This is a genomic window from Amycolatopsis sp. cmx-11-12 (assembly GCF_046269425.1).
Classification (GTDB): domain Bacteria; phylum Actinomycetota; class Actinomycetes; order Mycobacteriales; family Pseudonocardiaceae; genus Amycolatopsis.
The window spans coordinates 168,902-281,818 of record NZ_JADNQM010000004.1; the positions used below are offsets into that span (position 1 = coordinate 168,902).

112 protein-coding genes, 2 tRNA genes and 1 pseudogene (2 of these 115 only partly in view) are annotated in these 112,917 nt (G+C 68.0%); 48 read left to right on the plus strand and 67 right to left on the minus strand.

Going from position 1 to position 112,917, the window contains the following annotated elements; genetic code table 11:
- A protein-coding gene (locus tag ACLARN_RS07320) for an FAD-binding protein (RefSeq protein ID WP_409490524.1) crosses the window boundary here: on the minus strand, nt 1–155 show its beginning. The gene continues 295 nt to the left of window position 1, outside the view; 155 of the gene's 450 nt are visible here — the first part of the coding sequence; it begins with the start codon at nt 153–155; the stop codon falls past the left edge of the window.
- A 173-nt stretch (nt 156–328) separates the two neighbouring features.
- On the opposite strand from ACLARN_RS07320, the gene ACLARN_RS07325 reads away from it, so the two are divergent.
- Both ACLARN_RS07325 and ACLARN_RS07330 read left to right on the plus strand, forming a co-directional pair.
- A complete protein-coding gene (locus ACLARN_RS07325) occupies nt 329–706 on the plus strand; it encodes a pyridoxamine 5'-phosphate oxidase family protein (protein ID WP_409490525.1) in 378 nt (125 codons plus the stop codon).
- Between the two features lie 38 nt (nt 707–744).
- Nucleotides 745–942, plus strand: coding sequence for a hypothetical protein (locus ACLARN_RS07330; protein WP_409490526.1), 198 nt, complete (start codon nt 745–747; stop codon nt 940–942).
- Here ACLARN_RS07330 and ACLARN_RS07335 read toward each other — a convergent pair.
- The 3 genes from ACLARN_RS07335 to ACLARN_RS07345 all read right to left on the minus strand — a co-directional run bounded on the left by ACLARN_RS07335 (nt 899) and on the right by ACLARN_RS07345 (nt 4,853).
- Nucleotides 899–2,785 carry an acyl-CoA dehydrogenase gene (locus ACLARN_RS07335; RefSeq protein ID WP_409490527.1) on the minus strand — a complete coding sequence of 629 codons (1,887 nt, stop codon included), beginning with the start codon at nt 2,783–2,785 and terminating at the stop codon, nt 899–901. The genes ACLARN_RS07330 and ACLARN_RS07335 overlap by 44 nt on opposite strands.
- A 65-nt stretch (nt 2,786–2,850) precedes the next feature.
- Complete coding sequence (locus tag ACLARN_RS07340; protein WP_409490528.1) at nt 2,851–4,224, minus strand: glycoside hydrolase family 28 protein; 1,374 nt, start codon at nt 4,222–4,224, stop codon at nt 2,851–2,853.
- Between the two features lie 68 nt (nt 4,225–4,292).
- On the minus strand, nt 4,293–4,853 hold the full coding sequence (locus ACLARN_RS07345; RefSeq protein ID WP_409490729.1) for a hypothetical protein: 561 nt from the start codon (nt 4,851–4,853) through the stop codon (nt 4,293–4,295).
- Nucleotides 4,854–5,035: 182 nt separating this feature from the next.
- Here ACLARN_RS07345 and ACLARN_RS07350 point away from each other — a divergent pair, with 182 nt between their 5' ends.
- The gene (locus ACLARN_RS07350) at nt 5,036–5,560 is read left to right on the plus strand and encodes a hypothetical protein (protein ID WP_409490529.1); all 525 of its coding nucleotides are present in this window, start codon (nt 5,036–5,038) and stop codon (nt 5,558–5,560) included.
- A gap of 81 nt (nt 5,561–5,641) precedes the next feature.
- Here ACLARN_RS07350 and ACLARN_RS07355 read toward each other — a convergent pair whose 3' ends face one another.
- The gene (locus tag ACLARN_RS07355) at nt 5,642–7,648 is read right to left on the minus strand and encodes a thioredoxin domain-containing protein (protein ID WP_409490530.1); all 2,007 of its coding nucleotides are present in this window, start codon (nt 7,646–7,648) and stop codon (nt 5,642–5,644) included.
- Between the two features lie 63 nt (nt 7,649–7,711).
- On the opposite strand from ACLARN_RS07355, the gene ACLARN_RS07360 reads away from it, so the two are divergent.
- Nucleotides 7,712–9,079 (plus strand): 3' terminal RNA ribose 2'-O-methyltransferase Hen1, encoded by a 1,368-nt coding sequence (locus tag ACLARN_RS07360; protein ID WP_409490531.1) that lies wholly within the window; start codon nt 7,712–7,714, stop codon nt 9,077–9,079.
- A complete protein-coding gene (locus ACLARN_RS07365) occupies nt 9,076–11,568 on the plus strand; it encodes a polynucleotide kinase-phosphatase (protein ID WP_409490532.1) in 2,493 nt (830 codons plus the stop codon). The genes ACLARN_RS07360 and ACLARN_RS07365 overlap by 4 nt, the downstream gene beginning before the upstream one ends.
- A gap of 71 nt (nt 11,569–11,639) precedes the next feature.
- On the opposite strand, the gene ACLARN_RS07370 is transcribed toward ACLARN_RS07365, so the two are convergent.
- Both ACLARN_RS07370 and mca read right to left on the minus strand, forming a co-directional pair.
- Nucleotides 11,640–11,966, minus strand: coding sequence for a hypothetical protein (locus tag ACLARN_RS07370; protein WP_409490533.1), 327 nt, complete (start codon nt 11,964–11,966; stop codon nt 11,640–11,642).
- Entirely contained in the window at nt 11,967–12,860 is an 894-nt protein-coding gene (gene mca / locus ACLARN_RS07375; protein ID WP_409490534.1) for a mycothiol conjugate amidase Mca, read from the minus strand.
- A gap of 145 nt (nt 12,861–13,005) precedes the next feature.
- On the opposite strand from mca, the gene ACLARN_RS07380 reads away from it, so the two are divergent.
- From ACLARN_RS07380 to ACLARN_RS07390, 3 genes are all read left to right on the plus strand, one after another.
- Nucleotides 13,006–13,461, plus strand: coding sequence for a DUF4307 domain-containing protein (locus ACLARN_RS07380; RefSeq protein ID WP_409490535.1), 456 nt, complete (start codon nt 13,006–13,008; stop codon nt 13,459–13,461).
- A gap of 200 nt (nt 13,462–13,661) precedes the next feature.
- Nucleotides 13,662–14,162: a transcription elongation factor GreA gene (greA, locus tag ACLARN_RS07385; protein WP_364039515.1), complete on the plus strand. Its 501-nt coding sequence runs from the start codon at nt 13,662–13,664 to the stop codon at nt 14,160–14,162.
- Nucleotides 14,163–14,241: 79 nt separating this feature from the next.
- A complete protein-coding gene (locus ACLARN_RS07390; protein ID WP_409490536.1) occupies nt 14,242–15,045 on the plus strand; it encodes an MBL fold metallo-hydrolase in 804 nt (267 codons plus the stop codon).
- Here ACLARN_RS07390 and ACLARN_RS07395 read toward each other — a convergent pair.
- Nucleotides 15,042–15,515 carry an Lrp/AsnC family transcriptional regulator gene (locus tag ACLARN_RS07395; protein ID WP_409490537.1) on the minus strand — a complete coding sequence of 158 codons (474 nt, stop codon included), beginning with the start codon at nt 15,513–15,515 and terminating at the stop codon, nt 15,042–15,044. The two genes, ACLARN_RS07390 and ACLARN_RS07395, sit on opposite strands and share 4 nt — an antisense overlap.
- Before the next feature lie 122 nt (nt 15,516–15,637).
- On the opposite strand from ACLARN_RS07395, the gene hppD reads away from it, so the two are divergent.
- The 8 genes from hppD to ACLARN_RS07435 all read left to right on the plus strand — a co-directional run bounded on the left by hppD (nt 15,638) and on the right by ACLARN_RS07435 (nt 24,181).
- Entirely contained in the window at nt 15,638–16,837 is a 1,200-nt protein-coding gene (hppD, locus tag ACLARN_RS07400) for a 4-hydroxyphenylpyruvate dioxygenase (protein ID WP_409490538.1), read from the plus strand.
- A gap of 199 nt (nt 16,838–17,036) precedes the next feature.
- Nucleotides 17,037–17,591: a YbaB/EbfC family nucleoid-associated protein gene (locus ACLARN_RS07405; protein WP_409490539.1), complete on the plus strand. Its 555-nt coding sequence runs from the start codon at nt 17,037–17,039 to the stop codon at nt 17,589–17,591.
- A 32-nt stretch (nt 17,592–17,623) separates the two neighbouring features.
- A complete protein-coding gene (locus tag ACLARN_RS07410) occupies nt 17,624–17,938 on the plus strand; it encodes a type VII secretion target (RefSeq protein WP_409490540.1) in 315 nt (104 codons plus the stop codon).
- Nucleotides 17,938–21,885, plus strand: coding sequence for a hypothetical protein (locus tag ACLARN_RS07415; protein WP_409490541.1), 3,948 nt, complete (start codon nt 17,938–17,940; stop codon nt 21,883–21,885). The genes ACLARN_RS07410 and ACLARN_RS07415 overlap by 1 nt, the downstream gene beginning before the upstream one ends.
- Nucleotides 21,882–22,322 carry a hypothetical protein gene (locus ACLARN_RS07420; RefSeq protein ID WP_409490542.1) on the plus strand — a complete coding sequence of 147 codons (441 nt, stop codon included), beginning with the start codon at nt 21,882–21,884 and terminating at the stop codon, nt 22,320–22,322. Before ACLARN_RS07415 ends, ACLARN_RS07420 begins: the two co-directional genes overlap by 4 nt.
- 64 nt (nt 22,323–22,386) lie before the next feature.
- On the plus strand, nt 22,387–22,839 hold the full coding sequence (locus ACLARN_RS07425; protein WP_409490543.1) for a hypothetical protein: 453 nt from the start codon (nt 22,387–22,389) through the stop codon (nt 22,837–22,839).
- Nucleotides 22,840–22,848: 9 nt separating this feature from the next.
- Nucleotides 22,849–23,715: a ferredoxin gene (locus tag ACLARN_RS07430; RefSeq protein WP_409490544.1), complete on the plus strand. Its 867-nt coding sequence runs from the start codon at nt 22,849–22,851 to the stop codon at nt 23,713–23,715.
- Nucleotides 23,716–23,902: 187 nt separating this feature from the next.
- Nucleotides 23,903–24,181 carry a hypothetical protein gene (locus tag ACLARN_RS07435; RefSeq protein WP_409490545.1) on the plus strand — a complete coding sequence of 93 codons (279 nt, stop codon included), beginning with the start codon at nt 23,903–23,905 and terminating at the stop codon, nt 24,179–24,181.
- Between the two features lie 131 nt (nt 24,182–24,312).
- On the opposite strand, the gene ACLARN_RS07440 is transcribed toward ACLARN_RS07435, so the two are convergent.
- The 5 genes from ACLARN_RS07440 to ACLARN_RS07460 form a co-directional block, all read right to left on the minus strand.
- Nucleotides 24,313–25,470, minus strand: coding sequence for a cystathionine gamma-synthase (locus ACLARN_RS07440; protein WP_409490546.1), 1,158 nt, complete (start codon nt 25,468–25,470; stop codon nt 24,313–24,315).
- Nucleotides 25,471–25,521: 51 nt separating this feature from the next.
- Nucleotides 25,522–26,127 (minus strand): hypothetical protein, encoded by a 606-nt coding sequence (locus tag ACLARN_RS07445; protein WP_409490547.1) that lies wholly within the window; start codon nt 26,125–26,127, stop codon nt 25,522–25,524.
- 87 nt (nt 26,128–26,214) lie between these two features.
- Nucleotides 26,215–26,775, minus strand: coding sequence for a hypothetical protein (locus ACLARN_RS07450; RefSeq protein WP_409490548.1), 561 nt, complete (start codon nt 26,773–26,775; stop codon nt 26,215–26,217).
- A gap of 153 nt (nt 26,776–26,928) precedes the next feature.
- The gene (locus ACLARN_RS07455) at nt 26,929–28,266 is read right to left on the minus strand and encodes a hypothetical protein (RefSeq protein WP_409490549.1); all 1,338 of its coding nucleotides are present in this window, start codon (nt 28,264–28,266) and stop codon (nt 26,929–26,931) included.
- A gap of 233 nt (nt 28,267–28,499) precedes the next feature.
- A complete protein-coding gene (locus ACLARN_RS07460; protein WP_409490550.1) occupies nt 28,500–29,870 on the minus strand; it encodes a cystathionine beta-synthase in 1,371 nt (456 codons plus the stop codon).
- Between the two features lie 194 nt (nt 29,871–30,064).
- On the opposite strand from ACLARN_RS07460, the gene ACLARN_RS07465 reads away from it, so the two are divergent.
- Nucleotides 30,065–31,285 carry an acetyl-CoA C-acetyltransferase gene (locus ACLARN_RS07465; RefSeq protein WP_409490551.1) on the plus strand — a complete coding sequence of 407 codons (1,221 nt, stop codon included), beginning with the start codon at nt 30,065–30,067 and terminating at the stop codon, nt 31,283–31,285.
- 86 nt (nt 31,286–31,371) lie between these two features.
- Here the strand turns inward: ACLARN_RS07465 and ACLARN_RS07470 are convergent, their stop codons facing one another.
- The 5 genes from ACLARN_RS07470 to ACLARN_RS07490 form a co-directional block, all read right to left on the minus strand.
- Complete coding sequence (locus tag ACLARN_RS07470) at nt 31,372–32,904, minus strand: DHA2 family efflux MFS transporter permease subunit (RefSeq protein ID WP_409490552.1); 1,533 nt, start codon at nt 32,902–32,904, stop codon at nt 31,372–31,374.
- A 227-nt stretch (nt 32,905–33,131) separates the two neighbouring features.
- Nucleotides 33,132–34,400 carry a YeeE/YedE family protein gene (locus ACLARN_RS07475; RefSeq protein ID WP_409490553.1) on the minus strand — a complete coding sequence of 423 codons (1,269 nt, stop codon included), beginning with the start codon at nt 34,398–34,400 and terminating at the stop codon, nt 33,132–33,134.
- A gap of 212 nt (nt 34,401–34,612) precedes the next feature.
- Complete coding sequence (locus ACLARN_RS07480) at nt 34,613–35,212, minus strand: hypothetical protein (protein WP_409490554.1); 600 nt, start codon at nt 35,210–35,212, stop codon at nt 34,613–34,615.
- Nucleotides 35,213–35,323: 111 nt separating this feature from the next.
- Complete coding sequence (locus tag ACLARN_RS07485) at nt 35,324–35,845, minus strand: hypothetical protein (RefSeq protein WP_409490555.1); 522 nt, start codon at nt 35,843–35,845, stop codon at nt 35,324–35,326.
- Between the two features lie 73 nt (nt 35,846–35,918).
- A complete protein-coding gene (locus ACLARN_RS07490) occupies nt 35,919–36,758 on the minus strand; it encodes a Bax inhibitor-1/YccA family protein (RefSeq protein WP_076159482.1) in 840 nt (279 codons plus the stop codon).
- Nucleotides 36,759–37,072: 314 nt separating this feature from the next.
- Here ACLARN_RS07490 and ACLARN_RS07495 point away from each other — a divergent pair, with 314 nt between their 5' ends.
- The 4 genes from ACLARN_RS07495 (at nt 37,073) to ACLARN_RS07510 (ending at nt 42,572) form a co-directional block, all read left to right on the plus strand.
- Nucleotides 37,073–38,542, plus strand: a complete 1,470-nt coding sequence (locus ACLARN_RS07495) for a SpaA isopeptide-forming pilin-related protein (protein ID WP_409490556.1) — start codon at nt 37,073–37,075, stop codon at nt 38,540–38,542.
- A gap of 12 nt (nt 38,543–38,554) precedes the next feature.
- A complete protein-coding gene (locus tag ACLARN_RS07500; RefSeq protein WP_409490557.1) occupies nt 38,555–39,241 on the plus strand; it encodes a class F sortase in 687 nt (228 codons plus the stop codon).
- Between the two features lie 99 nt (nt 39,242–39,340).
- Entirely contained in the window at nt 39,341–41,332 is a 1,992-nt protein-coding gene (locus tag ACLARN_RS07505; protein WP_409490558.1) for an SDR family oxidoreductase, read from the plus strand.
- A 118-nt stretch (nt 41,333–41,450) separates the two neighbouring features.
- The gene (locus ACLARN_RS07510; protein WP_409490559.1) at nt 41,451–42,572 is read left to right on the plus strand and encodes a cell division protein DivIVA; all 1,122 of its coding nucleotides are present in this window, start codon (nt 41,451–41,453) and stop codon (nt 42,570–42,572) included.
- A gap of 81 nt (nt 42,573–42,653) precedes the next feature.
- On the opposite strand, the gene ACLARN_RS07515 is transcribed toward ACLARN_RS07510, so the two are convergent.
- Both ACLARN_RS07515 and ACLARN_RS07520 read right to left on the minus strand, forming a co-directional pair.
- Nucleotides 42,654–43,979 (minus strand): amidase, encoded by a 1,326-nt coding sequence (locus ACLARN_RS07515; RefSeq protein WP_409490560.1) that lies wholly within the window; start codon nt 43,977–43,979, stop codon nt 42,654–42,656.
- 28 nt (nt 43,980–44,007) lie between these two features.
- Nucleotides 44,008–45,102 (minus strand): alkene reductase, encoded by a 1,095-nt coding sequence (locus ACLARN_RS07520; protein WP_409490561.1) that lies wholly within the window; start codon nt 45,100–45,102, stop codon nt 44,008–44,010.
- Between the two features lie 67 nt (nt 45,103–45,169).
- Between ACLARN_RS07520 and ACLARN_RS07525 the strand changes: the two genes are divergently transcribed.
- Complete coding sequence (locus ACLARN_RS07525; protein WP_409490562.1) at nt 45,170–45,583, plus strand: MerR family transcriptional regulator; 414 nt, start codon at nt 45,170–45,172, stop codon at nt 45,581–45,583.
- A 3-nt stretch (nt 45,584–45,586) separates the two neighbouring features.
- Here the strand turns inward: ACLARN_RS07525 and ACLARN_RS07530 are convergent, their stop codons facing one another.
- The 3 genes from ACLARN_RS07530 to ACLARN_RS07540 are packed head-to-tail and all read right to left on the minus strand — an operon-like array spanning nt 45,587 to nt 47,045.
- Complete coding sequence (locus ACLARN_RS07530; RefSeq protein WP_409490730.1) at nt 45,587–46,174, minus strand: TIGR03086 family metal-binding protein; 588 nt, start codon at nt 46,172–46,174, stop codon at nt 45,587–45,589.
- Between the two features lie 5 nt (nt 46,175–46,179).
- Nucleotides 46,180–46,665 (minus strand): SRPBCC family protein, encoded by a 486-nt coding sequence (locus ACLARN_RS07535; RefSeq protein ID WP_409490563.1) that lies wholly within the window; start codon nt 46,663–46,665, stop codon nt 46,180–46,182.
- 29 nt (nt 46,666–46,694) lie between these two features.
- Entirely contained in the window at nt 46,695–47,045 is a 351-nt protein-coding gene (locus tag ACLARN_RS07540) for an ArsR/SmtB family transcription factor (protein ID WP_076159461.1), read from the minus strand.
- 271 nt (nt 47,046–47,316) lie between these two features.
- Between ACLARN_RS07540 and ACLARN_RS07545 the strand changes: the two genes are divergently transcribed.
- The 4 genes from ACLARN_RS07545 (at nt 47,317) to ACLARN_RS07560 (ending at nt 51,694) form a co-directional block, all read left to right on the plus strand.
- Nucleotides 47,317–48,555 (plus strand): glycoside hydrolase family 3 N-terminal domain-containing protein, encoded by a 1,239-nt coding sequence (locus ACLARN_RS07545; RefSeq protein ID WP_409490564.1) that lies wholly within the window; start codon nt 47,317–47,319, stop codon nt 48,553–48,555.
- 150 nt (nt 48,556–48,705) lie between these two features.
- A complete protein-coding gene (locus ACLARN_RS07550) occupies nt 48,706–49,644 on the plus strand; it encodes an alpha/beta hydrolase family esterase (protein WP_409490565.1) in 939 nt (312 codons plus the stop codon).
- A 105-nt stretch (nt 49,645–49,749) separates the two neighbouring features.
- Complete coding sequence (locus ACLARN_RS07555) at nt 49,750–50,454, plus strand: TetR family transcriptional regulator (RefSeq protein ID WP_409490566.1); 705 nt, start codon at nt 49,750–49,752, stop codon at nt 50,452–50,454.
- Nucleotides 50,455–50,491: 37 nt separating this feature from the next.
- Nucleotides 50,492–51,694 carry a cytochrome P450 gene (locus ACLARN_RS07560; protein WP_409490567.1) on the plus strand — a complete coding sequence of 401 codons (1,203 nt, stop codon included), beginning with the start codon at nt 50,492–50,494 and terminating at the stop codon, nt 51,692–51,694.
- Here the strand turns inward: ACLARN_RS07560 and ACLARN_RS07565 are convergent.
- Entirely contained in the window at nt 51,691–52,332 is a 642-nt protein-coding gene (locus ACLARN_RS07565) for a histidine phosphatase family protein (protein WP_409490568.1), read from the minus strand. The genes ACLARN_RS07560 and ACLARN_RS07565 overlap by 4 nt on opposite strands.
- A gap of 98 nt (nt 52,333–52,430) precedes the next feature.
- Entirely contained in the window at nt 52,431–53,228 is a 798-nt protein-coding gene (locus ACLARN_RS07570) for a TIGR03084 family metal-binding protein (RefSeq protein WP_409490569.1), read from the minus strand.
- Nucleotides 53,229–53,354: 126 nt separating this feature from the next.
- On the opposite strand from ACLARN_RS07570, the gene ACLARN_RS07575 reads away from it, so the two are divergent.
- A complete protein-coding gene (locus tag ACLARN_RS07575) occupies nt 53,355–53,795 on the plus strand; it encodes a heavy metal-responsive transcriptional regulator (protein WP_409490570.1) in 441 nt (146 codons plus the stop codon).
- 173 nt (nt 53,796–53,968) lie between these two features.
- Here ACLARN_RS07575 and ACLARN_RS07580 read toward each other — a convergent pair whose 3' ends face one another.
- From ACLARN_RS07580 to ACLARN_RS07605, 6 genes are all read right to left on the minus strand, one after another.
- A complete protein-coding gene (locus tag ACLARN_RS07580; protein WP_409490571.1) occupies nt 53,969–54,349 on the minus strand; it encodes a hypothetical protein in 381 nt (126 codons plus the stop codon).
- 498 nt (nt 54,350–54,847) lie between these two features.
- Entirely contained in the window at nt 54,848–55,426 is a 579-nt protein-coding gene (locus ACLARN_RS07585) for a DUF7010 family protein (protein WP_409490572.1), read from the minus strand.
- 44 nt (nt 55,427–55,470) lie between these two features.
- Nucleotides 55,471–56,307: an alpha/beta fold hydrolase gene (locus ACLARN_RS07590; protein WP_409490573.1), complete on the minus strand. Its 837-nt coding sequence runs from the start codon at nt 56,305–56,307 to the stop codon at nt 55,471–55,473.
- Nucleotides 56,308–56,364: 57 nt separating this feature from the next.
- Nucleotides 56,365–56,889, minus strand: a complete 525-nt coding sequence (locus ACLARN_RS07595) for a winged helix-turn-helix domain-containing protein (RefSeq protein WP_409490574.1) — start codon at nt 56,887–56,889, stop codon at nt 56,365–56,367.
- Nucleotide 56,890: 1 nt separating this feature from the next.
- Nucleotides 56,891–58,153: a sulfite oxidase gene (locus ACLARN_RS07600; protein WP_409490575.1), complete on the minus strand. Its 1,263-nt coding sequence runs from the start codon at nt 58,151–58,153 to the stop codon at nt 56,891–56,893.
- A gap of 84 nt (nt 58,154–58,237) precedes the next feature.
- Nucleotides 58,238–58,666, minus strand: coding sequence for a hypothetical protein (locus tag ACLARN_RS07605; protein ID WP_409490576.1), 429 nt, complete (start codon nt 58,664–58,666; stop codon nt 58,238–58,240).
- Between the two features lie 121 nt (nt 58,667–58,787).
- Between ACLARN_RS07605 and ACLARN_RS07610 the strand changes: the two genes are divergently transcribed.
- Nucleotides 58,788–61,634, plus strand: coding sequence for a BTAD domain-containing putative transcriptional regulator (locus ACLARN_RS07610; RefSeq protein ID WP_409490577.1), 2,847 nt, complete (start codon nt 58,788–58,790; stop codon nt 61,632–61,634).
- 24 nt (nt 61,635–61,658) lie between these two features.
- Here the strand turns inward: ACLARN_RS07610 and ACLARN_RS07615 are convergent.
- From ACLARN_RS07615 to nfi, 5 genes are all read right to left on the minus strand, one after another.
- Nucleotides 61,659–61,732 (minus strand) — tRNA-Leu (locus ACLARN_RS07615).
- Nucleotides 61,733–61,755: 23 nt separating this feature from the next.
- On the minus strand, nt 61,756–62,247 hold the full coding sequence (locus tag ACLARN_RS07620) for an SLATT domain-containing protein (protein WP_409490578.1): 492 nt from the start codon (nt 62,245–62,247) through the stop codon (nt 61,756–61,758).
- A gap of 77 nt (nt 62,248–62,324) precedes the next feature.
- The gene (locus ACLARN_RS07625; protein WP_409490579.1) at nt 62,325–63,653 is read right to left on the minus strand and encodes an NAD(P)/FAD-dependent oxidoreductase; all 1,329 of its coding nucleotides are present in this window, start codon (nt 63,651–63,653) and stop codon (nt 62,325–62,327) included.
- An 84-nt stretch (nt 63,654–63,737) separates the two neighbouring features.
- Entirely contained in the window at nt 63,738–64,430 is a 693-nt protein-coding gene (locus tag ACLARN_RS07630) for a uracil-DNA glycosylase (RefSeq protein ID WP_409490580.1), read from the minus strand.
- Complete coding sequence (gene nfi / locus ACLARN_RS07635; protein ID WP_409490581.1) at nt 64,427–65,107, minus strand: deoxyribonuclease V; 681 nt, start codon at nt 65,105–65,107, stop codon at nt 64,427–64,429. Before nfi ends, ACLARN_RS07630 begins: the two co-directional genes overlap by 4 nt.
- A 28-nt stretch (nt 65,108–65,135) precedes the next feature.
- On the opposite strand from nfi, the gene ACLARN_RS07640 reads away from it, so the two are divergent.
- Nucleotides 65,136–66,632 (plus strand): S10 family peptidase, encoded by a 1,497-nt coding sequence (locus tag ACLARN_RS07640; protein ID WP_409490582.1) that lies wholly within the window; start codon nt 65,136–65,138, stop codon nt 66,630–66,632.
- A 289-nt stretch (nt 66,633–66,921) separates the two neighbouring features.
- Nucleotides 66,922–67,725 carry a hypothetical protein gene (locus tag ACLARN_RS07645; protein WP_409490583.1) on the plus strand — a complete coding sequence of 268 codons (804 nt, stop codon included), beginning with the start codon at nt 66,922–66,924 and terminating at the stop codon, nt 67,723–67,725.
- Nucleotides 67,726–67,812: 87 nt separating this feature from the next.
- Here ACLARN_RS07645 and ACLARN_RS07650 read toward each other — a convergent pair whose 3' ends face one another.
- From ACLARN_RS07650 to ACLARN_RS07705, 12 genes are all read right to left on the minus strand, one after another.
- Nucleotides 67,813–69,534, minus strand: coding sequence for a S8 family serine peptidase (locus ACLARN_RS07650; protein ID WP_409490584.1), 1,722 nt, complete (start codon nt 69,532–69,534; stop codon nt 67,813–67,815).
- Between the two features lie 40 nt (nt 69,535–69,574).
- On the minus strand, nt 69,575–70,573 hold the full coding sequence (locus ACLARN_RS07655; RefSeq protein ID WP_409490585.1) for an ABC transporter ATP-binding protein: 999 nt from the start codon (nt 70,571–70,573) through the stop codon (nt 69,575–69,577).
- Entirely contained in the window at nt 70,566–71,558 is a 993-nt protein-coding gene (locus tag ACLARN_RS07660) for an ABC transporter ATP-binding protein (protein ID WP_409490586.1), read from the minus strand. Before ACLARN_RS07660 ends, ACLARN_RS07655 begins: the two co-directional genes overlap by 8 nt.
- Nucleotides 71,559–71,564: 6 nt before the next feature.
- A complete protein-coding gene (locus ACLARN_RS07665; protein ID WP_409490587.1) occupies nt 71,565–72,518 on the minus strand; it encodes an ABC transporter permease in 954 nt (317 codons plus the stop codon).
- Nucleotides 72,511–73,437, minus strand: coding sequence for an ABC transporter permease (locus tag ACLARN_RS07670; protein WP_409490588.1), 927 nt, complete (start codon nt 73,435–73,437; stop codon nt 72,511–72,513). Before ACLARN_RS07670 ends, ACLARN_RS07665 begins: the two co-directional genes overlap by 8 nt.
- 93 nt (nt 73,438–73,530) lie before the next feature.
- Entirely contained in the window at nt 73,531–75,147 is a 1,617-nt protein-coding gene (locus tag ACLARN_RS07675; RefSeq protein ID WP_409490589.1) for an ABC transporter substrate-binding protein, read from the minus strand.
- A gap of 257 nt (nt 75,148–75,404) precedes the next feature.
- Nucleotides 75,405–76,358 carry an exopolyphosphatase gene (locus ACLARN_RS07680; RefSeq protein WP_409490590.1) on the minus strand — a complete coding sequence of 318 codons (954 nt, stop codon included), beginning with the start codon at nt 76,356–76,358 and terminating at the stop codon, nt 75,405–75,407.
- Nucleotides 76,359–76,381: 23 nt separating this feature from the next.
- Nucleotides 76,382–77,545: a lytic transglycosylase domain-containing protein gene (locus ACLARN_RS07685; protein WP_409490591.1), complete on the minus strand. Its 1,164-nt coding sequence runs from the start codon at nt 77,543–77,545 to the stop codon at nt 76,382–76,384.
- A gap of 184 nt (nt 77,546–77,729) precedes the next feature.
- Nucleotides 77,730–78,245 carry a DUF501 domain-containing protein gene (locus ACLARN_RS07690; RefSeq protein ID WP_409490592.1) on the minus strand — a complete coding sequence of 172 codons (516 nt, stop codon included), beginning with the start codon at nt 78,243–78,245 and terminating at the stop codon, nt 77,730–77,732.
- 22 nt (nt 78,246–78,267) lie between these two features.
- Nucleotides 78,268–78,630: an FtsB family cell division protein gene (locus ACLARN_RS07695; protein ID WP_409490593.1), complete on the minus strand. Its 363-nt coding sequence runs from the start codon at nt 78,628–78,630 to the stop codon at nt 78,268–78,270.
- Between the two features lie 186 nt (nt 78,631–78,816).
- Nucleotides 78,817–80,103: a phosphopyruvate hydratase gene (eno, locus tag ACLARN_RS07700; protein ID WP_076159383.1), complete on the minus strand. Its 1,287-nt coding sequence runs from the start codon at nt 80,101–80,103 to the stop codon at nt 78,817–78,819.
- 105 nt (nt 80,104–80,208) lie between these two features.
- The gene (locus ACLARN_RS07705) at nt 80,209–80,685 is read right to left on the minus strand and encodes a VOC family protein (protein WP_409490594.1); all 477 of its coding nucleotides are present in this window, start codon (nt 80,683–80,685) and stop codon (nt 80,209–80,211) included.
- Between the two features lie 72 nt (nt 80,686–80,757).
- Here ACLARN_RS07705 and ACLARN_RS07710 point away from each other — a divergent pair, with 72 nt between their 5' ends.
- Nucleotides 80,758–81,171, plus strand: a complete 414-nt coding sequence (locus ACLARN_RS07710) for a tetratricopeptide repeat protein (RefSeq protein WP_076160233.1) — start codon at nt 80,758–80,760, stop codon at nt 81,169–81,171.
- A 3-nt stretch (nt 81,172–81,174) separates the two neighbouring features.
- Here ACLARN_RS07710 and ACLARN_RS07715 read toward each other — a convergent pair whose 3' ends face one another.
- Nucleotides 81,175–81,744, minus strand: a complete 570-nt coding sequence (locus ACLARN_RS07715) for a helix-turn-helix domain-containing protein (RefSeq protein ID WP_409490595.1) — start codon at nt 81,742–81,744, stop codon at nt 81,175–81,177.
- Nucleotides 81,745–81,798: 54 nt separating this feature from the next.
- On the opposite strand from ACLARN_RS07715, the gene ACLARN_RS07720 reads away from it, so the two are divergent.
- Complete coding sequence (locus ACLARN_RS07720) at nt 81,799–82,719, plus strand: NAD(P)/FAD-dependent oxidoreductase (RefSeq protein ID WP_409490596.1); 921 nt, start codon at nt 81,799–81,801, stop codon at nt 82,717–82,719.
- On the opposite strand, the gene ACLARN_RS07725 is transcribed toward ACLARN_RS07720, so the two are convergent.
- On the minus strand, nt 82,692–83,399 hold the full coding sequence (locus tag ACLARN_RS07725) for a murein transglycosylase (protein ID WP_409490597.1): 708 nt from the start codon (nt 83,397–83,399) through the stop codon (nt 82,692–82,694). The two genes, ACLARN_RS07720 and ACLARN_RS07725, sit on opposite strands and share 28 nt — an antisense overlap.
- Nucleotides 83,400–83,550: 151 nt before the next feature.
- On the opposite strand from ACLARN_RS07725, the pseudogene ACLARN_RS07730 reads away from it, so the two are divergent.
- Nucleotides 83,551–83,702, plus strand: a pseudogene (locus tag ACLARN_RS07730) (deferrochelatase/peroxidase EfeB); the annotation flags it as partial.
- A 126-nt stretch (nt 83,703–83,828) separates the two neighbouring features.
- The gene (locus ACLARN_RS07735; protein WP_101610599.1) at nt 83,829–84,239 is read left to right on the plus strand and encodes a PPOX class F420-dependent oxidoreductase; all 411 of its coding nucleotides are present in this window, start codon (nt 83,829–83,831) and stop codon (nt 84,237–84,239) included.
- Nucleotides 84,240–84,314: 75 nt separating this feature from the next.
- On the opposite strand, the gene ACLARN_RS07740 is transcribed toward ACLARN_RS07735, so the two are convergent.
- Genes ACLARN_RS07740 through ACLARN_RS07765 form a run of 6 tightly spaced genes read right to left on the minus strand, consistent with a single transcriptional unit; the run spans nt 84,315 to nt 88,900 of the window.
- Complete coding sequence (locus tag ACLARN_RS07740; protein ID WP_409490598.1) at nt 84,315–84,887, minus strand: hypothetical protein; 573 nt, start codon at nt 84,885–84,887, stop codon at nt 84,315–84,317.
- Entirely contained in the window at nt 84,884–86,257 is a 1,374-nt protein-coding gene (locus ACLARN_RS07745) for a hypothetical protein (protein ID WP_409490599.1), read from the minus strand. Before ACLARN_RS07745 ends, ACLARN_RS07740 begins: the two co-directional genes overlap by 4 nt.
- A complete protein-coding gene (locus ACLARN_RS07750) occupies nt 86,254–87,057 on the minus strand; it encodes an ABC transporter ATP-binding protein (RefSeq protein WP_409490731.1) in 804 nt (267 codons plus the stop codon). The genes ACLARN_RS07745 and ACLARN_RS07750 overlap by 4 nt, the downstream gene beginning before the upstream one ends.
- Nucleotides 87,058–87,074: 17 nt before the next feature.
- The gene (locus ACLARN_RS07755; protein WP_409490600.1) at nt 87,075–87,890 is read right to left on the minus strand and encodes a zf-HC2 domain-containing protein; all 816 of its coding nucleotides are present in this window, start codon (nt 87,888–87,890) and stop codon (nt 87,075–87,077) included.
- Nucleotides 87,887–88,429 (minus strand): RNA polymerase sigma factor, encoded by a 543-nt coding sequence (locus tag ACLARN_RS07760; RefSeq protein WP_409490601.1) that lies wholly within the window; start codon nt 88,427–88,429, stop codon nt 87,887–87,889. Before ACLARN_RS07760 ends, ACLARN_RS07755 begins: the two co-directional genes overlap by 4 nt.
- A gap of 54 nt (nt 88,430–88,483) precedes the next feature.
- Nucleotides 88,484–88,900 carry a winged helix-turn-helix transcriptional regulator gene (locus ACLARN_RS07765; protein ID WP_409490602.1) on the minus strand — a complete coding sequence of 139 codons (417 nt, stop codon included), beginning with the start codon at nt 88,898–88,900 and terminating at the stop codon, nt 88,484–88,486.
- 67 nt (nt 88,901–88,967) lie between these two features.
- Between ACLARN_RS07765 and ACLARN_RS07770 the strand changes: the two genes are divergently transcribed.
- A complete protein-coding gene (locus ACLARN_RS07770; RefSeq protein ID WP_409490603.1) occupies nt 88,968–89,882 on the plus strand; it encodes an NADP-dependent oxidoreductase in 915 nt (304 codons plus the stop codon).
- Here ACLARN_RS07770 and ACLARN_RS07775 read toward each other — a convergent pair.
- From ACLARN_RS07775 to ACLARN_RS07790, 4 genes are all read right to left on the minus strand, one after another.
- Nucleotides 89,879–90,799 (minus strand): MazG family protein, encoded by a 921-nt coding sequence (locus ACLARN_RS07775; RefSeq protein ID WP_409490604.1) that lies wholly within the window; start codon nt 90,797–90,799, stop codon nt 89,879–89,881. The two genes, ACLARN_RS07770 and ACLARN_RS07775, sit on opposite strands and share 4 nt — an antisense overlap.
- A complete protein-coding gene (locus tag ACLARN_RS07780; RefSeq protein WP_409490605.1) occupies nt 90,796–91,800 on the minus strand; it encodes a hypothetical protein in 1,005 nt (334 codons plus the stop codon). Before ACLARN_RS07780 ends, ACLARN_RS07775 begins: the two co-directional genes overlap by 4 nt.
- Nucleotides 91,801–91,868: 68 nt before the next feature.
- The gene (gene mfd / locus ACLARN_RS07785) at nt 91,869–95,423 is read right to left on the minus strand and encodes a transcription-repair coupling factor (RefSeq protein WP_409490732.1); all 3,555 of its coding nucleotides are present in this window, start codon (nt 95,421–95,423) and stop codon (nt 91,869–91,871) included.
- A gap of 56 nt (nt 95,424–95,479) precedes the next feature.
- A complete protein-coding gene (locus ACLARN_RS07790; protein ID WP_409490606.1) occupies nt 95,480–96,394 on the minus strand; it encodes an LLM class flavin-dependent oxidoreductase in 915 nt (304 codons plus the stop codon).
- Nucleotides 96,395–96,480: 86 nt separating this feature from the next.
- On the opposite strand from ACLARN_RS07790, the gene ACLARN_RS07795 reads away from it, so the two are divergent.
- Both ACLARN_RS07795 and ACLARN_RS07800 read left to right on the plus strand, forming a co-directional pair.
- Entirely contained in the window at nt 96,481–97,245 is a 765-nt protein-coding gene (locus ACLARN_RS07795; RefSeq protein ID WP_409490607.1) for a helix-turn-helix domain-containing protein, read from the plus strand.
- A gap of 47 nt (nt 97,246–97,292) precedes the next feature.
- A complete protein-coding gene (locus ACLARN_RS07800) occupies nt 97,293–98,477 on the plus strand; it encodes a PQQ-dependent sugar dehydrogenase (RefSeq protein ID WP_409490608.1) in 1,185 nt (394 codons plus the stop codon).
- Here the strand turns inward: ACLARN_RS07800 and ACLARN_RS07805 are convergent.
- Complete coding sequence (locus ACLARN_RS07805; protein WP_409490609.1) at nt 98,474–99,199, minus strand: SDR family NAD(P)-dependent oxidoreductase; 726 nt, start codon at nt 99,197–99,199, stop codon at nt 98,474–98,476. The genes ACLARN_RS07800 and ACLARN_RS07805 overlap by 4 nt on opposite strands.
- A 31-nt stretch (nt 99,200–99,230) precedes the next feature.
- Between ACLARN_RS07805 and ACLARN_RS07810 the strand changes: the two genes are divergently transcribed.
- Both ACLARN_RS07810 and ACLARN_RS07815 read left to right on the plus strand, forming a co-directional pair.
- Nucleotides 99,231–99,752 carry an isochorismatase family protein gene (locus ACLARN_RS07810; RefSeq protein ID WP_409490610.1) on the plus strand — a complete coding sequence of 174 codons (522 nt, stop codon included), beginning with the start codon at nt 99,231–99,233 and terminating at the stop codon, nt 99,750–99,752.
- Nucleotides 99,753–99,755: 3 nt separating this feature from the next.
- On the plus strand, nt 99,756–100,148 hold the full coding sequence (locus ACLARN_RS07815) for an NUDIX hydrolase (RefSeq protein ID WP_409490611.1): 393 nt from the start codon (nt 99,756–99,758) through the stop codon (nt 100,146–100,148).
- 109 nt (nt 100,149–100,257) lie between these two features.
- Here the strand turns inward: ACLARN_RS07815 and ACLARN_RS07820 are convergent, their stop codons facing one another.
- From ACLARN_RS07820 to ACLARN_RS07830, 3 genes are all read right to left on the minus strand, one after another.
- Nucleotides 100,258–100,617, minus strand: coding sequence for a hypothetical protein (locus ACLARN_RS07820; RefSeq protein ID WP_409490612.1), 360 nt, complete (start codon nt 100,615–100,617; stop codon nt 100,258–100,260).
- A 44-nt stretch (nt 100,618–100,661) separates the two neighbouring features.
- Nucleotides 100,662–101,255, minus strand: coding sequence for a TetR family transcriptional regulator (locus ACLARN_RS07825; RefSeq protein ID WP_409490733.1), 594 nt, complete (start codon nt 101,253–101,255; stop codon nt 100,662–100,664).
- A 98-nt stretch (nt 101,256–101,353) separates the two neighbouring features.
- On the minus strand, nt 101,354–102,304 hold the full coding sequence (locus ACLARN_RS07830; RefSeq protein ID WP_409490613.1) for an acyl-CoA desaturase: 951 nt from the start codon (nt 102,302–102,304) through the stop codon (nt 101,354–101,356).
- Nucleotides 102,305–102,479: 175 nt separating this feature from the next.
- On the opposite strand from ACLARN_RS07830, the gene ACLARN_RS07835 reads away from it, so the two are divergent.
- From ACLARN_RS07835 to ACLARN_RS07855, 5 genes are all read left to right on the plus strand, one after another.
- Nucleotides 102,480–102,551: transfer RNA gene (locus ACLARN_RS07835), tRNA-Gln, on the plus strand.
- Nucleotides 102,552–102,594: 43 nt separating this feature from the next.
- A complete protein-coding gene (locus tag ACLARN_RS07840; protein WP_409490614.1) occupies nt 102,595–104,343 on the plus strand; it encodes a diguanylate cyclase domain-containing protein in 1,749 nt (582 codons plus the stop codon).
- A gap of 44 nt (nt 104,344–104,387) precedes the next feature.
- On the plus strand, nt 104,388–105,875 hold the full coding sequence (gene glmU, locus ACLARN_RS07845; protein ID WP_409490615.1) for a bifunctional UDP-N-acetylglucosamine diphosphorylase/glucosamine-1-phosphate N-acetyltransferase GlmU: 1,488 nt from the start codon (nt 104,388–104,390) through the stop codon (nt 105,873–105,875).
- Complete coding sequence (locus tag ACLARN_RS07850; protein ID WP_076159325.1) at nt 105,872–106,852, plus strand: ribose-phosphate diphosphokinase; 981 nt, start codon at nt 105,872–105,874, stop codon at nt 106,850–106,852. The genes glmU and ACLARN_RS07850 overlap by 4 nt, the downstream gene beginning before the upstream one ends.
- Nucleotides 106,853–106,981: 129 nt before the next feature.
- Nucleotides 106,982–107,851, plus strand: coding sequence for a TIGR03621 family F420-dependent LLM class oxidoreductase (locus ACLARN_RS07855; RefSeq protein ID WP_409490616.1), 870 nt, complete (start codon nt 106,982–106,984; stop codon nt 107,849–107,851).
- Here the strand turns inward: ACLARN_RS07855 and ACLARN_RS07860 are convergent.
- Together ACLARN_RS07860 and ACLARN_RS07865 are read right to left on the minus strand one after the other, a co-directional pair.
- Entirely contained in the window at nt 107,845–108,462 is a 618-nt protein-coding gene (locus tag ACLARN_RS07860) for an NAD(P)-dependent oxidoreductase (RefSeq protein ID WP_409490617.1), read from the minus strand. The two genes, ACLARN_RS07855 and ACLARN_RS07860, sit on opposite strands and share 7 nt — an antisense overlap.
- 95 nt (nt 108,463–108,557) lie before the next feature.
- Complete coding sequence (locus ACLARN_RS07865; protein ID WP_409490618.1) at nt 108,558–109,679, minus strand: hypothetical protein; 1,122 nt, start codon at nt 109,677–109,679, stop codon at nt 108,558–108,560.
- 340 nt (nt 109,680–110,019) lie between these two features.
- On the opposite strand from ACLARN_RS07865, the gene ACLARN_RS07870 reads away from it, so the two are divergent.
- From ACLARN_RS07870 to ACLARN_RS07885, 4 genes are all read left to right on the plus strand, one after another.
- Nucleotides 110,020–110,631, plus strand: a complete 612-nt coding sequence (locus ACLARN_RS07870; protein WP_409490619.1) for a 50S ribosomal protein L25/general stress protein Ctc — start codon at nt 110,020–110,022, stop codon at nt 110,629–110,631.
- A 10-nt stretch (nt 110,632–110,641) separates the two neighbouring features.
- Nucleotides 110,642–111,238: an aminoacyl-tRNA hydrolase gene (pth, locus tag ACLARN_RS07875; RefSeq protein ID WP_409490620.1), complete on the plus strand. Its 597-nt coding sequence runs from the start codon at nt 110,642–110,644 to the stop codon at nt 111,236–111,238.
- Between the two features lie 159 nt (nt 111,239–111,397).
- Nucleotides 111,398–111,757, plus strand: coding sequence for a DivIVA domain-containing protein (locus ACLARN_RS07880; protein ID WP_409490621.1), 360 nt, complete (start codon nt 111,398–111,400; stop codon nt 111,755–111,757).
- A complete protein-coding gene (locus ACLARN_RS07885) occupies nt 111,757–112,086 on the plus strand; it encodes a DivIVA domain-containing protein (RefSeq protein WP_409490622.1) in 330 nt (109 codons plus the stop codon). Before ACLARN_RS07880 ends, ACLARN_RS07885 begins: the two co-directional genes overlap by 1 nt.
- Before the next feature lie 49 nt (nt 112,087–112,135).
- Here the strand turns inward: ACLARN_RS07885 and ACLARN_RS07890 are convergent, their stop codons facing one another.
- Nucleotides 112,136–112,917: the 3' portion of a fatty acyl-AMP ligase gene (locus ACLARN_RS07890; protein WP_409490623.1), read on the minus strand. Its footprint extends 910 nt past the window's final position; the window shows 782 of its 1,692 coding nt (coding positions 911–1,692); the start codon falls outside the window, past its right edge — the gene reads right to left on this strand; its stop codon occupies nt 112,136–112,138.

Below are 112,917 nucleotides of genomic sequence, written 5' to 3' on the forward strand. Positions count from 1 at the left end.
AAACCGTCGTAGCGGGAGTCGCCGGGACGGACCGTCACCGCGCCGGGCTCGTAAGGTTCCGCGTCGGCGACGCCGCCGACCGTCGCGCTGACGGCCACGGCTCCGGCACCGGCCAGCAGTCCTCGTCGGCTCAGTTCGTTCATCGTGTTCCCCATGCGTTCATCGTCGCGGGATCGCACCGCGGTCACCTCAACCGGACGGAGGGAGCCACGGTGGAAAAGCGGATCAACCGTTCGGCTGAGTGACCAGGAGAGACACACGCGTGTTCCCTCTGGCACAAGAAAGTGCCTTCTTCCGGAGTCCCGAAACCCCGGCCAAGATCGTCACCATGACCAAGAACGCACCTCCCCGCCCGCTCGACGACGCCGCCCTCAGCGACTTCCTTGCCGAGCACACCTTCGGCGCCCTCGCGACCCTCAAGCGCGACGGCCGCCCGCACCTCTCCACCGTCGTCTACGACTGGAATCCCGAGACCCGCGAGATCCGGATCAGCACGACCGAAGACCGTCTCAAGGTCAAGCAGATCCGCAACAATCCGCACGCGTCCCTGTACGTCTCCAGCGCCGATCACTGGAAATTCGCGGTCGTGGAAGGAGAAGCGGAACTCTCCGAAGTCGTTCGGACACCGGAGGACCCGGGCGAGCGCAGGCTTTTCATCACCCTCAAAACCGGGAAACTCTATGGAACGGCGCTCGACATCGCTTAACGCACGCACTTGGAAAAGGCCAGGTGAGGAGACGCCCGATGTGGGAAAGCGGAGGGAGTGGCCGATCCTCCAACCCTCGCTACGGCGTCCGGTTCTTCGACCTGCCGATCATCGTGTTCTGTTCGGCACTCGCCGTGCTCGACGCCGAACGAGCCGCGCTGCCCCGCGAAGTCAAGGCGTTGCGGGCCGTCGTCAGTCCCGCAGCATCGGAGCCGCGAGGTACTGCTCGGGGATAGCGAAGGCGTCCACGAGCGTCCGCGCGTGCGGGCGCAGGTCGGCGCACAGCGCGTTCACCGCGGCGGTGACGGCCTTCGAGCGCCCGGAGGTCAGGCGCCCGTGTTCGAGGAACCAGCCCCGATCCGCCTCGATGTTCGCGAGCGCGTAGAGGTCGCAGACCCGCTCCAGCAACTCACGGGCCTCCGCGTCGGCACACCGCTCGATGGCGTCGATGAACGCCTCCAGCACCACCCGATCGACGTGCACGCGCCCGGCACGCAGCACGTGGTCCTGGGCGTCATTGAAGACACCGAAGGGATCCGAACCTGCCTTACGCAGACGCTGCGCGACTCCGCCGAGTACGTGCTCTTCGCGGTCTTCGAACAGCTTCAGATGCCACTCACGCGAGTACAGCACGTCGCTGTCGTCGGCGTCGGTGAGCCGCTCGACGACCTTGCGCGCGGACGTCCGTTCGATCACGGCCTCGACGAACTGTTCCGCCACGAACCGCGCGGTCGCGAGCGGGCTCAGGTCTTCGAATTGCTCCTTGTAGCTGGTCAGCAGGCCCTTCGCGACCAGCTGAAGCAGCACGGTGTTGTCGCCCTCGAAGGTGGTGAAGACATCTGTATCGGCTTTCAGCCCGGCGAGCAGGTTCTCCGAGAGGTACCCGGAGCCGCCGCACGCCTCGCGAGCGGTCTGGATGGTCGCCGTCGCGTGCCAGGTCGAGACGGCCTTGATCCCGGCCGCCCGCGATTCCAGCTCGCGCTGCTCCTCCTCCGGCGCGTCCTCCGCGATGTCGTGAAGCTTCGCGACTAGCGCTTCCTGCGCGAAGTGCAGCGCGTACGACGTCGCCAGCGCGGGTAGCAGTTTCCGCTGGTGGGCGCGGTAATCGAGGATCACGACCTCCTCACCCTCCGGCCGCGCGAACTGCCGCCGCTGCTCGCCGTACCGGACGGCCAGCGCGAGCGCGCGCTTCGTCGCGCTGCCGGCGCTTCCCGCGACGCTGACCCGGCCGCGGATGAGCGTGCCGAGCATGGTGAAGAACCGGCGGCCGTCGCTTTCGATCGGGCTCGTGTACGTCCCGTCCTCGGTGACATCACCGAACCGGTTGAGCAGCGCCTCGCGCGGAACCCTCACCTGGGTGAAAGTGAGCCGCCCGTTGTCGACGCCGTTGAGACCCGCCTTGCGCCCGCAATCCTCGATCTCGACGCCACTCACGTTCTCACCGCGGATCGGCACCACGAAGGCGTGCACACCACGCGACTCGCCGCCGGTGATCAGCTGCGCGAACACGACCGCGAGTTCGCCGTCGCGGGCGGCGTTGCCAATGTACTCCTTCATCGCGCCACGATCCGGCGTGTGCACGACGAACTCGCGGGTGTCCGGGTCGTAGGTCGCGGTGGTCCGCAGGTGCTGGACGTCCGAGCCGTGGCCGTGCTCCGTCATCGCGAAGCAGCCCAGCAGGTCCAGGTCCTTGATCTTGCGCAGGTAGCGCTCGTGGTGGCGCTCGGTGCCGAGCAGCTGCACGGCGCCGCCGAACAAACCCCATTGGACCCCGGCCTTGACCATCAGCGAGAGGTCGCCGAAGCCCAGCATCTCGAACGACATCACCGAGCCGCCGACGTCGCCGCCACCGCCATACGCCGGGTCGAAACCGAGCCCCGGCCGGTCGGTGCGGGCCAGCAGGCGAAGCCATTCGAGAACCTGTGCGCGGTGCGCTTCGACGTCGAGATCGACGGGGTCCTTGAAGCTCTCGGCCGCCATCTGCGCGCGCACCGCGCGACGCAGCTCCGCCCACCGTCCATCGAGGACGGTGGTCAGCGCGTCCGGGTCGATCTTCGCGGGAAGTCCTGGTGTGTCCACGATTCCTCCGATGCGGTGCGGTCTTCGCCAAGACTGCCGCACCGCATCGGGAAGCGCAGCACGAATCAGACCGGTTCCCCGTTGATCGTGGTGTTCTCGAATCGCAGGTCATCGACGTGTTTCAGGGTGTTCTCCGTGTTCGCGACGCCGTCGAAGCGGCAATCACTCACCCGCAGGCCACGGACGTGTGAGTTGGGCAACCCTCGGACGTTGAACGCCGCTTGCCCGCATTTCGAACCGGACGAGTTGCTGACGGTGAACGGGCCGAACCGAGGGACGTACGCGCCGGTTTGGCCGTTGTAATCCGGCAGGACGTACACGACCGAGCGGACGAATGTGCCCGAGACGCTGTCGAGGTTGACGTTCTCGGTGAACCCACCACGTAAGGTGTTCGACTTGACGTACAGCCCGTATTTCGTCTCGCCGGTGACGGTGAGCTTGTGCGCGTAGACGTTGCGGATGCCACCGGTCTGCTCACTGCCGCAGGTGATCGCGCCCCAGTTGCCGTCCATCACGCAGTCGGCGACGACGATGTTCTGACAAGGCACGCCGACTCGGCGTCCGTCGGCGTCCCGGCCCGACTTGAGCGCGATGTTGTCGTCGTGCGCGCCGAGGTGGGAGTTCACGATCACGACGTGGTCGCAGGACTCGGGATCGCAGGCGTCGGTGTTGGAGTGGGCGGTGCTCGCGTCCGTGCGGACGCCGTCGATCGTGACGTTCCGGCACAGCGTGGGGTGCAGTTGCCAGAACAGCGGGTTCTTCAGCGTGACACCCTGGATGAGCACGGTGTCGCACGCGTACGGCTCGACGAACGTGGACCGCATGGCGTGCCCGGAGCCGGGCACGATCCGTTTCTCCGGCGGGATTCCCTTGGCCACCAGCGATTCCAGGTACTCGCGGTCCTTGCCTTTGTTCCACGAGGACGTACCAGCCGCGTCGAGTGTGCCCCGACCGGTCACCGCGATGTTGGATTCCTTGTACGCGTAGATCATCGGCGACCGGTTGACGCACTCGATGCCCTCGTAGCGGGTGAGCACGTTCGGGAACTTCGAGGCGTCGGAGCCGAACTTGAGCACCGCGCCCGCGGCGAGGTGCAGGTCCACGTCGCTCTTGAGATACACGGCGCCGGTGACGAAGGAGCCCTTCGGCACGACGACGTGCCCGCCGCCGCGCGCGTTGGCCGTCTCGATCGCCTTCTTGATCGCGAGGGTGTTGTCGGTCTTGCCGTCGCCCTTGGCGCCGAAATCGAGCACGGAGAACGTTCGGTCCGGGAAGACCGGGAGTTTCGTCCGCGCGACGATGTCGTTGGCCGCGGGCCAGGGAAGAACGGGGACCGAGACCGTGAGCCGGGCCGCCGAGGCGGTGGGCGCGAGCAAGGGGCTCGCCGCCACCGCCAGGCCGCCCGCGATCAGCCGCCGCCGGGTGATTCTGCCGTCCATGACGCCTTCTTTCGCAAGAGGACTTCTTCAAGACGGCGGAAACCCGACTCTAGGGCCGGACCGCGGCTTCAGGAAAGGTCCGGTCCCTGTGAGCGGAGATCGTCGACCTTGGTCATCGCCTCCCGGAGCTCGGCGAGCCAGGTGTCCGCGTGCTCCCCGACCAGCCGGACCGCCCACGCCAGCGCCTCCGACCGCGACCGCGCGACGCCGGCGTCCACGAGGGTGTCGAGGACCAGGCGTTCCGGCTGCCGCAGCCTGGTCATGACCGGTGCCGAATGCGTGGTGAACAGGTGCCGCGTACCGCCGAGGCTCGCGCCCCAGGCGACCTTGCGCTGATACCGGTGCTCGGCCTGGCGCGCGATCTCGATCCGCTCGTCGCGGGTCTCCTCACGGAACCGGCTGATCCGGCCGTCCTCGGCCGCCGCACGGGCGGCGTCGTCGGCGTACTCGCCGGTGAGCGGCTGGAGTTCGCCGACGATGACGATCTCCTCGCGATCCACCGTGACCTCGGGATCCCCGGTGAACCAGCCCTCCGGGAGCCGTCCGCCGAACCACGCGCCCGCGTCGTCCGCCGACGGGATCTCCGCCTGCTGCCAGCCACCCCGGCCTTTCCAGCCACCGCGTCCCATATGTCTCGCCGTCCTGAAGTAGATGTGCATGCTCGCCTCCGCGATTACATGATTACAACGCTACCGACGCTACGCGCGCAACGGCCAGGATTCAGTCGTGTTCTCCTCCGGCGTAATCCGGGGCAACCTGATGACCTGCGCGGACGTGTCCCCTTCAGCAGTCGAAGGGGAAGGGGAACCTCATGCTGAAGAAGGCCCTGATCGGCGCTCTCATGCTCGGAGCGGCCCAGCTCGCCGTGGTCGCGCCGGCGGCGGCGGAGGCCAAGGACGTGTCCTGGTTCTTGCATCCGACCGAAGTCGAACCCGGCGGGCAGATCTACGCCGAGACGAAGGCCGCGATGGGCGGCTGCGGACCGGCGACCCCGGTGACATCGCCGGGGTTCGCGGCACCGCTCCAGTGGACGATCGGCGGCAACTGGGGGAAGGCCGCCGGCTACGGCAAGGTCGGCAAGACGCCGGGCAAGTACACGGCGACGTTCACCTGCTCGGACGGCACGAAGACCTCCCGCGCTTTCACCATCGTCGGAACGCCGACGACCACGAAGCCACCGACGACCACGAAACCGCCGACGTCCTCGAAGCCTGCGAAGCCACCGAAGTCGACGGCGGCCAAGCCGAAGACACCGCAGGTCGCGGTGAAGCCGGCGGGGGCGCCTCAGACCGGCGGTGGCGCCTTCGGCCTGAGCCCTATGGCGTGGGACTGGTGAGCTGAGACCACGCGATGAGGAAACGCGCAATGAAGGACGCTTTCATAGCAAATTTTGCTATGAAAGCGTCCTTCATTGCGCTCAGCCGAGCTGGGAACGCAGCTCCTCAGCGGTGGTGACCGGGCGTTCGCACACGTAGCCACGGCACACGTACGCGGCGGCCGCTCCGCCGACCAGCGGTCGGTCGGCGAGCAGCGGCACGCCGTCCGCGTCCGGAATCCCGCTCACGACGACGGCGCCATCCGGCAGCGACGCGACGGCCGCGGCCAGCAGCTCCTCGCGCGAAGCGGCGTCCGGTCCGACCACGGCGACCTGGACCGGTCCCGCGGCGGCGGCTTCGGCGACCGAAAGCCAGTGCCCGGCGAACCGCGGCGCGCGCGAGGCGAGCAGCCCCGAGCGGGACAGCGCCTGCTCGGCCGCCTCGCGGTAGCGGCCGACCTGGTCGTGCCCGGCCAGCACGGACGCGGTCAGCAACGCGTTCGCCAGCGCCGAAGCCCCCGACGGGCTCGCGTTGTCGGTCGGGTCGGAAGGCCGCTGCACCAGTACTTCCGCGTCGTCGGCCGTGTCGTAGTAAGCGCCAGGCGAGTCCGGAATGCCGAAGTGAGCCAGGGCGAGGTCCAGCAGCGTGATCGCGTCGGCGAGCCACCGCGGCTCTCCTGTCGCCTGGTGGAGTTCGAGCAGCCCTTCGGCGAGGCACGAGTAGTCTTCCAGCACCCCGGCGGTCGTGCCGACGACACCGTCGCGCGACGTCCGGCGCAGCCGTCCGGCCACGAAATGGTTGTCCATCAGGAAAGCCGCCGCACGTGCCGCCGCCTCGATCCACTGTGGACGGTCTAGCCAGGCGCCCGCCTTGGCGAGCGCGCCGATCGCGAGCCCGTTCCAGGCGGCGATGACCTTGTCGTCACGAGCGGGCTGAGGACGTGTGTCGCGGGTGGCCAGCAGCGCCCGGCGGACCCGTTCGTAGCGTTCACCATCCGAGGGATGCGGTTCACGCAGCCGCAGCGTCGACGCGCCGTGCTCGAAGTTGCCCCGCTCGCTCACCTGGAACAGCTCTGCCGCCCACGCGCCGTCCTCTTCACCGAGCACCTCGACGAGCTGCGCGGGCGTCCAAACATAGGTGAGCCCCTCGACGCCGTCGGTGTCCGCGTCGAGCGAAGCGGCGAACCCGCCTTCGGCCGTCCCGAGGTCGCGCAGCAGGAATTCCGCGGTCTCCTCGACCGTCCGGCGCGCGTACTCGTGCCCGGTCACGCCATGGAACTGAGCGTAGAAACGCAAGAGCAACCCGTTGTCGTACAACATCTTTTCGAAGTGCGGCACTTCCCAGCGCGCGTCGACCGAGTAGCGCGCGAACCCGCCCGCGAGCTGGTCATTGAGGCCGCCCAGCGCCATCGCCTCGGCCGTGTGCTCGACCGGGCCGAGATCGGATCCGGTGCGCTCATGGTGACGAAGCAGGAAGTTCAACGCCATCGTCGGCGGGAACTTCGGCGCTCCCCCGAATCCGCCGGTCTCGGCGTCGTACTCCTTGCGCAGCGAGGAGACCGCGACGTCCAGCGCGGCACCGTCCACAACGGACTCCGGCAGCGGGCCGCTCTTTTCCGTGAGGTGAGCGATGATCTGCTGGGCGCCCGAGCGCAGTTCCTCCGGGCGCTCACCCCAGGCTTCGGCGACCGCGACCAGCAGTTGCGAGAACGACGGCATCCCGGGCCGAGGCGACGGCGGGTAGTAAGTGCCGCAATGGAACGGCTCACCCTCCGGCGTCAGGAAACAGGTCATCGGCCAGCCGCCCTGACCGGTCATCGCCTGCGTGGCCGCCATGTACACCGAGTCGATGTCCGGGCGCTCCTCGCGATCCACCTTGATGTTGACGAAGTTCGCGTTCATCAGCGTCGCGGTGGCTTCGTCCTCGAAGGACTCGTGCGCCATGACATGGCACCAGTGGCAGGCCGCGTAGCCGACCGAAAGCAGGATCGGCACGTTCCGCCGTTTCGCCTCGGCCAGCGCTTCTTCACCCCATGGCCACCAGTCCACCGGGTTCTCGGCGTGCTGGAGCAGGTACGGGCTGGTCGCGGCCTTCAGGCGATTCGACATGCCACCAGGGTCGCACGCGGAAAAGCGGGCGCGCGGAACCGCCGTCTGCGCGACACTCATCCGGTGCTCCTGACCATGACGACCAGCCGTAACCCCGCCACCGACCTGGGCTTTCTCCTGCACAAGCATCCGGAGAAGGCACAGTCGTTCACGCTCTCGGCCGGGGCGGCGCACGTGTTCTATCCCGAAGCGACCGAAGAGCGCTGCACGGTCGCGCTGCTGGTCGAGATCGACCCGGTCGACCTCGTGCGCGGCGGCGGGACGTCGTTGACCCAGTACGTCAACGACCGGCCGTACGCGGGCGGCTCGTATCTCGCGGTGGCGCTGCGGGCGGTCTTCACCACGGCGCTGGCCGGGCGGTGCGCGAACCGGCCGGAACTGGTCGACGAGCGCTTCCCGCTGGAGATCCGCGTGCCTTCGCTGACCGCGCGCGGCGGCGCCGAGGTCGTCCACAAGCTGTTCGAACCCCTCGGCTGGCAGGTCGAGGCCAAGGCCATCCCGCTCGATCCCGAGTTCCCGCGGTGGGGCGATTCCCGCTACGTCGACCTCCGGCTGACCGGGACCCAGCGCGTCGTCGACGCGTTGCGGCACCTGTACGTCCTGCTGCCCGCTCTCGACGGCGACAAGCACTACTGGATCGGCCAGGACGAGGCCGACAAGTTGCTGCGCGTCGGCGAGGGCTGGCTCGCGGAGCATCCGGAACGGGAGCTGATCACCAACCGGTACCTCGAACGACGCCGTCCGATCGTCTCGTACGCGCTCGCGCGGCTGGCCGAGGCGGACGACGTACCGGCCGAGGCCGAAGCGCGCGTCACCGAACTGCCGGACCGGCCCGAACCGCTGGCCGTCCAACGCCACGGAAGCGTGCTCGCGGCACTCCGGGCGGCGGGCGCGCGGCGGGTGCTCGACCTCGGCTGCGGTAGTGGCGCGCTGCTGCGCGTGCTCCAGAAGGAGCCGTCGTTCACCGAGATCGTCGGTGTCGACGTGTCCGCGAGCGCGCTCGACATCGCAGACAAGCGGCTGAAGGACAAAACGCGGGTCACCCTGAAACAGTCCGCGCTGACCTACGCGGATCCGTCGCTGGCCGGATACGACGCGGCCGTGTTGATGGAGGTGATCGAGCACGTCGACGAGGAGCGCCTGCCCGCGCTGGAGCACGCCGTGTTCGGTGTCGCCGCGCCGCGGACCGTGCTCGTCACGACGCCGAACGCCGAGTACAACCGGCACTTCGAATTCCTCGACCAGCGCCGGTTCCGGCACGCCGACCACCGTTTCGAATGGACCCGCGAGCAGTTCCGCTCGTGGGCCGAGGGTGTCGCCGCACGGCGCGGCTACGACGTCCGCCACCTACCGGTGGGACAGGAGTCCCAGGAATCAGGACCGCCGACCCAAATGGCGGTCTTCACGTCTCGAAAGGAGGCCGTGGCATGAAACTGACCATTCCCGACATGTCCCTCGTCGTGCTCGTCGGGGCCTCCGGCTCCGGCAAGTCGACCTTCGCGCGGACGCATTTCGCGCCGACTCAGGTGCTGTCCAGCGACTACTTCCGCGGTCTGGTGGCCGACGACGAGAACGACCAGAGCGCGTCGGCCGCCGCATTCGACGTGCTCCACTACGTCGCGGCGAAGCGGCTCGAAGCGGGCCGGATCACGGTGATCGACGCGACGAACGTCCAACGCGCTTCCCGGGCGAGCCTGCTGAAGCTGGCGAAGGAGTACGACGTCCTGCCGACGGCGATCGTGCTGGACCTGCCGGTGAAGATCTGCCAGGCACGCAACGAGTCCCGGCCCGACCGCGACTTCGGCGAGCACGTCGTCCGGCGTCAGCGCGGCGAACTGCACCGCTCGCTCAAGTCGCTGGAACGCGAGGGTTTCCGCCGCGTGCATGTGTTGCGAAGCGAAGCCGAGGTCGCCGAAGCGGAGATCGTCGTCGAGCCGCTGCGCAACGACCTCCGCGAGCGGACCGGACCGTTCGACGTCATCGGTGACGTCCACGGCTGCCGCGAGGAACTGGACGAACTGCTCACCGAACTGGGCTACGTCGACGGCGTGCACCCGGAGGGGCGGACCGCGGTGTTCGTCGGCGACCTCGTCGACCGCGGACCCGACACACCGGGTGTGCTGCGCCGCGTGATGGCGATGGCCGAGGCGGGCAGCGCGCTGGTCGTCTGCGGGAACCACGAGCAGAAACTGGTCCGCGCGCTGAACGGGCGCAAGGTCAAGACGACGCACGGACTCGCGGAGTCGCTGGAACAGCTTTCCGCGCAGGACGAGGACTTCCGCGCGAAGGCGCACGCATTCTGCGAAGGACTCATCGCGCACTACGTCCTCGACGACGGCAAGCTGGTCGTCGCGCACGCGGGCCTGCCCGAGAAGTTCCACGGGCGCGCGTCCGGCCGGGTCCGGAGCACCGCGCTCTACGGCGACACCACCGGCGAGACCGACGAGTATGGCCTGCCGGTGCGGCTGCCGTGGGCACGCGACTACCGCGGGACCGCGACGGTCCTCTATGGACACACGCCGACGCTGGAGCCGGAGTGGATCAACGGGACCATGTGTCTCGACACGGGCTGTGTCTTCGGTGGCAAGCTGACCGCTTTGCGTTACCCGGAACGGGAAGTCGTCTCGGTGAAGGCGAAGAAGGTCTGGTACGAGCCGTCACGCCCGCTCGAACCGGAGCGGCCGCTGGGCGGGCGCGAGCCCGCGGTACTGGAACTGGGCGACGTCACCGGGAAGCGGATCGTCGAGACACGGCACCACGGCCGGGTCGGGGTTTCCGCCGAGCAGTCGGCGGCGGCCCTCGAGGTGATGAGCCGCTTCGCCGTCGATCCACGCTGGCTGCCGTACCTGCCGCCGACCATGGCGCCGTGTTCGACCTCCGCTTCCGACGACTACCTCGAACATCCCGAGGAGGCCTTCGCCGAGTTCCGCGCGGCGGGCGTCGACCACGTCGTGTGTGAAGAGAAGCACATGGGCTCCCGCGCCGTCGTACTCGTGTGCCGTGACGAGGACGTGGCTGCCGCGCGATTCGGGATCCAGGGTCCCGGCGCGGTCTACACCCGCACCGGGCGGCCGTTCTTCACTCCGGACCAGAACGCGCGACTGCTCGACGGCGTGCGGGAAGCGTCGTCGGAGCTGTTCGACGAACTGGACACCGGCTGGCTGCTGCTCGACACGGAGTTGCTGCCGTGGAGCGCGAAAGCGGGCTCGCTGATCACGGACCAGTACGCGGCCGTCGGCGCGGCCGCCCAGTCCGTGCTGCCCGCCGCCGTCGCCGCACTGGACGCGGCCGCCGCTCGCGGAGTGGACGTGTCGGAGCTTCTGGGGCGGACGCGGGTTCGTGAGTCCACTGTGGACGCTTACCGGCAGGCGTACCGGCGCTACTGCTGGCCGACCGACGGCCTCGACGGCGTCCGGCTGGCACCGTTCCAGGTACTGGCTTCGGAGGGACACGCGTACCACGACCGTCCGCACGATTGGCACCTCGCGCTGCTGGACCGGCTGACCGGCGACCTGTTCACCCGCACGCGGACCCTCGCCGTCGACACCACCGACCCGGCGTCGGTGGCGCGCGGCGTCGACTGGTGGCTGGACCTGACCGGCGCGGGCGGCGAGGGCATGGTCGTCAAACCGGCGGCGAACCTGACGCGGGGCGCGCGTGGCCTCGTGCAGCCGGGGGTGAAGGTGCGCGGACGGGAGTACCTGCGGATCATCTACGGGCCGGACTACACATTGCCGGAGAACCTCGTGCGGCTCCGCAAGCGCGGGCTGAACCGGAAGCGGGCGCTGGCGCTGCGCGAGTACGCGCTGGGGCTGGAGGCGCTGGAGCGGCTGGCGCGCGGGGAACCGCTGTGGCGGGTGCACGAGTGCGTGTTCGCGGTGCTGGCGCTGGAATCGGATCCGGTCGACCCGCGCCTCTGACCCGCTTCGGGGCTGTTATGAACGGACCTTTCATAACAAAACTTGTTATGAAAGGTCCGTTCATAACACGCTCAGTCGGACTTGGCGGTCGGCTTCTCCGTCTTCGCGACGGGCTCGGCGTCAGCCTCCGAAGCCGTAGGAGCCTCATCGGCGGACGCCTCCGAAGAAGCGGCAGGTTCGTCGAAGCTCTCCGGAAGCCGCTTCAGGTGTTTGGTCATCGACCGCACCAGCAGCGCGACGGCGACCAGGAACAGGATCAGGATCAGGAAACCTACCGGCGACGACTTGCCGAAGTCCTCGCCTTGGCCGCCGTTGTCGCCGTTGCCGGGCTGCTGTGCCAGGAACTGCGACGCCACCGTCACTGGAACGACGGCGAACGCCGGCACCACGAAACTCATCTAGCCCTCCTTCAAACCGGCGAACAGATCGTCCTCCGGCAGGGTGCTGTCCACCAGTGAGCGGACCAGCTCGTACTCCTCGGTCGGCCAGATCTCGCGCTGCAGGTCGCGCGGGACGGCGAACCAGCGGCTGGTCGGGTCGATTTGGGTGGCGTGCGCCTTCAGGGCCTCGTCGCGCTGCTCGAAGTAGTCGCCGCACTCGACACGAGTGGTCACCCGCTCCATGACGTCGGCCTTCTCCGGGTCCCACGACTTGAGCCACTCCTCGTACGGCGACTCCAGCCCGCGCGCGAGCAGGCCCTCGTGGAACACGGTCATCCTGGCGCGTGAGAACCCGTGCACGTAGTACAGCTTCAACGGCTGCCACGGCTCGCCCGCGTCCGGGTAGCGCTCCGCCTCGCCGGCGGCGTCGAAGGCCGCGACCGAGATCTCGTGCGTCCGGATGTGGTCGGGATGCGGGTACCCGCCGTTCTCGTCGTAGGTGACGATCACGTGCGGGCGGAACTCGCGGATGACCTTCACCAGCGCACCGGTCGACTCTTCGAGCGGGATGACCGCGAACGAGCCCTCCGGGACCGGGGGCAGCGGGTCGCCCTCGGGCAGGCCCGAGTCGACGAACCCGAGCCACACGTGGCTCACGCCGAGGATCTTGGCCGCGCGGGCCATCTCCTCCCGGCGGATGTCGGTCATGTTGGCCAGCACGTCGGGACGGTCCATGGCCGGGTTCAGCACACTGCCCGCCTCGCCGCCGGTACAGGTCACGACCATGACCTCGTGCCCTTCGGCGGCGTACCTGGCCATCGTGGCGGCGCCCTTGCTCGACTCGTCGTCAGGGTGCGCGTGCACCGCCATCAGGCGGAGGCGTGACTTCGGCGGTTCATCGGCTAGCACCATGCTCCGAACGTCCCCTTCTCGTTCCCTATTCCCCCACGACCCTGCCTGACGGCCCGCGCGACCGGGCGCGGATACTCGAGGGGGACCACTCGCATACGACTTCATTGTCCCTGCGAGCACGACGACACCAACCGGGAGGCCCGGGTTGAGCACGGGACAGGATGCTCCCACCGCGGAAAGCACCCGGACGGACCTGCTCGAGAGCCGGTACGGCAAGACCCGCGCCGCGCGGCCCGCCCGCTGGCGGCGGGTGGTGTACCTGGTGGTCGCGCTGCTGGTCAGCGGCGGCATCGCCTACGTGATGTACACGAACTTCGGCGGCGCCCCCATCGAGGGCGAACGCGTCTCATTCGACGAGAAGCCGGGCGACGCGATGGAGATCACGATCAACGTGACCAGGGACGACGTGAACCGTCCTGGGGTGTGCGTCGTCCGGGTCCGCGACAAGGCCGGGGCCGAAAGCGGGCGCAAAGAGGTCCTGATTCAGCCTGGTTCGAAGAACAGCAGGGTGACTACCACCATCAAGAGCATCGGAAAGCCGGTCACGGCTGATATCTTCGGATGCTCATACGACGTACCACGGTACCTGTCAAGGCCATAGCGGCCAACGGGGTGAAACGGGCGCCCAACGCCGAGGCGCGACCGAATTCGACCGGCGGCGATGCCTCGCGCCGTGTTACTCTGATCTACCGGCACGGCCCAAGACGGGCCGTGTTTTTCCTTTATCTCAGCCAGGCCGGCGCGCCATGCCGGTCTGGTGGCCGGCTTGTACACCCAAGCCTGGCAGGCCCCTACTAGGAGATGGTGACCGTGAGCGACACAAAGGTGACCTGGCTGACCCAGGATGCCTACGACAGGCTCAAGCAGGAACTCGACCACTACATCGAGCTCCGCCCGGTCATCGCTGCGAAGATCAACGACAGCCGGGAAGAGGGCGACCTCAAGGAGAACGGCGGCTACCACGCCGCCCGCGAAGAGCAGGGCCAGCACGAGGCCCGCATCCGCCACCTCCAGGAACTCCTCCGCGGGGCCAAAGTGGGCGAGCCGCCCGCCAACGACGGCAGCGCCGGACCGGGCAAGGTCCTCACCGTCCGCTACGACGGTGACGACGAAGACGAGAACTTCCTCTTGGCGACCCGCGAAGAGGGCACCGAGGGTGGCCTGGACGTCTACTCGCCGGAGTCCCCGCTCGGCAAGGCGCTGCTCGGCGCCAAAGAGGGCGAAACCCGTGAGTACGAGCTGCCCAACGGCAGCATCCAGAAGGTGACCCTCGTCAAGGCCGTGCCGTACACCGACAAGTGAGCTTCCGCGCGCCCGGCCCGATATGGCCGGGCGCGCATATGAGCCGTTAGCGTGACCTCCGGATCAATCTGGAGGGATCATGAGCGAGCTACCGATCTGCGTCGCCTGTGGCATGCAGTACGCGGAACCCCGGTCCGACTGTCCGATCTGCGAAGACGAACGTCAGTACATCCCGCAGGCCGGACAGCGGTGGACCGATCTGAACACCGTTCGCGCGAGCGGGACGTACACGGCTCGCGTCGAGGAGCAGGGACCCGGCCTCATCGGAGTCGGGTCCACACCCAACTTCGCCATCGGCGAGCGGGCACTGCTGGTCAAGGCCGAATCCGGCAACTTCCTGTGGGACTGCGCGGGCTTCATCGACGACGACCTCGTCGCGAAGGTCCGTGAACTCGGCGGGATCACCGGCATCGCGATCAGCCACCCGCACTACTACACCACCATGGTCGAGTGGGCCCACGCCTTCGACGCGCCCATCTACCTGCACGAGGGCGACCGGCAGTGGATCGGCAGGCCGGATCCGGCGATCAAGCTGTGGAGCGGAGTGTCCCTCGACGTCGCCCCCGACCTGCGGCTGATCAACCTCGGCGTGCATTTCGACGGCGGGACGGTGCTGCACTGGCCCGGCGGGGAGAACGGCCTCGGCGCGGTGCTCTCTGGCGACATCCTGCAGGTCATCCCGGACCGCCGGTTCGTCGGCATGATGTACAGCTACCCGAACCTGATCCCGGAGCGCCCGGAGATCGTCCGGCGCGCGGCCGAACTGCTCGAACCGTATGAGTTCGAGGCGATCTACGGCGCCTGGTGGGACGCGATCATCCGCACCGACGGGCACGAGGCCGTCCAGCGGTCGGCCGCGCGGTACCTGAATCAGGTGCGCTAGCTCCTCGCCAGTCGTTCCAGCAGCGGCCGTACGCGCGGCGGAACCGGCGTCGACAACGCGATCGACGTCGACGTCCGCCGCACGTACGGCGCGCCGACCACCTCGTCCACCACCCGCTGCAAGTCGTCGTTGTTGCGCGCCACCATCCGCACGAAGAGGTCGCCCTGACCTGTCGTCGCGTAGACCTCGCACACCTCGTCGATCGCCGACAGCGCCTCCGCGACCTCGGCCCGGCGACCCTGGGCGATCTCCAGGACGGCGAACGCGGTGAGGCCATATCCCATCGCCGCGAGGTCGAGTTCTGGCGGGAAACCGCCGAGGATCCCGCGTTCGGTCAGCCGGTCCAGCCGGGCCTGCACGGTGCCCCGAGCGACGCCGAGACGGCGCGCGCATTCGAGCACGCCGAGCCGCGGCGAGTCGGTGAGCAACAGCAGCAGCCGTGCGTCCAGCGCGTCGAGTACTTCCGACATCGCGCCTACCTCCTACACAGGTTGTCCACTATGACCGCGCCATCGCGGGCGTCACTGGGCATAGTGCGCAGCGAAATCTTTGACCATTGCGCATTTTGTCACGCGCTCGGATGCTTCATGGCATGACGCACACAGTGGAACCCCAGGGTGCTCTTGACGACGTGAGCTACGACCAGCTGCGTCAGCTCGTCGGGCTCGTCGACCACGACTCTTCGACCGACCCCTTCCCGGTGAAGTCGATGGACGCGGTGGTGTTCATCGCGGGCAACGCCACTCAGACCGCCTGGTTCTACCAGGTCGCGTTCGGTATGCAGCTCATCGCGTACTCCGGCCCCGAGACCGGGAACTTCGAACGCAAGTCGTTCGTGCTGAAGTCCGGCTCGGCCCGCTTCGTGATCACCGGTGGCGTCAAGCCGGACTCCCCGTTGCTGGACCACCACCGCCGCCACGGCGACGGCGTCATCGACCTCGCGCTCGAGGTCGCCGACGTCGACCGCTGCATCGACCACGCCCGCGCGCAGGGCGCCACCGTCCTCGAGGAGCCGCACGACGTCTCCGACGAGCACGGCACCGTGCGTATCGCCGCGATCGCGACCTACGGCGAGACCCGCCACACGCTGGTCGACCGGTCGAAGTACACCGGCGTCTACCTGCCGGGCTACGAGCCGCGCGAGAGCAAGATCGTCCGCCCCGAGGGCGCGCCGAAGCGGCTGTTCCAGGCCGTCGACCACTGTGTCGGCAACGTCGAACTCGGCAAGATGGACTACTGGGTCGACTGGTACCACCGCGTCATGGGCTTCGTGAACATGGCGGAGTTCGTCGGCGACGACATCGCGACCGAGTACTCGGCCCTGATGAGCAAGGTCGTCTCCAACGGCAACCACCGCGTCAAGTTCCCGCTCAACGAGCCGGCGATCGCGAAGAAGAAGTCGCAGATCGACGAGTACCTCGAGTTCTACGGCGGCGCGGGCTGCCAGCACATCGCGCTGGCCACCAACGACATCGTCGCGACGGTGAAGGCGATGCGCGCGGCGGGCGTCGAGTTCCTCGACACCCCGGACTCCTACTACGACGACCCGGAGCTGCGCGCGCGGATCGGCGAGGTCCGGGTGCCGATCGAGAAGCTCAAGGAGCACCGCATCCTGGTCGACCGTGACGAGGACGGCTACCTGCTGCAGATCTTCACCAAGCCGATCGGCGACCGCCCGACGGTGTTCTACGAGCTCATCGAGCGGCACGGTTCGCTCGGCTTCGGCAAGGGCAACTTCAAGGCCCTGTTCGAGGCCATCGAGCGCGAACAGGAACGCCGCGGCAACCTCTGACCCCGGCAGTTCGCAGGGCGTGAAAGGGCTCTTCATCGCACTTGTGTGGTGAAGGGCCCTTTCGCTGCGTGATGGTGCCGACTTTGTCGGCCGGGGGTGGTACACCGGACGAGCACTAAACTTCGAACACACCGGAACCGGTCGTGTCTTCGGATCGTCAGTGTGAATACGTCAGCATGCAGCTTGTGGAAGGGTCCCGATGCCGGACAACGTCGACGCCAGCGAACAGATGGTGGACAACTGGACGAAGCAGATCCAGGAGACCGCCGCGCGCTATCAGGCGATGGCCGCCCGCATGCAGGGGCAGACCGTGACGGAGCGGTCGAAGGACAACACCATCGAAGTGACGATCGATTCCAAGGGCCTGCTCACGAATCTCGTCATCTCCGAGGCCGCGAGCGGCAAGCGGATGGCCGAGGTCTCGTCGCAGGTCATGCGGCTCGTGCAGCTCGCGCAGTCACGGATCCCGGAACTGCTGCAGGCGGCGATGGCCGAGACGGTCGGCACTACCGACGAGACGGCGAGCCGCGTGATCGCGGAGGCCCAGAGCACCTTCCCGGAAGCACCGCCGGAGGAAGACCTCGCTCCGCCGGAGCCCGAGCGGCACCACCGCTTCGGCCCGGAGGACGAAGAGCCCCCGCCATCCGCGCAGGCGAACCCGCCCCAGAATCCACCTCAGCCGAAGCCGATCCCGCGGCGCCGCCGCACGCAGGACGACGACGATGACGACTTCGGCGGCAGCATCCTTTCTTGAACATTCATCCGGCCTGGTAGAGGGGAGAAACCATGGCAGGCAAGGGTTACGAGCTCGGCTCCGACCTCGACGCGCACGCCAGGCAGATCGACGGCGTCGCCGACGGTCTGCGCACGGCGGTCGACGCCGCGCAGCAGGTGAGCATGCCGACCGACGCGTACGGCATCATCTGCCAGCCGTTCCGGATGATGCTCGACCCGGTCGAGGAGTTCGGCATCAACGCGCTGAACAAGGCCGTCGAGGCAGCGACCGCGGTAGCGAACAACGTCCGATCGGCGTCCAACGCGTATCAGACGCAGGACGAGAACTTCGCCGCCGAATTCAAGAAGGCGCAGGTGCCTGACTGATGCCCGAGGGGAATCCGCTCGTCGCGAAGGCGCCGACGGACGGTGACGGCCCGGGGCCGCTGACGGCCGGGAACAGCGAATACGGTTACGCGGCGGGCATCGGCGTCGCCGAGTCGGCCATGGACGCCTTCAACGGCATCTCGAACGGCGACTGGGTGGGCGGCGGGCTCGGTGTGCTGAGCCTCGCGGGCGAGATCGCCAGCGCCGCGATCGACCCGTTCGGCTACCTGTTGTCGTCGGTGGCGTCGTTCCTGATGGAACACATGCAGCCGCTGAAGGACATGCTGGACGCGGTGGCCGGCGATCCGCCGGTGATCCAGTCGTACTCCGAGACCTGGGGCAACGTCGCCAAGAAACTGGAAGACACCCAGGTCGACCTGGCGAACAAGGTCAAGAACGGCACTTCCGGCTGGACCGGCGAGGCCGCCGACCAGTACCGCAAACAGGCCGCGGAGCAAGCGGAGGCGATCAGCGCGGCGGCGACGGTCGCGGGCGGGATCAGCACCGTCGTGATGATCTTCGGCGAGATCGTCGCGTTCGTCCGTGAGTTCATCCGCCAGCTGATCGCGGACGCCGTCGGCAAGCTCATCGCGTGGGTCATGGAGACGGTGTTCTCCCTCGGTTTCGGCACGCCGATCGTGGTCGCGCAGGCCGTCACCGCGATCGCCAAGTGGGCCGCGAAGATCGCCGACAAGCTCAAGGAACTGTGCGACGCGATGCGGCGGGTCTCGCCGCTGCTCGGCAAACTGGTCGACGTCTTCGAGAAGATCATCAAGATCTTCGGCAAGATCGCGGGCAAGATCACCGGGCTCGACGCGCTCAACCCCAAGAACATCAAGGCCGGCGGCTTCGTCCAGCGTGGTGGCCGCGGCGGCGGGTCCGGCGGCCCCGACGGTGGCGGCACAGGATCCGGGGACGGTAACGGTTCCGGCAGTGGCTCCGGCGACGGTTCGGGCGACGGCTCCTCCGGCTCGAACGGCTCCGACGGCGACTCGAGTGGTTCTGGTGACTCCGGCCGCTCCGGTGACGGCTCAAGTGACTCGGGCTCAAGTGACTCGGGCTCGGGCGACTCGGGCTCGAACGGCGATTCGCGCACCGGCGATTCCAGCGACACCCCGTCGAGCAGCACCACCCGCGGTGGCGACGGCGGCGGCTCACCGTCCACAAGAGACGGTGGCGGATCGCCGACCCGTTCGGACGGCGGATCTCCCGGCCGCACCGGCGATGGCGACTCACCGTCCACTTCGGACGGAAACCTCGGCAACACACCAGACGGCGGCGGCTCCCCCAGCACCGCCCGCACCGACACCTCGGCTCCGCACACCCGGTCCGACAGCGGATCCACTGGCGATTCCGGATCTCCGAACCGCGCGCCCGACGGCGGCTCGCCGAGTCCTGCCCGTACGGACAGTGGCGGTTCGCCGCAGACACGAACCGACACCGGCGGCTCGCCGAGCCACACCCCCGACGGGGGTTCCCCTGCGCCGCACACGCGGGCGGACACCGGCGGCTCGCCCAGCCACACGCCGGACAACGGCTCCCCGGCTCCTCACACTCGGGCCGACAGCGGTGGTTCGCCCAGCCACACACCCGACAGCGGCTCCCCGGCACCGCACACGCGGGCCGACAGCGGCGGGTCCCCCAGCCACACCGGCGACGGCGGCGGCTCGCCCCGGACGCACGGCGGTGACGGCGGCGGCTCGCCCACCCCGCGGTCCGACCCGTCGCCCGGCCACCAAGGCGGCGGCGACAGCCCCACCAGGCCGACCGACAGCGGCACGACGACCAGCGGCACCGCGCCCACCGCACCGCGTCTCGGCGACGCCGGACCCTCGCACGTCCCGTCGCAGCGCGGCGGCACCGGCGGCGACGGCTCTCCCGGCGTTCCGCCGCAGGGCCAGCCGGTCGCGGGCGGAATGTCGCCCCAAGGCGCTCCGGGTGGCACGCCCGGCGGCACCCCGGGTTCGCCCGGCGGGAGGCCGCAGGGCGGCGGTTGGACGGGTACGCCCGGCTCGCCGCGCACCCCGGACACGCACACCCCGCGCGGTCCCGACACCCACACCGGCCCCAGCCGCGGTCCCGGCCAGACCGGTCCCGGCGGGCGGCCGAACCAGCCGCATCAGCCGCAGCCCGTCGCCCGTGGCAACGACTTCGGCCCCGGCGCCCAGCCGCATACCGGCACACACGGCCCCGGCAACCGGCCCGGCGGCACGGGTCCCGGCAACACCGGCCCCGGCGGCCGCGGTCCCGGTGATCACTCCGGTCCGCCGCGTTCGCCGGACGGTCACGGTCCCGACGGGCACGGCCCGCGCCAGGACCCGCACAACTCCGACGGCTCACCGCACGACCGCGGCCCCAACGGCGAGCCGGACCGTCCGCTGACGCCGGACGAGGTCAATCAGCGGCATTCCGAAGGCACGCCCGCGGGTAGCTCGTATCACCGCGGCGACGCGGACATGGGCGACCTGCCGCACCGGGTCCAGCCGGACCCGGACGGCCGCTACACGGTCGACGTCCACGTCACGCCGGACGGGCACGCCCGCATCGGCAACCGCACGTACACCCCGGAGGAGTTCGCGGACATCCTGCGCCGCAACGGGGATTACGACGGCCGCCCGATCCGGCTGATCGGCTGCGACGCGGGCTCGAACGATTTCGCGCGCCGTCTGTCGCGGGAACTCGACACCGAGGTCATGGCGCCGAGCAAACCGGCGTGGACCGACTCGAACGGACGCGTCTTCTCGTCCGACTACGAGATCGGCCCCGACGGCCGTCCCCGCCCGAAGATCCCGCCGAACGGCGAATGGGACGTCCACAGCCCCGACGGCACCGCCCGCCGGGCGAGTGACGACGGCTTCACACCCGACACGTCGCACGCGGACAAGCAGGACGTGGACGCCGACAGCGCCCAAAGCCGCGGCGATGGGGACGACGCCGGCCACCCGCCCTACGACGACGTTCCGCGTCCCCGGACGATCAGCCGCGATTCGCCGGAGTTCAACGAGCGTTTCGCCACCTGGAACCGTGGGGACGACTCGGACTTCACGGGGCCTAGGGAACGTGTGGGCGGCGGGCACGATCCGATCGATTCGCCCAAGGTCATCGACGACGTCCATCCGCGCACCCGGAACAGCAAGCCGGATCCCGAAGGAGTTCCGCAGGCTCTGCGCGGTGAAAAACCGCTGGCGATGAACGCCGAGTACAAGGTGGAGTACAAGAACGGTGCCACCAGCAGGTTCTTCACCGACGACGCCGGCAAGGTGACGCACGTCGAGACGACGCTGCCGACCTCGAAGCCCTTCCACAACCCCGACCTGCGGTATCCGCTGCAGCCCAACACCCAGTATCGCGTCCCCAACTTCCACGACCCGAACAAGCACTGGACCTTCGAAGTCGGTGAAAACGGGAAGCCGAGCGCGATGACCGGCGACCCGGTCTTCAAGGGGAAAGACGACAACTTCCGCGACGACACGTCGCAGAACAGGTCGGGCAAAGAAGGTAAGGCGGCCTACCAGGATCACCCGGTATACAAGGACGAGTTCGCACACGTCGAATGGGCGGGCGGGCACTTCTCGGCGCACGAGATGGGTGGCCCCGGCGAATACGTCAACATGCACCCCCAGATGGCCGCTTCCAACAGCGGTCACTACAAAGACAGCTGGATCCATGACGCGTCCTGGCGGGCGCAAGAGGCCGAACTGGGCAAGTTCGACGCTGTGCCCGGCCAGAAGGTCGAGAACTATCAGGTCAGGATGGAAGGCGAAAGCAACGGCATTCCGGAGAACGTGGTCATGCGCTGGCAAGAGGTCGTGTACGCCGTCGACGGTCAGGGGAATCTTCTCCCCGGACCGGTCGAGGTGTCGCGAGTGACCAGACAACGCGACTTCCCGAATGATCCTTCCAAGGTCAATTACGGCCCGGACACCCATTACGGAGCGACCCCATGACGGACGAGCTGACCACCGGTATCGCGTCCGCGCTGACGGAGGCCGCGCCGGACGGCTGGGTGAAGGTCAGCCTCACCGTGTCCGCGACGGTGCTGGCCTACGACTACGCCACGGAAATCCGGCTGGCCGACGGGCGGAGCGGGGACATCGACCTGCCCGCCGAAGTACGGGGCGGGTTCCGCGAACTGCGGAACCGGATGTACGAACCAGGTCGCGGAACGTGGTTCTCGGCGACGCTCGTGCTGACGTCCGGTGTGGCACCCGAGTTCACGTTCAACTTCGACGAGGATCCGAAATGGTGGCCGCCCTTGCACCCGACCACCTTCACCCGCGACCTGGAAACGTTCCCGCGCGACGAGGAACACGTCCCGCCGTGGTTGCGGAATCTGGTTGCCCAAGGCACGCAACTGGAGCAGGAACGGGACGCACCGGCCTGAACCGGCACCCGTGCCATGATGGGTCATCGCTATTCCAGCGGTGACCACGAGGAGGATTTACCGGATGGCTCAATGGCCTCAGCTCGACCCCATCGCGCAGAACGAGCTTCTCGGCGAGATCACCTTGTCGGTGGTCGGCGCCCTGCCGCCGGGCTGGCGTGAGGTGGTGCTGGACTACCGGGTGGTCGGCAAGAACATCGACGTCGCGGTCGGCGTGCTCGACCCGAACGGTACCTACCAGGTGTGGGAGCCGTCCGTCGAGACGTGGCGCATGTTCCAGCGGTTGCGCGGTGGGATGTACCAGGAAGGCGAAGGAACCTGGTTCTCGGCCAGGCTCGTCATCGAGCCTCCGTCGCGGTTCCGCGTGCAGTACAACTGGCAGAACGAGCCCGACTTCCAGCCGTACCCCGCACCGGCCGAGTTCGCACTGGAGCAAGAACGGTTCCCCCGCGGCGAGGCGTACATGCCGGACTGGTTCAAGCGTGGATTGGCCGCCTCCGGCGCCAAGACCGACTGAGGACGGACGATGACCCAGCCGCCGACGCCGGTGAACCAGCAGCAGCAACAGCAGCTCGTCTGGCAGATCGGTCATGCCCTCGCGACGCCACTTCCGCCCGGCTGGCAGCAGATGCGCGTCGAGTACCGGGCGGCGGGCAGGCATGTGGAGATCGACCTGCTCGTCACCGGTCAGGACGGTCTGCCTCGTCCGGTGCCGCCGAATCCGGAAGCCGCGCAGCTGCTCGGGAACCTGCGGGTGGGGATGTACCAGCCCGGCCGCGGGACCTGGCTGAGCGCGATCCTGGTCTACGGCTCGGCGACGGTGCTCAGCACGGACTTCCTCCCGGACGTCGAGCCGCCGTGGCGGCAGGCGCCGCCGCCGATCGGCTTCCAGGACGAACTCCGGTTCTTCCCGCGGGCCGAACAGAACATCCCGCAGTGGCTGCGGCAGCGAGCCGGGCTGGACCCCGCACCGGTGGCCGAGCCGCTGGTGGCCACCCCGCCCGCCGAAGTGCCGGAAGGACTGCGCTCACCGCGCGTCTACGACGGTCTCGACGAAGCGGGTCGTCCAGTGGTGAACCGCGAGCAGCTGTCCCCCGCCGAGCGGGACCGCGTGCTGGAGTACCTCGACGGCGCGCCGGTCGTGCTGGCTTCGCGGACCTACGACGCCGACGCGTTCGATCCCGACCGGGAACCGTTGGTGCCGTTGAACTTCCGCACGGACGGCCGCTGGTACTGGCCGGGCGCGGTCGCCTACTACCTGCGCGAGCACGACGTGGCGCCCGATCCCGAACTGCTCACCCACATCCGGGCGCTGCGGTTCACCGTGCCGGAGGTCGGCGACCCCGAACGCGAACTCGCGGTCGCCGCCATCACCGGCCAACCGTCCACTTAGGACTAGCCTTCCCGAGTGTCCGTGAAGGCCTCCTTGCCTACCTTCAGGGTAGGCAAGGAGGCCTTCGCTACTTCGCGGATCGGCTCCGTTCACTGGCCGGATGGTGCCACCTGACGGATACGTCACGTGACAAGTTCACCGTCCGGGTACTCTTGACGATGGCGGCGAAGGCGACCAGGGAGTGCGCATGACACGGGGGAACATCGGCAGGGTCCGGGCGACCCGTTCCGCCGGGATGCTCCCGGTCGTGCTGGCCCTCACTTCGGCCGCGCTGCTGACCGGCGCTGCCGTCTACACGGTCGATCGCGCCGGTTGCGTGGACCCGGGCCAGTACATCCGGCACGACAACCACATCGAACTCGTCGGCGGCTGCGTCGACGGTTCCGAACTGCCGGCCGCGCCGCAGGGGACCTCGCACGAGGCGGACGCGAAGACCGGCGTCACGCCCAGCAACTTCCGCCCGTAACCGGGCGATTCCTCCCACCACACCGCGCTGACCAGCGCGAAGAGAGCAAGGGACCTTTGCTGTCACTTAGTTAGCGTGGGTACGCTAACGATAGCAAAGGTCCCTTGCTCCCGCTCTGGGCTCGGCGGCGGTCAGCCCAGGGCCTTGGCCAGATCGTTGACCAGGTCGCTGCCGTCCTCGATGCCGACGGACAGGCGCAGCAGGTTGTCCGGCACCTCCAGGGTGGACCCGGCGGTGCTCGCGTGGGTCATCCGGCCAGGGTGCTCGATGAGCGATTCGATCCCGCCCAGCGACTCGGCGAGGATGAACAGCTTCGTCTTCGAGGCGACGTCGAGCGCGGCCTGTTCGCCGTCGACGTGGGTGAACGAGATCATCCCGCCGAACCGCCGCATCTGCTTCGACGCGATCTCGTGGCCGGGGTGCTCCGGCAGGCCCGGGTAGTAGACGCGCTCGACCTTCGGGTGCTTCAGCAGCATCCGGGCGATCAGTTCGGCGTTGTCACTGTGCCGCTCCATCCGCAGCGCGAGCGTCTTGATCCCGCGCAGGGTCAGCCACGCGTCGAACGGGCCGGGCACCGCGCCCGCCGCGTTGCGCAGGTAGAACAGCTGCTCGCGCAGTTCGTCCTCGTTGGTCAGGATCGCGCCGCCGACGACGTCGGAGTGCCCGCCGAGGTACTTGGTCGTCGAGTGCAAGACGACGTCGGCACCCAGCGAAAGCGGGTTCTGCAAGTACGGGGTGGCGAAGGTGTTGTCGACGACCAAGCGGGCGCCGGCGCCGTGGGCGACCTCGGCCAGCGCGGCGATGTCGGCGATCCCCAGCATCGGGTTGGTCGGCGACTCGCACCAGATCAGCTTCGTCTCCGGCCGGATCGCCGCCCGGACCTCGGCGATGTTCCCCAGGTCGGCGACGGTGTGCTCGACGCCCCACAGGCTGAGCACCTTGTCGATCAGCCGGAACGTGCCGCCGTAAGCGTCGTTGCCGAGCACCAGGTGATCGCCGGGGCGCAGGGTCGCCCGCAGCAGGACGTCGCTGGCCGCCATCCCCGACGAGTAGGCGAGACCGTGCCGGGCGCCTTCGAGCGCCGCGAGCGCGACCTCCAACGCGGTGCGCGTGGGGTTCGCGGTGCGGGAGTACTCGTAGTCACCTTCGCGCGTGCCGCCGACGCCGTCCTGCGCATAGGTCGAGGTCTGGTAGATCGGCACGATGACCGCGCCAGTCCGGGGATCAGGGGTCTGCCCGGCGTGGATCGCGCGTGTCTCGAAGCCCAGCAGAGAGTAGTCGTCGGCCATACCGTCCAGGGTACGACCACGACCTCGAGATCCCATCGTCTGGGATCGAACTCACCACTGTCCGGGTGGCGGACCTTGCTGCTGCGGGCCGGGAGCGGGCGGGTATCCGGGCTGCGCGGGCGGATACCCGAAGTTCTGCGGAGGCATGGTCATCGCGGGCTGCTTCTTGGCCGCCAACCAGCGCGCCGTCGGCGGGAGCAGCGCCAGCACGAGGGTCGCGATCGCCGGGATCAGGACCACGATGAGGAGCCAGCCGACGCCGAAGTACAGGGTCACCCCGCTGTACGAGAAGTAGAAACCGGTGCCGATCGCCCGGAGCACGAAGGTCAGGGCCACGAAACCGAGGGTGGACCCGGCGCCGATCACGGTGAGCACTCGCCCGGCGCCTTTGCGCAGGAGCAGCAGGATCCCGCCGCTCAAGAGCAAGGCCGCGGTGAGGAAGTCGAGCACCGCGCCGACCACCAGGAACGAAACGACGAAATGGGAGAGTTCGATGATGTGGAACGCGAGGCCGGCGAGGAACCACAGGCCGCCGAGGAGCGCGAGGACCCCGGCGATGATCCCGGTGGCACCGCTCGGTTGCCGCGCCATTCCCGGCGGCGGGTAGGCACCGGGTGGTGGATAGCCGCCCTGCGGTGGGTACTGCTGGTACGTCATCGCTCCCCTGTCGAATGTTCACTTCATCCTGTCAGCCCGGCTACCAGCCGGGAAGCGCGGCGACTCAGCGGATCGGCCTGAAGGAACTCACCAACCGCCTTGCCCGGGAACCTGATCCCGCGGCCGATACGGCTGGGCGGGGGAAGGCCGCCAGCGCAGATATTTCAGCGTCGGCGGGATGATCGCGAAGATCAGCGTGAGCGGGACGACCGCGAACAGGACTACTCGCACGATGGCGACGAACGTCCTGAACTCGAACTGCATGCGGAAGTACAGGCTGTAGGTCCCGTTGAACGCCACCGGTTCCATCAGGACGGCGGCGATCACCATCAGGGAACCGAGCACCAGCAGGACAGCGCCTGCCACCGAGCGGAAGAACGCCGACAGCGCGCCGATCAGCAGGAGCAGCCCGGCCATCAGGTACAGGCCCAGCACGGTCAGCACGAGACCGGGGAGATCGTCGATGCTGAATCCGGACGACAGCCTGAGGAAGAAATAGACCGGGATGTACCCGGCGGCCCCCGCGGCGACGAGCCCGAGCAACGCCGCGATGATCGCCGTCGCCCCGGTCGGCCTCGTCTGCGGTGCGGGGTATCCGAAACCGGCCGGTCCTGGCTGCTGTGCGGGATATCCGTACGGGCCGGTCACGTCGCCCCCATCAGCCGGGTGTGGGTTAACGGCGCTCACCCTAGCCCGGTGGCCCTGGTCGTGGCGGCGATTCGTGGAGACATCGGCGAAAACAGAACGCCCCCAGCCGACCGGCTGGGGGCGTTCTGAGCGAAACCGTTCAGTGGCGGCGAATCACCACTGCTGCGGCGGCTGACCGGGCTGCTGACCCGGCTGACCGAAACCGCCACTCGGCGGACCCGGCTGACCGGGCTGCTGCCCGAAACCACCGTGCTGCTGCGGCGGCTGGCCGTAGCCACCCTGCGGCGGCTGACCCGGCTGGGCGAAACCACCGCTGGGCGGACCGGGCTGGCCGGGCTGCTGCCCGAAACCGCCGGGCTGCCCCTGCTGCGGGAACCCACCCGAAGACGGACCCGGCTGACCGGGCTGACCGTAGGGGCCCGGCTGCGGCTGACCGTACGGACCCGGCTGCCCCGGCTGGCCGAAGCCACCCTGCGGCGGGCCACCGAAACCACCCGGCTGGCCGCCCTGCGGGGCACCGAGCACCGAGCCGCCGCCACCGAGGCCGACGAACTGCGCTGTCGGCGGGATCAGGCCCAGTACACCGATGATCAGGATCAGGATGCCGAAGATCAGGTGCGGCAGGCCGATTCCGATGCTGACACCTCGCGGGATGCCATCACCCGACGCGGTCGTGGCACCGAGGAGCAGGATGCCGAAGAGGAGCAGCAGCGCACCGCCCGCGGTGACCGCGATCGGCACGATCTTCTTGAGCGAAGCCGGAAGCTTGCTCGCCAGCGCGAGACCGGCACCGGCCGCCGTCGCGACGATCGAAGCGACCAGCAGCAGGATCACGTAGAGCCAGACGGTGCCGGGCGACGCCAGGCCGAACTGGTCGAGGAGCTTGTCGACAGCCTCCTGACCGATCTTGGAGGACTGACCGTCGACCCCTTCGGAGAAGTCGCTCGCGTCGCCGAAGTAGACGAAGCTGAAGATCAGCGCGAGAAGACCGAGAAGGCCGACGAGGCCACCGGCGATGAACCCGAACAACGGGTTCCCGCCGCCGCCACCGGCGGGGGCGGGACTGTAGCCCTGCGGAGGCCCGCCGAAACCGGGCTGCTGGCCGAAACCGCCCTGCGGCGGTCCGCCGAAGCCCTGCTGCGGCTGGCCGTAACCGGGCTGCTGCTGGCCCTGCGACGGGTCGAACCCGCCCTGCTGGGGCCCGCCGAAGCCCTGCTGCTGACCGAAACCGCCACCCTGGGCGCCGTAGGCACCGGCGGCCGGGTTGTCGGCCGCGCTCGGCGGCGGGGCGTACGGGATGGCGGGCGGCTGCGAACCCGGCGGCACGAGCTGGGTCGCGTTCGCGTCGCCGGAACCCGGCTGGACCGGCTGCACGACCTGTGTGGGCTCCGGCGTGTCGCCGAACCCGCCGCCCTGGGGCTGCTCATACGAAGGCTGCCCGTACTGCGGTTGCCCGTAGTCGGGCTGAGCGGGCGGGCCGGGCTGCACCACCTGAGTCGGTTCCGGGGAACCGAACGGGTTGTCTTGCTGCGGCTGGGGGCCACTCGGGGGTCCCTGCGGTGGCTGGGCGCCACCCCAAGGCTGATTCGGTGGCTGCGGAGCACTCATTTGGGTCTTGAACCCCCTTGACGAGGACATAAAAGTTCAACTCACCGGATACGCTATCGGATAGCCGGGTGGGCTGCTCGTAACGCCCCGGCCCGACCATCCGATGAAATGCCTCTTTACCGTCCTGCGAGAAACGCGAGCAGGTCGTGCCGGGTGACGACGCCCGCCGGCTTGCCGTCGACCAGCACCAGCGCGCCGTCGGCGCCCGAGAGCGCGTTCATCGCCGAACCCACCTGTTCACCGGCGCCGATGGTCGGCAGCGGCGGCGACATGTGCTGCTCGAGCCGGTCGGCAAGCTGCGCCTTGCCGGTGAAGAGCGCCTCGAGCAGATCGCGTTCGTTGACCGCGCCGACGACCTCGGCCGCCATGACCGGCGGTTCCGCGCTGACCACGGGCATCTGGCTGACGCCGAACTCGGCGAGGATCGCCACCGCTTCGGCGACCGTCTCGTTCGGGTGACTGTGCACCAGGCTCGGCAGCGAACCGCTCTTCTTCATCAGGACGTCGCGGACGGTCGCGCCGCTCGAGTCCGGCGGCAGGAAGCCGTAGGAGGACATCCAGCTGTCGTTGAACACCTTGGTGAGGTAGCCGCGGCCGCCGTCGGGCAGGAGCACGACGACGACGTCGTCCGGGCCGAGACCCTCGGCGAGCTTGAGCGCGGCGGCGACGGCCATCCCGCACGAGCCGCCGACGAGCAGTCCCTCTTCGAGCGCGAGACGACGCGTGATGTCGAAGGAGTGCGCGTCCGAGATCGGGATGATCTGGTCGGCGACGCTCCGGTCGTAGGTCTCCGGCCAGAAGTCCTCACCGACACCCTCGACCAGGTACGGCCGTCCGGATCCGCCGGAGTACACCGAGCCTTCGGGGTCCGCGCCGACCACCTGGACGCGGCCGTCGCTGACCTCCTTGAGGTACTTGCCGGTGCCCGAGATCGTGCCGCCCGTGCCGACGCCCGCGACGAAGTGCGTGATCTTGCCCTCGGTCTGGCGCCAGAGTTCCGGGCCGGTCGAGTGGTAGTGGCTGGCGGGGTTCTCCGGGTTGGCGTACTGGTTCGGTTTCCAGGCGCCCTCGATCTCACGCACGAGGCGATCGGAGACGTTGTAGTAGGAGTCCGGATGCTCCGGCGCCACCGCGGTCGGGCAGACCACGACGCGGGCGCCGTAGGCCTTGAGCACGTTGCGCTTGTCCTCGCTGACCTTGTCCGGGCAGACGAACACGCACTTGTACCCCTTGCGCTGCGCCACCATGGCCAGCCCGACGCCGGTGTTGCCGGAGGTCGGCTCGACGATGGTGCCGCCGGGCTTCAGTTGGCCGGAGCGCTCCGCGGCTTCGATCATCCGCAGCGCGATGCGGTCCTTGACGCTGCCGCCGGGGTTGACGTACTCGACCTTGGCCAGGATGAGCGGTTGCAGCCCCTCGGCCAGTGCGTTCAGCTTGACCAGAGGGGTGTTGCCCACGAGGTCCACGATGTGCTCGACGTAATCCACGCTGACAGCCTAAACGCCGCAGGTCGGGATGTGCCCACTTAAGTCCGGCGCCGGAGTCTGGTCCTCGGGCTGTGTCGTCGGAAAGAGTGGCGTGGATCGCGTTCGCCTTTGACCCGCACCGCGCTCCGGTGGAGGATGCGAGGTGAGCAACCGCTTAGCGCGTGTCTGGATCGAAAACAAGGGAGTGTCGTTCCATGCCCGAAGCCGTCATCGTCTCCACCGCCCGATCCCCGATCGGCCGCGCCGGCAAGGGATCGCTGGTGAGCATCCGCCCGGACGACCTCACCGTGCAGATGATCCGCGCCGCGCTCGACAAGGTCCCCGAACTCGACCCGACGCAGATCGAAGACCTCATGCTGGGCTGCGGTCTCCCCGGTGGCGAGCAGGGCTTCAACATGGGCCGCGCGGTCGCCGTCGAACTCGGCTACGACCACCTGCCCGGCTGCACGATCACGCGGTACTGCTCCGCCAGCCTCCAGACCACCCGCATGGCGCTGCACGCGATCAAGGCCGGCGAAGGCGACGTGTTCATCTCCGCCGGTGTCGAGACCGTTTCGCGCTTCGTCAACGGCAGCTCGGACTCCTGGCCGAACACCCACAACCCGCTGTTCGCCGACGCCGAGGCCCGCACCGCGCAGATGGCCGCCGAAGGTGCCGACAGCTGGAGCGACCCGCGCGAGAACGGTGGCCTCCCGGACGTCTACATCGCGATGGGCCAGACCGCCGAGAACCTCGCGCGCCTGAAGAACGTTTCGCGCGAAGAGATGGACGAGTTCGGCGTCCGTTCGCAGAACCTCGCCGAGAAGGCCATCGCGGACGGCTTCTGGGCCAAGGACATCACCCCGGTGACCCTGCCGGACGGCACCGTGGTCTCGAAGGACGACGGCCCGCGCGCCGGCGTCACCCTCGAAGGCGTCTCCGGCCTGAAGCCGGTCTTCCGCCCCGACGGCCGGATCACCGCCGGTAACTGCTGCGCGCTCAACGACGGCGCCGCCGCGGTGATCATCATGTCGGACACGAAGGCGAAGGAGCTGGGTCTGACGCCGCTGGCCCGCGTCGTCTCGACCGGTGTTTCCGGGCTGTCGCCGGAGATCATGGGCTACGGCCCGGTCGAGGCGTCGAAGAGCGCGCTCGCCCGCGCCGGGATGTCCATCGGCGACATCGACCTCGTCGAGATCAACGAGGCCTTCGCCGCGCAGGTCATCCCGTCGTACAAGGACCTCGGGATCGACCTCGACAAGCTGAACGTCAACGGCGGCGCGATCGCCGTCGGCCACCCGTTCGGCATGACCGGCGCGCGGATCACCTCGACGCTGATCAACTCGCTTCAGCACCACGACAAGCAGTTCGGCCTCGAGACGATGTGCGTCGGCGGCGGCCAGGGCATGGCGATGGTGCTCGAACGACTGTCCTGACCTGCGAAAAGAGAGCAAGGGACCTTTGCTCACGTCAGTTAGTGTGCTAACGAACGTGAGCAAAGGTCCTTTGCTTCTTTCCGGCCCTAGTGGGTCATGATCGGCGGGGCCGCGGAGACCTCGCCGTCGACTCCCTCAGGCAGCGCGGGCTTCGTCTTCGGCAGGAACGCCGCCGGGATCAGGCACAGCGCGAGCAGGATCATCGACCACAGAAACGTCGTCGAGAACGCGTCCGCGGTCAGCCCCGAAGCCACCTCGTGCGTCGCCGGGTCGAACACCGCAGCCGTCGCCGCCAGCTGTCCCTGCGCGGTCGGCACGCCGAACTTCCCGGCCAGCAGCGCCGCCAGGATGATCGACAGCACCGCCGCGCCGATCGCGCCCGCGGTCTGCTGAAGGATGTTCGTCGCTGTCGACGCCTTCGCCATGTCCTGCGGCTTGAGCGTCTGCAACGCGGCCGAGGTGATCGGCATCATCGTCGCGCCCATGCCGAGCCCCATCACGAACAGCGCCGAAAGCAGCAGCCAGTACGGCGTCGTCGCGGTGAGCTGGGTGAAGGCGACCAACCCGGCGAGCATCAGCACGAGACCGGGCAGCACGATCTTCCGCGCGCCGATCTTGTCCGCGAACCGGCCCGCGATCGGCATGGTCAGCATCGCGCCGAGACCCTGCGGGGCGAGCAGCAGACCGGCGTTCATCGCCGATTCGCCACGCGCCAGCACGAAATACGTCGGCAGGAGCAGCATCGCGCCGAAGAACGCGACACAGAAGAAGGTCATCGTCACCATGGCGACCGAGAACGACCGGTTCTTGAACAGTTTCAGGTCGAGTAGCGGGTTCGAGACCCGGTTCGCCCGGAACACGAACGCCACCAGTAGCCCGACCCCGGCCAGCGCGGGCAGCCAGACGTCCACCGCGCCGATACCGCCCGCCGCCGGGATGTTCGAAACGCCGAAGATCAGCGCCGCCAGACCCGGCGACACCATCAGCATGCCGACGAAGTCGAACCGCTCGCCGGGTTCCGGCCGGTCCTTCGGCAGCAGGCGCCAGGCCAGGACCATGGTGATCAGGCCGATCGGCAGGTTGATGTAGAAGATCCAGCGCCAGCTCACCGCGTCGACCAGCCAGCCGCCGAGGATCGGGCCGCCGATCGGGCCGAGCAGCATCGGCACGCCGAGCACGCCCATCACGCGCCCGATCCGGTGCGGCCCGGCGGCCCTGGTCAGGATCGTCATACCGGCGGGCATCAGCATGCCGCCGCCGAAGCCCTGCAAGACCCGGAAGACGATCAGCGATTCGACGTCCCATGCCATACCGGCGAGCATCGAGCCGATCAGGAACAGCCCGATCGCGGTCATGTAGAGCCGCTTGGTGCCGAACCGGTCGGAAGCCCAGCCGGTGATCGGGATGACCGTGGCCAGCGCCAGCATGTAGCCGGTCGCGATCCACTGGATGGTGTCGAACGAGGTCTGGAACTCGATGGTCAGTTTCTGGAGCGCGACGTTGACGACCGTCGTGTCGAGGATCGCCATGATCGCGCCGAGGATGACGACGGCGGCGACCTTGAGCACGCCCGCGTCGAGTTTGACGCCGCCCGGCGCGCCCGGACTTTGCGTTGACATGAAGAACCCGTCCCCTGGTACTCGGCTGACGCGACGACCCCCCGCCGGTCGCGACTGCGGAATTGACGCCCGGCGCGGTCGCCAGGCCTTCCCCAAAGCGCTTGTGCCTTGATGCACAAGCGCGAAGATGTAGCCGAGGGTAGCCGAACACAGGTTTTACCTGCCAACTTTTTCCCTGTATGCGGGCCGAAGGGGCAGACCCGCGTACGGAGTATCACAGAGAGTGATCAGCAGACGCTGTCCGTCGGGACCGGGTTGCCGAGCCCGAACAGCGGCCGCAGTTTGAGCCCGATCCACGTGCCGCCGAGCGCGAACACGCCCCACAGCCAGCCGTGCAGGCTGCCGACCGAGATCCCGCCGAGGTAGGCGCCGATGTTGCAGCCACCCGCCATCCGCGCCCCGACACCCATCAGGATCCCGCCGAGTACCGCGGCGACGGCGGTACGCCACGGGATCGAGCTGTGGATCTTCCACGCGCCCGCGGCCGCGGCGGCGACCCCCGCGCCGATCATGATGCCGATGTCGGTGAGGCTGTTCTTGTCCTTCCAGATCGGCGCCGCCAGCGAAGCCGCGTTCGCCTTGAGCCGCCAGAATTCCCACGTTTCGGGGTGCAGGCCGAACACCTGAAGGATCTTGGCGCCCCACAGGCTGAACGCGCTCGTGACGCCCCAGATCCCGCCGGAGACCAGGAAGACCGCGCCGGCCAGGACACCGAGGACGACGGCGCCGACGAGGATCGGCCAGGAACCGCGGAAGATCCGGGCGAACCCGTGCGCGGTCGGGACGACGTCGACCGGCGGCGGGTTGCGGCGCTTCTGCACGAACCGGGTGCCGACCACGATCGCGGCGAGGACGGCGACCGTGATCACCCACGAACCGAACCAGCCGACGTGGTCGGCGAGCAGGATCCCCTTGAACTCGGGCCAGCCCGACAGCAGCGGATACGCCCACGTGTAGAAGACCGAACCGGCGATGAACCCGCCGAGGGTCAGCACGATCGTCGACTGCCCGGAACCGACCGCGAACAACGTTCCCGACGCGCACGCGCCGCCCAGTTGCATGCCGATGGCGAAGATCGTCGCGCCCACGAACAGCGCGAGCCCCAGCCCGCCCGCGGTCGGGTTCGGCGCGCTGCCGAACAGTCCGGAGCCGGTGCCGACGATCAACGCGATCAGGGTCGCGGCCGTGCCGAGCAACAGCGTGTGCGCCCGCAGGCCCTGGCCGTTGCCGACCGCGATCAGCTGGCGCCAGGCCGAAGTGAAGCCGAAACGTGAGTGGAAGAGCGCGAGGCCGAGCAGCAGGCCGAGAATGAGCAGGACGCCGAACTTCGCCCCGTGCGCCGCCCAGACGTACCAGGTCAGCCCGACCGCGAGGGCACCCGCGATGGCCAGCGGCACGATCTTGACCGGCTCTTCCGGTCGCGGGATCGGGGCGGCGCAGGAGGTCGGGAAGTCGAGGAGTTTCTTCTCACCGGCTTGGGTTTCTGTCGTCGCCACCAGGACTCCAGGTCGATCAGCGGGTTGGGGACGAGCAACGTTAGGGCCGGTGACCACCCGATCGCAGCCCGTCCCACACTGTGCGACGAATGGCTGCTCACCCGCGGCCGGATGGCGGCGGCGATACCAAAGGTCCCTTGCTCCCGAGCGCGTGAAGGCCCCCTTCCCTCGGCTCAACCGAGGGAAGGGGGCCTTCACGGAGAAACCCGGTACTACTTGTCGCCCTTGATGACGCACATCGTGGTCGGCGGGGTCGAGTAGCTGATGGCGTTGGTGGCTTCGATGCTTTCGCACGCCACCTTGTCCGCCTGCCCGTCGACGATCTTCACGAACTCGACCTCCTTGGCCGGGTCCGAGCACGGCACCTTCTTGTAGCCCGCGGTCCCGGCGCCGAAGTTGGCCAGGCAGTCACCCTGCTTGGCGTTGATCATCAGGCAGAGCTTGTACGAGATACGACCGGACTGCGAGTACTCGTCGTACGGGCCTTCCGGGCAGGATTCGTTGTCGCCCACCTTCGCCGCGACCTTGACGTTGGCTTCGGCGGTCCCGCAGTCGGCCTGCTTCGGGTCGGCCTTGCTGGTGAATTCGGTGACCGCGAGGCAGTCACCGACCTTGGCACCGTCGGTACCGGTGAAGTAGTTGACCGCGTACCCGCCGGCGACGAGTACGACGATCACGATCGGAAGGGCGAACTTCAGCCACGCGAACTTGGACCGCTTGGGCGCCGCCGGCTGGACGCCGGGCGGCGGACCGAAAGCGTCGGGCTGTCCCACCGGCGTTTGGCCCCCAGGGGCCGGCTGGGAAGTGGTCACCGAGAAACCTCACAGTTGTGAAGAGGAATGAGAACCTCGGTATCAAACACTCACCGTGATCGACACCACGCATCGACCCCCCATACGAGTGAAAGCCCCTGGTCGAAGTCGCTATTTTCCTGCTTTGACGCAGACCGTCGAAGGCGGCGTCGAGTAGCTCTTCAGATCGGTCGCCCCGGTGTCGTCGCAAGCCGTATCACCCGAAGCGCCCTCGATGACCTTCACGACCTCCGCGTCCTTCGTGGGATCCGAGCACTCCACCTTCTGGTACGCCACGCTGTCGGCGAGGAAGTTCTCGAAGCAGTCGCCCTGCCTGGCGTTGATCATCATGCAGAGCTTGTACGAGGAGAACGTGCGGTCAACGGTCAGCTGGTCGTACTCGCCCTGGGGGCAGGCATCGCCGCTTTCGGCCTTCGCGCCGAGCTTCGTGTTGGCCTCGATCGAACCGCAGTCCGCCTTCGCCGGTTCGGCATCGACGTCGCCGAAGGTGGTGACCGCGTAGCAGTCGCCCACCACGGTGCCGTCCGCGCTGGAGAGGTACCCGGCGACCCAGGTCGCCGCACTGATCACCACGATCGCGACCGGCACCAGGATGCCCACCCAGAACCACTTCGAACGTTTCTGCTCGGTCATGTCAGCAGAGTATTCACCGCCACGAAAAAAGGCGCCCCGATCGCTCGGAGCGCCCTTTCGCGGAAAACCTGGGTCAATCGTTTTGGAAGTACGACAGCAACCGCAGGATCTCAAGGTACAGCCAGACCAGCGTGGTCATCAGGCCGAAGGCGACGTACCAGGACCACTTCGACGGCGTGCCTTCGCGGATCATCCGGTCGGCCTGGTCGAAGTCGAGCAGGAAGCTGAACGCCGCGACACCGATCACCACGAGGCTGAAGATGATCGCGATCGGACCGCCGTCACGCAGCGGGTTGAACCCGAAGAAGAGGCTGGTGACGAGGTTGACCAGCATCATGATCGCGACACCGACCACGGCGCCGATGATCCACTTCGTCAGCTTCGGGGTGACCTTGACGGCACCCGTCTTGTAGACCACCAGCATCGCGATGAAGACGCCGGCGGTACCGACGATCGCTTGCAGCGCGATACCGGGGTACAGCGCTTCGAAAAGACCACTGATCGCACCGAGGAAGACACCCTCGACAGCCGAGTACGCCAGCGTGAGCGGGCCACTCGGCATCTTCTTGAAGATGATCACCAGCGAAATCACGAGGCCGACGATCATCGAGCCGACGAGCGCGCCGATCACAGCCCCGGGGATGCCGAGGATCTTGCCGGACGCCGACAGCGGGATCTGGCTGATCGCCCAGATCGCGGTGAGCACACCGGTCACCAGCGCGGTGCCGAGGCTCAGCGCCGTCTTGATGACGACGTCGTCGACGGTCATCGGACGGTCGTCAGCGCCGGCGGAGGTCTGCGGAGGGCCGTAGCCGGGCACCCCGCCCTGGGGTTGGTTGAAGCCTACGTTGGGTCCGTACTCCGCCGCGCCACGCGGCAGGTTCCGGAACGCCGGGTTGCTACTGGATCGCACCTGATCCTCCTGGATCTACTGGCACCTGCATCGGGTTCAACGACCGCGGGGGCCGCCCGGTTCCCGTCGAAGTAAAGACGACTTTACTCACATTCGGCGCGTGGCCCATCCCCCACACCGTATGCGGCGGAGATCACGACCGTTCACCGATACCCCACCTGATGACCTCTTGCCAAAACCGCTGATCACAGGCCACCCTGCACGATGCGTGTTCGGTTAATCACCGAAGGCGTGTCGGGGAACCTATCGATCGTGTGACCTGCGTCGACGTAAAGGCGTCGAAGGCAGAACGCGGCCAAAGGAGTCAACACACCATGGGGTGGACCACACGCCCGAGCGTGCGTTCGCGCGCCTTGACCAGCCTGATCGCGACGTGCCTGCTTGGCGCTCTGTCGGCCACCGTCGCGGCGACACCGGCCTCGGCCGACTCGAAACAGGGTGTCGGCCATGCCGTCACACCCGGCCAGCCGTTCGGCGGCCACGACCAGGCCAGTGACTGGCTCGGCTCCTATGTCGTCAACGGCAAGCACGTGTTCTGCGTGAGCTTCCAGCAGAAGGCGCCGGACACGAACGAGGAGTACAAGCCCGGCGACGAGCTGCTCGACAAGTGGGGACAGAAGCTGCCGGAGGACATCGCGGCCAACATCTCCTACCTGCTCCTCCGCTACGGCGGAACGCAGGACAACGCCGAAGCGGCCGCGCTCGCTCACCTGCTCCATTCTTGGACGGCCAAGCCTCGATCCGACGCCGACACCGATCCTGGACTGCCTTCCAACAAGATCGGCTACAAGATCCAGGACCATCTCGACAAGCTGAAGGCACAGCACCCTGCCGCCGCCACGGCCGTCGAGAAGCTGACCAAGCACGCCGAGGCCAACCGCGGCCCGTGGACCACCGCGATCGCGCCGCCGAAGGAAGACCAGCACATCGGCACCGCCGGTGCGTGGACGATCAGCGTCAAGAACGCCAAGGGCAAGGGCGTCTCCGGTGTTCCGGTGCGGCTCACGCCGTCGAACGCGACCGTGGACAGCGGCGAGAGCACCAAGCCCGCGTCGACTTCGAACGCCAAGGCCGAGAAGGCCACCACGGTGAAGACCGGCGAAGACGGCACCGTCACGGTCAAGGTGACGCCGACCGGTGACCAGCCGAAGCTGGCCAGCTCGCTGTCCGCCCCCGCGGACCGGCCTTACGTGCAGTTCCCGGTCAAGACCGGTGTGCAGAAGGTCGTCTCGACCGGCGGTGAGAAGGAACTGAAGGCCCAAGGTGTCGCGGTCGTCTCGAAGCCGGGCAAGGTCCAGGTGACCAAGGTCGACGCGAAGACCGACAAGGGCATCGCGGGCGCCGCGCTGCGGATCACCGCCAAGGACAAGACCACCGCCGCCGTCGGCCAGGACGGCAAGCCGCTCAACGGCGCCGACGGCAAGCCCACCGTCGTCACCACCGAGGGTGAGACCGGGACGGTCACCGTGGAGAACCTGCGGACCCCGCAGGAGATCTGCGTGGTCGAGGTCAACGCGCCGCCGGGCTACACGAACGCGTTCGACCCGAAGAATCCGCCGTCCGCCTGCGGCGAGGTCAAACCGGGTGAGACGCTGGCGCTCAAGGTCGCCAACACGCCCAACGAGGTACCGCGCACCATTCCCGCCGGTGACCGGCCGGTGGCGATGATGCAGGGCACCGTCGAGAACTCGGCGTCGACCGCCGGGATCCTCGGCGTCGGCGCGCTCGCGCTGCTCGGTTCGGTGATGGTGGGTGTGGCCGCGCGGCGGTCTTCGCGACGCTAAAGAGGTTCGGGAATGTCTGTACGACGCGGGTTCGCGCTGGGAGCCGTCACGGTCCTGTGCGCGGACCTCGTCGCGGCCTTGATCATCTGGCCGCCGACGACCGTGGTGGCGGGGACGGCACAGCCCGCCTCCGTCTCCGTCGCGGGCGGCGCCCCGGCGGCGCCCGCGCAACAGGAAGTCACGCCTCCGCCGGAGATCGCCCCCACGACGCCGCCTCCCGCGGCCCCGCCGCCGTCGAAGGAACCCGAAGCGCCGAAACCGCAGGGTCCCGGAACGATCCGGCTGCCCGCGGGCGGCGCGGCGAAGCTGATCCGCAAGGACCTCGGGCCGGGCGCGGAGCTGCCGGTGCCGGAGAACCTCGGTGAGGTGACCTGGTGGGGCGCCGAGCTGAGTTCGGCGACCGGGGCGAGCGTGTTCGCCGGGCACGTGAACTGGAAGGGTGCGACAGGTCCGTTCGCGGAGTTGTGGACCGAGCGGATCGGCGGCGCCGTCACCGTGGTCGACAAAGCGGGGAAGTCTTGGCAATACAAGGTTTCCCAGCTGATCACGCTGAAGAAGAACGAGCTGCCGCAGCGGGCGGACGAGCTGTTCGGCCAATCCGGTCCACATCGGATCGTCCTCGTCACCTGCGGCGGCCGCTGGGTCGGCGGGGAAACCGGCTACGCCGAAAACCGGGTCGTCATCGCCGACCCGGCCTAGTTACTCGTGAGTAACTTCACCGGTGCCGTGGTGGTCAGCGTCGTCGTGATGCAGCAGAATGCCGGTGGACGCGGGCGAGCACAGTGAAGGGTGAAGCAGATGGCGACTTTTCTGGTGACCGGGGCGACCGGACTAATCGGGCGCCAGTTCACCCGGCTGTTGCTCACCAGGGAGGACGTCGACAAGGTCGCGCTCGTCGTCCGCGCGTCCTCACGGGACAAACTCGCGAAACTCGTGAACGCCTGGCCGCATCCGGAACGCGTCACCCTCGTCACCGGTGATCTCGGCGAGCCGCTGCTCGGGGTCGGCGAAGACGATCGAGAGAAGCTTCGCGGTGTCGATCACGTCGTGCACCTCGCCGCCCTTTACGACCTCACCGCCGACGACGAAGACAGCATCAAGGCCAACGTCGAAGGCACCGCGCAGATGATCGCGCTCGCCGCCGATCTGAACGCGGGCCGCCTGCACCACGTGTCCTCGGTCGCCGTCGCCGGTGACCACGAGGGCATGTTCACCGAGGAGATGTTCGACGTCGGCCAGCGGCTCGTGACGCCGTACCACCGCACGAAGTTCGAGGCGGAGCGCCTCGTGCGCGAACAGCAGGACGTGCCGTGGCGGGTGTACCGGCCCGCGGTCGTGGTCGGGAACTCCGAGACCGGCGAGATGGACAAGATCGACGGTCCGTACTACCTGTTCCCCGCGATCAGCAGGCTGGCCGGGCTGCCCGACTTGCCGATCGTCGGCCCCGACCTCGGCGACACCAACGTCGTCCCGGTCGACTACGTCGCCGAGTCGCTGAACGCCCTGATCACCACGCCGGGCCTGGACGGGCGCGCGTTCCACCTCGTCAACCCGGAACCGCAGCCGGTCGTCTCGGTCTACAACGCCTTCGCGAAGGCGGCCGGCGCGCCGACGATCTCCGTGCAGCTCAACGAGCGCGTGTCCAAGGGCATCGTCAACCTGGTGAAACTGAGCGAGCACATCCCCGGCTTCACGATCGCGCGCGACGCGGTGATGGAGCGGCTCGGCATCCCGCCGGTACTGCTGGAGACCATGGCGTTCCCGTCGGTGTTCTCGTCGGCGTCGACGCGCAAGGCACTTATCGGCTCGGGCGTCGAGGTGCCCCGGATCGAGGACTACGCGCCCACGCTGTGGCGCTACTGGCGTGAACACCTGGACCCGTTCCGTGCCCGCAAGCACGGTCCGCGCGGTGAACTGGACGGCAGGCGCGTGATCATCACCGGCGCGTCGTCGGGTATCGGCCGGGCGACCGCGATCAAGGTCGCGGCCGCGGGCGGGGTGCCGCTGCTCGTGGCGCGGCGGCAGCACGAACTCGAAGAGGTCCGGGACGAGATCATCGCCGCCGGCGGTACGGCGTCGGTGTACCCCGCCGACCTCACCGACGAGGAGTCGGTGCACAAGGCCGTCGACGCGATGCTCGCCGAGCACGGCCGGATCGACATGCTCGTCAACAACGCCGGCCGGTCGATCCGGCGCTCGATCAAACTGTCGTACGACCGGTTCCACGACTACGAGCGCGCGATGGCGATCAACTACTTCGGCGCGGTCCGGCTGATCCTCGCGGTGCTGCCGCATATGTCCGAGCGGAAATTCGGGCACATCGTCAACGTCTCGTCGATCGGAGTGCAGGGAATCGCGCCGCGCTTTTCCGCGTATGCGGCGTCGAAGGCCGCTTTGGACTATTTCTCCCGGATCGCCGCGACCGAGACCCACGGTGACGGAATCACCTTCACGACCATCCACATGCCACTCGTGCGCACGCCGATGATCCGGCCGACGAAGATCTATGACGCGTTTCCGACGAAATCGCCGGATCAGGCCGCGGACATGGTGATGAAGGCGCTGAAGGAACGTCCGAAACACATCGGCACGCCTGCCGGGCAGGCGATCGGGCTCGCCTACACGCTCACCCCGGGGCTCACGGATGCCGTGGCCTACCAAGGATTCCGCGTGTTCCCGGACTCCGCGGCCGCGGGTGGCGGTGGCGGGCTCAAGATCGGGAAGGGTGAGCAGCATCTGTCCAGGGCGGCGGTGGCCCTCGCCCGGCTCAGCCGCGGCTTCCATTGGTGACACTGCGCACACGGGTGGCGGCCGTTCAGGTGAGGGACAGCAGCTGAGGGCCGACACACGTCGGTGAATCACGAAGCCTGACAACGGCGACGCCGGGTACGCAGGTACCGTCGTGACCATGGTTCCCGAGCGAGACAATGGCCTGTTGCCCCTGCGGCGCGAATACACCCAGGCCTGGCACGGCTTCGACCGGAACGAAGTGCGCCAGTATCTGGATCATCTCGAAGCCCAGTTGCATCGCGTGATCACCGACCGCGACGCCGCGATCGCGCAGGCGACGTCGGCCTCGCGCGAACTCGAAACCGTGCGCCACGAGGTGGCGAAGCTCAACGCCAGGATCGAGGAGCTGAAGAAGCCGCCGGAGCGGCTCGAAGACCTCGACGAGCGGATGCAGCGCACCGTCACGCTCGCGCAAGCGCGCGCGGACGAGATCACGAAGCGTGCCGAGGTCGCGGCCGAGAAGCACTGGGCGTCCTCGAGCGAGGCGTCGAAGAAGCTTCGTGAGCGCTACACGCGGCTCGTCGCCGAGCTGGACAAGCAGGCGGACGCGCTGCACTCCGAGCACGAATCCGCGCTCGCCGAGACGCGGGCCGAGGTCCAGCGGCTGACGGTCGAGGCCGCCCAGCGCCGGGAACTGCTGGACAACGAAGCCGAACGCAAGCGCCGCAAGATCGAGCGTGAGTTCGAGCAGACGATCACGGCTCAGCGCACGTCGCACGAGAAGCACATCGCCGACCAGCAGACGGCCAGCAAGAACCAGGCCGAACGCCGGATCGCGGAGGCCACCGCGGAGGCCAAGCGCCGCGTCGACGAAGCGACGGCCGAGGCCAAGCGCCGGCTCGACGAGGCCACGACGACCGCCGCCCAGCGCACGACCGCCGCCCAGCGGAAGGTCGAGCGGCTGGCGGAGATTCGCGAGCAGGCCCGCAAGAGCCTGATGCAGGCCGACGAGGTCCTGAAGGGCAGCGAGGCGATGCTCGCGGCCTTGCCCGAGGAGTCGGTGATCCCGCACGCTTCGAAGCTCGTCGGCGGCGACAGCAAGGCCGACGGGACGAAGCCCGCGGGCAAGCCCGCCGAACCGCCCGCGTCGAAGGCCGCCGCCCCGGCTCCGGCCAAGCCCTCTCCCGCCAAGCCCGCTTCCTCGGCGCCTGCCGCCGCCGCGCCGAAGAACGGACAGGGCGAGCAGAACGGTCCGAAGGCGAACGGCCAGAAGCCGTCACCCGCCAAAACCGGCTCCTGACCAGCGCGAAGTAGCAAGGGACCTTTGCTATCACTCTCTTTTGGAGAGTGATAGCAAAGGTCCCTTGCTCTCTTTCCAGGGTCAGGAAGCGGTGGTGCGGGGCCAGGGGTTGGCGGCTTCGAGCTGGGCGGCGAGGCCGAGGAGGAGCGCTTCCCCGCCGGGCGCGGCGACGAGCTGAACACAGGCCGGGATGCCGGACGGGTGCACGCCGATCGGCACCGACATCGCCGGATAGCCCGCGAGATTCCACAACCCGGCGAACCCCGCGACCCGCAGGGACGGCAGCACGTTGGCGATCCATCGGCTTTCGTGCCACGTGCGGGCCTTGAGCGGGAGGCTCGCGAGCATGGGCGTGACCAGGACGTCATGCTCCGCGAAGAATTCCTCTGTGTGCGCCAGCCATCGCTCGCGGGTGCTCTCCCGGACCCGGGAGGCCAGGAGGCGACCGAGCCGGACGTGCGTACGTGTACGCGGCTGGAGCGCGCGGAAGTCGAACTCGGCCGCTTGCTCGGCCGGTCCGGCGGCCCAGCGCGCGACGATGCCGCCGATGGCGCCGGGGTTGTACCGAGGCGTTCCCTGCGCGACCGTGTGCCCGGCCGCGCTGAACAGCTCGCCGGCCCGCGCGACCGCTCGGCCGAACGCCCGCGGCAACGGTGCCGTGCTCAACGGGGCCCGGGTCGACAGGGCGATGCGGGACCGCTTCGGGTCGGTGAGATCCGCCAGGCCGGGCTGTTCGGCGAGGACCGACATCAGCACGGCCGCGTCGGCAACGGTGGTCGTCATCGGACCGTGCGTGGACAGGCCGAACCAGCCGTCCTCCCTCGGTACGCGGACCACGCCCTTACCCGGTTTGAGACCGACGATCCCGCACATCGCGGACGGAAGCCGGATCGAGCCCAAACCGTCGGTGCCGTGCGCGATGGGCACCAGCCCGGCGGCGACAGCCGCGGCGCTCCCGCCCGACGAACCACCCGCCGCATAGGACGGGTTGCGCGGATTGCGCGCCGTCCCATCCGGATCGTCACTCGACGGCCAGATGCACAGCTCCGGTACCCGGGTCAGGCCGATGATCACTGCACCGGCGGCGCGTAACCGCCGCGCTATCTCACCGTCCTCTGTGGACACCGTCGACGAACCCGCACGCGATCCCCACGAGGCATACTCGCCCTCGACCGGAGCGACGTCCTTGACCGCGATCGGCACCCCGGCCAAGGGCAGGTCGGCCAGGTCCGCGCGCTCGGCGACGGCGGCGGCCTCGGCGAGCGCCTCCTCGGCCCGGACCCGGCGGAACGCGCCGACCACCCCGTCCGCCGCGGCGATCCTGGCCAGCGCCTCACGGGTCACCTGGACCGGGTCGAGTTCCTTGGCACGCACAGCCGCCGCGATTTCCACTGCCGTCTTGACCATCCCCGCACTGTAGATCGGGCGGCGAAGGTCAGCTGCGCGCCGAACAGGCGAACTTCGCCGAGTCCGGTTCGAACGCCGGGAAATCGGCGTAGCCGTCGGGCCGGGCGCCGTAATAGACGTCGTGGTCCGCCTGCGCGATCGGGGCGTGGAGCGCGAATCGGGCGGGCAGGTCCGGGTTCGCGATGAACAGCCTCCCGAAGGCGACAACGTCGGCCAGCCCGGACTCGATCAAGGACTCACCCTCGGCCCGGGAGGTCGGTTCCCCGGAACGCAGGTTCGCGACGAGCGTCCCCGGCCACAACGGCCGCAGGTGGGACAACGCCTCGGCGTCGGGAGTGTCGATGACGTGCAGATACGCGAGCTCGTACCGATGTAGTTCCACGAGCAGTCGTGAGTACACCTCCTTCCAGTCGTCTTCCACGATGTCGTTCTCCGGATTGCCCGGCGAAATCCGCAGGGCGACCTTGGCCGCGCCGATCTGCTCGGCCACGGCCGCCACCACCTCGAGCGGGAACCTGAGCCGACCGGTGACCGAACCGCCGTACCGGTCCTCCCTGCGGTTGGTGTTGCGGGCGAGGAACTCCTGGATGAGGTACCCGTTCGCACCGTGGAGTTCCACGCCGTCGAACCCCGCCTCGATGGCCAAGCGTGCCGCCACGGCGAAGTCCTGGACGACCTCGCCGATCTCATCCTCACCGAGCGCACGGGGCTCGACCGTGTCCGTCCAGCCGTCGGTCACGAAGATCCGCCCGGCCTGCCGGACCACCGACGGCGCCACCGGCGTCCGGCCCATCACACCGGGGTGGCTGACCCGCCCCGCGTGCCAGAGCTGCGCGAAGATGCGGCCGCCTTCCTCGTGCACGGCCTCTGTCACTTCACGCCAGGCTTCGGCCTGCCGCTCTGTCACCAGTCCTGGGATACCCGGGCCGCTCTTGCCGGTCCGGGTGACCCAGATGCCTTCGCTCACGATCAAGCCGGCGCTCGCGCGTTGCGCGTAGTACTCGGCCGTCAGCGGGTGGGGCACACCTGTCGTGTCGTCGGCACGTCCCCGGGTCATCGGGGCCATCGCGATGCGGTTCGGCAGCTGGATCGCGGTGCCGCGGAGTGCTTCGAGCAACCTCATGAACGCGAAGCTAAACCCTGACGCCGGCGTCACGGTCAACCTCGGTCGTCGCGGTTAATCTGGACTCATGCGGATCGGCGAACTGGCGGAGCGGACCGGGGTGAGCGTCCGCTCGTTGCGATACTACGAAACCGAAGGCCTGCTGCGCCCCGAGCGATCCGGGAACGGCTACCGGACATTCTCCGAGGACGACATCGCCCGGGTTCTGCAGATCCAGCTCTTCTATTCGGCCGGGTTGTGCAGCGGCAAGATCGCGGAACTCCTTCCCTGTGTTTCCGGTGACGACACGCACTTGGTGCCTTCACCGGGGTTGACCGGCGAACTCGAGATCGCCAAGACTCGGATCCAGAACCAGATCTCCTTGCTCACCACCTCTCTGTCGGTTCTGGAGCGTGTCCTGGCCGCGGCCAACGGGACCGACACCGCCGAGGTACCGGTTCCTTCCCGGCCCGCCCGGCGGCACCGGGGCATCCATGTCTGACCTTCACGACAGCCGCTGGAAACCCGGGTCTCGGCCCATCAGCCCGAGCAGCCTGTCCTGCAAGGGCGCGTCGTCGGGCACTTCCACTTCGGGACCGAAGACGACGATGCCCGGCCCGAAGGCACCCGGGGTCCTCATCTCTTCGGGGATCGCCTGGGCGCCGGGCCACATCCGGGCGACCTCCTCGGGGTCGATCGTGTCGTCCTGACCGGTGGCACGGGCCAGATCCCAGCCGTGGACCACCATGTCGGCGCTGACGACCTGGTCGATGTGCTGCTCGGCCGTCACCCTCCCCATCGGCGTCTCGTGTTCGGTGGCGGCGAGCACGGGGTCGGTGAGGACGGCTTCGACATCGGCCCGGGCCGCCCGGAACGCGCCGAGCGGGTCCGCCAGAAGTGCCGGCGCCGGTCCGAGTTCACGTCCGAGGGGCCGCAGCATCGCTCCGTGCATGTCGACGATGTGCCCGACGACATCCCTCGCGTTCCACTCGTCGCAAGGGGACCTGTTCTCCCACTGCCCGGCCTCGACGGCGGCGACCTTGCCCTCGAAGGCATCGGCCCGGACGCGATACCGGTCCGCGATGGCGTTCATCTCGTTCACGCCCCCGCCCGGACTGCCATGACCTCGGCCAGTTTGTCGAACCCTTCTCCGACGCCCCGCTCCATTCCGGATTCGAGCACGGCGTCCCGGATCCGCTTCGAGCTGTACCGCAGCACCTGCGTCAGAGTGGTGACGCCGCCGTGTTCGAGCAACGTCAGGGTCGCCAGAGCCTGGCCTTCCGAGGCGTCGCAGTCCTCGTTCGTCTCGAGGGAGACGAGCCTTTCCGGACGACTGACCTCCTGGTAGACGCCCTGTAGGACCATCTCCATCCCACCGCCGTGGCGCAGCCGGTAGCGCCATCTGCCGCCGACCCGCAGATCGATCTCGCATTCGACGACCTCGCAGTCGCGCGGGCCGAACCAGCGGCGTACCAGCTCCGGTTTGGTCCACGCGTCGAACACGAGTGCCCTCGGCGCGTCGAAGGACCTCGTCATGACGATCTCGAGATCGCCGGATTTCGCCACGCTGAGAGTGCGTCCCATCGTGCTGTTCCTTTCCGCTCGTGCGGTGGTCAATCGGTCTCGTCCCGGCGCTCCGGGTGCCGCAGTTCCTCGTCGAGGACGAGGTCCAGCTGAGAGAAGGCCTCGTCCCAGTGGCGGCGGTAGTCGCCGAGCCATTCGTTCGCGTTCTTCAACGGCTCGGCCACCAGACGGCAGGGGCGACGCTGAGCGTCACGTCCCCGCGCCACCAGCCCCGCCCGCTCCAGCACTTTCAGATGCTTGGAGATGGCGGGCTGGCTCATCGCGAACGGCTCGGCCAGCTCCGTCACAGTGGCCTCGCCGCGTGCGAGCCGCGCGAGGATCGCGCGGCGGGTGGGGTCGGCGAGTGCCGCGAAGGTGGCATCGAGCAGATCCTGGGCCACGGTCGCCCGCCTTTCCGTTCTCACGAGTTCGAGTTCTCACGATCGGTCTCTCACGCCGCGGCGGCGAGCGACCTTCGATAACCTTGCGGTTCCATAACCATGTGGTAATCTACGGCGGAGCAGATCGAGTTGTCAAGTCCGAACAGCGGGTTGACGAGGGAGAACACGGATGAGAAAGGAGGTGGGGCCGAGGCGGGAGCCCCCGCGAGCACGAACGAAAGGGCACGCGAGCGCGTGCTAAAGGGCAACTGGGGTTACCGTCGGTACCGGCATGGACGACGAACGAAACGAGCTGATGAACTCCGGGCGACCGAAGACGACGAAGCGATGGGCGGCCGTCATCCTGGGAGCGGCCACCGTTCTGGCCACCAGCGTGCAGTGCGGTACGGCGAACGAACAGGCCGGATCGGCACAGCCGGCGGGGACGGCACCGCCGCGCGGCAGCACCGTTTCGAGCCCGCCCAGCAGCAGTCCGCCCACTCCCTCGCCGTCACCGAGGGCGGAGCAGGCGCCTGCTCCGGGCTGCGAAGCCGTCATCGCCGGGATGAGCCCCCGGCAGCGACTGGCCCAGCTGACGGTGGTCGGCGTGAACGCCGGCGATCCGCAGGCGGCGGTGAAACTGGTGCGCGATCAGCAGATCGGCGGGATCTTCCTCGGCGGCAACGAGACGACCCTGTTGCAGAACCGCGCGCTGGACGAGGTGCAGCGGGCCGCGAAGGTCCCGGTGTCGGTGGCGATCGACGAAGAAGGCGGCCGTGTTCAGCGGATCGACGCCCTCGACGGCGGTATGCCGAGCGCCCGGAAGATGGCCGCGAGCATGACACCGGCACAGGTGCGAACGAAGGCCGCCGAACGGGGCAAGCAGATGCGAGCCCGCGGCGTCACCGTCGACTACGCGCCCGACGCCGACATCACGGACCAGCCGGACCGCGACATCGTCGGTGACCGGTCGTTCGGCTCGGACCCCGAAGTCGCGCGTAAGTACGTCCTGGCGTTCGCGCAGGGCTTGCGAGACGCAGGGGTGCAGCCGGTGCTGAAGCACTTCCCCGGGCACGGGCACGCCACCGGGGACTCCCACAAGGGACTGGTGCGGACGCCACCGCTGGCCTCGCTGCGAAAGGTCGACCTGGTGCCGTACCGCGACATCGACGAATACGGCGAGATCGGCGTCATGGTCGGACATCTGGACGTGCCCGACCTGACCGGCGGCACGCCGTCGACCCTGTCAGCGCCGGCGTACCGGCTGCTGCGGACGGACTACGCGTTCGACGGCCCGGTGATCACGGACGATCTCGGGGCGATGAAGGCGATCACGTCGCAGTACCCGCTGCCGACGGCGGTGCTCAAGGCCTTGCAGGCGGGAGCGGACCAGGCGTTGTGGTCGTCCGGCGGCAACGTCGACACGGTGCTGACCACGCTGGAGAAAGCACTCGCGTCCGGTGACCTTCCGGCCGCCCGGGTCGACGAGGCACTGACCCGGGTGCTCGCGGCGAAACAGGCTTGCGGCTGATCGATCGCGATTACCGGCGAAGTGGTCTCGCCGGGTCGCCACCCGGGTGATGTGAAAAGCGGTCCGAAAACTCAATGAACACAATGCTGACCAGGCCGGTGCCGGGAGTGACCCTGATCACCGCCCCGCCGCCCGATCAAGGAGGATCGCGTGCCTGGTCCCACGAAGTATCTACGCCGTCTCGCACTGACGGCGGCCGCCGCTGCCGGACTGAGCCTGCTCGCCGCGCCGGTCGCGTCGGCCGCTCCGTCGCCGATCGACCGCCCGGTGCCGACCACCGGGTGTCATCGTCCGTCACCGGTCCCCACCGGGACGACGACGCTGCGGACCTTGACGTCCGGCGGACTGGTCCGCGAGTACACGGTGCACGTTCCCGCGCGGTACCGGCCGTCGCGGCCGACTCCGCTGGTGTTGTCGTTCCACGGTCACAAGCGAACGTCGAAGTACCAGGAGGAACTGTCCGGGTTTTCCTCGTACGATGCGATTTCCGTCTACCCGCAAGGCCTTCCGGGTACCGACGGCCAATCGGCCTGGACCGGCGCACCGTACTCGGCGGCCGCGGACGACGTGCTCTTCACCAGTGATCTTCTGAACACTCTCCAGCGGGAACTGTGCGTCGACTCCCACCGGATCTACGCGACGGGCAAATCGAACGGCGGCGGGTTCGTCGGTGTCCTCGCCTGCCGGATGCCGGGCCGGATCACGGCGTTCGCCCCGGTCGCCGGCGCGTTCTACCCGCAGGGCGGCGCGTGCCATCCGTCTCGCCCGGCGCCGATCCTCGACTTCCACGGCACCGCCGACACGACGATCCCCTACACCGGGAATCCCGCCAAGGGCCTGCCGGCGCTGCCGGACTGGCTCGCCGGGTGGGCGGACCGGGACGGCTGCTTCCCACGCCCGATCCAGTACTCGCCGAAGACCGGCGTCACCGTCCAGCGCTGGCTCGGCTGCTCGCTCCAGCACTACCGGGTCGAAGGCGCCGGGCACGTCTGGCCGAGCACGGCACCGAACAACGACTCCGCCACCCCGACCGTCATCAACGCGACGCCGGTCATCTGGAATTTCTTCCTCGCCCACCGTCTGCGTTAAAAACCGTCGCTTTCCTTGCCGGACCTGTCCATCCGCGCTACCTTCGAAGTGACCGGATGACCAGATGAGCGAATCTGGTCACGAAGTCAGAGACAAGGAGCGCACGTGGCAGAACGTCCGGACCGCACCGCCGGCCGCGCCGATCGCATCCTCGACGCGGCCGGCGTCCTGCTGACGCGGCTGGGCTATCGCAAGGTGACCATCGAGGACATCGCGAACCAGGCCGGCGTCGGGAAGGGCACGGTCTACCTGCACTGGCGCACCAAGGAGAACCTCTTCCACGCGTTGCTCCTGCGTGAATCGCTCCGGGCAGCCGAGAGTCTCCTCGATCGGCTGGACGAAGATCCGGCGGAAGTCATCCCGCATCGATTCCAGCGGGCGGTCTTCCTGTACACCCAGGGGAATCCGTTGCTCGGCGCGCTCATCACCGGCAACACCGAACTGCTGGGCCGGTTGAAGAAACATCCCTTGCAGGATCAGGACGCCGTCGTCACCGAGCGGTACCTGAAGACGATGACCGACCGCGGACTGCTGCGCGACGACATCCCGGACCTGCTCTTCACCCTGCGCGCCTCGGCGCTGGGGTTCTACCTGATGGACAGCTTCACCACCGACGGCACCGGCCTCACGTCCGAGGAGAAGGCCGATGCCCTCGCGCACATCATCCGGAGGGCATTCGAGCCGCCGGAGCCGCCGTCCCCGGCGAACGTCGCCGCTACCGCGGCCGAAGTGATCCAAGCGTTCCGGGAGCTGATCTCGTCCTATCGCGCCTGGATCTACCGGCAGGACGGCACCGAGGAGCCCGCCTGATCCGAGCTCTTCCACCACGAGAAGAAGGGGGCAAGCCATGACCACGATCGCCGAGACCTGGGGCGTCCACGAAAGCCAGTTCTGGCTTCGAGACGAATTCCCGGCAGACCCGGTCCGTTTCGATCCCGAAGCGGGCATGTGGCACGTCTACGGCCACGCCGAGGCACTGAAAACCCTGAGTGATCCCAAGGTGTTCTCCTCCGACACCACCCGACTGATCCCCAAGGAGATGTCGCCGGACAAGGATCAGTTCGTCGAAGGCAACCTGCTCCAGATGGATCCGCCGGACCACAAGAAACTGCGCACGCTGGTGAGCCACGCCTTCACCCCGAAGGTCGTCGCCGATCTCGAACCGCGGATCGCCGCGTTGACGAACGAACTCCTCGACTCCGTCGATGGCGCGGACTCGATGGAACTGGTGACCCACCTGGCTTATCCGCTACCGGTGATCGTCATCGCCGAACTGCTCGGCATCCCGGCGAGCGATCGCGATCTGTTCAAGGAATGGGTCGACAAGTTGCTGCGGAACAGCCAGCAGCGGTCGCTGCTCAAGCAGACCGAGGAGGACAAGAAAGCCGTCGAGGAAACGCGCGAGCAGGTGAACAACCTGGTGAACTACCTCTCCGAACACGTCGACGACAGGCGGCGGAACCCGCGCGAGGACTTGCTGACCAAACTCGTCCAAGCCGAGGTCGACGGCGAGAACCTGACTCAGAACGAAGTCGTCAACTTCGCGAACGTGCTGCTGCTCGCCGGGCACATCACCACCACGATGCTGCTCGGGAACACCGTGCTGTGCCTGGATTCCCATCCGGACGAGTACCGGCGTGTCCGAAAGGACCGTTCGCTGCTGCCCGCCACCATCGAGGAATCACTGCGTTTCCTCAGCCCGTTCGCGCTCGTCGCGCGCGCCACGACGACGGAGGTCGAACTGGGCCAGACGATCCCGGCGGACAGCATGCTCTTCGTCTGGGTCGCGGCGGCGAACCGGGATCCGCGCACGTTCAAGGATCCGGGCGTCTTCGATCCGGCGAGGGCACACAACCCGCATCTGGCGTTCGGCCGCGGGATCCACTTCTGCATCGGCGCTCCGCTCGCCAGGCTGGAAGGCAAGACCGCGCTGAACATCCTGCTGGACCGGTTCCCGGACCTGCGCACCGATCCGGCGGCCCCGCCGTCGTTCATCCCCAGCCCGAACATGACCGGGGTGAACGAACTCCCGCTGTTGCTGAAGCCCTAGCGGTCGGCGAACCGGGAGGCGAGCGGGACCACCACTCGCGGGATCCGCTTCCCGGGGGCGTACCTCAGTTCTGTGATGTCGCCATTCGGCACGGCGTACGTGTCGGCGAACGTGCGGAATCCGCGCATGGCCTCACTGTCCGGAGTGGTGATCCCGGTCAGCAGTGACCACATGACAGCGCGGATGAAGAGCCCGTGCGTGAAGACGGCGATCGGCCCGGGTTCCCGTTCTCCCAGCCGTACCAGGAATTCCTGGGTACGGGTGAGCAGACCGGCGAAGGATTCCGCGCCGTTCACCGCGTGGTGCGGATCGGCCCGGCCCCAGTAGGCCTCGGTGTACGGTCTGCGGATGGCGGTGGTGGTGACCTGTCCATGGAGTTCGCCGAGAAACGTGAACTCCTGGACAGGCCACTCCTCGCGCTCCACGCCGGGGAATCGCTCGATCGTCGGTTCGGCGGTCTGTCGTGCCCGTAAGAACGGCGACGTCACGATCAACCGGGGCGGTTCGGCCCACGATTCCGCGACCTCGACGGCTTGCCGTCTGCCGAGTTCGGTCAGGGCCGAAGCCCCCGGCTCACCGCCGGGAAGACCCGCGTTCGTCTCGCTTTCGCCGTGCCTGATCAACCACACCCGTGCCACGATCGCCTCCTAGACCCCGTGTGCACCGACGATCGCATCGCGCGGGGCCCGCCGCGACTTCCATGGTGCCGTAATCACCGTGGAAGCCGGCGCGGTTCTCAGCGGTCGAACTGCCCTGGCTTGCGCCCTTCGCCCGCCGGACCGCGGTACGCCTGCGCGATGTCCAGCCAGTGGTCCGCCAGCGCGCCTTCGGCACGGACGTCGAGGTCGTCGCGGTGACGGCGCCGCGTGACCAGCAGGCAGAAGTCCTCCGCGCCGGCGGTGATCCGCTGCCGCGAGCCCTCGGGGCCGAACGTCCACAGCTGCCCGGACGGCGAGGTGATCTCGAACCGGAACTCCTGCTCCGGCGGGGTCAGGCCTCGTGCCTCGTAGCCGAAGTCCCGCACCCGGACGGCGAAACCGACGAGGTACGCGAGCCGGTCGGTCCGTTCCGGGCGCACTCCGAGCGCGTCCGCGACGTCCTGGCCGTGTGCGAACAGTTCCATCATCCCGGCGCAGGCGAGGATGGCCGGCGGCAGCGGGTTGACCAGCCACGGCACGACCTGGTCCGCCGGAACGGCGGCGAGCGCCTTGATGCCCGCGTCGCGTTCGGCGCGCCACCGGCCCAGCACGACCTCGTTGGGATCGCCGAGGTAGTCGTCGAGGGCCGCGTTGACGGCGGCGTCGAACCCGCGCGCCATCGAGGTCTTCGCGAGTTCGGCGAACTTCCGCGGCTCGGCCGCGGAGAGCCCCGCGATCTTGAAGATGAAGGAAAGGTGCGCGATCTGGTGCTTGACCGACCAGCCGACGGCGGGCGTCGGCAGCGCCCAGCCCACGTCGTCCAGATCGGCCACCAGAGCGTCGACCTGTTCACCTTCCGTGGTGAGGTCCTTGATCACGTTCCGGAAGTCAGTCACCGTGCCGTCCTCTCGCCGTTTGCACCCGTTCCGATGATGCGGACGCGCCGGGCTCTCGTCTTCTCCTCGTGAGCCAGAGAATTCGAGCTTGATTCTGGAGCCGGGTCCAGGTTCTACCCTCGAACCATGCGAACCGACGCGACACCGGCGGCGTTGACCATCTCCCAGGTGACCTCCCGGGCAGGCGTGCGGCCGGACACCGTGCGCTATTACGAGCGCATCGGCCTCCTCCCCATCCCGGCGCGGACGACCGGGGCGCACCGGCGCTACGACGAGGAAGTCATCGACAGGCTGCGGTTCATCCGTGGCACGCAGCGGCTCGGGCTGACGCTGACGGAGATCGGCGACCTGCTGAGCGTCCGCGACACCGGCGTGTGCCCCTGCGAACCCGCCGAAACCATGCTGGAACGCCATCTCACCGAGATCGAAGCGGAGATGACGCGACTCGGCGCGCTGCACGCCGAACTCACTTCCATGCTGTCCGGGATGTCCGGCGACAAATGCGCCGATCCACTTCCCGGCGCGTGGTGCCCGCCTGACCGCGAACCCGAGGGAGGAGGTGGATGACCATGCGGATCGACGACTGGTGCGACTGCGACTGCTGCGGCACCGGCTGCTGCTGACCCGCTTCGGCGGGACCGGCCGGGCTTGACGTCACCCGGCCGGTCATCCGAGGTCAGTCCCGAGGCAGGAGCGCCGTCTTCCGATCCGGTCCTTGCAGACTTCGGCCGAATAGGCCATCAGCCCGCCTGCGCGTCCCGGAACAGCCGCTGGATCAGCGAAGTGCGCAGAAAGCCCGAGCCGCCGCCGGCTTTCAGCGCCACCTGGGCGACGTCGCGGGCGATGTCGTTCGCGACCTCGAACTGCAACCACTGCATTTCGGCGAGCGGCTGCCCGGTCGCGGGGTTGACACGGCTCCGGGAATGCGAGATCAGCGCTTCCTCCGCCGCGTCGGCTATCCCCAGTGACAGGAAGGCGAGCCCGGCTCCGATGTGGTTCGGGCGCCGTCCGGTCGAGGGCGGGCACCTGCGGTCTTCCCGCAGGACAGTCCCTTCGAAGGAGACGAGCAGGCTGCGGCTGGCTCGCAGTCCCATCGTGTCCCAGACGGTCGGCGAGCTCACGGCCGGAAACGAACCGCTTGGCGATCTGCTGAGGCATCAGGAACATGTTGCCGCTGCTCGGTTCCGACAGAGCGTTGGCGACCGCTTACCCGCGATGAGTTCCCCGGCGTAGAAGCGGCGTACTTCGGGAGCGGACAGCTGGGTCAGCCCGACGGCGGCGCCGATGTGCATCACCCAGATGCACGCCGTCGAGGAACAAGCCGCGCTGAGGATCTCCCCGTAAGCCCGGTAGCTGAGGCCCTCGCCGCCGAACTCCGCGGGCAGGGCCGAAACTCGGCCGGGGCGAACGGATGGGCGGGCTCGGTCATGACCGCATCATGCCGGAATCGCGAAGGCCTCCTCGCCACCCCGAGAATGGCGAAGGAGGCCTTTCACGGCCCGGCCGTCACACTCCGGTGCAGGCGGCCATCGCGAATTCGCCGGAAGCGGTCTTGGTCGAAATTACCGCGCCGTCGACGGTGATCTTGCAGGTGACCGGGTCCAGCTGACGATCTTCGCCTACGAAGCCGGACTTGTCGCTCCCTGACGGTCCAGCAACCCGGCGACGACGGTCGCCCAGAGGACCGCGGCGCCGCCGAAGCCCGGCACGAGCTGCCAAGCCGCCGTCCAGCCCGCGATCGCGAGCACGGCCGCCAGCACGGCGACCACGCACAACAAGGCGCTCAGCACCAGGAAACGCCGTGAGCCGAACAGTTTCGCGAACGGCAGGAAGTGTAAGCCGACCACGAAGAGCACCCACGCGGGCACGGCGTCGGGAAGTTCGAGGACTCCCGAGAGGACCCTCGCCCCGCCGAAGATCCCCACCAGCATGAGCAGCACGGCGATCCCGTACTGCTTGCCGAACGGGCTTTCCTCTCGGCCGCCGCCCGCGGGCAATCCGGCACCCCGGCGGGCGATCAGGACGAGCCAGCCTGCCAGTCCCAGCACCGCGACGACACCTACGACGACCAGCGGCGTCGATCCACTCGGGACAGAGGACGCGCCGAAGAACCACCACCCGGCACCGAATCCCACCCCGATCGCGGAACTGATCAGCAACGTGATCAGGTGCCCCTTGGTGAATTGTCCGTCCGTCATCGCACTCGGGTCTCCTCCTCCCCCGGCGAGACAGTACCCCGGCGTCAGGCGAGTCCGGAAAGGATGGTCGCCGCCTCTCGCGGGTGCATGAGGAAGCCGACGTGACTGCTTTCGAGCGAGCGGACGTCGGTCGGGTTGTCCGGGGTGAGCGCGTCCGCCTCCTTGATGAACCGGTCCTGCAAGGCGATCGGCATCGACAGGTCCTCGGTGAGCCGGATGTAAGTGCGCGGGATCCGGCCCCACGTGGCGGCGTCGGCGCGTTCGGTGCCGGCGTCGAGGCTCTCGTCCGGTTCGAGGGTGTTGAGGTAGGCGAAGAACTCCTGCTCGGTGCCGTCTTCGAGCATCGCGGTCTTCAACGCGGCCAGCAGCGTGGGATCGGCGGTCCGCCAGTTCATCCGCAACGCGCCGAGCGCGGCGGGGTCGGCGACGACGACCGCGCCGACGTCATTGAGTGCGCTGCTCGCGTTCTCGGGTCCCTGCATGTATTCGCCCAGGGTCAGGTCGACACAGCACCATGCGGAGATGTAGACGATCCGGTCGATCAGTTCCGGGATCACGTTGCCGACCCCGGTGAGTGTGGCCCCGCCGCGACTGTGCCCGACCAGGATGACCGGCCCGTGCTCGGCGACCTTGCGGACGACGTCCACCACGTGCTCGACAGTCTCGGCGTAGGTGGCACCAGCCAGCTTCGACGGTGCCGTGGCCAGCGCTTCGATGTCCTGGGGCGCTTGGTATGCCGCGTGGAAACCGGCGTCGAAGCCGTGTCCGGGAAGGTCGACGGCCAGCGTGCGGTGGCCGAGCAGGGCGAGCTCGCGTTGCAGCGGGCCCCAGGTGAACGAGTTGCTGTTGGAGCCGTGTACGAAGACGTAAGTGGGAGTCACGACTCCATCTTCACATTCCCGGCTTTGCCGGGTTACGTACGGCCACGACTGAGGTGCTCAGTCCGCGATCAGCACCTGCCCCGCCCCGTCGAACCGGTAACCCACCCCGCGCACCGTCGTGATCGGCGTCAGCACGGGTTCCAGTTTCCCGCGGATCTTCCGGACGTGGACGTCGACGGTCCGCCCGTTGCCACCGGCCAGGCCCCACACCTGCGCCATCAGCGTGGCGCGGTCGAAGACGCGGTCCGGATTCCGGCTCAGGAACAGCAGGAGATCGAACTCCAGCCTGGTGAACTCCAGTACCTCGCCGCGCAACAGCACTCGTCTCGAATCCGGCTCGATGCGCAGCGGCGGTGCGGAGCCGCTGAGGCGCCGCCGCCGTCCGGCGAGTTCGACGACCTGGGCGGAAGTCGCTTCGCCCGCTTGGAAGGTCCGCGCCGTGAGGGTCACGCCGACAGTGTCCTCAAAGGACTCAAGGAGGCGCGCGGCGATCGCGGCGGCGTGCTCGGAGTCGGTGTTCACCCGCAACGCCAGGGTCAGTTCGACGGTCGGTTCCCCGCTCAGCGCGAGCGACTGTGTCATCTCACACCACCCGGACCGGATGCCGGACGACGGCGTCGAAAAGGTAGCCCTGCGTATTGTGCGGAGTAACGTCCGGCTGGGTGACGCCGGTGATGTCCGTCGCCCGTGCCCGCAGGGTGTAAGCGCCGGAAACACTGGGGCGCCAAGGGATTTCCCAGCGTTGCCAGCCGCGATCCGCTGCCGCGCCCACGAACCTCGCCTGCCGCCAGCCGTCACCGGTGCTCACTTCGACCCGCCGGATCCGGCCGTTGCCCGACCACGAACGGCCACGCAACACGTGCCTGCCGCCGGCCGCGAACTCGGCGTTCCACGGCAGTTCGAAGGCGCTCTTGACCACCTGCCGGGTCACGACCGCGCCCTCCGCCGGGTAGCCCGGCCCGAGCAGCCGGTAGTACTGCGTGTTCCACGGCGAGACCAGCGGCGTCTCCGAAACCTCGATGCGCCCCAGCCATTTGATCGACGAGATCCCTACCCAGGACGGCACGACGAGCCGCACCGGATGACCATGATCCGGCGGCAGCGGGCGCCCGTTCATCTCATAGGCCAGCAAAACGTCCTGCAACGCCTTCACGACCGGCAGCGGACGACGCACCTTCCCCAGGTTGACACCGCCGGTGAAGTAGTCGGCGTCCAGCCCCTCCGGCAGGACGTCCACCGCGTGCCGCGTCAGCCCGGCCCTGGCCAGCACCGTCGAAAGCCGGACACCACGCCAGCGCGCGACGCCGATCGCGCCGAGTTTCCATGCCGTCCCGGCCACCGTCTGCCCTTGCTGGCTGGTGAAGAAACTCCGGCCGTTGCCCGCACACTCGATGGCGGAAGTGATCGTCTCCGACGGCAACCGGAGCAAGTCGGCGTAGGTGAATTCGACCGGCCTGTCCGCCGTCGGCGCACCACGCAGCCCGGTGCCGAAGAGTTTCAGACGCCAGGTGCCGGCGTCGATCGACGGGGTGGAAGTGTGGTTTCGCACGAAGAAACGGTCGATCGGCGTGAGATAGCCCTGACCGCTCAGCGCCTCCCACCGCGTTTCCGCGTTGGTGCCGTAGACCTCGAAGAGCTCCGGCGGCAAGGGCTTCACGATCGGCGTGGCCGCCGACGCCGTCCCTGGCGACAGCGTTCCGAACGCCGTCAGCGCGAGCGAGCCACCGGCCGCCAGCCGGAGCAGCCCGCGCCGCGAAAACCCGTCACCTCGAGCCTCACCCGCACGCCACTGCGTGAGTCGCGTTCGGTCGTAGGTGGTCTCGTCGGTCACGGCGCTTCCGGTCATGGCGGTCATTGTCGGCAGCGGCGGTCCGTTCGGACCAGCGTGTCCACAGTGCGGAACCGGTTGTGCCAAGGACGGCGGCCGTCCTCACAGGACCACGACGTACTTCACCCAGATGCAGAGCCCGCTGTCCCATTGCACGTCGACCTGGAACAGCACGCCGTCGGTCTGGACCGCGGTGTTCTGAACGGCCATCACGGCATTCCCGATGAATTCGGTGTCGCCCCCACCCGCCTCGGCGACCGAAAGCACGGCCCCGTGGCCGGGCCGGATACCGCCGAGGGGCAGCCAGAGATTCCTCAAGCCCTGAATACCGCAGTACAGCGCTCGCCCGCCGTGTGCGGTTCCGGGAGCGAGAGCGCTTCGGCCACCTTCGACCTTCTCCGCCTGCACGACCTGTTGCCGCGAAACACCGGACCCGGTCTCCTCCGGCGGCGAGGCTTGTGCCGCAGCGGTACCGAAGGCCCCCAAGCCCACCAGCGCGAGTACCGCGGACCATCTCAACGCTTTCCTCATCGTTTCTCCCCTTGAGTTCTGAATGGTTACTGGAGCCTCCACTTTGCGGCGTCCGGCGTACAGAATCGGTACTCGCCCGAGTACAGGAGAAGCTGCCCGAAAGGGCGATGGCATTGACACCGTGGATCCGGAATTGCTGGGATTGTCCCAGCGATCGGGGGCGGGTATGGAATTCCGGGTACTGGGGCCGCTGGAAGTGGTCGCCGAAGGGGTGCCCCGGTCAGTGGGGCCAGGACGACAGCGTGCGGTACTCACGGCGTTGTTGTTGCATTCCAATCAGGTGGTGCCGACCACCGAATTGATCGACATGGTGTGGGGCGAGCCGTCGCCCCGATCCGCCGCGGTCAATCTGCGCACCCACGTCGCCGGGTTGCGCCGGGTGCTCGCACCGGAAGGCGAGCGACGGTTGACGGCCCGCAACGGTGGCTACCGGATCTCGGTACGGCCGGAAGAGGTGGACCTGGCCGTCTTCGAGGACCTTGTAGCGCGAGGCCGCGCCGACCAGCGGGCCGGCGAGCACACGGCCGCCATGCGGAGGTACGGGACCGCGCTGCGCCTGTGGCGCGGACACCCCTTCGACGACGTCGAGTTGCACGGAGCCGCGGCAGCCGAAGTGGCCCGTCTGAACGAGATCCGGCTCACCCTGACCGAGGACCACCTCCGCGCGCGGCTGATCACCGGGGACGGCGCCGTGATCGGGGAACTGCGTGGCCTGGTGGTGGTACATCCACTACGGGAACCGCTGTGGACGCTGCTCATGCTCGCGCTCTACAGCGCCGGACGCCAGGCCGACGCACTCGCCGCCTACGACCAGGCCAGAGAGCGCCTCGCCGACGAACTCGGCATCGACCCCGGCCCCGCGCTGAGAAGCCTGCGCCAGCAGATCCTCACCGGCGACCCGGCCCTGCTCGACACGAATGTCCAGATTCGCGCCGAGGTCGCCACGAACGGTTCGCGGCCCCCGGCCGTCGCACCTCGTCGTCCGCTGTCCTCACTTGTCGGCAGAGAAACGGAGCTACGGACGTTGGCGCGGCTGCTGGACGAGCGGAGACTGGTGACCGTGGTCGGCCCCGCGGGGGTCGGCAAGACCCGGCTGGCCGTCGAGCACCTGGCCGGACGGGAAGCATGGCTGGCCAGGCTCGCCGACGTCGGTCAGCCGACGGTGTTGTCGCAGGCGGTCGCCGACGCCGTCGGGCTGGTCAAGATCGCGGGAGATCCGCGGCGGGCACTGGTCCGGGCGCTGGTGGCCCAGTCCGGCCTCCTGATCCTCGACAACTGCGAGCATCTCATCCCGGCTGCCGCCGAGCTCGTCGCGGAACTACTCGCCGGATGCCCTCGGCTGCGCATCCTCACCACCAGCCGGGAACCGCTGGACATCGACGGCGAGGCGACGCTGCCGTTGGATCCGCTGCACACCGAAACGGCCGTGATACTGCTCGTCGACCGTATTCGCGCGATCCGCCCCGGCTGGGAGCCCTCCCCTGACGAACTCCGTCACGCGACGCGCGTGTGCGAGGCACTGGACGGTCTCCCCCTCGCGATCGAGCTCGCCGCGGCCCGCGCGAAGATCCTTGGTCTCGACGAGATCGCCGAAGCGCTGACAGATCGTTTCGCCGTACTCGGGCCGGTGCCTCGTGGGTCGCTGACACCGCACGCGACACTGCGCGAAGCCATCGCCTGGAGTATCGAGCCGCTCTCCGCCGCCGACCGAACGCTCCTGCTGCGTCTGTGGCCTTTCGAAGGTGGTTTCCCCATGGCCGCGGCCGAAGCCATCGGCAGCCGCGACAACGCGTCGGCGTTCCTGTCACTGTCTTCGCTGATCTCCCGCTCAGTGGTGACAGCCGACACGACGACCACACCATCGCGCTATCGAATGCTGGAAACGATTCGCGCGTATTGCGAGTCGGTGGATCCGGCGCCCGTGGCCACCCGGGACGGGCACGCCGCGTGGGTACGCGGGTTCGTGGCGGATTGCGCCGGGATGTTCAGCGGCAAGCACTCGGGCCTGGCGGTGGCCCTGCTGAACCGCGAGTGGCCGAACCTGCGCGCCGGTATCGGCCACGACCTTTCCCGCCGGCCTGCCGCGGCCTTGCGCACGGTCGGGCTGCTCGACTGGTTCTGGACCAGGAGCGGCCACATCGCCGAGGGAAGGAAGCTGGTCGGCGCGGCCCTGCGGACCGCGACCGACGCGGCAACGGCGGATCGAGCGCGTGCACTCGCCGCGGCCGCCAATCTCGCCTATTACGCCGGCGAAATCTCCGAAGGGCGCCGCCTCGGCGACGAGGCGTTCGCCATCACCGGCGGGCAAGTCGACGAAGAGCATCGGATCCTGCACGGCTCCGCGCTCTTCTACCAAGCGGTGGCCAGGCTGCACACCGGCGAACTCGACGAAGCACGAGCCGCCGCGGGGAAGGCGATCGCCATCGGCCGGCCGGCGCGGTTGGACTGGCTGGTTCTGGGCGCGCGCATGGTTCTCGGCGCCGTTCTCGTCGAACGGGGACACTTTCGCTCCGGAGAGGAGACACTGGCTGAGATCGCCCGGTCGGCCGAGCGGGCGGACATCGGCTGGCTCGCGGGGTGGGCGGAGTTCGCTCTCGGCAAGTCCCTGCTCCGGCACGCGGGAACCCCCGCCCAGCTCGGTGACGCCGCCGACGCCGTGCGACGCGCCCTCACCTGGTTTCAAGCCGAAGGCGACGTCTGTCATGTCCTCTTCACGATGAATGTCGCCGTCGAGGTACTACTGCGCTTTGGCAAGCCTGTCGAAGCGGCCACCTTGGAGGCCGCGATCCTCCACAGCGCCGACCAGTTGGGATTGGGCCGAACGAGCGTCTCCCAGGCCGGTGAGGGCCCCTATGAGACCGAATTGGCCGAAACACTCACCCCGGCCCAACGCCTCGCCGCGGAAGCCGAGGGTGTCCGCCTGAGCTGGACGGAGATGATCGAACTCGCCAGCGTGGAGCGGATCTGACGATCTTGGTGAGGATGCGGTAAGTGCCCCGGACGGGGATCGAACCCGCACTGGGTCGATTTTAAGTCGACTGCCTCTGCCAGTTGGGCTACCGGGGCACCGACAGCCTAGGCGATGTCCTTCAGTTCGCCGCTTCAGTACGCCGATATTCGAGCCAACGGAGACCGAGCTCGTTCCAAACTGCCTGGTACTCCTCGAACTTCGCGTTGATGAGCTGGGGATCGACCTGCTCGGGCGGGGTCGAAGCGAGGTAGAAGCTGAGTTCGTCGCGCAGCCGATAGAGCCGAAACTGGACCTCTTCCATCAAGACCCACAGGGATCGCCAGGCGAAGAAGGGCTCAAGCGCACCGATCACGGTCGTCGTGGCCACGAGAGCGAACGCCACGCCTGTCCAGCCGTTGAGGTTCTGCAGTCCGAGAATGATCGTGGACACCGCGGACAGCGTGAGCAGCAGGAGCCTGATCGACACGGCACGCCAGCGGAAACGTCGCTTCCGCGAACGTGCGTGCGCGTTGTCGCGCTCGATCCTCTCCAGGACATGTTTCGCTAGGTCAGCCGGAGCCAGACCGGTGGCGAGCGGAACGGCGGGTACTGACTTCCGGAATGCCTGCACCGACACACCCTAAACGCCGTGAAGGCCTCCTTCCTTACTTTGACAGTAGGAAAGGAGGCCTTCACGGACCTCCGGACTCAGGACTTCGACAGCCGGTCGAATTCCTCGCGCGGGTTGTTGATCTGGCCGAGCGAGATGACCTCGCGCCGGAACAGGCCACCGAGCATCCAGTCGAACAGGATGCGGATCTTGCGGTTCCACGTCGGCATCGCCTTGAGGTGGTACGCGCGGTGGAAGAGCCAGGCCGGGAAGCCCTTGATCTTCAGGTTCAGCGCGTCGGCGACACCCTTGTGCAGGCCGAGGCTGGCCACCGCACCCAGGTTCTTGTGGTAGTAGTCCTTCGGCTTGCCGCCGCGGATCACCTTGATGATGTTCTTCGCCAGCAGACGCGCCTGGCGAACGGCGTGCTGCGCGTTCGGCGGGCAGGTCGCGGTCGGGTCCTGCTCGGTACGCGAGAGGTCCGGCACGGCGGCGTTGTCACCGGCGGTCCAGACGTCGGGGTGTCCGACGACCTGCATCGCGGCGGTGGCTTCGACGCGGCCGCGCTTGTCCAGCGGCAGATCCGAGCTGGCGAGCACCGGGTTCGCCTTCACGCCGGCGGTCCAGATGATCGTGTCGGTGTCGAACTCGGTGCCATCCGAAAGCACGACGTGGCCGTTCTCGAACGACTTCGCGGCTGTCGACAAATAGACTTCGATGCCGCGCTTCTCGAGCTGCTCGACGGTGTACACACCGAGCGTCTCCCGCACCTCGGGGAGGATCCGCCCCGCCGCCTCGACGAGCACCCAGCGGATGTCCTCGACCTTGAGGTTCGGGTAGTAGTTCTCGACCGCGAAGCGGGTCATGTCCTCGAGTTCGGCGAGCGCCTCGATACCGGCGAACCCACCGCCGACGACGGTGAACGTCAGCAGACGCTTGCGCTGCTCGGGATCGAGCGTGCTGGCGGCCTCGTCCAGCTTCGTCATGACGTGGTTGCGCAGGTAGATCGCCTCACCGATGGTCTTGAAGGCGATACCTTCTTCGACCAGGCCCGGGATCGGCAAGATGCGCGCGACAGCGCCGAGCGCGACCACGAGAACGTCGTAGTTCAGCTGCTCGACGTGACCGTCGGCGGCCTCGACCGTGACGGCTTTGCGGTCGTGCTCGATCTTCGTCACCCGTGCGGTGAGCACGTGGCAGCGCTTGAGCACGCGCCGCAGCGGCACGACCACGTGCCGCGGTTCGATCGCACCGGCCGCCGCCTCGGGCAGGAAGGGGGCATAGGTCATGTGCGGCTGCGGATCAACGACCGTCACGGACGCTTCGTTGGCCCGGAGCATCTTCTGGAGCCCGTACGCCGTGTAGAGCCCGACGTATCCACCACCAAGGACGAGGATCCGTGTCGGTTCCGACTTAACACCAGCCATATCCCTATAGTCGCACCCATCTGCTGAGATCGCTCGGAGACCCCATCCGGCTGTGACCAGCGTCGCCACGCCTTCCGCACCGATTCAGTTCAGGCCGGCCACCGAGGTCGCGGAGGCCAGCACATCGCACACCATGTCAAGCGTCAGGCGGCCGGTCTGGACATTGCGCTGCGACACGTGGTAACAGCCGAAAAGGCGCAGGTCGCCGAGTCCCACCTCGACTCCGTGGCCGAACTTCGGGCGCGGCGTCGGCACCGTCCAGCCCGCTTCAGTGAGCACCGGCAGCAGGGCCTGCCAGCCAAACGCGCCGAGCACCACGACGGCCTTCAGCGTCGGCTTCAGCAACGTCAGCTCTTCGGCGAGCCAGGATCGGCAGGTGTCCCGTTCCTCAGGTGTGGGCTTGTTGGCGGGTGGCGCGCATCTCACCGGGGAGACCATCCGGGTCCCGCGCAGTTCGAGACCGTCACCGATATGGGTAGACGTCGGTTGCGAGGCAAGGCCGACCCTGTGAAGGGCCTTGAAGAGGACGTCACCGGAGGGATCGCCGGTGAACATGCGGCCGGTCCGGTTCGCACCATGCGCCGAGGGGGCGAGGCCGACGATCGCCAGCGACGCGTCCGGCGGGCCGAATCCGGGCACCGGCCGGGCCCAGTAGGTGTCGCCGGCGAAGGCCGCGCGTTTGACCACGGCGATCTCCTCGCGCCACGCGACCAGTCGTGGGCAGGCACGGCAGCCGACGACCTCGGCGTCGAGTTCGGCGATGGAGCGGAACCTCATGACGCTTCTTTCAACGCGTCGCGGCAGAGGCGGTCGGCTTGCCTGGTCGTCTCCGGCTGGCGGAACGCGGGCGACAACCGGAGCACCTGGCGGCACGCGTTGTCCAGCGAGATCTTGTGGCCGACGGAGACGTAAACGGGTTTCACGCCGTCCTGGGTGCGCAGGACCATGCCGACGACCTCGCCGTCGTCCACCAGGGGTTCTTTGGCGCCGCGTTCCCGCCCCGGCTCGCCGTGCTCTCCGATGAAGCGGGTCTTGCCGACTCCGATGGTGGGCAATCCGGTCACGACGCCGACGTGGCATGCCAGCCCGAACCGGCGCGGGTGAGCCAGCCCGTGCCCGTCGCAGACCAGGAGGTCCGGGGTGTGGTCGAGCGCGCGAAGGGCGTCGAGCAGCGGAGGCAGCTCACGGAAGGCGAAAAGACCCGGCTCGTACGGGAAGGAGACCTCGGAGACGACGGTCCGCTTTTCGACGACGCGAAAATCGGCGGTTTCGAGAGTGACCGCGGCTGCGGCGATGAGGCCACTGCCCTCGTCGTAGGCGACGTCCAGCCCGGTGACCGTCAGGATCTGTTGTGGACAACGATCCTCGCGATCGACCAGGCCGCGCAGGGCCTCCTGGATTTCGATCGCTTCGGCGATCGTGTTCGGGCGATCATGCGCCGTGACGATGTCCACCCGTACAGACTGCCAGTAGGTTGGGATCATGCCGGACACCAATCCCGAGGAAAAGGCCACCGACGAGAAGGACACCCCGTCGGTGGAAACCAAGGTCGAGCCGATCGACGACCTGGTCACCACGAAGCACACGCTGACGCTCAAGCGCAAGAAGCTCGCGTACACCGCCCAAACCGGGCGGATCGTGCTGCGGAAGGAGGTCATCACCGACGGCAAGTCCGAGGGCCACAAGCCCAAGGCGGAGGTGTTCCTGACCTCCTACACGCTCGACGACGCGGAGCCCGGCTCGCGCCCGGTCACGTTCGCGTTCAACGGCGGTCCCGGCTCGGCGAGCATCTGGCTGCACATGGGCCTGCTCGGACCGCGCCGCGTGCTGTCGGGTGATGTCGACGACCCGGTCGCGCCGCCCTACGGGCTGACCGACAACCAGGAAACCCTGCTGGCGCACAGCGACCTGGTGTTCATCGACCCGGTGTCGACCGGCTACTCGCGCGCCGTCGACGGTGAGAAGGCCACGGAGTACCACGGGTACACGGCCGACATCGAGTCCATCGGTGAGGTCATCCGGCTGTGGGTCTCGCGCAAACAGCGCTGGCTGTCGCCGAAGTTCCTGGCGGGCGAGTCTTACGGCACGCTCCGCGCGGCCGGGCTGGCGGCGCATCTGCAAGAGCGCCACGGGATGTACCTGAACGGGCTGCTGCTGATCTCGTCGGTGCTGGACCTCGGCACACTGCGGTTCACTGAGGGCAACGACCTGCCGTACACGCTCTTCGTTCCGACGTACGCGGCGATCGCGCACTACCACGGCCTCCACGGCGACCGCCCGCTCGACGACGTCCTCGCGGACGCCGAGGACTTCGCCGCCAAGGAACTCCCCTGGGCCCTCGCACGCGGCGCCCGTCTGTCCACACAGGACCGTGCCGAAGCCGTGGCGACGCTCGCTTCTCTGACCGGATTGAGCGAGTCCTATGTGGACAGGGTGAACCTGCGGATCGAGCACGTCCGGTACTTCACCGAACTGCTGCGGGACAAGGGTCTCGTCGTCGGCCGGATGGACGGCCGGTTCACCACCTGGGAACCCGACGGCGGCCGCGAGCACATGAGCGACGACCCGTCGATCTCGCGGATCATCGGCGCCTACGCCGCCGGGCTCAACCACTACGTGCGCGCGGAACTCGGTTACGAGAACGACCTGCCGTACGAAGTCCTTTCGACGGACGTGTTCAAGGCCTGGTCCTACTCGGACTTCGAGGGGCGCTCGGTGTCCTCTGTGGACTCCCTTGCCTCGGCCATGCGCTCCAATCCGCACCTGCGGGTGCACGTCGCTTTCGGTCACTACGACGGCGCGACACCTTATTTCGCTTCGGAGCACGTTCTGGCGCGGTTGCAGATTCCCGAGGAACTGCGGGAGAACATCGACACGGCCTACTACCCGGCCGGGCACATGATGTACGTGAACGAGGCGTCTCGGGTGCAGCAGTCGAAGGATCTGGCTAAGTTCGTGAAGGCCGCTTCGGGGGCGTAGCTCGCTTCGGGTCACCTCAAGCCAGTGTTATGAACGGACCTTTCATAACAGTTTTTGTTATGAAAGGTCCGTTCATAACAGCCATCGCAGGGTTTTTGTCGGACCTGCGCGCGACTCTGCCCAGATGCATATCGCAAGCTCATCCTTCACAGAAGCCTACCTACTACAACACAGCCGACACGGCGTGATCCGGGTGGCAGCCCTCGAGCGATTGGGCATCACTCCGATGACGTCGTACCGAAGATGTCTGCCTGGCGGCAGATGGACACATCTACTACCAGGCATCGTCTTGCTGTCCAAAGATCGACCATCGGCGCGACAACGTATCGAGGCCGCGCTCATGCACGCGAACGGCTTCGGCGTACTCACAGGTTTCGAAGCAGCGCGACGCTACGGCCTCCAGAACGTGCCGCCGGATCGATCGGTTCACCTCCTGATACCAGAGAAGCATCGTGTCAACAGCGCGAAGTTCGCGCTGGTCGAGCGAACCATCCACATGCCGACTACACGTGTCATCGACGGTATTCCTGTTGCGGCAACGGCCCGCGCAGTCCTCGACGGTGTACGCCGCATCAGGGAACTTGATCCTGTTCGCGCGCTACTGATCGAGGCCGTCGAGTCCGGGCACTGCACGACACCCGAGCTGATGGGCGAACTCGACTCGGGCAGCAAACGAGGGACAGCGCTGCCTCGGGCGGTCCTGAAAGAGATCAGCTCCAACATCAAGTCCGTACCCGAGGCGATCGCCACGTCGGTCTGGAAGCGGGCCGGACTCCCTCCCGCCGAACACAACGTCAAGATCTACGATCTGCGAGGAAACTACATCGCCATGCCGGACGAGTGGTGCGACGAGGTAGGACTGGCCTGGGAGGTCGACTCCTTCGATTTCCATTTCAAGAAGGCTGATTTCGCGAAAACCCTGGACAGGAACAATCGCTACGCCGCAGCCGGAATCGTCGTTGTGCAGACGCTCCCTTCGCGTCTGCGAGCTGAGCCTGAAGCGGTCGTCGCGGAGCTCCGCTCAGCCTTCCGCGCGGCATCCTGCCGACCGCGACCGAACGTGGTGGTCGTCCGCCAAAACCGCGCCGCTTGAGCACTCCCGGCTGTTATGAACGGACCTTTCATAACAAAATCTGTTATGAAAGGTCCGTTCATAACACGTCCGGCCACCCCCGAGGGATCAGCCTCGTAGGTATTGGGAGCCTCGGGTGACGGCCGACCAGGCGTCAACCGCACCGTGGCCGTAGAAGCCGTTGAACGAAGCGTCACCTGTGCAGGTGGCGGTGAACGAAGCGTCCCGGCCTTCCTTCAGGTAGTCGACGGTCCGCGGCACCGGGCAGGCGATGTCCGAAGCCGTGCCCTCGAGCACCCGCTGTACCGCGTCCGGGTTCATCCCGAAGTCGCGCGAACCCTTGCCGTACTGCGAAACGATGAGCGCGGCGACACCGGCCGCGTGCGGCGATGCCATCGACGTCCCCTGTAGCCACTGGTAGTAGCCGACGCGGCCGTCGGCGGCGGTCGCCTTTTGGATACCGGCGGTGACACCGTCGGGGGTGATGTTCCCGGCCGCGTCGATGTTGCCTTCCGCGACGCCGACGTTGCGCGGGTACGTCGAGAGGATCTGGTTCTCGACGGTGCGGTGCCACGGGGTGCCGAAGTAGTCACGGAAGTAACCACCGGGTGCGGAGACCGAGATCTGCTCGACGCCGTAGTTCGAGTAATCCGCCTTCGCCTGCGAAGGCCCGAAGGAAGAGACGCCGATCGTGTGCGGGCCTTCGATGGGCAGCGAGAGGCAGCTCGCGTTGTCGATCTGCCGCGGGTGCGTGCTGTTCGACGGGTAGCCGGGGCTCGACGCGTCCGGCTGCGGGGTCGCGAGGTCGCTGTGCTGGTTGCCCAGCGAAACCACCTGGGTGACGCCCTTGCGGTGCGCGTAGTTCAGCGCGCGGGTCGTCGCCTCGATGATGGTGCGCTGCTCAGCCTGCTCCGCGGCCGAGTCGGCCGGGTTGGACGCGCAGTTGTAGAGCCAAGGGTCCGTGTAGAAGCTCATGTTGACGACGTCCACACCGGCGTCGCCGGCGTAGGTGATCGCGTCCACAGTGGACTGCAGGAAGAAGAAGCCCGAGTCCTGTCCGGCGCGGATGTTCACCAGCGTCACGTTCGGCGCGACGCCCGAGACACCGAAGCCGTTCGCGGCGGCGCCGATGGTGCCGGCGACGTGCGTGCCGTGCCCGTTGTCGTCGTGGTCGGCCGGGTCCTTGCAGCCGCGGTATTCACACGGCCCGTCGACGACGGCGCCGTTCACGTCCGAGACGATGTCCTTCGTGAAGTTCCGCGACGCGGCGAGGTCGAAGTTCGGCGCGATGTCGGGGTGGCTCGCGTCGACACCGGTGTCGATGATGCCGACCTTCACCCGTTTGTCGCCCGGCTGCTTGGTGCGCGACAGGTCGGAACGGACGGACTGGAGACCCCAGAGCTGATCGTCGAGCGGGTCCATGCCGACGGTCTTCGCCTTGGTCGGCTTCTTGGCCGACGCGGCGCCGCGGCTCTCCTTCTCGACGACGTTCGGCTTGGGCTTCGCCTTGCCGTTCTTCGGCGCGGTGCCGATCGGCTTCGCTTTGGCCGCACCGAAAACCGAGCGGTCCGCGGAGACCCGTTCGGCGAAACCGTTGGCAGGCGCGGTCGCGGTGATCAAGCCGACGGCGGCGTTACTCGTCACGACGGTGCCCCCGGCGGCGCGGATCGCCCGCTCCGCCGAAGCGACACCTTGCCCTTCACGGGCCAGAACGGAGAATTCGGTCGCCGCACCGGAAAGCTGTGGCTGCGCGGACGCCACCGGAGCCGTGACGATCGCACCGAACAACGGTACCGCGAGCGCGACGACAAGAGATCTGGATCTTTTCATTTCCTGCCTCCTGAAAAAACGATTCGTGAAAACTACGCCGTCAGGGAACGACGGTTTTTTCCTCCGCGAAATGGCAGGCGGACAAATGCCCACCGGTCCGCGTGATCAATTCGGGTTCCTGATCCGCGCAAAGGTCCTGCGCCTTCCAGCATCGCGTGCGGAATCGACATCCCGACGGCGGATCCAGCGGACTCGGCACGTCCCCTTCCAAGCGAATCACCTGTCGTTGCCCGCGCAGAGCCGGGTCCGCGACGGGAACCGCGGACAGCAGGGCCTGGGTGTAGGGATGCGACGGATGTTCGTAGATCTCCTCTTCCGTCCCCATTTCCACGATCTTGCCGAGATACATCACCGCGACCCGCGTGGAAAGGTGACGGACAACGGACAGGTCGTGTGCGATGAACACATAGGAAAGGCCGAATTCCTTCTGCAGTTCACCGAGCAGGTTCATCACCTGCGCCTGGATCGAAACGTCCAGCGCGGAGACCGGCTCGTCGCAGATGATGACCTTCGGCCGCAGCGCCAGCGCCCGCGCGATCCCGATGCGCTGGCGCTGTCCGCCGGAGAACTGGTGCGGATAGCGGTTGATGTGCTCGGGGTTCAGCCCGACGACGTCGAGCAACTCCCGCACTTTCGCCGCCCGAGATCCCTTCGGTGCCACCTCGGTGTGGATCTCGAAGGGCTCACCGATGATGTCGCCGACCGTCATCCTCGGGTTCAGCGAGGTGTACGGATCCTGAAGCACGATCTGGATCTCGCGCCGCAACTTCCTGAGTTCGGCTCCCCGCAACGCGAAGATGTCGCGACCTTCGAAGGTCGCGAGGCCACCCGTCGGTTCCTCCAGCCGCATCAGCACCTGGGCCAAAGTGGACTTACCGCAGCCGGATTCCCCCACCACGCCAAGGGTTTCCCCTGGCATGAGATCGAAGGAGACCCCGTCGACCGCCTTCACGTGGCCGATCGTGCGTTTGAGGAGCACCCCGGCTCGCACCGGGAAGTACTTCACCAGGTTCTCGACCCGCAGAATGGGTTCAGGCACGACCGCTCACCACCTCGTCGGCGAAGTGGCACGCGCTGACCCGGCCGAAACCGAGGCTGTGCAGGGCGGGCCGCTCGGACTCGCACCGGCTCTCCGCCCGCGGGCAGCGCGGATGGAACGGGCAGCCTGGCGGGACGTTCAGCAGGCTCGGCGGCAGTCCTTTGATGGTCTCCAGCGTCTGTCCTTTGAGGTCGAGCCGCGGCAGCGAGGCCATCAGCGCCTCGGTATAGGGATGCCCCGGCGAACGGAACAACTCGGCGACGTCGGCCTGTTCGACGATCCGGCCCGCGTACATCACCGCGATCCGGTCGGCGACCTCGGCGACCACCGCCAGGTCGTGCGTGATCAGGATCAGCCCCATCCGCCGTTCGGCCTGGATCTCCGCCAGCAGGTCCATGATCTGGGCCTGCACGGTGACGTCCAGCGCGGTCGTCGGCTCGTCCGCGATCAGCAGATCGGGGTCGAGCGCGAGCGACATCGCGATCATCGCGCGCTGCCGCATCCCGCCGGAGAACTGGTGCGGGTACTCGCGGATCCGCCGGGCGGCGGCCGGGATGCGGACGGTGTCGAGGAGTTCGATCGCCCGCTTGCGCGCGTCCTTTTTGGACATTCCGAGCCGGACCCGCAGTTGTTCCTCGATCTGGAACCCCACGGTGAAGACCGGGTTCAGCGCGGAAAGCGCGTCTTGGAAGATCATCGCGATCTCCCCGCCCCGGACCTCACGCCGCCGCTCTTCGGTGGCGGTGAGCAGATCCTCGCCGCGGTACCGGACGGCCCCGCCGGTGACGACGGCGGGCGGGCTGTCGAGGATCCCCATCACCGTCTGCGCGGTCACGCTCTTGCCGGAGCCGGATTCTCCCAGCACGGCAAGGGTTTCCCCGGCGTGCACGGTGTAGTCGACGCCGTTGAGCACGGTCGCGACACCGTCGGACGTGCGAAATTCGACGTGGAGGTCTTCCACCTCTAGCAGCAATTCGTCGGACACAGCCGATCACCGGGCCTTCGGGTCGAGCGCGTCGCGGATCCCGTCACCGAGCATGACGAACGCGAGCACGGTGACGGTGACGAACCCGGCGGGGAACAACAGCATGTGCGGATTCACCCGGAAGTAGTCCCGTGCGTCGCTGATCATCACGCCCCACGAAACGACCGGCGGCCGCACGCCGACACCGAGATAGGCCAGCGTCGCCTCCGCGCCGATGAACGCGCCGAGCGCGATGGTCCCGTAGACCAGCACCGGCGCGACCGTATTGGGCAGCAGGTGCCGGAACACGATACGCGGCGTACTCGCACCGAGCCCGCGCGCGGCCTTGACGTAGTCGAGTTGCTTGGCCACCAGCGTCGCCGACCGCATGATGCGCATCGCCACCGGCCAGCTCAGCGCCGCGATCGAGAACACCACCTGCACGATGATGGTGACCGCGCCCGGATTCGTACCGGGAGCGTTGAACGTCGTGAGGATGACGATCGCGCCGAGCACGAACGGAAGCGCCGCGAAGATGTCGCCGATCCGCGAGAACAGGCTGTCGACGAGACGGCCGTAGTACCCGGCGACGATCCCGACGATCGAACCGATCAGGATCGTCAGCACCGTCGCGAAGACGCCGACCAGCAACGACGCCCGCGCACCGTGGATAGTCCGCGCGTAGACGTCGTAGCCCTGGTTGTCGTAGCCGAACCAGGCGTCCGCGGACGGTCCTTCGTTGGCGTGGGTCAGATCGCTGAACCCGGCCGGACGGGAACTGAACAGATCGGGGGCGATCGCGATGAGCACGACGAGCGTGATGATCGCGGCGGAGATGATGAAGGACGGCCTGCGGCGCAGCATCCGCCAGGCGTCGCCGCCGAGACTGCGTGGCTTGTGCGCCAGCGCGGAATCATCGGCGACACCGGCGGCCGCGATGTCCACAGAGGACACGCCGCCGGCCACGTTCGGGTCAGTCATAACGGATCCTCGGGTCGAGAACGGCGTAGAGCAGGTCGACGATGAGACTCACCAGCAGGTAGACGATCACCAGCAGGACGACGACGCCGGTGACGGTGGCGCCCTCCCGGTTCTGGATACCGCGGAAGATGAGCCCGCCGATGCCGTTGATGTTGAACACGCCTTCGGTGACGATGGCCCCGCCCATGAGCGCGCCGATGTCGGTGCCGATGAAGGTCAGCACCGGGATCACCGAGTTCCGGAGCAGGTGAACGCCGACGACCCGGCTGCGTGGCTGCCCCTTCGCGACGGCTGTGCGGACGTAGTCGGCGTGCCGGTTCTCCGCGATGCTCGCTCTGGTCAGCCGGGCGATGTAGGCCATGGACAGGCTGCCCAGCGCGATTCCTGGCACGATCAGTTCGCCGATCGTGGCGTCCTCGGACACGCTCGCGTCGATGATGCCCAGTTCCGAACCCAGGATGATCTGCAGCACGATCGCGGTGACGAACACCGGGATCGAGATCAGGAACGTGGTGGACATCAGCACGAGGTTGTCGAGGTAACCCTTGCCGCGCAGGCCGGTCAGGATACCGGCGGACAGCCCGATGATCGCCTCGATGGCCACCGCGATGAGCGCGAGCCGGACGGTCACCGGATAGGCGTTCCCGATCAGCTCGCCGACCGAGACACCGTTGAAGGTCTCACCCCAGTCGCCGGTGAACAGGTTCCCGAGGTATTTGAAGTACTGGACGAAGATCGAATCGTCGAGGTTGAACTTCGCGGTCATCATCTCGATGTAGGCGGGCGGGCAGGCGACCTGACCGCATTTGCCGGCGAACGGGTCACCGGGCACCGCCCACACGAGGGCGTAGATGAGGAAAGTGGTGCCGAAGAAGACCGGGATGAGCTGAAGCAGTCGTCGGAGGATGTACTGGGACATGGGCGTGCCGTCCTGGGGATCGCGTGGTGGGAGCCGGGGTTCCGGCGGGCCGGGAGCGGTGATCCGCCGCTCCCGGCCCGCACGACCACGCGGTTACTTCGCGGCGACCTCGATGGACGAGTAGTCCGCGAGACGGCCGAAGTCGAGCTTGGCGACCTTGAGCCGGTTCGACTTGCCGCCGACGCCCTTCTCCTCCCACACGGGGATCTGCGGCAGATCCTTCGCGATCAGGTCCTCCGCCTGCTGGTACAGCTTGATCGCGGCCGCCTTGTCGGCGGTCTGGTCCGCCTGCTTCAGCAGCGCGTCGACGGCCGGGTTGTTGTACGTCGAGTCGTTCGACGAACCGGTGCTCTTGTAGCGCGGGTTCAGGTAGTTCTCGATCGACGGGTAGTCGGCCGACCAGTCGGAACGGCCCATGCCGGTCAGCTGCCTGCCGTTGACGATGCTGCGCCACTGGCCGAAGTCGGTCGCCGGGACGAAGTCGCATTCGACGCCGAGCGCGTTCTTGATGCTGTTGCACGCCGCGACCAGCGGTTCTTTACGGCCGCCGTCCGCGTTCGAGGCGATGGTCAGCTTGCCGGTGTAGCCGGACTTCGCCCAGAACTCCTTGGCCTTCACCGGGTCGAACTTGCAGAACTCGCAGACACCGGGCCGGTAGCCCTCGATACCGCGTGAGACATAGCCGTCTGCGGGCGAGTAGGTGTCGTTCATGACGGTCTTGACGATCTGCTCGCGGTCGATGGCGAGTGAGATCGCCTTGCGCAGGTCCAGGTTGTTGTAGCCCGGGACGTAGTACGGGATCGCGAGCGCGCTGATGCCGAGCAGGTTTCCTTCGACCAGACGCTCACCGAGGTCGGTCTTGTACTTCCCACCGGCCTTCGCCGCCGGCGGGAGCGCCTCCATGAAGTCGAGGCGGTTGCTCAGCAGGTCCTGGTACGCGGTTTCCTGGCTGGTGTAGATGCGGACTTCCAGGTCCTTGAACTTGACCTTGTCCTCGCCCTGGTACTCGTCGTACCGCGTGAGCTTCATGTTTTGGTTCGGCGTGCGCGAAACGAACTTCAGCGGTCCGTTTCCGATCGGGGCCTTGGCGAACGCCTCCGGATCGGCGAAGAACTTGTCCGGCAGTGGCGCGAAGGCGAGGTAACCGATCTTGGTGGCGAACACGGAGAACGGGCCCTTGAGGGTGACCTGGAACTCGTAGTCGTTCACGACCTTGAGCCCGGACATCTCCTTGACCGCGGGCTCCTTGGCGCTGATCTCGTCGTAGCCCTGGATCTGCTCGAAGAAGGACGCGTTCTGCATGCCGTACTTGCCGTTCGCGCTGTAGTTCCACGCGTCGACGAAGTTCTTGGCCTTGACCTCGGTCCCGTCGTGGAACTTCCAGCCCTTTTTGATCTTGATGTCGAAGACCTTCGAATCGGTCGTGGTGATCGATTCGGCCATCAGGTTGTACGGCTCGGCGGTGTCGGATTTGTAGCCGACCAGCGCCGAGAAGACCGGCTTGAGGGCTTTGGACCCACCGAGTTCGTTGGTGTTGGCGGGAATCAGCGAGTTCTCCGGCTCGGTGCCGTAGACCGAGACCGCCGCGTTGGCGTCGGCGGCACCGGATCCCTTGTCCTGACTGGACCCACCACCTCCACAGGCCGTCAGCAGCAGGGCCGCCGTGGCCACCACCGCCGTCGCTCCCCAGAACCCGCGTGAAGCCCGCATGTCCCCTCCAACTCTCGTCGTCGGATAGTCCGGCGGGCGCTGGTCGCGCCCTACCGCCCAGAAGGTGAGACGACGCTATGGGACAGGTGAACCCGATCACAGTGCGTTGGTGTTGCAAATGTGTGACGGTGTGCCGGACCACCCGGTTAGAGCACAACGTTGGTAGGAACCGGGTTCCGCCGAATGGCCCAATCCGGACTGGAGGTTACCACTTGATCACCTAAAGAAATGGCTTCATGTAAGAGAAAACCCGGCGTTCAGGCCAGCGACAGCGCGATCCCGTCGAGGATGTCGTGCTCGGAGATCACCAATTCGCCGGGACCACTGCGCGTGGCGAACTGCTCGGCCAGTACCTGCACGATCACCGAGCCGCCGCCGATGACGTCGACCCGGCCGGGGTGGATCACCGGGTTCGCGGCGCGGGTCGCGTGATCGGCGGTCAGCAACGACTGCGCGACGCGATCGATGTCGGCGCGGGAGAGCTTCGAAAGGTGGGTGCGCTCGGAGTCATACTCGGGCAACCCCTGCGCCACGGCGGTCAGCGTCGTGACCGTCCCCGCGACGCCGATCCACGTTTTCGCGGTCGAGACGTCCACAACATCGAAGGCCTCGGTGAGCACCTTGGCGGCCAGCTCCCGGGCTTCGGCGATCTCGGCCGCGGTCGGCGGGTCGGACTTCAGCGCGCGTTCGGTGATCCGGACGCAGCCGATGTCGACCGACTTGGCCGCGATGACCTCGGCCTGGCGGCCGTCCCAGGTGCCGACCACGAGTTCGGTCGAACCGCCGCCGACGTCGACCACCACGAACGGGCCGTCGTCGGGATCCTGCTCGCCGACAGCGCCGGTGAAGGACAGCCGGGCCTCCTCGTCGCCGCTGATGACTTCGGCCTCGACGCCGAGCACCTCGCGGGTCATCGCGAAGAACTCGTCGCGGTTGCTCGCGTCGCGAGTCGCCGACGTCGCGACCATGCGGACCTTCTCCACGCCCTTGCGGCGCGCGGCGATCGTGTAGTCCGCCAGCGCCTTACGGGTGCGCTCGAGCGCCTCGGGAGCCAACTTGCCGGTGGCGTCCACACCCTGGCCGAGGCGGACGATCCGCATCTCGCGGTGCAGGTCACGCAGGTCGACCGTCCCGTCGTGGCGGGGGGTCAGCTCGGCGACGAGCAGGCGGATGGAGTTGGTCCCACAGTCGATCGCGGCAACACGAGGCATGGCCCGAGCTTAGACAATGCCGATCAAGTGGGGTCGGCGGCTTTGCTGCTCGGTGACGTCACCGTCGTTGTCGTGGTGGTCGTCGCCGGCGAGGTACAGGTCGTCGGCGGTGCCGGAGTTGGGGTCGTGGTCGTCGGGCTCGTGGTCGAAGGCGGAGCCGTCTCCGTCACGGTGACCGGCGAGCACGGCGGCAGCTTCGTGCTTGTCGGCGGCTTCGACGACGAAGACGACTTCGTCCCCGGCAAGGTGATCGACGAGGGCGGCGGCGTCACCGAACCGGGCGGCGTCGACGGCACCGGGGGCGGCGGAACCGAAGTGGGCGGCGGCGCGGCCGCGGCGTTCGGGGCGCCGATGGGCACCTTGCTGTCCGGCGTCGGCAGCACACCCGTGCGGTAGGCCTCGGCCCAGATCAGCACGGTGTTCACGTAGGTGTCGGAGTTGTTGTAGCGGAACACGGCCGTGCGCAGCTGATCCGGTTTGGACAGATCGAGCCCGCCGGAGCACAGGTACCGCCCGGTGCCCAGCGCCGCGTCGAAGATGTTGTTCGGGTTGGACTCGCCGTCGCCGTTGCCGTCGGCGGCGTAGCCCTTCCACGTCGACGGGATGAACTGCGTCGGGCCGACGGCGCGGTCCCAGACCGTGTCACCGTCGAACTTGCCGCCGTCGGTGTCCGGGATGGCCGCGAACGGACCGGCGCCGTTGAGCTGCGGGCCCAGAATGGGTTCGAGGGTGTTGCCCTTGGCGTCGACGAAACCGCCGCGTGCGTGGTTGGACTCGATCCGGCCGATACTCGCGATCAAAGCCCAGTCGATATGACAGCCGGGCTGTTCGGCGATGAGGATGTCGGCGGCGTTGCGGTACGCGGCGAGCGCGGTGACCGGGATGCCGAGCGGTCCGTTGGGGAGTTCGTCCGCGGGGAGCGGGAGCGGGGTCGGCGCGTTCGGCAGGCTGCCGTCGACACCGATCTGATGGACGAGCGGGTTCTTCGGGTCATAGCCGCCGACGAGGGCGACGTCGCCGGAATGGATCGTGCTCGCCGTCGCGGCCCAGCTGCCTGCCCCGACGACCGCGGCACCGGCCGGGACGATGGCGAGGACGCCTCCGGTCACCGCGGCGATCGTGCGGTGCCGGAGACAGAGTCTCCGGACATGACCGGTCACCGCGCCTGGCACGTGCCTCACGCGCATACCTCAGAACCCTCCCGACGGATCACGACTCGGCGATCCGTTATTTGCCCACCCCGACAACCCACAACCGGTGCCCAGCCTGCCGCATGTGGTGACCGGTTTCACCCCATCGGGGAGGACCAGTTGGCCGACAACGGGTGAATTAACCCACCTGGAGGAACTATCTGTACAGCGAGGGCAGGCGTTACCCCTGGCAATCACCCGACGGCCACCCGTTCGCCTTGAGCAGCGCGAGGGTTTCGTCCCCGAACGGGTTCACGCCGGGACCGACGGCGAGCGAATGCGCCAGGTGGACGTGCAGGCACTTGACGCGTCCTGGCATCCCGCCCGCGCTGACCTCGTGGCCGAGCGAATCGATGGCGTCGCGTTCGGCGAGATAGCTCTCGTGGGTCCGCTGGTAGGCGGCCGCCAGCTCGGGGTCCTCCGCGAGCCGGTCGGTCATCTCCTTCATCAGCCCGGACGCCTCGAGCGTGCCGACCATCGAGGTCAGCTTCGGGCAGGTCAAGTAGTAAAGCGTGGGGAAGGGAGTGCCGTCGTCGAGGCGGGGGCTGGTCTGCACGACCGACGGGTGGCCGCTCGGGCAGCGCGCGGCGACGGCGCGCAGCGCACGGGGTACCCGGCCGAGCTGCTCCGCGATGATCTCGCGGTCGGCGTCGGTCACAGGCTCATAAGAGGACTTTTCCGTGCTGTTCACGCCCATAAGGCTAACCGGGGCGGGGAACTCAATCCCCCGCGACCTGATCCCACAGCTTCTCGTACCAGGAGCCCGCGGGCACCGGCTGCTGGCCTTGCGGCTGCCCCTGCTCGGGCGCCTTGTCCTCGGGGAGCTGCACGATGTACGGCGTCTCGCCGGGCTTCACGAAACCGAAGCGTTTACGGGCCTCCGCCTCGATCTGCGCGGGGTCGCTCAGCTCGGCCTTGCGGCCTTCCAGGTTGGCGACGGTCCGCTGCAGTTCGGACTGCAGTTGCTGCTGCTCGGTCACCTCGGACTTCTGGCTGAGGTACGTGCGCAGCGGGACGGCGATGGTGAACGCGAGCGCGCACACCACGATCGCCACCACCGCGGCCCGGCGGGTGGTGGACATGCCGAGTACCTTCGCGGCACCCGATGCCCGTTTCGCCGCCAGGCTGCGGCGCAGCCGGGTTCGGGCGCGGACCTCCGTAGTCGTCGTACGGCGGGCGCGCTCCGGTCGGCGGCCCCTGCCGGAGCCACCGCCTTCCGCGCGCCCGTTACGACGGGTCCGCGCCCTCCCCCGGTCCGCCATAGCCGGTTACGCCTCCGGGCTGAACCGAGGAAAAGCCAGGTCGCCGGCGTAGCGCGCCGCGTCGGCGAGGGTCTCCTCGATCCGCAGCAGCTGGTTGTACTTGGCGATCCGCTCACCGCGCGCCGGGGCGCCGGTCTTGATCTGGCCGACACCGGTCGCGACGGCGAGGTCGGCGATGAAGGTGTCCTCGGTCTCGCCGGACCGGTGGCTCATCATCGACTTGTAGCCGTACGAGGTGGCCAGCGAGATCGCGTCGAGGGTCTCCGACAGCGTGCCGATCTGGTTGACCTTCACCAGCAGCGCGTTGGCGGCGCGACGGGTGATGCCCTCTTCGAGACGGTCCGGGTTGGTGACGAACAGGTCGTCGCCGACGATCTGGACCTTCTCGCCGACCTCGGCGGTCAGCTGGACCCAGCCGTCCCAGTCGTCCTCGCTCAGCGGGTCCTCGATGGACACGAGCGGATAGTCGCGCAGCAGTTCGGCGTAGTAGGCCGACATCTGCTCGGCGCTCTTCTTCGCGCCTTCGAACGTGTACGCGCCGTCGGAGAAGAACTCCGTCGCGGCGACGTCGAGCGCGAGTGCGACGTCGCGGCCCGGGGCGTACCCGGCCTTCTCGATGGCCTGAAGGATCAGGTCGAGCGCTTCGCGGTTGTTCTTCAGACTCGGTGCGAAGCCGCCTTCGTCGCCAAGTCCGGTGGCCAGGCCGCGGCCCTTCAGCACAGACTTCAGCGAGTGGTAGACCTCGGTGCCCCAGCGCAGGGCCTCGCGGAACGACTCGGCGCCGATCGGCGCGATCATGAATTCCTGGATGTCCACCTCGGTGTCGGCGTGCGCGCCACCGTTGAGGATGTTCAGCATCGGCACCGGCAGCACGTGCGCGTTCGGCCCGCCGAGGTAGCGGAACAGCTCCAATTCGGCGGAATCGGCGGCCGCCTTCGCGACCGCGAGCGAAACGCCGAGGATGGCGTTCGCGCCGAGACGGCCCTTGTCCGGCGTGCCGTCGAGGTCGACCAGCTTCTGGTCGACGATGCGCTGGTCGACGGCGTCGGTGCCGACCAGGTCCGGGCCGATCTCGTCAAGGACGGCCGCGACCGCGCGCTCGACACCCTTGCCGTTGTACCGGCCGGTGTCGCCGTCACGCAGCTCGACGGCTTCGTGTTCGCCGGTGGACGCACCCGAGGGGACCGCGGCCCGCGCCAGCGTGCCGTCGTCGAGAGCCACCTCCACTTCGACCGTCGGGTTGCCTCGCGAGTCCAGAATCTCGCGAGCGCCTACCTGCTCGATGAGCGCCACGCCATGCTCCTCATGTGGGTTGTGCCTGCGGTGACGGGCCCCAGCCTAGCCGTCGGCGTGGTTCACCCGTTGGAGGCACGCGCCACATCGCGCGCTCCGCAGGACCTAATCCTCGACTGGTTCCTCCGCGCGGACTTCACGCCAGCCCGACGGCAGCTCGACGGTGTCGGAGAACTGCTGCCAGAACGTCCAGCTGTTGCCGCCGATGTCGGACACCGTGAACACGCGGGCGCCGTAGGGCTGGTCTTGCGGCGCGTCGAGGTCGGCGTCGTCGCCGAGGGCGGCGCGAATCCGCTCGTACTGCGCGTCGGCGTCGGCGACGTAGATGATGTTCAGCTGGCCGACCGGGCCGTCGACGCCCTTGGCGTCCCAGTATTCGGGTCCGACCCCGGCCAGCTGGATCTTGGCCGGGCCGGCGCACAGCGTGGCCTGGAACACCTCGCCGGAAGCGTCGGCGAAGCGCACTTCCTCGGTGAACCCGAACACCCTGACCAGCCACGCGACCGCTTCGGTCGCGTCGGAGTAATAGAGGTACGGCGCGAGTCCGAGGTAGCCGGGCTCGCATTCTTCGGCACTGCTCATGGCAGGACAGTCCACCATGACCGTTTCAGCTCCTCGTGAACGACCCTGCCCAGGGGTATCGTGGAGCGGACCATGATGGATGCCGAACCTGACCCCGAACCCGGTCCGGACTCGTCCGGCGAATCCCGGTTCCGTGCCTTCCGGCAGGCGGAGGCGCTGGTCGAAAGCCGCAGACCGCTCGACGCCCTCAAGGCCCTCCAGCCGTTGCTGGAGGAGGAAACCGACAAACCGAGCGTGCAACTGCTGGCGGGCCGCGCGTACTTCCACTCCGCACAGTTGCGGCGGGCCGAACGCGCTTTCACCCGGGTGCTGGAACTGGACCCGACCGATCATTACGCGCGGTTCGTGCTCGGGCGGACCCTCCAGCGCCTCGGCCGGTTGACCGAGGCGCTCGCGCAGATGCGGATCGCGTCGGCGATGCATCCGATCCCGGAGTATCTGGAAGCGATCAGCGAGGTCAGCGCGCGGATCGCGTTGCGCGACTGACTCTCATGTGGACCTGGCCCGCAGGTGGGCCCGCTCACCCTGCTTGCCGAACAGCACCAGCAGTTCCACCGGACCCGGCCCCGCGCTCCCGAACCAGTGCGGCACCCGCGTGTCGAACTCGGCGGCCTCACCCGGCCCCATCGTGAAGTCGCGGTCGGCGAGCACCGCCCGCAACCGTCCACTGAGGACGTACATCCATTCGTAGCCCTCGTGCGTCCGTTGCACCGGTTCGATGTCTTCGACCGGGATCAGCAGTTTGAACGCCTGCGGCTGGCCCGGCTGCGCGCTCAGCGACCAGGCGGTGAACCGGCCGAATTTCTGCGGTTTCATCCGGACCCGCGGATCGGACGGCTCGGGTTCGCCGACCAGTTCGTCGAGCGGGACCTGATGCGCCTCCGACAACGTCAGCAGCAGTTCCAGGGTCGCCTTCCGCGTGCCCGATTCGAGCCGCGAGAGCGTGCTGGCGGAGATCCCCGTCGTCTCCGAAAGCGCGGACAGCGTGGTGCCGCGTTCCTTGCGGAGCAGCTTGAGCCTCGGGCCGACCTCGGCGAGCCGTCGTTCGATGTCCTCCATGCCCCCAGTTTGCCAAACCGGCAATGAACTTTGCCAGATCTCCGCCGAAGTCGGATGCTCGGAACCATGAAGAACGAATTCGATGTGGTGATCATCGGTGGCGGCGTCGCCGGCCTCAGCGCGGCACTGGTCCTCGGCAGGGCACGGCGCGAGGTCGTGGTGATCGACGCTGGCACCCCACGCAACGCCCCGGCCGCGCACGCGCACGGTTTCCTGACCAGGGACGGGATTCCACCCAAAGAGCTACTGGCGTTAGGTCGCGACGAAGTCCGCGAGTACGGCGTGGAGATCATCGAGGACGTCGTCCATCGGCTGCGCCACGACAAAGCGGTGGAACTGGCGAGTGGCCGGGTCATCAGCGGGCGCCGGATCGTGGTGACCACCGGGCTGGCCGACGAGCTGCCGGACGTCCCCGGCGTCGCGGAACGCTTCGGCACCGACGTGCTGCACTGCCCGTACTGCCACGGCTGGGAGGTGCGCGACCAGCTCTTCGGCGTACTCGCCACCTCCGAGAAGTCGGTCCATCAGGCGCTGATCGTCTGGCAGTGGAGCAAGGACCTGACGTTCTTCACGCATACCCAGCAGATCTCGGCCGACGACCGGGCGAAGCTGACCGGGCTGGGGATCCGGATCGTCGACGGGAAGGTGTCCGAGCTCGCCGTCGAAAACGACCGGCTGACCGGGGTCCGGCTCGTCGACGGCGAACTCGTCGAACGCGATGTCGTGTTCGCCGGCCCCAAGTTCGTCCCGCACGACCGGCTTCTCGCCCAGCTCGGCTGCGGCCGCGCCGAAGACGGCTCGATCACCGTGGACGCGCAGGGCAGGACGACCGTGGACGGCGTCTGGGCGGCCGGGAACGTCGTCGATCCGATGGCGCAACTGGTCGTCGCGGCGGGCGACGCCTACCGGATGGCGTCGGCGCTCAACTTCGATCTGGTGCTCGAGGATCAGGGCGCGACGCTGGCGTCCGCGTAGGCGTCGGCCGCGCTGAAGACCTCCTGGACGTAGGGGACGGCGGGGTTGAACACCCGCATCGACTTCCACCAGCCCTCCGGCGTCGCGATGTCGTCGCCGGCGGCGCACAGGTACCGGGCGGTGGCGAAGGCCGCGTCGTCGAGGTTCTTCGGATCCGGCTGCTTGCCGTCGCTGGTGGCCCGGACGGCCTGTTTCGCCCAGACATCGGGCGCGAGGGTGATCGGGCCGGGCCTGCCCTGCGCCGCTTCGACGCGGGAAATGCCGGCGAGGGTCGCCCACGAGAGGTGACAGCCCGGCTTCTGCCGCCGGAGCCACATCTCGGCCCGGCCGTACGCGGACAGTTCGGTGGCGGAGATCCGGGTCTTCGCGGCTACCCGGTTCGCCCAGGTCTCGAGTTCGGCCGCGTCGGAAACGGTGGGCCGGTCGGGCGGCGCGGCGAGCCCGGCTCGCGGCGTCGCCACTCCGGGCTGCGGCTTCTGGTCGGGCACCGCGAGCGCGGGCTGCGGTTCCACCGGCGGTGGCGGCTCCTCCCCGCCCGGACGGTTCATCCCGACGGTCATGATCAGGATCACGCCGGTGAGCACGAGCCCACCCGCGAAGGCGAGCCTGGGGACGTACGGCGGCAGAGGGCGCGCTGGGTGCTCCGGGGCATCGACACTCGACTGGGTGGTTTCGGCCACCCGGTCAGACTACTTCGCCACGCTGTCAGGGGATGACCCATTCGGATGAGCAGGCCAGCCGAAGGTAAACCCGCTCCGGCGGGCCGATTCGTTAGGTGATCTGCGCTGCGCGCGCTGACCTGCGGATCCTTGCCGCGTGCCCATCCGATCGGGCGCCGGCACGCCGCTGGGACAGCCCGCCGAATTCGACGAACCCGACTTCAACGTCGGCGGTGAGACGCTGACCCCTGCCGACTCGCACGTCCGGCTGGCTTCGCACGAGAACCTGAACGGGCGCGGATCCTGCGGCGCGGCTACAACTTCAAGCACCGCCGTCGCGGACGCCCGGCGGTACGGCGAAATGGGCGGATCCTTTGTGCTGCAGCTAATCCATCATCGCATCCTTGTTCGCTTGACATCCAGTTAAGTCGAGGTTGGACACTGAGCCCCATGTTCAGTGAAGCGGAACTCGACTACCTCGCCACCCAGGGACTCGGACGGCTCGCGACGGCGCAGCCGGACGGCACGCTGCAGGTCAGCCCCGTCGGCTACGCCTACAACACCGAGACCCGGACGATCGACATCACCGGCTACGAACTGGCGAAGAGCAAGAAGTTCCGGAACGTGGCCGCCAACGGGCAGGCCGCGTTCGTGGTGGACGACATGCCGTCGCAGGACCCGCCGAGGATCCGCTGCCTCGAGATCCGCGGCCGGGCCGAGGCGCTGACCGGCGCCCGCACGGCCGACGGTCATTTCGACGGCGCGGTGATCCGGATCCACCCGTCGCGGATCATCAGCCTCGGTGTCGACGACCCGGACCACGACCCGCTCGATCTGGTTCCGCACAACCGGAACGTCTGACCCGCGCGCGTTATGAACGGACCTTTCATAACAAAATTTGTTATGAAAGGTCCGTTCATAACATCCAGCGTGCGGTCAGTGACGGGCACCGAAGACCGCGTAGGCCCCGAAACCGGCCACGGCGAACACCACCGCGGTCCACAGGGCGGCAGCCACATCGCCGGGCTGGAGGAGCCAAGTCACCACCAGGCTCACGGTGTCCGTATCCGACGACGCGACCTTGACCACGAAAGCGACCACGAGCGCGAGCAGCGGCAACGTCCACCCGAAGGCCCCGCCGAACAGCACCGCGGCGATCCCGGCGAGACCGAGCAGCCCGGCCGCGTTCCGCACGATGATCTCCACCGGAACCCGCTCCGCCTCCCACAGCCGCGGCAGGAGCACGGCTCCGACGCCGAGGCCGCCGATCAGCAGCAGATGCAGGCCGCGACGGGGAATCCACCGGATCGCGGCGGTCCGGTCGAGATCGACGTCCTGCCCGCTCAGGCCGATGGCCATCACCGCGACCGCCACCGTGAGCGCCAAGGTGACCGGGACCTCCGACCAGCGGTCCCGTGCCAGGAACCACAGCGCGGACATACCCACCACCAGCGCCGCGAATGACGCGGGCATGGCGCGCGAACGCGCGTACAGCACCGCCCACCTCATCGGGCGCCCCCGAGGAGGATGTCGAGCTGGTTGCCCTGGCAGGTCAGGCTCGCCTGCCGCAGCGCGACGATCCGCGAACGCTGCACGTCGGGCGGAAGAGCACGGAAGGTCTCCGACTTCTGGGCGATCTCGTTCTTCGTCTCGTCGCTCAGCCAGGAATTCCCCAGCATCTGCCACTCGCCGAGAAACCAGCTCGCCGTGATCGACCGCGCGGTGAGTTCGTCCAAAAAGGACTTATTGACACCATGGAGGGAGTAACAGCTCGGTGTCCCAGCGCCGGCGACCAGTGTCCGCGTCATGTTGTCCGAATTCATGGTCGAACGGATGGACCAATCCAGCAGGTCGACGAAGACCGTGTCGGCGGCACGCGGCGGCACCTCGTCGAAGTCCAGCCGCCGGTCCAACACCGTGACCTTGACCGGCGCGTCCGGCAATGTTCCCAAGAGCCGCAACGCTTCCTTTCCGGGCCCGGCGAGACGGGCGAGTTCGGGCTCCAGTATGCGGGGGACGCAGACCGGGCCGTCGCAGACCATCGCCGTCGCGCGGGAGTCGACGACCCTGGCCTCGGCGAAGGTCGCGGGCAGGATCGGCACCGCGATCGCGGCCGCCACCAGTACGGGGACGACGGCGAGTGCCTTCGCCCGGATAGAGCGGACCGCCAGCAGGAGAAGTCCGGTCGCGGCCAGTCCGGCGAGCCAGATCCCCTGCCCGAGATCCATCCGGCCCGCGGTGGTGCTGAACGGATCGTTGCCCACGTCTATCGCGGGAGAGAGCAAGGCGACCCGGGAGGGAAGCGCGCCCACGAGCACACTGCCGTTCGACCCGGCGATCTGGAACACGAGCACGGTCACGAGAGCGACGACGGCCACCCCGGGCGCGGTCAGCGGATGCGGTAACAACCGGCCGATCCCCAGCCCGACCCAGGCGCCCGCGAGCATCGCGAGCACGCCGACCACGACGATCGGCAGCCAGCCGAAGGTGAAGAACGGGCCGTTGAAGAGCACCTGTACGGCACCGACGGCGAAAATCAGCAGATAGCCCAGCACCAGCAGGCCACCCAGCGCACCGCCGAGTTTCGCGGCCCGGTGCCAGCCGGGCCGCGGCATCGTGGTCAGGAGTTCGACCATGCCGGACCGGCTGTCACGCATGCCTTGGATGGCACCGGCGCCGATCGCGATCGGCCACAGGAACACCAGCAGGAACCGGCTCCACTCCGCGGCGGGCACCCAGTTTTCGTCCCAGGCGAGCGGTGCCTTCGACCACGGCCCGCTGAACGAGTACAGGAACCCGAACGCGACGACGAGGATCGCCAACGTGGCCCAAGGGGCGATGGAACGGCGGAGCTCGATCCGCAGAATCCGCGTGTTCACCAGTTCTCCCTCCCCGGCTCGTGCCCGAGCAGCGCCGAATAGCCGCGCTCGATCGGGCTGTCGCCGACGTACTCCGCGGTCCCGGCGGCGGCCAGTTCGTCCGGGGTGCCCTGGAAGACGAGCTTCCCGTTTTCGAACAGGACGACGTCGGTGCAGGCTGTCGCGACGTCCTCGACGAGATGCGTCGAGACGACGACGCAGGCCTCCCTGCCCATTTCCTGCATGAGGTCCCGGAACCGCACGCGTTGCGCGGGGTCGAGTCCGGCGGTCGGCTCGTCCAGCAGGAGGACGTCCGGGTCGTTCACGATCGCCTGTGCGATCCCGACCCGCCGCACCATGCCGCCGGACAGCGTCTTCATCTTGTCGTCGGCGCGGTCGGCGAGGCCGACCCGCTCGATCGAACGCTGCACCGCTCCCGGGATGTCCTCTTTGGACATCTCCTTGAGCCAGGCGATGTACTCGACGAACTCGCGGACGGTGAATCGCTTGTAGAAACCGAAATTCTGCGGCAGATAGCCGATCCGGCGGCGCAGGCGGCGCTGATCGGTGAACCCCCCGACGGATTCACCGAGCAGCGCCAGCCCTCCCTCCGCCGGCCGGAGCACCGTCGCCAGTGCCCGGATCAGCGTGGTCTTCCCCGCCCCGTTCGGGCCGAGCAGACCGTGCACCCCCGCGCCCAGTTCCAGGTCGAGCCCGTTCACGGCGAACTTGCGTTTGCCGACCCGGACCTTCAGCCCCTCCGCCTTGATCTGCCACGCGTAGGTCGTTGGTGCGACCTCCGCGGCCCCGACAGCACGCATCATGTTCTCCCCTTCGTTCATCGTTCGGATCCGGTAAGCAGGCCGAAGACACTCCGCCGGAGCATCACCACGACCGTGCTCAGCGCGAAGACCGCGCCCCACACCGGAAGCAGCTGGGGTTCGAGCGCGGCGGCATGCCCTTGCGAAGCCACCGCGGGCGCCAAGATCACCGCCACCCAGACCCCGGCGAGGACGTAGGCCGCCCGCACCACCCCGATCAGCCCGCCGAGCGCGAGCGTCCCGGTGGTGAAGGCCAGGCTGGGCAAGAGACCGAGCCCGAATCCGCCGCCGCCGAGCCAGCTAGAGAGAGCCTGAATCGGCAAGACGACGGCGAGGACCGCTGTCGTCCGGCGCAGCAGTAGGTAGAGCCCGGCCCTCGGCGTGGAGGTGACGAGTTCGTACGCGGGATCGAGCCCCTTGGCCCACGACACCGCGACTCCGAGGACCGGCAATACCGGTGAAAAGAGCTGGACGAACGAGTAGTCCTCGCTGCTGGTGAACCCATACCAGTCCAGCAGCAAGCCGACTGCCGGGATCAGGACGATCATCACCAGCCACGGCAGCATCACCGGCGTCACCCAGGTGTGCAGCCGCCCGGCCCATCGGCTCCGCATCGGTCCCGGTCGCGCTTCGGCCAGTTTCGGGCCCAGCCCGGCCCAGACGTCGTCCACCAGCACCGACACGGCGGGCATGCTGAGCACCGAGAGCTGTTCCCGGCATTCCGCACACGATTCGAGATGGGCTTCGACCGCCCAGACCTCGTCACCGGCCAAGCCTTCGTCCCCGCGGACATAACCGGCGAGGAGCTGTCCGGACACGTGTTCCTTGTTCACGACAGCGCCTCCCGCATCGCGATCCGAGCCCGCCTGGCGCGGGTCTTGACAGTTCCTTCCGGCACGCCGAGCAGGACCGCGGTCTCCCGGACGGTCAGCCCGTCGAGCACCATGGCCTGCAGAACCTGCCGTAGTTCGGGAGCGAGCCGGCGCAGCGCGTCACCGACGTGGTCGCCGACCGCACCGGCCAGCGCTTCGTCCTCGGCGGCGGGCGCGGCGGCCGTTTCCACGACCGGCAGCGGCTGAGCGTGCTTCGCCCGGCGACGGAAAGCGTCGACGAGCCGCCTCGCGGCGATCGTCCACAACCAGCCGACAGCGCTCCCGCCGACGGCCGCACCGGCGAACGCCCCTGCCGCACGCCAAACCGCCAAATAGGTCTCTTGCATCACCTCGGCGACGATCTGCTCGTCGGCGCAGCGACGGCGCAGGCGTACGGCCAGCCACGGCGACGTGCGGCGGTAGAGCTCCTCGAACGCCGCACGGTCACCCTTGGCCGCTCGGCGGACGAGTTGCTCTTCGTCCGGTTCCGTTCCCTTCACACCCGGCAAGACGCCGAGTCCACCAAAACGGTTCTCACCCGATTGTGTCCTGCATCACAGCGGCTGTGCGGCTTCAGACGCTTTCTCGTCGAAAGCGGAGCGGGCGGCGAAGATCTGGTCGACGTTCTCGACGGCCCATTCGGCGACGGCGTTCGTCAGCCTGCCGACGTCGACACCGAGCGGGGTGAGCCCGTACTCGACCCGCGGCGGGACAGTGGGATAGACGTCCCGCCGGATCAGCCCGTCCCGTTCCAAGGAGCGGAGGGTCTGAGTCAGCATCTTCTGGGTGATGCCGTCGAGCAAACGGCGAAGTTCGCTGAACCGCATCGGTCGCTCGTAACGCCGGATCGCACCGAGGACATAGAGGGCCCACTTGTTCGCGAGCACCTCGATGACCGTCCTGGACGGACAGTCACGGCCGTGAACCGCCACCCATTCTTCGAATATCCGCCGCTCATCGAAGGTACCCATGAGGTACCTAGATATCAGGAGAGTGCCTACTTCACAACGGGTACCAGGCACCGACATGCTCGTTTCCATGCGAAAGATCCAGCAGGTTTCCTTCGGCGGGCCCGACGTCCTCCACCTCACCGAATCGGAAAAGCCGGTTCCGGGCGAGGGCCAGGTCCTGGTTCGCGTCCACGCCGCCGGGGTGAATCCGGCGGATTGGAAGATCCGGAACGGACTGGTCATCGGCCGACTGCCGCTGACCGTGGGACTCGATTTCTCGGGAGTGGTCGATTCGGATGGGACGCGGTTCCGGCCTGGAGACGAGGTCTACGGCGTCACGTTCCCGCCGAACGGCTCGTACGCCGAGTACATCGCGGTCAGCGAGGACGCTCTCGCGCCGAAACCGAAAAGTCTCGATCACGTCGAAGCGGCCGCACTCCCGATCGCGGCGTTGACCGCGTGGCAGCCGCTCACCCGGCTATTCCCGGTCGGGCCGGAGCACCGGGTACTCGTCCACGCCGCGGCGGGCGGCGTCGGTCATCTCGCCGTCCAGATCGCGAAGGCCCGGGGCGCGTACGTCATCGGCACGGCGCGCGAGGCCAAGCACGACTTCCTCCGGAGTCTCGGCGCGGACGAGCTGATCGACTACACGACCAGCGATTTCGCGAAATCGCTGGTCGTCGACGTCGTGCTGGACCCGATCTCCGGTGACTACGGTCCTCGTTCCCTGGACACGCTCGAACCGGGCGGTTCGCTGATCGACATCGTCGGGCACGGTCCGGACCGGACGGTGGTCCGGCGGAAGGCCGAGGAACTCGGTCTCCGTTTCACCGAGTTCTACGTTTCCGCGTCCGGAGCGGACCTGGCCGAAATCGCCGATTTGGCAGACGCCGGTTCGCTGCGGGCCTCGATCGCCGACGTCCTCCCGCTCGAACAGGCGACGAAGGCGCACGAACTGAGCGAATCCGGACGCGTCCAGGGCAAGCTCGTGCTGACGATCTAGCTCGGCCAGAACTTGCGCCAGCCGTCGGCCTCGAGTGTCGTCGGTTCGAGACCGGCGTCGCGGGCGGCCTGTTCGGCATCGCGGATATCGCGCGCGAACCGCTTCGCGACCGCGCGCAGTTCGCCTTCGGGATCGATACCGGCCCGGCGAGCGGTCGCGGCCACCCGGAACAACTGGGCCGCCGCTTCGGAACCGTCGGGGAACAAGTCCAGCGGGATCCCGGCCCGCCCGCTGCGCTGCCCGAGCTTCCCGGCCAGCGCCACGGCGGGCTGGCCGAGCGCGACGCCGTCCACAATGGATTTGCGGCTCTTTTCGGCCTGTTTCAGTTCTTCCCATTTGAGGTTCTGGTGATCGACGCTCTCGACCCGCGGGGCGTCGGCGAAGACGTGGGGGTGACGTCCGACGAGCTTCGCGACCAGATCGGACGCGACCTCGTCGATCCCGAACGGATCGTCCGCGTCCTCGATGGCGACGCGCGCGTGGAACAGCACCTGGAGCAGGACGTCGCCGAGTTCCTCGCGCAGGGCCGCCCTGTCCCCCTCCTCGATCGCGTCGAGCAGCTCGTAGGTCTCCTCCACCAGGTACTGACGCAGTGACTCGTGCGTCTGGACGGCGTCCCACGGGCACCCGCCGGGCGAGCGGAGGCGGTCCATCACCTCGGCCGCCTCGACCAGCGGCGGAACGGGCGCTTCGACCACTCGCGCGCCCGCCCTGATCAACGCCGCGGCCGCCGGTTCCGTTCGCGAACCGGCGATGAGCACGAGGTCACGCACCTGTGCGCCACCGAGCGCCGGGACGCCGAAAACGACGGGATCGACATCCGAAGCCGCGTACACGGCGTCGCTGCTTCGCAAAATCGGAAGCGCCTCGGCGGGCAGTGTCGCCCCACGGGCGATCACGACGACGGCAGCGGTCACGGGTTTTGCGGGGTGGCACCGTGCACAGGCAGCACGATGCCCTTCTTCGAAGCTTCGTTGGGCGCGAGGTCCATGCCGACAACATCCCACACGCCGTAGCGCGGGTTCACCTTGAGGTCGACCTGGTCGAGGTACGGCTGGAGGAGGCGGATACCGACTCCTGCCAGCTGCTGAGCGCTGGGCTGGGCGGCCTGATCCGACGCGACGGGCTTGTCCGCGGCCCGCTCACGCACCACGACGACGACCCACAGCGGCTGCTGCGGTGTCGGCTGGAACGCGGCGACGGTGTTGGGTTCGAGACCGAACAGGACAGTGGCGGCGGTCGCGGGCGACTGCATCGCCGGCAGCTTCTGGCCGGTGCCCGCCTGCGTGTCGGACGTCTTCTGGTCCTGCTGGATCACTTCGGCGGCCGCGTTCGGCGAGGCGGCGAACCGCCGGGCCTTCTCGATCGCCTGCTCGCGCAGTTTGTCCGCGTCGGATCCGGTGGCGTCGGTCGAGGAGACCGAGCTGAAATCGAACGTGACGGTGAGCTTGTCCAGGTACTTCAGCGCGAGCTGCGTTTGCAGTGCCGCGTCGACCAGGGCTTCGCGGTGGTCCCGCACCCGCGCGACGAGCTGCTGGACGCTGAGCGCGGGATCGTTCTGCTGCTTGGCCTCCATCGGCTTCGCCAGCGGATCGTTCTGCAACGCGGCCACGACGAGGGACTCGTCGACCTGGACACCTTCGCGCTGAGCGGCGCGCTCGGTGAGGTCGTGGAGGATCTCCTGCCGCACGATCTCACGGCCGACGAGGTCGAGCTTGTGCTCCTTGGCGAGCTGCTGCCCGTACGGATGTTCACGGACGGCCTTGTCGATCAGCTGCTGCACGCGATCCACCGAAATGGACTTGCCGTCGACGATCACCGCCGCACCGACTTGACCTGGTCCGGCGTTGCACCCGGCGAGGAGGAGAGACCCGGCAAGAACCCCGACCAGCGCGCGACGGCGCCCCATGATCCGCATCACAGCGCCTACCCTCTCATACCGGCCCCGGCGAGAGAACCAGGTCGTCGATCGCGATTCAGGTTCGCTCACGCGACGGGCGCCGGCGACTTCATCAGATTCGTCAGCAGCTTCGCGCACCAGTCCAGCAATTCCTCGTCCCGCAACGCCGGAGCGCCGATACGGCCGCCCGCCGCGCCCTCCGTCGGCTTCGGCACGGAAACCGTGTTCGTCACGGCCTTGAAGAGAGCCTTGGGATACAGGCGCTTCAGCCGCACCATCTGTGAATCCGCCAGCGGCAACGGCGCGAACCGGATCGACGAGCCCTGGACGGCGACCTCGGTGACACCCGCGGCGCGGCAGGTGTGCCGGAACGCGGCGACCGCGAGCAGGCGCCGCACCGCCGCGGGCGGCTGGCCGTAGCGGTCGACGAGTTCTTCGCGCACCGCGTCGAGCCCGGCCTGGTCGGGCGCGGCCGCGATCTTGCGGTACGCCTCCAGCCGCAGCCGCTCGCCGGGGACGTAGTCGTGCGGGATGTGCGCGTCCACCGGGAGATCGACCCGGACATCGGCGAGTTCGTCCTCCTCCGGCATGTCCGCGCCCGCGTGCCGCCGGAACGCGTCGACCGCTTCGCCGACGAGCCGCACGTATAGATCGAAACCGACGCCCGCGATATGCCCGGACTGCTCCGCGCCGAGGATGTTGCCCGCGCCGCGGATCTCCAGGTCCTTCATCGCGACGGCCATTCCCGCGCCCAGTTCGGTGTTCTGCGCGATGGTCGCCAGCCGGTCGTGCGCCGTTTCGGTGAGCGGCGCCTCCGGCGGGTACAGGAAGTACGCGTACCCGCGCTCGCGTCCACGCCCGACCCGGCCGCGCAACTGGTGCAACTGCGCGAGCCCCAGCAGGTCACCGCGTTCCACCAGCAGCGTGTTCGCGTTCGAGATGTCGAGCCCGGTCTCGACGATCGTGGTGCAGACGAGTACGTCGTACTCGTTCTCCCAGAAACCTTGGATGATCTTCTCGAGTTTGTCCTCGTTCATCTGCCCGTGCGCGGTGACGACGCGCGCCTCCGGCACCAGCTCGCGAATGCGCTTCGCGGCCTTTTCGATCGAGGAAACCCTGTTGTGCACGTAGAAAACCTGGCCGTCGCGCAGCAGTTCGCGCCGGATCGCCGCGCCGACCTGTTTGTCGTCGTACGTGCCGACGTAGGTCAGGATCGGGTGCCGGTCCTCGGGCGGGGTCAGGATCGTGGACATCTCACGGATCCCGGCGAGCGACATCTCCAGCGTCCGCGGGATCGGGGTCGCCGACATCGTCAGGACGTCGACATGCGTTCGCAGCGCCTTGATGTGTTCCTTGTGCTCGACGCCGAACCGCTGCTCCTCGTCGACGATCACCAGTCCGAGATCCTTGTACCGGATCCCGGTCTGCAACAGGCGGTGCGTGCCGATCACGATGTCGACGTCACCCGAGGACAGCTGCTCGAGGATCGCGTCGGACTCGTTCTTGTTCGTGAACCGCGAGAGTCCCCTGATCTTCACCGGGAACGAACTCATCCGTTCGGTGAAGGTGTTGAGGTGCTGCTGCGCGAGCAGCGTCGTCGGCACCAGCACGGCGACCTGCTTGCCGTCCTGCACCGCCTTGAACGCCGCGCGGACCGCGATCTCGGTCTTGCCGTAGCCGACGTCGCCGCAGATGACGCGGTCCATCGGGACACCGCGTTCCATATCCGACTTGACCTCGTCGATCGCGGCGAGCTGGTCGTTGGTCTCGGTGAACGGGAAAGCGTCCTCGAGTTCGCCCTGCCACGGGGTGTCCTGCCCGAACGCGTGCCCAGGCGCGGACTGCCGCGCGGCGTAGAGCTGCACCAGCTCGGCGGCGATCTCCTTGACCGCCTTCTTCGCCTTGGCCTTGGTGTTCTTCCAGTCGGACCCGCCGAGCCTGTTCAGCGTCGGCAGCTCGCCGCCGACGTAACGGGAGACTTCGTCGAGCTGGTCGGTCGGGACGAACAGCCGGTCACCAGGGTGCCCGCGCTTGGAGGAGGCGTACTCCAGCAGCAGGTACTCACGGGTCGCGCCCGCGACGGTGCGCTGCACCATCTCGACGAACCGCCCGATGCCGTGCTGGTCGTGCACGACGTAGTCACCCGTCTTGAGGGCGAGCGGGTCGACGGCGTTGCGCCGCCGCGACGGCATCTTGACATTGAAGTCCTTTGTGGACGTTCCGGCGCCGGAACCCCGTCCGGTCAGGTCCGACTCGGACAGCACCACGAGAGCGCGCTCCGGCGAGACGAAACCGTCCGAGAGACCGCCGCACGTCACCGTCACGACGCCAGCCGTCAGCGGACCGGTGAGACCTTCCGCCAGCGCCGCGGGCACGTCGCCCGCCGACAGCTGCTCGACCGCGCGGGCCGCGGTGCCGTGCCCGGCGACGACGAGCACGGCCGTCCCGCCCGCGGCCGTGTGCGCGCGCAGGTCGGTCGTCGCGCGCTCCACCTCGCCCCGGTAGTTCGGCGCGGCCTCGATCGCGACGCGGTAGACGTCGGGATCGTCGCTGGTCAGCTGCGTCAGCGTCCACCAAGGGCGCTTCGTCTCCTGAGCGTGCTTCGCGATCCCCGCGAGGTCTCGGTACGCGGACGCGCCGAGGTCGATCGGCGCCTGACCGCCCGCGGCGGCCGTGGTCCACGACGCTTCGAGGAACTCCTGCCCGGTGCGGACCAGGTCCGCCGCGCGGGCACGGATCTTCTCCGGATCGGCCACCAGCACGTGCGTGCCCTCGGGCATCGCGTCGGTGAGCAGCTCCAGCTCGTCCTCGCACAGCACCGGGATGAGCGCCTCCATGCCCTCGACGGGGATCCCGCCGGACAGCTTGGTGAGCATCTCGGTGAGCTGGGCGTCCGCCTCGTACGTCGTCGCCAGCTCGGCGGCCTTCGCGCGCACCGGCTCGGTGAGCAGCAGCTCACGGCACGGCGGCGCGCTGACGTGCTGGATCTCCCCCGGCAGCGACCGCTGGTCCGACACCGCGAAGGCGCGGATCTCGCTGACCTCGTCGCCCCAGAACTCGACGCGCACCGGATGCTGCGCCGTCGGCCCGAACAGGTCGAGGATGCCGCCTCGTACGGCGAACTCGCCGCGCTTCTCGACCATGTCCACCCGCGTGTAGGCCAGCTCGACCAGCTGGTCGAGCAGCCCTTCGAAGCTCTGTTCCTCGCCGACGACCAGGTCGATCGGCGCGAGCGAACCGAGCCCGGGCGCCATCGGCTGGATGAGGCTGCGGACGGTCGCGACGACGACGCGCAGGTCGTCGGCACCCGTCTTGAGCCGGTGCAGCACCTCCAGCCGCCGTCCGACGGTGTCCGCCCGCGGGGACAGCCGCTCATGCGGCAGCGTCTCCCAGGACGGGAAGTCGGCGACGGCGCCTTCGCCGAGGAACGACTTCAGGGAAGCGGTCAGTTCGTCGGCCTCGCGGCCGGTGGCGGTCACCGCGAGCACGGGGCGGCCCGCGCCCTCGTCCGCGGCGAGGGCGCCGGCGACCAGCTGGCGGGTGGCGATCGCGCCCTGTAGCTCGAGCAGTGGGGCGCCGGCCCGCTCGACGACCCCGCGAAGGGCCGGATCGGGAAGGATGGAATGAAGGAGTCCGGACAATGGAGCGTTTGTCACCGTCCTAGCCTACGTGGGGGCACCGACAGTTCGCCGCGCGATTACCTGGGCAGGGCCTCGACCACCTTCGGAAGCTGCTCGTCGAACTCGGCCGGTTCCTGCGTGGCGATGCGGATCAGCACGTGTTCGGCACCCGCGTCCGCGTATTCGCGAAGCCTCTCGGCGACCTCCTCGCGACTACCCGCGATCTGCACTTGGATCTTCTCGACGAAGTCCAGCGGAGCGCCGTAGTTCCGCCATGCGTAGTCCTCCAGCCGCTCGCGGGCCCGGACCGGGTCGTCCTCGATGAGCACTGTCGCGAACAACGCGGGCGTCACCGGACGTACGGCTGCTTCGCGGATCTTCGCGAGGCCATCGACGTAATCGGTGACGTCGGGTGGGTACGGCAGCCAGCCGTCGTAAAGCCGCCCCGCGCGTTCCAGCGCACCCGGCGTGAACGCGGCCAGCCACACCGGCGGACCACCAAGACGATGCGGCTCCGGGTACTCCGGAAGCGTGTCGTAATACAGGACCTCGCCGTGGAACGGACCGCTCTCGCCGCTCCACACGTGCCGCCACAGCGCGACGATGTCGTCGAGCCGCGCGCGGCGGCGCTCCCACGGGACGCGGGTGAAGGCGAACTCCGGTTCGCTGCGCCCGGCGAACCCGGCGCCGACGCCGAGGGTGATCCGGCCCTGGCTGATCAGGTCGAGGGAAAGGATCGCGTTCGCGGACAGCAGCGGATCCCGCAGTGCCGGGAGCAGCGCGGCGGTGCCGAGGGTGACCCGTTCGGTTCTGGCGGCGAACGCGCCGAGCAACGTCAACGGATCGATTGGGGCTTTCGCCAAGGTGTCGCCGACCCAGACCGAATCGAGGCCGAGGCGTTCGGCCTCGACAGCGATGGCGACCATTTCCGGCGCGGTGCGCCCGGCGTCGAGGATGGACCGATAAGTGGGGACGACCAGACCGAATGTCATGCCAGGAGCATCTCCGCGCCGGGGAATCGTCTCAATTCCTTCGAGGGAATGGCGCCGCCGAGCGCGTCTCGGCCAGGATGGCGACCATGGTTTCCGGATTCGGCCCCGCGCTCAAGGGCTGGCGTGAGCGGCGGCGGTTGTCCCAGCTGGAACTGGCGCTACGAGCCGGGACCACCCAACGGCACGTGAGTTTCCTGGAAGGCGGCCGTTCGATCCCCGGCCGCGGCCTGGTGCTGCGCGTCGCCGAATCGCTCGAACTCCCCCTCCGCGAACGCAACGGTTTGCTGCTCGCGGCCGGTTTCGCCCCCGGTTTCCCCGAAACGTCGCTAGACGATCCCAGGCTCCTGCCCGTCCTCGAAGGCATGCGGCGCCTGCTCGACGGGCACCGGCCGTACCCGGCCATCGTGGTCGACCGCCACGGCGTGCTGGTCGCCCAAAACGACGCACTCGACCTGCTCTTCGAGGACGTGGCGCCGGAACTCCTGGAAGAACCGGTCAACACCTTGCGGCTCGCTCTGCATCCGAAAGGGATGGCACCGCGTGTCCGGAACCTCGCCGATTGGGCGCGGCACATCCTCGAACGGCTGACCCAGGAGATCGCGCACGCGCCCGACGAGCGACTGACCACGTTGCTCGCCGAACTCGAAAGTTACGTTCCGGCGCCCGAGCCGCCGGGACCCGATCATCTCGGGTTCGCCGTCCCGATGCGGTTGTCCACTTCGGCGGGCGAACTGCGGCTGATCACGGCCATCACGACGTTCGCGACGGCCGCCGACGTCACGGTGTCGGAACTGAAGCTGGAGACGTTCCTTCCGGCCGACGCCGAAACGGCGAAGATCCTCATCGGATGACCGGTTCGTTCCTCGCGGGCGATTGAGCACGATGGCATGCTGATGCCATGCGCACTACCGCCGTCGTCGCGATCGTCTCCCTGTCTTTACTGGTCACGGCCTGTTCCGGGGCGTCGAGCGAAACGGTGCAGAGCGCGCCGCCGGTCACCTCGAAACCCGCCGTGACGAAACTGAAGGTCGAGCAGGTGACCGCCGGGCTCGAACACGGCTGGGACGTCGGCTTCCTGCCGGACGGGAAGATCCTCGTCACCCAGCGCCCCGGGAAGCTGGCCCTGATCGACAACGGCACGAAGCGCGACGTCGCCGCCGATTTCTCCGACGTCCACGTACGCGGCGAGGGCGGCCTGATGGGAATGGTGATCAGCAAGGACTTCGCGACGTCGCGCGAGTTCATCACCTGCCAGACCCACAAGGAAGGGGACAACGCCGTCGACATCCGGCTGGTCACCTGGAAGCTGTCCGAGGACAGCGCGAGCGCCACCAAGGTCAAGGACCTGCTGACCGGGCTGCCGGTGAACTCGAGCGGACGGCACTCGGGCTGCCGCCCGGCGTTCGGCGCGGACGGCGCGTTGCTCGTCGGCACCGGCGACACCGCGCGCCCCGCCTTCCCGCAGGACCGCACGAGCCTCGGCGGCAAGGTGCTGCGCATCGACGCGAAGACCGGGAACCCGTTGCCGGACAACCCCTTCATCACGTCGACGAACCCGAACGAACAGCGTGTGTTCACCTACGGGCACCGCAACGTCCAGGGGGTCACGGTCCGGCCGGGGTCGGGGCAGGTGTTCACCGCGGAGCACGGGCCGACCATCGACGACGAAGTCAACATGGAACGCGCAGGCGGAAACTACGGCTGGGACCCGTCCAAAGGTGGCACCGAAACCAGCTACGACGAAAGCGTTCCGATGACCGACACGCAGCGGTTCCCGGACGCCGTTAGTCCTTTGTGGACGACCGGCGAGATCACCGAGGCGATCTGCGGCGCCGAGTTCCTCACCGGATCGCAGTGGGGCGCGCTCGAAGGCTCGCTCGCCGTGACCGCGTTGAAGGGGCAGAAGCTGCTGCTGTTCCGCCTCGACGACGCGGGCAAGGTCACCGAGGTGACGCTGCCGCCGGAGTTCGACGACAAGTTCGGCAGGCTGCGGGCCGTCCGCAGCGCGCCGGACGGCGCCCTCTACGTGACGACCTCGGAAGGCGAGGACGACAAACTGCTGCGCGTCACGCCAGGCGCCTAACGGCCGAAGTGTGCGCCGCCGTTGACGTGGACGACCTGGCCGGTGACGTGCCGCGCGGCCGGGCTCGCCAGGAAGGCCACCACTTCGGCGACGTCCGCGGGCTCACCGGCGCGTTTGGTCAGCGTGTTGCCGATGAGCCACGCCCGGCGCTCGTCGCTGAGCTTGCCGTTGAAGAACTCCGTGTCCCCGACCAGTCCGGGCGCGACGATGTTCGCGGTGATCCCGCGCGGCCCGAATTCCCTTGCCACATCGACGTTCCACGCCTCCAGCGCGGCCTTGGCGGCGCCGTAGGAACCGGCTCCGGTGTGCGCGGCGATGGAACCGATGGTGACGATCCGCGCGCCGTCGGCGAGCCTCTCCCGCAAGGCGCGGGTGACCAGCACGGCACTGAACACGTTCGCGTCCAGATTCGCCTGCCAGCTCGCGGCGAACGCCTTCAGGTCGTCGCCGGATCCATTCCGGAAATCCGTGTTCCCACCCGCGTTGTTGACCAGGACGTCGACTCGCTCCGGCAGGTCGCCCAGCGCCCGCTCCACGGCGTCAGGGTCGGCCGCGTCGAACGGGACCGGATTCGCGCCGAGCAACGTCGCGGCCTCGGTGAGAACCTGTTCGCGACGGCCGGTGATCGTCACCCGGTCGCCCTGAGCGGCGAACGCCGCCGCGACCGCGTAACCGATTCCCGTTCCACCGCCGGTGATCACTACTTCCCTGTGCTGCCCCATACCTCCAGCATAGGCACACTAGGCTCCCGGCATGACGAAGATCGACCCGGCGACGACGGCGCTCGTCCTGATCGACCTCCAGACGCGGATCGTCGCGTTGGAGACAGTCCCCATCGAAGGCACTGAAGTCGTCTCGAACGCCGTCCTGCTGCGGGACGCCTTCAGCGCCGCCGGCTCACCGATCGTCCACGTGCGGGCGCACCGGCCGGACGTCGACGAACAGCCACCTGGCAGCGAACTGGTCGCCGAGTTGACGCCACGCGACGGCGAACACCTGATCACCAAGCACACGATCGGTGCGTTCTACCGCACCGGACTCGACGAACTCCTGCGCGGATTCGGCGTGAAGACGCTGGTGCTCGGCGGGATCGCCACGGAATACGGCGTCGAATCGACGCTGCGTGCCGCGATCGACCACGGCTACGAGACCATCGCCGTTTCGGACGCGATGACCGGGATCGCCGCGATCTCCCACGAATCGGCGATCACCAAGGTGTTCCCGAGGCTCGGCGAAGTCCTGACGACCGCCGAGACCGCAGCGGCGCTGGGCTGAGCCGTGATCGACAAGATCGCGTGGCTCCTGCTGCGGAACGGCCGGATCCTGAGCACCCGTTCGCGCGGCAAGTCCGCGTTCTACCTGCCGGGCGGCAAACGTGACGCCGGCGAAACCGATGCCGAGACCCTGATCCGGGAGATCCGCGAAGAACTGACCGTCGAGATCGCCCCGGCGAGCATCACGCCCGCCGGAGTCTTCGAGGCACAGGCGGACGGGCACGCGTCGGGGATCGTGGTCCGGATGACCTGCTACACCGCCGAATTCGCCGGAACGCTCGCGGCCAGCAGCGAGATCGACGAGGTCGCCTGGCTCGGCTACGCGGACAGGGACAGGGTCTCCGCGGTGGACAAGATCATCTTCGACCACCTGCGGGAGACCGGCCTCCTGCGCTGACGGCTACTTGAGCTTGTCCAGGCACAGCACCCACTCCTGCGGCAGCAAGCCACTGGGCCGGTGCCAGGAGAGCTTCGCGTCAGTGGACGGCGCCTGGGCGCAGGTGTCGTCACTGAAAGAGACCGAAGGTTTCTTCTCGACCGCGAGGACCTTGTAGCCGGCCGCGGCGCAATCGACCTTCACGATCGGCGGCCTCCGACTTCCCTTGGAAAAGATAGGCGTCGACGGCGGGATACTCGTCGCATTCCACACCGCCTGAAAAGCGAAAAGCGACTTCCGACGTACTTTCCCATTTGCCGACGACCTTGAAGTTCGCGTCCGGCGTTCCGCATTCGGAATTTTCGACATTGCTCGGTTTATCGATCTCACCCTTGAGACAGGCGCCGACCTCGGTGTTCATCTCCAGGATCATGGCGCCGAAGATGCCCAGGACAACGACGGGCTTCAGCCACGTCTTCTTTCTCGGCACCAGCCTCACCGGCCGGAAAACGTTACCTCCGCGCGGCCGAGATCTCAGTACAGTCGCAGCTTCGGCTTGTGCTCCAAATTGGACAGACCGTTCCAGGCGAGGTTGACCAGATGCGCGGCGACCTCGTCCCGCTTCGGTTTCCTGGCGTCGAGCCACCACTGCCCGGTCAGCGCGACCATCCCGACGAGCGCCTGCGCGTACAGCGCGGCCAGCTTCTCGTCGTAGCCCCGCGCGGCGAACTGCTGCGCGAGGATGTGCTCGACCTGGCTGGCGATGTCGTTCAGGACGGTGGAGAACGTGCCCGTCGAACTCGCGACCGGCGAATCCCGCACGAGGATGCGGAAACCGTCGTGCGAGTCTTCGACGTAGGAGAGCAAAGCGATCGCCGCCTGCTCCAGCATCGCCCTCGGGTGTCCACCGTGGAGAGTGGAGACCATCCTGTCGAGCAGTAGCTGCGTTTCACGGTCGACGACGACGGCGTAGATGCCTTCCTTGCCGCCGAAGTGCTCGTACACCACCGGTTTGGAGACGTTCGCGCGGTGCGCGATCTCCTCGATGGAGGTGCCCTCGAAACCCTTTTCCGCGAAAAGGGCTCTGGCGACGATGAGCAGTTGCTGCCTGCGCTCGGTCCCCGTCATCCGCACCCGGGCCACCGGAGCGACTGGACGCGCCCCGGTGACCGCTTCACGTTTGGTTCGCCGTCTCCCCGCCATCGCAGAAGACTAACGTGACCTCGCTATTTGCTTTCGGCGGTGATGCGCGCGAGGCGCTGCGGGGTCGGCCAGCGCACGTCATAGGCCCAGCCGAACTTCTCGAAGATCCAGATGAGCCGCGCGGAAATGTCGATCTGACCGCGCTGCACGCCGTGCCGGGCCGAGGTCGGGTCGGCGTGGTGCAGGTTGTGCCACGACTCGCCGAAGGAGAAGATCGCCAACGGCCAGAAGTTGGCCGACTTGTCACGGGCGGCGAACGGACGCTCGCCGATCATGTGGCAGACCGAGTTGACCGACCAGGTCACGTGGTGCAGCACGCAGACGCGCACCAGCCCGGCCCAGAAGAACGCGGTCAGCGCGCCCCAGAACGACCAGGTGATCAGCCCGCCGAGCAGCGCGGGCAGGGTCAGGGTGAGCAGGCTCCACAGCCAGAACAGTTCGTCGACCTTCTTGATGGCCGGGTCCTTCACCAGATCCGGCGCGAACCGTTCGGCGTTGCTCTGGTCGCGGTCGAACAGCCAGCCCATGTGGGCGTGCCAGAAACCCTTGGCGATGGCGACCGGTGTCGTCCCGAACAGCCACGGCGAATGCGGGTCGCCGTCACGGTCGGAGAAGGCGTGGTGGCGCCGGTGGTCGGCGACCCAGGTGATCACGGGGCCTTGGACGGCCATGCTGCCGGCGATCGCCATCGCGACGCGCAGCCACGGCTTGGCCTTGAACGAACCGTGCGTGAAGTAGCGGTGATACGAGACGGTGATACCGAGTCCGCTGATCGCGTAGAAGACCACGAAGAGTCCGACGTCGACCCAGGTCAGTCCCCAGCCCCAGGCGAACGGGACGGCCACGAGCAGCGCGGCGAGCGGAAAGATGACCCCGAGGTAGACCGAGAGCTGCACGCCGCTCGATCGATGTCCTTCGATTACCGGCTTGGGGCCCTTCGCGGGCTTCTGGGAACGGTCGAGGGTAGCCGTCATGCAGTCACTTCTTTTCTATGCGCAACCCTTGAGGTTTGTCCCTAAGGGTGACCTTACCTACGATGCCGTAAGTTACGGTACAGGAGGTTTCGTCCCCTGTGGAGTGCCCGCGACTGTGAGGCAACCCCCGGGCGCACGGGGAGGTCTCCGGCATGGCTATCCTGACCAGGATCGATCCGCCGTAGTGTAATCGGCAGCACTTCAGATTTTGGTTCTGACAGTTCAGGTTCGAATCCTGGCGGCGGAGCAGACGAACAGATGACCAGCGGCGTTTCCAACGGTGGGGGTGTGTGCGGCTGACCGAGGACGCGACGACCAGTAGCAGGCGGCCGGCGCTTGCGGAGATGTCCGACGCCTGGCTTCACGGTCGCGCGCGCGAACTCGGCGCGGCCATCCAGCGCGTCAGCTTCGCCGAGCAGCTGGACATCGTCACCAGCCTTGACGAACTCCTCGACGAGACACAGCGCCGCGGCGAACCTTTGCTGGTCGCCCAGCTGCTGCGCTATTCGGCGATGGCCAGGCTGGTCACCCGCGGTCTCGCCGCCGAAGCCGAACCCAGGCTCGACGAGATGCTCGCGCACACCAGGCGGCACGGTCTCGCGCTGATGCGGGCCGACGCGCACGCCATGCGCGGCCGCCGCCTGGTGATCGCCAAGCAAGAGGACGCCGCCCTCACCGAGATCGCCAGGGCGCTGGCCATCCTCGACGACTCCGCGGTCCCGGACCGCCAGGTCGGGAGGCGCAACTGGGACCGGATGCTGTCCACGACCCTGGTCGACTGCTGGCTGGTGCTGAATCAGCTGGGCGTCTACGAGGCGGCCGAAGAGGCCATCGCCCGCGCCGCGCAGGCGATCCGCGACAGCGCGAGCCCGCACGAGATCGCGCTCCAGCTGATCAACCGGGTCAAGATGCTGCTGGGCTGGGGCCTGCGGCTCGAACGCATCGAACGGTACGACGAGGGAGCGGACAAGTTCCGCACCGCGGCGTCGATGGCGCAGGCCGCCGAGGGTCCGTTCACCGAGTCACTGTTCCCCCGCAAGGCCAATGTGCCCGCGATCGACCAGGTCGGCGTGCTCGCCGCTGCGGCCGCGCTGGCTTCGCCCGATTCGTCTCATATCGACCGGCTGAACGCGCTGCTGAATCCGGAACTGGTGTTCCCGCACGAACGCGAGATCATCGCCATCGCGCTGGCCCGCTGCCTGGACAACAGCGGCCGCCGCGAGGACGCGCTGCAGGTGCTCAAAGAGGTTCGCGAGGACAACGAGGACGGCTCGCTGCCGTCGATGCGGCTGAACCTCGCCCGCGAGCTGGCCAGGCTCGACACCACCCCGGACTACGCGTCGGGGGCGAGCCAGTCCCTGATCGACTACGCGACCATCCTCGAATCGGAGATGTGGTCGCTGCGGGAATCGCAGATCGCCACGCTCAACGCGCGGCGGGAACACGAACGGCTGTCCGCCGAGCACGGCGCGATCACCCAGCAAGCCCTTCAGGACCCGCTCACCGGGCTCCCGAACCGCCGCGCGCTCGACGAAAAGCTGCGTTCGCTGGCGTCGTCCGCGGACGCCCAGCCGCTCGCGGTCGCGCTGGTCGACCTCGACGGTTTCAAGGACGTCAACGACAAGCAGTCGCACGCCGAAGGCGACAACGTGCTCCGTGTCATCGCGAGCACGCTGCGCGACGCCCTGCGCGGCGACGACGTCGTCGCCCGATACGGCGGTGACGAGTTCATCGTGCTTCTACCTGGGGCTCCGGCGTCGGCGGCGAAGCAGGCGCTGGGTCGTTCTGTGAATGCCGTCGCATCTTTGCCGCACCACCTTTCGCATGGCGTCACCCTCTCCGTCGGGCTCGTTTCACTTCGGCCGCAGGAGCGGGCCGAACAGGTCCTGGCGCGTGCCGACGCGGCCATGTACCAGGCGAAACGTGGCGGCGGGAACCAGGTGTCGTCGGTGAACTCGATGGCCATCGATCCGGCGACCGGATGGCCAGGCGAGGATGCTCCGACCGACCCCGCGTGGGACGCCGAGCAGCCCACGTAGGATCAATGCCCGACAACCACCGTTGGTGAAATGTTGGGAGTGCCGTGACCGGCCCGCTGAGCACGTTGATCCTCGCCGCGGGTGAGGGCACCCGCATGCGCTCGTCCACCCCGAAGGTGCTGCACCCGATCGCCGGCCGTCCGCTGGTCGAGCACGCGGTCCGGGCGGCGGCGGGACTGAGTCCGGAACACCTGGTCGTGGTCATCGGCCACGGTCGCGACTCGGTCGGCGCGCAGCTGGCGAAGGTCGGCGAGGCGCTCGGGCGCGAGGTCGTCACGGCCGTCCAGGAGGAGCAGAAGGGCACCGGGCACGCCGTGTCTTGCGCGCTCTCGGCGCTGCCGGGCGGACTGACCGGCACCGTCGTCGTCAGCTACGGCGACGTCCCGCTGCTCGACACCGAAACACTCGCTTCCCTGGTCGCGGAGCACACGTCGACCGGTAACGCGGTCACCGTGCTGACCGCGGTCGTCGAGAACCCGACCGGTTACGGCCGGATCATCCGCGACGAGAACGGTGTCGTCACCTCCATCGTCGAGCAGAAGGACGCCACCCCCGAACAGCACGAAATCGCCGAAATCAACTCCGGCGTCTACGCCTTCGACGCTTCGGTGCTGGTCGACGGTCTCTCGAAACTTTCCACTGACAACGCGCAGGGCGAGCTCTACCTCACCGACGTCCTCGGCATCGCCCGCGGCGACGGCAAGGGAGTCGGCGCGCTGGTCATCGACGACCCGTGGGTGACCGAAGGCGTCAACGACCGCGTGCAGCTCTCCGTCCTCGGCGCCGAACTGAACCGGCGCATCGTCCGCGGCTGGCAGCGGGCGGGCGTCACCGTCGTCGACCCGTCGAGTACCTGGATCGACGCGGGCGTGACCTTGTCGCGTGACGTCGTCATCGAACCCGGAGTGCAGCTGAAGGGCTCGACGTCGGTCGGCGAAGGCGCGCAGGTCGGCCCGGACAGCACTCTGGACAACGTCTCCGTCGGCGCTGGCGCGTCAGTGGTGCGGACGCACGGTTCCGATTCGGAACTGGGCGACGGCGTGAAGGTCGGCCCGTTCACCTACCTGCGTCCCGGTACCAAACTGGGGACCAAGGCCAAGCTCGGCGCGTTCGTCGAAACGAAGAAGGCGGACATCGGCGCCGGGACGAAGGTTCCGCACCTGACCTACGTCGGCGACGCGACCATCGGTGAGAACAGCAACATCGGTTGTTCCAGCGTTTTCGTCAATTACGACGGCGTGAACAAGCACCACACCACGATCGGCTCCCATGTGCGGCTCGGCGCGGACAACACGTTCGTCGCCCCGGTGACCATCGGCGATGGCGCCTACAGTGGGGCAGGCACCGTGATCAGGCAAGACGTGCCCCCGGGCGCGCTCGCCGTCTCCACCGGGCCGCAGCGCAACATCGAAGACTGGGTGACCCGGCGCAGGCCGCGCACACCCGCGGCGGAAGCAGCTTCCGCCGCGAAGCAGGACACCACCGCCGTGTCCGATTCAAATAAGGGAAACGACGGGGAGTCGCCAGCATGAGTTCGAAGTCCGGCACACCGAAGAAGAACCTGATGCTCTTCTCCGGGCGCGCACACCCGGAGCTCGCCGAAGAGGTCGCCAAGCACCTCAACGTGACGGTCGTCCCGCAGACCGCGCACAACTTCGCCAACGGGGAGATCTTCGTCCGGTTCAACGAATCGGTGCGCGGGACCGACGCGTTCGTGATCCAGAGCCACCCGGCGCCTATCAACGAGTGGGTGATGGAGCAGCTGATCATGGTGGACGCCCTCAAGCGGGCGAGCGCCAAGCGGATCACCGTGATCATGCCGTTCTACCCGTACGCGCGTCAGGACAAGAAGCACAAGGGCCGCGAGCCGATCTCCGCGCGCCTGATCGCGGACCTGTTCAAGACCGCGGGCGCCGACCGGATCATGACGGTCGACCTGCACACCGCGCAGATCCAGGGCTTCTTCGACGGCCCCGTCGACCACCTGCTCGCGCAGAACGTGCTGGCCGCGCACATCAACAAGACCTACCACGGCGAGAACATCACCGTCGTCTCGCCGGACTCGGGCCGCGTGCGGCTCGCCGAGAAGTGGGCGGCGCAGCTGGGTGACCGGCCGATCGCCTTCATCCACAAGACCCGCGACCCGGACAAGCCGAACCAGGCCGTCGCCAACCGCGTCGTCGGCAAGGTCCGCGGTCAGCTGTGCGTGCTGATCGACGACATGATCGACACCGGCGGCACGATCGTGAAGGCCACCGAGGCCCTGCTCGACGAAGGCGCCGCCGACGTCGTCATCGCCTCGACCCACGGCATCCTGTCCGACCCCGCCACCGAGCGGCTTTCGAACTGCAAGGCGCGTGAGGTGATCGTCACCAACACGCTGCCGATCCCGGAGGAGAAGCGGTTCCCGGGCCTGACCGTGCTGTCCATCGCGCCGCTGCTGGCGCAGGCGATCCAGCAGGTCTTCGAGGACGGGTCGGTCACGTCCCTCTTCGACGGCAACGCCTGATCTCATCGAAGCAAGGGACCTTTGCTCCCGCTCTCTTCCGGAGAGTGAGAGCAAAGGTCCCTTGCTTCGTTTTCGGCTCCTCGCGAAACGACGCGCGCCGGAACTCCCAGTGTGGCTAGGTTGCCGTTCATGGGGAAATTCAAGTTCGGCGTGAACCTGTGGGGCGCCGAGAACCGCGAAGCCTGGGGCGCGAAGTGCCTTCGCGTCGAGGCCCTCGGATACGACGTCATCTCCGTGCCCGATCATCTCGGACCGGGACGGGACGCGCCTTTTCCGGCCTTGACCATGGCTGCCGCAGTGACCCAGCGGCCACGCGTAGGCACTCTCGTCTCCAACGTGCCCTTCTACAACTTCGCGCTCTTCGCACGCGAAGTCGCCACGACGGTGAAGATGACCGGCGACCGGCTGGACCTCGGCCTCGGCTCCGGCCACATGAAGTCGGAATTCGACGGTGCCGGCCTACCGTGGACTCCTGCCAAGGAACGCATCGAGTATCTCGCCAAGAGCCTCGACCACCTGCGCGAACACTTCGAGAGCGAGGGGATCACGCCTCCGCCGCTGCTCCTCGCGGGCAACAGCGACGGCGTGCTCTCCCTCGCCGCCCGCCACGCCGACATCGCCGGCTTCGCGGGTCTTCGTCAAGCAACTGGCAAGCCGCCGGGCACCTTCCGTCTCGACGACGCCGAGCGCATGGACGAACGTGTCGCCTTCTTCCGCTCACACACGAACGGCCGGGATCCCGAACTGAACATGCTCGTCCAGCGAGTCGTCGTCACGGCCGACCGGCGCGCGGCCGCCGAGGCCTGGCGTGACGACGACGAGGACGGTCTCGACGTGGACACCCTGCTCGAAACACCCCAATTGCTGTTCGGGACGGTCGACGAGATCGTCCGGCAACTCCAGGAGCGCCGCGAACGGTACGGCTTCTCCTACATCACGGTGTTCGAGCCGATGCTGGAAACGTTCGCGCCGGTCGTGAAGGAACTGTCCGGTCAGTAAGCGACGCAGAAGCGCTGGCGGCGACGCTCCGGCTTGTCGATCTCGTCGACGAACGCGATCGCGTAGTCTGCGCCGCCGATCTTCGATCCGCCGTTCTCGTCGGTCAGGAGCACGTCACCGCCGAGCCGGAAGTCGCCGGTCCGCTCACCATCGGCCCACGCGCCGAACTCGGCGGCCGGGCTGAGGTAGAACCAGTCGATGTCCTCGGGGAGCTTCCGGAACGCTTCCAGCACCTCGGCGTGCGCCCCCGCTTCGCCCTTGTACTCGTCCGGGAACTCGGGGGTGTCGATCAGCCGCGGCCCGTCCTCAGCCACGCGCAGGCTGCCGGCCCCGCCGACCACACCGATCCGGGCCCCGTTGTCCTTCGCGACCTGAGCGATCGAGGGCACCGCACCGAGCAGGCCGCTCTGCCCGTGGACCGCGATCACCAGGACGTCGGCCCCCTTGGCGACATCGGCGAGGAAAGCCTCGTCGTAAAGCGACCCCGCCCTGGTCCCCTCACCTTCGGCGTTCCTCGACACCGCCAGGACCTCGTGACCGCGGCCGCGCGCTTCCGCGGCGATCTTCCCGCCCGCGTAACCCGTTCCTCCGAACACAACCAACTTCGCCATCACGTTCTCCCTTTTCATCGGCGACAAGGCCGATGCTAAGAACGCGAGATCGACTACTTCAACGTATGTAACGCACCCGTGGGTGAGTGTGCAGGTCAGCCACCCAGCGTGGCGAACTCGGACTTGAGCTTTTCGCGGACGCCGTTGACGTCGACCGGAGCCCGGACCTCACCGCGAGCCGCAGGCTTCGCCTGGACCTGGTAGCTGGCGTTCCGATTCGGCAGCCTGAACTTGACCTCACAGGTCATGCTCGTCGTGGTGTCCCGTGCCGCGTTGGCGTCCGCCGTACAGGTCTGCGCCCCGAGAGACTGGGCGCTGAACTCGACGGTCAGTGTCAGGCGCACGGGTGTCCCGCTCACGCCGCCGATGACGGTGTTGGCGACGTCGATGGTCGCCCGGCAGGTTCCGACGAAGTCCGTGCAGTCCAGTTTGTCGTTGACCACGCTGACGCTGACCTGGGTGAGCGCGTCGAACGGCTGCCCGACCCCGCCGATCGCGCCGTCCAGATCGGTCTGGAGCTTTTTGAGCGCGTCCCCGGCGAGCGGCTCGACCCGCATCTCGGCGCCGAGCGCCTTGCCGCCGGCGGCGTCGACGAGGGAAGGCGCGAAACTGACCACACGGTGCGGCGCCGCGGTGGTCACCCGCAGCGTCCCGAGCCCGCTCCCGACGTCGTAGACCTCGGTTCCGTCAGGCAACTTCGACCGAACCGGATCGGTCAGCGGGTTCATCGCGGAGACCGCGGTCCGGAGTGTCGACGCGGCCTTGCGCGGGTTGAGCACCTCGACGGCGTTCACCGGCAGGTCCGTGCTGTCGGTGCGGACCCAGTTGGTGCCGTACTGGTCGCTGTTGCCGAGCCCGTGCGCCTTCCAGTACTCCGGGGTCGCCGAAAGGTACAGCTGCTTGTCGGCCGAGAGGACCTGGATGGTCTGACCGTCGACCGGCAGCGCGCCGTGCGCGCTGCCGTTGCGGGTGATGCGGAACAGCAATTCGGAAGGTTTGCCCGAGGCATCCTTAATTGTCGACTTGTAGACAACGGCGGGTGCCTGCTCAAGCGCCTTCAAGGCGCTCTCGACAGCGCCACGCTGCTCGGTGCGCCGATCCACCCGCTGCTGCTCGGCGGGCGAGATCCCCGCCGCCCCGTCGATCGCGACGTCGCAACCGGCCACGAGGCAGCACAAGACGGCGACCGCGCCGATCCTCAACCGTCGTGCCGGCATTCCGCCCCCTGTGTCTCGCGTGCGCAGAGATCACACCTTAGAAAAGGGGTCGCGCACCACCGCATCCGCGGGTTCCCGAAGCAGCTGTCACCGACTTGTCACCTGAACGAGCCACCCGGCGGGACCCCGGCACGACCGGTTGGTCTACACTTTCCCGGTCTCGGCGAGGCGGGTTCCGTGAGCACCTGGTGCCCGACGTGATCGACGCGGCGGCTTGAGTGGCCACCCGCGATCGAGCACGCCCGTGGAACTCGCCGCCGAACACCAGAACCGCCCCGAACCACCCCCACCTCAGCATGATTTCGCTGAACATGTTGGTGAATTGAAGGAGTGCTACACCGTGTCCGAGGTACGTCTTTCCGTCGAGCCCCGCACCGAATTCGGCAAGGGTGCCGCGCGCCGCACGCGTCGCGCCGGCAAGATCCCCGCGGTGCTGTACGGGCACGGCTCGGACCCGCGCCACTACGCCCTGCCCGCCCTCGAGTTCGCCCGCGTCGTGCGTGAGAACGGCAGCAACGCCGTCATCACCCTCGAGCTCGAGGGCAAGAGCGAGCTGGCGCTGACGAAAACCATCGTCGTCCACCCGCTGAAGAACTACATCGAGCACGTCGACCTGCTGGTCGTCATCCGCGGCGAGAAGGTCACCGTCGACATCCCCGTCGTCGTCACCGGCACCCCCGGCCCGGGCACCCTGGTCACCACCGACCTCGACGCCATCCAGATCGAGGTCGAGGCGCTGCACATCCCCGAGCAGGTCGAGGTCTCGGTCGAGGGCGTCGTCGCCGGCACCCAGATCAACGCTTCGGACGTCGTCCTGCCGAAGGGCGCCTCCCTGGTCACCGACCCCGATGCCCTGGTCGTCGCTGTGAACGAGTCGCCGTCCGAGTCCGCGCTCGAGGGCGAAGACGCGGCTGCCGAGGCGGACGAGACCACCGCCGAGTCCGCCGAATAAAGTCACTCGCGTGACCGAAGCAGCACTCCCCGGGGCCGGCGAGCAGATCCTGCTCGCCGGCCTTGGCAATCCCGGCCCCCAATACGCGGGCAACAGGCACAACGTCGGCTTCATGGTGCTCGATGAACTCGCCGGCCGTGTCGGCGGCAAGTTCAAAGCCCACAAGAGCGGCGCCGAGGTCCTCGAAGGCAGGCTCGCCGGGCAGCGCGTGGTCCTGGCGAAGCCGCGCTCGTACATGAACCTCTCGGGCGGCCCTGTGGTCGGCGTGGCCCGGTTCTACAAGATCCCCCCGGCCGGTGTCGTGGTCGTCCACGACGAGCTGGACGTCGACTTCGGCGCACTCAAGATGAAGCTGGGCGGCGGTGACAACGGTCACAACGGCCTCCGCTCGATCACCAAATCCCTGGGCACGAAGGACTACTACCGCGTCCGTTTCGGCGTCGGCCGCCCTCCGGGCCGGCAGGATCCGGCGGATTTCGTACTGAAGGATTTCTCGACGGTCGAACGCAAAGAACTCGCTTTCGAGGTCGATCGTTGCGCCGACGCCGTCGAAGCGCTGATCAGCACCGGCCTCGTCGCGGCCCAGAACACCTTCCACGCTGGGTGAACCCGCTCACATGGCAGTGCGTTACAACCCGTCACTCGAAGGCGTTTCACCACGCCCCTGATCGAGTCGTGGAATAGCGCGAGCTCTTCCGGGGAACTCTCAAACCCGCTAGGACGGAATGCGGAGATCGCATTCCCCACCGAAACCGGAGAGAGTTTCATGTCGTTTACGGCCGAAGACATCACCGGCGCCACTTTCCCGAACGCCCCGATCGGGCGACGCGGATACGCCAAACACGAGGTCGACGCGTTCCTGGAGCGGATCGCGGACACGATCTCGGACCGGGACGACCTGACGGCGGCCGAGGTCCACCACGTCATGTTCTCGCGTCCGTTGATCGGGAAGCGCGGCTACGACGAACGTGAAGTCGACGATTTCCTCGACAAGATCGAAGGGCAACTCGCCCACCGGACCGGCCAGCAGGTACTCGGCGTGCCCGGCGCGCGTGAGGAGGAGCAAGCGACCGCCGAACGCGCCGTTCCCGACCGCGGTCCTGTCGAGTTCCTGCGGGAGCGCTAGTGCCCGTCACCGCGTTCGAGGCGAGAACCCGGCAGTTCGACCGGGCACCGATCGGCGCTAGGGGCTATTACGAACCCGCGGTCGACGCCTTCCTCGAACGGGTCGCCGCCACGCTCGACGGCGACGACGACCTGTCGGTTTCGGACGTCCACAACGTGGCGTTCGCCAAAGCGCCACTCTCGAAACGAGGCTACGACCCAACTGCCGTCGACGCGTTCCTCCGTGACGTCGAAGGCACGCTGGCCGGACGTTCCCAGTCCGCCGCCTACTACATCGCGCCGGCTCTGGAACACACTCACACCCACAAGCCGCCCTGGCGACGCCGCTGACCCTCGAGAGGGACGGGCCAGCGATGTTCGCGAGCCCGTCCCTCTCGTGTCAGGTGGTCGCCGCGTTCTTGGCGATCTTGTCCGCGAACTGGGTGGCGGTCGCGGCCCGCTTCACCTTGCCCGAAGGCGTCTTGGGCAGGCTTCCCGCCGGAAGCACCACAACCGCGAAGGGACGCATGTCGACCGCGCCGCGCACCTTGGCCGCGACTTCCTTCGCCAAAGCCTTCTCGGTGTCGGGATCCCCGGCGAGTTTCGATTCGACGACGACGGCGAACCGCTCCCGGCGGCTGCCCGCGTCGATCCGCACGGCCACGGCGTTCCCCGCCCGAACCCCTTCGACCGACGTCGCCGCCCGTTCGATATCGGTCGGGTACAGGTTCCGGCCACCCATGATGATGACGTCTTTACGACGACCGCAGATCACGATCATGCCGTCGATCAGGTAGCCGAGGTCACCGGTGAGCAGCCAGCCGTTTTCGTCCTGGGTCGCGACCGGACCGGCCATGGTCAGGTACCCCGGCGTCACGGCCTCACCGCGCAGACGGATCTCTCCGACCTGGCGCTCTCCGAGCACAGTGCCCTTGTCGTCGACGATCTCGGCCTCGAGCCCGTCGAGCGGCGGCCCGAGCACCGCGAAGGAACGGACGTCATCGGTGCCGCGTCGCGGGTCGCCCTGAGGCACCGGCACCGCGCGGTTGTCCGCCTCGAGCGCGTCGGCTTCGACGACATCCAGCGTCAGTCCGGTGAACAGCGGCGCGAACGACACCGCCAGAGTCGCCTCCGCCATGCCGTACGCGGGAAAGACGCATTCGGCGGGCATCTTGAACCGCG

What these genes read in the sequence shown, in the direction of transcription:
- ACLARN_RS07575 (WP_409490570.1), top strand. Translation starts at nt 53,355, where the DNA reads ATGCGAACCGACGCGACACCGGCGGCGTTGACCATCTCCCAGGTGACC.
- ACLARN_RS07515 (WP_409490560.1), bottom strand. Translation starts at nt 43,979, where the DNA reads ATGGTCAAGACGGCAGTGGAAATCGCGGCGGCTGTGCGTGCCAAGGAA.
- ACLARN_RS07465 (WP_409490551.1), top strand. Translation starts at nt 30,065, where the DNA reads ATGCCCGAAGCCGTCATCGTCTCCACCGCCCGATCCCCGATCGGCCGC.
- ACLARN_RS07530 (WP_409490730.1), bottom strand. Translation starts at nt 46,174, where the DNA reads ATGAACGCCATCGCGGACCGGTATCGCGTCCGGGCCGATGCCTTCGAG.
- ACLARN_RS07365 (WP_409490532.1), top strand. Translation starts at nt 9,076, where the DNA reads ATGAAACTGACCATTCCCGACATGTCCCTCGTCGTGCTCGTCGGGGCC.
- ACLARN_RS07525 (WP_409490562.1), top strand. Translation starts at nt 45,170, where the DNA reads ATGCGGATCGGCGAACTGGCGGAGCGGACCGGGGTGAGCGTCCGCTCG.
- ACLARN_RS07445 (WP_409490547.1), bottom strand. Translation starts at nt 26,127, where the DNA reads ATGACGTACCAGCAGTACCCACCGCAGGGCGGCTATCCACCACCCGGT.
- ACLARN_RS07710 (WP_076160233.1), top strand. Translation starts at nt 80,758, where the DNA reads ATGATGGATGCCGAACCTGACCCCGAACCCGGTCCGGACTCGTCCGGC.
- ACLARN_RS07825 (WP_409490733.1), bottom strand. Translation starts at nt 101,255, where the DNA reads ATGACGGGGACCGAGCGCAGGCAGCAACTGCTCATCGTCGCCAGAGCC.
- ACLARN_RS07790 (WP_409490606.1), bottom strand. Translation starts at nt 96,394, where the DNA reads ATGACATTCGGTCTGGTCGTCCCCACTTATCGGTCCATCCTCGACGCC.
- ACLARN_RS07390 (WP_409490536.1), top strand. Translation starts at nt 14,242, where the DNA reads ATGAGCGAGCTACCGATCTGCGTCGCCTGTGGCATGCAGTACGCGGAA.
- ACLARN_RS07705 (WP_409490594.1), bottom strand. Translation starts at nt 80,685, where the DNA reads ATGAGCAGTGCCGAAGAATGCGAGCCCGGCTACCTCGGACTCGCGCCG.
- ACLARN_RS07600 (WP_409490575.1), bottom strand. Translation starts at nt 58,153, where the DNA reads ATGACCGGAAGCGCCGTGACCGACGAGACCACCTACGACCGAACGCGA.
- ACLARN_RS07685 (WP_409490591.1), bottom strand. Translation starts at nt 77,545, where the DNA reads ATGCGCGTGAGGCACGTGCCAGGCGCGGTGACCGGTCATGTCCGGAGA.
- ACLARN_RS07830 (WP_409490613.1), bottom strand. Translation starts at nt 102,304, where the DNA reads ATGACGGCTACCCTCGACCGTTCCCAGAAGCCCGCGAAGGGCCCCAAG.
- hppD (WP_409490538.1), top strand. Translation starts at nt 15,638, where the DNA reads ATGACGCACACAGTGGAACCCCAGGGTGCTCTTGACGACGTGAGCTAC.
- ACLARN_RS07435 (WP_409490545.1), top strand. Translation starts at nt 23,903, where the DNA reads ATGACACGGGGGAACATCGGCAGGGTCCGGGCGACCCGTTCCGCCGGG.
- ACLARN_RS07495 (WP_409490556.1), top strand. Translation starts at nt 37,073, where the DNA reads ATGGGGTGGACCACACGCCCGAGCGTGCGTTCGCGCGCCTTGACCAGC.
- ACLARN_RS07485 (WP_409490555.1), bottom strand. Translation starts at nt 35,845, where the DNA reads ATGACCGAGCAGAAACGTTCGAAGTGGTTCTGGGTGGGCATCCTGGTG.
- ACLARN_RS07395 (WP_409490537.1), bottom strand. Translation starts at nt 15,515, where the DNA reads ATGTCGGAAGTACTCGACGCGCTGGACGCACGGCTGCTGCTGTTGCTC.
- ACLARN_RS07690 (WP_409490592.1), bottom strand. Translation starts at nt 78,245, where the DNA reads ATGGGCGTGAACAGCACGGAAAAGTCCTCTTATGAGCCTGTGACCGAC.
- ACLARN_RS07420 (WP_409490542.1), top strand. Translation starts at nt 21,882, where the DNA reads ATGACGGACGAGCTGACCACCGGTATCGCGTCCGCGCTGACGGAGGCC.
- ACLARN_RS07625 (WP_409490579.1), bottom strand. Translation starts at nt 63,653, where the DNA reads ATGGCTGGTGTTAAGTCGGAACCGACACGGATCCTCGTCCTTGGTGGT.
- ACLARN_RS07510 (WP_409490559.1), top strand. Translation starts at nt 41,451, where the DNA reads ATGGTTCCCGAGCGAGACAATGGCCTGTTGCCCCTGCGGCGCGAATAC.
- mca (WP_409490534.1), bottom strand. Translation starts at nt 12,860, where the DNA reads ATGGTGCTAGCCGATGAACCGCCGAAGTCACGCCTCCGCCTGATGGCG.
- ACLARN_RS07670 (WP_409490588.1), bottom strand. Translation starts at nt 73,437, where the DNA reads ATGTCCCAGTACATCCTCCGACGACTGCTTCAGCTCATCCCGGTCTTC.
- ACLARN_RS07800 (WP_409490608.1), top strand. Translation starts at nt 97,293, where the DNA reads ATGCGCACTACCGCCGTCGTCGCGATCGTCTCCCTGTCTTTACTGGTC.
- ACLARN_RS07345 (WP_409490729.1), bottom strand. Translation starts at nt 4,853, where the DNA reads ATGGGACGCGGTGGCTGGAAAGGCCGGGGTGGCTGGCAGCAGGCGGAG.
- ACLARN_RS07650 (WP_409490584.1), bottom strand. Translation starts at nt 69,534, where the DNA reads ATGAAAAGATCCAGATCTCTTGTCGTCGCGCTCGCGGTACCGTTGTTC.
- ACLARN_RS07505 (WP_409490558.1), top strand. Translation starts at nt 39,341, where the DNA reads ATGGCGACTTTTCTGGTGACCGGGGCGACCGGACTAATCGGGCGCCAG.
- ACLARN_RS07545 (WP_409490564.1), top strand. Translation starts at nt 47,317, where the DNA reads ATGGACGACGAACGAAACGAGCTGATGAACTCCGGGCGACCGAAGACG.
- ACLARN_RS07750 (WP_409490731.1), bottom strand. Translation starts at nt 87,057, where the DNA reads ATGCGTGCTGTCGGGGCCGCGGAGGTCGCACCAACGACCTACGCGTGG.
- ACLARN_RS07675 (WP_409490589.1), bottom strand. Translation starts at nt 75,147, where the DNA reads ATGCGGGCTTCACGCGGGTTCTGGGGAGCGACGGCGGTGGTGGCCACG.
- ACLARN_RS07560 (WP_409490567.1), top strand. Translation starts at nt 50,492, where the DNA reads ATGACCACGATCGCCGAGACCTGGGGCGTCCACGAAAGCCAGTTCTGG.
- ACLARN_RS07665 (WP_409490587.1), bottom strand. Translation starts at nt 72,518, where the DNA reads ATGACTGACCCGAACGTGGCCGGCGGCGTGTCCTCTGTGGACATCGCG.
- ACLARN_RS07325 (WP_409490525.1), top strand. Translation starts at nt 329, where the DNA reads ATGACCAAGAACGCACCTCCCCGCCCGCTCGACGACGCCGCCCTCAGC.
- ACLARN_RS07860 (WP_409490617.1), bottom strand. Translation starts at nt 108,462, where the DNA reads ATGGCGAAGTTGGTTGTGTTCGGAGGAACGGGTTACGCGGGCGGGAAG.
- ACLARN_RS07795 (WP_409490607.1), top strand. Translation starts at nt 96,481, where the DNA reads ATGGTTTCCGGATTCGGCCCCGCGCTCAAGGGCTGGCGTGAGCGGCGG.
- ACLARN_RS07850 (WP_076159325.1), top strand. Translation starts at nt 105,872, where the DNA reads ATGAGTTCGAAGTCCGGCACACCGAAGAAGAACCTGATGCTCTTCTCC.
- ACLARN_RS07405 (WP_409490539.1), top strand. Translation starts at nt 17,037, where the DNA reads ATGCCGGACAACGTCGACGCCAGCGAACAGATGGTGGACAACTGGACG.
- ACLARN_RS07720 (WP_409490596.1), top strand. Translation starts at nt 81,799, where the DNA reads ATGCTCGGAACCATGAAGAACGAATTCGATGTGGTGATCATCGGTGGC.
- ACLARN_RS07350 (WP_409490529.1), top strand. Translation starts at nt 5,036, where the DNA reads ATGCTGAAGAAGGCCCTGATCGGCGCTCTCATGCTCGGAGCGGCCCAG.
- ACLARN_RS07865 (WP_409490618.1), bottom strand. Translation starts at nt 109,679, where the DNA reads ATGCCGGCACGACGGTTGAGGATCGGCGCGGTCGCCGTCTTGTGCTGC.
- ACLARN_RS07425 (WP_409490543.1), top strand. Translation starts at nt 22,387, where the DNA reads ATGGCTCAATGGCCTCAGCTCGACCCCATCGCGCAGAACGAGCTTCTC.
- ACLARN_RS07765 (WP_409490602.1), bottom strand. Translation starts at nt 88,900, where the DNA reads ATGGGTACCTTCGATGAGCGGCGGATATTCGAAGAATGGGTGGCGGTT.
- ACLARN_RS07595 (WP_409490574.1), bottom strand. Translation starts at nt 56,889, where the DNA reads ATGACACAGTCGCTCGCGCTGAGCGGGGAACCGACCGTCGAACTGACC.
- ACLARN_RS07605 (WP_409490576.1), bottom strand. Translation starts at nt 58,666, where the DNA reads ATGAGGAAAGCGTTGAGATGGTCCGCGGTACTCGCGCTGGTGGGCTTG.
- ACLARN_RS07330 (WP_409490526.1), top strand. Translation starts at nt 745, where the DNA reads ATGTGGGAAAGCGGAGGGAGTGGCCGATCCTCCAACCCTCGCTACGGC.
- ACLARN_RS07500 (WP_409490557.1), top strand. Translation starts at nt 38,555, where the DNA reads ATGTCTGTACGACGCGGGTTCGCGCTGGGAGCCGTCACGGTCCTGTGC.
- ACLARN_RS07880 (WP_409490621.1), top strand. Translation starts at nt 111,398, where the DNA reads ATGTCGTTTACGGCCGAAGACATCACCGGCGCCACTTTCCCGAACGCC.
- ACLARN_RS07430 (WP_409490544.1), top strand. Translation starts at nt 22,849, where the DNA reads ATGACCCAGCCGCCGACGCCGGTGAACCAGCAGCAGCAACAGCAGCTC.
- ACLARN_RS07695 (WP_409490593.1), bottom strand. Translation starts at nt 78,630, where the DNA reads ATGTCCACCACCCGCCGGGCCGCGGTGGTGGCGATCGTGGTGTGCGCG.
- ACLARN_RS07470 (WP_409490552.1), bottom strand. Translation starts at nt 32,904, where the DNA reads ATGTCAACGCAAAGTCCGGGCGCGCCGGGCGGCGTCAAACTCGACGCG.
- ACLARN_RS07715 (WP_409490595.1), bottom strand. Translation starts at nt 81,744, where the DNA reads ATGGAGGACATCGAACGACGGCTCGCCGAGGTCGGCCCGAGGCTCAAG.
- ACLARN_RS07810 (WP_409490610.1), top strand. Translation starts at nt 99,231, where the DNA reads ATGACGAAGATCGACCCGGCGACGACGGCGCTCGTCCTGATCGACCTC.
- ACLARN_RS07735 (WP_101610599.1), top strand. Translation starts at nt 83,829, where the DNA reads ATGTTCAGTGAAGCGGAACTCGACTACCTCGCCACCCAGGGACTCGGA.
- ACLARN_RS07770 (WP_409490603.1), top strand. Translation starts at nt 88,968, where the DNA reads ATGCGAAAGATCCAGCAGGTTTCCTTCGGCGGGCCCGACGTCCTCCAC.
- ACLARN_RS07640 (WP_409490582.1), top strand. Translation starts at nt 65,136, where the DNA reads ATGCCGGACACCAATCCCGAGGAAAAGGCCACCGACGAGAAGGACACC.
- ACLARN_RS07585 (WP_409490572.1), bottom strand. Translation starts at nt 55,426, where the DNA reads ATGACGGACGGACAATTCACCAAGGGGCACCTGATCACGTTGCTGATC.
- ACLARN_RS07740 (WP_409490598.1), bottom strand. Translation starts at nt 84,887, where the DNA reads ATGAGGTGGGCGGTGCTGTACGCGCGTTCGCGCGCCATGCCCGCGTCA.
- ACLARN_RS07415 (WP_409490541.1), top strand. Translation starts at nt 17,938, where the DNA reads ATGCCCGAGGGGAATCCGCTCGTCGCGAAGGCGCCGACGGACGGTGAC.
- ACLARN_RS07535 (WP_409490563.1), bottom strand. Translation starts at nt 46,665, where the DNA reads ATGGGACGCACTCTCAGCGTGGCGAAATCCGGCGATCTCGAGATCGTC.
- ACLARN_RS07805 (WP_409490609.1), bottom strand. Translation starts at nt 99,199, where the DNA reads ATGGGGCAGCACAGGGAAGTAGTGATCACCGGCGGTGGAACGGGAATC.
- ACLARN_RS07340 (WP_409490528.1), bottom strand. Translation starts at nt 4,224, where the DNA reads ATGGACGGCAGAATCACCCGGCGGCGGCTGATCGCGGGCGGCCTGGCG.
- ACLARN_RS07855 (WP_409490616.1), top strand. Translation starts at nt 106,982, where the DNA reads ATGGGGAAATTCAAGTTCGGCGTGAACCTGTGGGGCGCCGAGAACCGC.
- greA (WP_364039515.1), top strand. Translation starts at nt 13,662, where the DNA reads ATGGTGACCGTGAGCGACACAAAGGTGACCTGGCTGACCCAGGATGCC.
- ACLARN_RS07355 (WP_409490530.1), bottom strand. Translation starts at nt 7,648, where the DNA reads ATGTCGAATCGCCTGAAGGCCGCGACCAGCCCGTACCTGCTCCAGCAC.
- ACLARN_RS07370 (WP_409490533.1), bottom strand. Translation starts at nt 11,966, where the DNA reads ATGAGTTTCGTGGTGCCGGCGTTCGCCGTCGTTCCAGTGACGGTGGCG.
- ACLARN_RS07520 (WP_409490561.1), bottom strand. Translation starts at nt 45,102, where the DNA reads ATGAGGTTGCTCGAAGCACTCCGCGGCACCGCGATCCAGCTGCCGAAC.
- ACLARN_RS07410 (WP_409490540.1), top strand. Translation starts at nt 17,624, where the DNA reads ATGGCAGGCAAGGGTTACGAGCTCGGCTCCGACCTCGACGCGCACGCC.
- ACLARN_RS07440 (WP_409490546.1), bottom strand. Translation starts at nt 25,470, where the DNA reads ATGGCCGACGACTACTCTCTGCTGGGCTTCGAGACACGCGCGATCCAC.
- ACLARN_RS07780 (WP_409490605.1), bottom strand. Translation starts at nt 91,800, where the DNA reads ATGCGGATCATGGGGCGCCGTCGCGCGCTGGTCGGGGTTCTTGCCGGG.
- ACLARN_RS07630 (WP_409490580.1), bottom strand. Translation starts at nt 64,430, where the DNA reads ATGAGGTTCCGCTCCATCGCCGAACTCGACGCCGAGGTCGTCGGCTGC.
- ACLARN_RS07680 (WP_409490590.1), bottom strand. Translation starts at nt 76,358, where the DNA reads ATGCCTCGTGTTGCCGCGATCGACTGTGGGACCAACTCCATCCGCCTG.